General features: G+C 56.0%; 95 protein-coding genes (1 of these 95 running past the window's edge). 60 read left to right on the top strand and 35 right to left on the bottom strand.

Annotation, left to right across the window (positions count from 1 at the left end; all coding sequences use genetic code 11):
• The 6 genes from I2E69_RS11810 to lptB form a co-directional block, all read right to left on the bottom strand.
• Positions 1 to 871: the 5' portion of a M23 family metallopeptidase gene (locus tag I2E69_RS11810; protein ID WP_317191097.1), read on the bottom strand. 761 nt of this gene lie to the left of the window's left edge; only the first 871 of its 1,632 coding nucleotides appear in the window; the start codon lies at positions 869 to 871; its stop codon lies beyond the left edge, outside the window.
• 83 nt (positions 872 to 954) lie between these two features.
• On the bottom strand, positions 955 to 1,467 hold the full coding sequence (locus tag I2E69_RS11805) for a regulatory protein RecX (RefSeq protein WP_195461428.1): 513 nt from the start codon (positions 1,465 to 1,467) through the stop codon (positions 955 to 957).
• The gene (gene prmC, locus I2E69_RS11800; RefSeq protein ID WP_195461427.1) at positions 1,449 to 2,288 is read right to left on the bottom strand and encodes a peptide chain release factor N(5)-glutamine methyltransferase; all 840 of its coding nucleotides are present in this window, start codon (positions 2,286 to 2,288) and stop codon (positions 1,449 to 1,451) included. Before prmC ends, I2E69_RS11805 begins: the two co-directional genes overlap by 19 nt.
• Positions 2,288 to 3,262: a chorismate synthase gene (locus I2E69_RS11795; RefSeq protein WP_195461426.1), complete on the bottom strand. Its 975-nt coding sequence runs from the start codon at positions 3,260 to 3,262 to the stop codon at positions 2,288 to 2,290. The genes prmC and I2E69_RS11795 overlap by 1 nt, the downstream gene beginning before the upstream one ends.
• Positions 3,263 to 3,342: 80 nt before the next feature.
• Positions 3,343 to 4,587 carry a 3-phosphoshikimate 1-carboxyvinyltransferase gene (gene aroA / locus I2E69_RS11790; RefSeq protein ID WP_195461425.1) on the bottom strand — a complete coding sequence of 415 codons (1,245 nt, stop codon included), beginning with the start codon at positions 4,585 to 4,587 and terminating at the stop codon, positions 3,343 to 3,345.
• Between the two features lie 2 nt (positions 4,588 to 4,589).
• Complete coding sequence (lptB, locus tag I2E69_RS11785; RefSeq protein ID WP_195461424.1) at positions 4,590 to 5,384, bottom strand: LPS export ABC transporter ATP-binding protein; 795 nt, start codon at positions 5,382 to 5,384, stop codon at positions 4,590 to 4,592.
• 98 nt (positions 5,385 to 5,482) lie between these two features.
• Between lptB and recQ the strand changes: the two genes are divergently transcribed.
• From recQ to I2E69_RS11765, 4 genes are all read left to right on the top strand, one after another.
• Positions 5,483 to 7,675, top strand: a complete 2,193-nt coding sequence (gene recQ, locus I2E69_RS11780; RefSeq protein ID WP_195461423.1) for a DNA helicase RecQ — start codon at positions 5,483 to 5,485, stop codon at positions 7,673 to 7,675.
• 205 nt (positions 7,676 to 7,880) lie between these two features.
• Positions 7,881 to 8,099: a hypothetical protein gene (locus I2E69_RS11775; protein WP_195461422.1), complete on the top strand. Its 219-nt coding sequence runs from the start codon at positions 7,881 to 7,883 to the stop codon at positions 8,097 to 8,099.
• 3 nt (positions 8,100 to 8,102) lie between these two features.
• On the top strand, positions 8,103 to 8,300 hold the full coding sequence (locus I2E69_RS11770) for a hypothetical protein (protein WP_195461421.1): 198 nt from the start codon (positions 8,103 to 8,105) through the stop codon (positions 8,298 to 8,300).
• 1 nt (position 8,301) lies between these two features.
• The gene (locus tag I2E69_RS11765; protein ID WP_195461420.1) at positions 8,302 to 8,541 is read left to right on the top strand and encodes a hypothetical protein; all 240 of its coding nucleotides are present in this window, start codon (positions 8,302 to 8,304) and stop codon (positions 8,539 to 8,541) included.
• A 192-nt stretch (positions 8,542 to 8,733) separates the two neighbouring features.
• Here the strand turns inward: I2E69_RS11765 and I2E69_RS11760 are convergent, their stop codons facing one another.
• Positions 8,734 to 10,041 (bottom strand): hypothetical protein, encoded by a 1,308-nt coding sequence (locus I2E69_RS11760; protein ID WP_195461419.1) that lies wholly within the window; start codon positions 10,039 to 10,041, stop codon positions 8,734 to 8,736.
• A gap of 74 nt (positions 10,042 to 10,115) precedes the next feature.
• Between I2E69_RS11760 and rsmA the strand changes: the two genes are divergently transcribed.
• Positions 10,116 to 10,907, top strand: coding sequence for a 16S rRNA (adenine(1518)-N(6)/adenine(1519)-N(6))-dimethyltransferase RsmA (gene rsmA, locus I2E69_RS11755; protein ID WP_195461418.1), 792 nt, complete (start codon positions 10,116 to 10,118; stop codon positions 10,905 to 10,907).
• A 6-nt stretch (positions 10,908 to 10,913) separates the two neighbouring features.
• On the opposite strand, the gene I2E69_RS11750 is transcribed toward rsmA, so the two are convergent.
• The 3 genes from I2E69_RS11750 to I2E69_RS11740 are packed head-to-tail and all read right to left on the bottom strand — an operon-like array spanning position 10,914 to position 13,851.
• Positions 10,914 to 11,351, bottom strand: a complete 438-nt coding sequence (locus I2E69_RS11750) for a hypothetical protein (RefSeq protein ID WP_195461417.1) — start codon at positions 11,349 to 11,351, stop codon at positions 10,914 to 10,916.
• Positions 11,348 to 12,616 carry a M16 family metallopeptidase gene (locus I2E69_RS11745; protein WP_195461416.1) on the bottom strand — a complete coding sequence of 423 codons (1,269 nt, stop codon included), beginning with the start codon at positions 12,614 to 12,616 and terminating at the stop codon, positions 11,348 to 11,350. The genes I2E69_RS11750 and I2E69_RS11745 overlap by 4 nt, the downstream gene beginning before the upstream one ends.
• Positions 12,613 to 13,851, bottom strand: a complete 1,239-nt coding sequence (locus I2E69_RS11740; RefSeq protein WP_195461415.1) for a M16 family metallopeptidase — start codon at positions 13,849 to 13,851, stop codon at positions 12,613 to 12,615. The genes I2E69_RS11745 and I2E69_RS11740 overlap by 4 nt, the downstream gene beginning before the upstream one ends.
• A gap of 618 nt (positions 13,852 to 14,469) precedes the next feature.
• On the opposite strand from I2E69_RS11740, the gene I2E69_RS11735 reads away from it, so the two are divergent.
• From I2E69_RS11735 to I2E69_RS11715, 5 genes are all read left to right on the top strand, one after another.
• Positions 14,470 to 15,858, top strand: coding sequence for a C10 family peptidase (locus tag I2E69_RS11735; RefSeq protein WP_195461414.1), 1,389 nt, complete (start codon positions 14,470 to 14,472; stop codon positions 15,856 to 15,858).
• An 8-nt stretch (positions 15,859 to 15,866) separates the two neighbouring features.
• Positions 15,867 to 16,427 (top strand): hypothetical protein, encoded by a 561-nt coding sequence (locus I2E69_RS11730; protein WP_195461413.1) that lies wholly within the window; start codon positions 15,867 to 15,869, stop codon positions 16,425 to 16,427.
• A 377-nt stretch (positions 16,428 to 16,804) separates the two neighbouring features.
• Entirely contained in the window at positions 16,805 to 20,338 is a 3,534-nt protein-coding gene (nifJ, locus tag I2E69_RS11725; RefSeq protein WP_195461412.1) for a pyruvate:ferredoxin (flavodoxin) oxidoreductase, read from the top strand.
• Between the two features lie 189 nt (positions 20,339 to 20,527).
• Positions 20,528 to 21,301 (top strand): S1/P1 nuclease, encoded by a 774-nt coding sequence (locus I2E69_RS11720; protein WP_195461411.1) that lies wholly within the window; start codon positions 20,528 to 20,530, stop codon positions 21,299 to 21,301.
• An 18-nt stretch (positions 21,302 to 21,319) separates the two neighbouring features.
• The gene (locus I2E69_RS11715) at positions 21,320 to 21,751 is read left to right on the top strand and encodes an META domain-containing protein (RefSeq protein ID WP_229095489.1); all 432 of its coding nucleotides are present in this window, start codon (positions 21,320 to 21,322) and stop codon (positions 21,749 to 21,751) included.
• 153 nt (positions 21,752 to 21,904) lie between these two features.
• Here the strand turns inward: I2E69_RS11715 and I2E69_RS11710 are convergent, their stop codons facing one another.
• The 3 genes from I2E69_RS11710 to rplU all read right to left on the bottom strand — a co-directional run bounded on the left by I2E69_RS11710 (position 21,905) and on the right by rplU (position 23,590).
• The gene (locus tag I2E69_RS11710; RefSeq protein WP_195461410.1) at positions 21,905 to 22,156 is read right to left on the bottom strand and encodes a helix-turn-helix domain-containing protein; all 252 of its coding nucleotides are present in this window, start codon (positions 22,154 to 22,156) and stop codon (positions 21,905 to 21,907) included.
• A gap of 841 nt (positions 22,157 to 22,997) precedes the next feature.
• Entirely contained in the window at positions 22,998 to 23,258 is a 261-nt protein-coding gene (rpmA, locus tag I2E69_RS11705) for a 50S ribosomal protein L27 (RefSeq protein ID WP_195461409.1), read from the bottom strand.
• Positions 23,259 to 23,278: 20 nt separating this feature from the next.
• Positions 23,279 to 23,590, bottom strand: a complete 312-nt coding sequence (gene rplU / locus I2E69_RS11700) for a 50S ribosomal protein L21 (protein ID WP_195461408.1) — start codon at positions 23,588 to 23,590, stop codon at positions 23,279 to 23,281.
• A 153-nt stretch (positions 23,591 to 23,743) separates the two neighbouring features.
• On the opposite strand from rplU, the gene I2E69_RS11695 reads away from it, so the two are divergent.
• Genes I2E69_RS11695 through I2E69_RS11680 form a run of 4 tightly spaced genes read left to right on the top strand, consistent with a single transcriptional unit; the run spans position 23,744 to position 26,900 of the window.
• Positions 23,744 to 24,112 (top strand): response regulator transcription factor, encoded by a 369-nt coding sequence (locus tag I2E69_RS11695; protein WP_195461407.1) that lies wholly within the window; start codon positions 23,744 to 23,746, stop codon positions 24,110 to 24,112.
• Positions 24,109 to 25,053 (top strand): hypothetical protein, encoded by a 945-nt coding sequence (locus tag I2E69_RS11690; RefSeq protein WP_195461406.1) that lies wholly within the window; start codon positions 24,109 to 24,111, stop codon positions 25,051 to 25,053. The genes I2E69_RS11695 and I2E69_RS11690 overlap by 4 nt, the downstream gene beginning before the upstream one ends.
• Positions 25,050 to 25,997 (top strand): hypothetical protein, encoded by a 948-nt coding sequence (locus I2E69_RS11685; protein WP_229095488.1) that lies wholly within the window; start codon positions 25,050 to 25,052, stop codon positions 25,995 to 25,997. Before I2E69_RS11690 ends, I2E69_RS11685 begins: the two co-directional genes overlap by 4 nt.
• 57 nt (positions 25,998 to 26,054) lie before the next feature.
• The gene (locus I2E69_RS11680) at positions 26,055 to 26,900 is read left to right on the top strand and encodes a 3'(2'),5'-bisphosphate nucleotidase CysQ (protein WP_195461405.1); all 846 of its coding nucleotides are present in this window, start codon (positions 26,055 to 26,057) and stop codon (positions 26,898 to 26,900) included.
• A 28-nt stretch (positions 26,901 to 26,928) separates the two neighbouring features.
• Here I2E69_RS11680 and I2E69_RS11675 read toward each other — a convergent pair whose 3' ends face one another.
• The gene (locus I2E69_RS11675) at positions 26,929 to 27,201 is read right to left on the bottom strand and encodes a hypothetical protein (protein WP_195461404.1); all 273 of its coding nucleotides are present in this window, start codon (positions 27,199 to 27,201) and stop codon (positions 26,929 to 26,931) included.
• Positions 27,202 to 27,330: 129 nt separating this feature from the next.
• Here I2E69_RS11675 and trkA point away from each other — a divergent pair, with 129 nt between their 5' ends.
• From trkA to rsxA, 15 genes are all read left to right on the top strand, one after another.
• Complete coding sequence (gene trkA / locus I2E69_RS11670; RefSeq protein ID WP_195461403.1) at positions 27,331 to 28,671, top strand: Trk system potassium transporter TrkA; 1,341 nt, start codon at positions 27,331 to 27,333, stop codon at positions 28,669 to 28,671.
• A gap of 114 nt (positions 28,672 to 28,785) precedes the next feature.
• Complete coding sequence (locus tag I2E69_RS11665) at positions 28,786 to 30,270, top strand: GH3 auxin-responsive promoter family protein (RefSeq protein ID WP_195461402.1); 1,485 nt, start codon at positions 28,786 to 28,788, stop codon at positions 30,268 to 30,270.
• A 17-nt stretch (positions 30,271 to 30,287) separates the two neighbouring features.
• Positions 30,288 to 30,902 (top strand): deoxynucleoside kinase, encoded by a 615-nt coding sequence (locus tag I2E69_RS11660; RefSeq protein ID WP_195461401.1) that lies wholly within the window; start codon positions 30,288 to 30,290, stop codon positions 30,900 to 30,902.
• Positions 30,903 to 30,904: 2 nt separating this feature from the next.
• Positions 30,905 to 32,314: a methyltransferase RsmF C-terminal domain-like protein gene (locus tag I2E69_RS11655; RefSeq protein ID WP_195461400.1), complete on the top strand. Its 1,410-nt coding sequence runs from the start codon at positions 30,905 to 30,907 to the stop codon at positions 32,312 to 32,314.
• A gap of 2 nt (positions 32,315 to 32,316) precedes the next feature.
• Positions 32,317 to 32,880 carry a MerR family transcriptional regulator gene (locus I2E69_RS11650; protein ID WP_195461399.1) on the top strand — a complete coding sequence of 188 codons (564 nt, stop codon included), beginning with the start codon at positions 32,317 to 32,319 and terminating at the stop codon, positions 32,878 to 32,880.
• A 264-nt stretch (positions 32,881 to 33,144) separates the two neighbouring features.
• Positions 33,145 to 33,930 (top strand): Nif3-like dinuclear metal center hexameric protein, encoded by a 786-nt coding sequence (locus I2E69_RS11645; protein ID WP_195461398.1) that lies wholly within the window; start codon positions 33,145 to 33,147, stop codon positions 33,928 to 33,930.
• Between the two features lie 22 nt (positions 33,931 to 33,952).
• Positions 33,953 to 34,714, top strand: a complete 762-nt coding sequence (locus I2E69_RS11640) for a zinc ribbon domain-containing protein (protein ID WP_195461397.1) — start codon at positions 33,953 to 33,955, stop codon at positions 34,712 to 34,714.
• Positions 34,715 to 34,882: 168 nt separating this feature from the next.
• Positions 34,883 to 36,463, top strand: coding sequence for an NAD+ synthase (locus tag I2E69_RS11635; protein WP_195461396.1), 1,581 nt, complete (start codon positions 34,883 to 34,885; stop codon positions 36,461 to 36,463).
• A gap of 3 nt (positions 36,464 to 36,466) precedes the next feature.
• Positions 36,467 to 36,889, top strand: coding sequence for a SoxR reducing system RseC family protein (locus I2E69_RS11630; protein WP_195461395.1), 423 nt, complete (start codon positions 36,467 to 36,469; stop codon positions 36,887 to 36,889).
• Complete coding sequence (locus tag I2E69_RS11625; RefSeq protein ID WP_195461394.1) at positions 36,889 to 37,794, top strand: Fe-S cluster domain-containing protein; 906 nt, start codon at positions 36,889 to 36,891, stop codon at positions 37,792 to 37,794. The genes I2E69_RS11630 and I2E69_RS11625 overlap by 1 nt, the downstream gene beginning before the upstream one ends.
• Positions 37,795 to 37,809: 15 nt before the next feature.
• Positions 37,810 to 39,156 carry an electron transport complex subunit RsxC gene (gene rsxC / locus I2E69_RS11620; protein ID WP_195461393.1) on the top strand — a complete coding sequence of 449 codons (1,347 nt, stop codon included), beginning with the start codon at positions 37,810 to 37,812 and terminating at the stop codon, positions 39,154 to 39,156.
• A 181-nt stretch (positions 39,157 to 39,337) separates the two neighbouring features.
• Positions 39,338 to 40,363: an RnfABCDGE type electron transport complex subunit D gene (locus I2E69_RS11615; protein ID WP_195461392.1), complete on the top strand. Its 1,026-nt coding sequence runs from the start codon at positions 39,338 to 39,340 to the stop codon at positions 40,361 to 40,363.
• Between the two features lie 13 nt (positions 40,364 to 40,376).
• Positions 40,377 to 41,027: an RnfABCDGE type electron transport complex subunit G gene (locus tag I2E69_RS11610; protein ID WP_229095487.1), complete on the top strand. Its 651-nt coding sequence runs from the start codon at positions 40,377 to 40,379 to the stop codon at positions 41,025 to 41,027.
• Positions 41,020 to 41,604 (top strand): RnfABCDGE type electron transport complex subunit E, encoded by a 585-nt coding sequence (locus I2E69_RS11605; RefSeq protein ID WP_195461391.1) that lies wholly within the window; start codon positions 41,020 to 41,022, stop codon positions 41,602 to 41,604. The genes I2E69_RS11610 and I2E69_RS11605 overlap by 8 nt, the downstream gene beginning before the upstream one ends.
• A gap of 2 nt (positions 41,605 to 41,606) precedes the next feature.
• Positions 41,607 to 42,185, top strand: coding sequence for an electron transport complex subunit RsxA (rsxA, locus tag I2E69_RS11600; protein ID WP_195461390.1), 579 nt, complete (start codon positions 41,607 to 41,609; stop codon positions 42,183 to 42,185).
• Positions 42,186 to 42,423: 238 nt separating this feature from the next.
• Here rsxA and I2E69_RS11595 read toward each other — a convergent pair whose 3' ends face one another.
• Genes I2E69_RS11595 through I2E69_RS11580 form a run of 4 tightly spaced genes read right to left on the bottom strand, consistent with a single transcriptional unit; the run spans position 42,424 to position 51,101 of the window.
• Positions 42,424 to 43,926 carry a BACON domain-containing protein gene (locus I2E69_RS11595; RefSeq protein WP_195461389.1) on the bottom strand — a complete coding sequence of 501 codons (1,503 nt, stop codon included), beginning with the start codon at positions 43,924 to 43,926 and terminating at the stop codon, positions 42,424 to 42,426.
• Between the two features lie 28 nt (positions 43,927 to 43,954).
• The gene (locus tag I2E69_RS11590) at positions 43,955 to 45,751 is read right to left on the bottom strand and encodes a RagB/SusD family nutrient uptake outer membrane protein (protein WP_195461388.1); all 1,797 of its coding nucleotides are present in this window, start codon (positions 45,749 to 45,751) and stop codon (positions 43,955 to 43,957) included.
• A gap of 18 nt (positions 45,752 to 45,769) precedes the next feature.
• Positions 45,770 to 49,063, bottom strand: a complete 3,294-nt coding sequence (locus I2E69_RS11585; RefSeq protein ID WP_195461387.1) for a SusC/RagA family TonB-linked outer membrane protein — start codon at positions 49,061 to 49,063, stop codon at positions 45,770 to 45,772.
• Between the two features lie 55 nt (positions 49,064 to 49,118).
• Complete coding sequence (locus I2E69_RS11580; protein WP_195461386.1) at positions 49,119 to 51,101, bottom strand: calcineurin-like phosphoesterase C-terminal domain-containing protein; 1,983 nt, start codon at positions 51,099 to 51,101, stop codon at positions 49,119 to 49,121.
• 707 nt (positions 51,102 to 51,808) lie between these two features.
• On the opposite strand from I2E69_RS11580, the gene hpt reads away from it, so the two are divergent.
• The 4 genes from hpt (at position 51,809) to I2E69_RS11560 (ending at position 53,916) form a co-directional block, all read left to right on the top strand.
• Entirely contained in the window at positions 51,809 to 52,351 is a 543-nt protein-coding gene (gene hpt, locus I2E69_RS11575; RefSeq protein ID WP_195461385.1) for a hypoxanthine phosphoribosyltransferase, read from the top strand.
• Positions 52,351 to 52,986 carry a 7-carboxy-7-deazaguanine synthase QueE gene (locus I2E69_RS11570; protein ID WP_195461384.1) on the top strand — a complete coding sequence of 212 codons (636 nt, stop codon included), beginning with the start codon at positions 52,351 to 52,353 and terminating at the stop codon, positions 52,984 to 52,986. The genes hpt and I2E69_RS11570 overlap by 1 nt, the downstream gene beginning before the upstream one ends.
• A complete protein-coding gene (locus tag I2E69_RS11565) occupies positions 52,987 to 53,262 on the top strand; it encodes a septum formation initiator family protein (protein ID WP_195461383.1) in 276 nt (91 codons plus the stop codon).
• Between the two features lie 183 nt (positions 53,263 to 53,445).
• Positions 53,446 to 53,916, top strand: coding sequence for a hypothetical protein (locus tag I2E69_RS11560; protein WP_195461382.1), 471 nt, complete (start codon positions 53,446 to 53,448; stop codon positions 53,914 to 53,916).
• Between the two features lie 22 nt (positions 53,917 to 53,938).
• On the opposite strand, the gene thiL is transcribed toward I2E69_RS11560, so the two are convergent.
• On the bottom strand, positions 53,939 to 54,877 hold the full coding sequence (gene thiL, locus I2E69_RS11555) for a thiamine-phosphate kinase (protein ID WP_195461381.1): 939 nt from the start codon (positions 54,875 to 54,877) through the stop codon (positions 53,939 to 53,941).
• 159 nt (positions 54,878 to 55,036) lie between these two features.
• On the opposite strand from thiL, the gene aroQ reads away from it, so the two are divergent.
• From aroQ to I2E69_RS11540, 3 genes are all read left to right on the top strand, one after another.
• The gene (gene aroQ, locus I2E69_RS11550) at positions 55,037 to 55,465 is read left to right on the top strand and encodes a type II 3-dehydroquinate dehydratase (RefSeq protein ID WP_195461380.1); all 429 of its coding nucleotides are present in this window, start codon (positions 55,037 to 55,039) and stop codon (positions 55,463 to 55,465) included.
• A gap of 146 nt (positions 55,466 to 55,611) precedes the next feature.
• Positions 55,612 to 57,087, top strand: coding sequence for a pyruvate kinase (gene pyk / locus I2E69_RS11545; RefSeq protein ID WP_195461379.1), 1,476 nt, complete (start codon positions 55,612 to 55,614; stop codon positions 57,085 to 57,087).
• 3 nt (positions 57,088 to 57,090) lie between these two features.
• A complete protein-coding gene (locus tag I2E69_RS11540) occupies positions 57,091 to 58,539 on the top strand; it encodes a lipopolysaccharide biosynthesis protein (protein ID WP_195461378.1) in 1,449 nt (482 codons plus the stop codon).
• 29 nt (positions 58,540 to 58,568) lie between these two features.
• Here I2E69_RS11540 and buk read toward each other — a convergent pair whose 3' ends face one another.
• From buk to I2E69_RS11505, 7 genes are all read right to left on the bottom strand, one after another.
• Positions 58,569 to 59,636, bottom strand: coding sequence for a butyrate kinase (gene buk / locus I2E69_RS11535; protein ID WP_195461377.1), 1,068 nt, complete (start codon positions 59,634 to 59,636; stop codon positions 58,569 to 58,571).
• A 45-nt stretch (positions 59,637 to 59,681) separates the two neighbouring features.
• Positions 59,682 to 60,590 (bottom strand): phosphate acyltransferase, encoded by a 909-nt coding sequence (locus I2E69_RS11530; RefSeq protein ID WP_195461376.1) that lies wholly within the window; start codon positions 60,588 to 60,590, stop codon positions 59,682 to 59,684.
• Between the two features lie 175 nt (positions 60,591 to 60,765).
• The gene (locus I2E69_RS11525) at positions 60,766 to 61,968 is read right to left on the bottom strand and encodes an acetate/propionate family kinase (RefSeq protein WP_195461375.1); all 1,203 of its coding nucleotides are present in this window, start codon (positions 61,966 to 61,968) and stop codon (positions 60,766 to 60,768) included.
• 99 nt (positions 61,969 to 62,067) lie between these two features.
• Complete coding sequence (gene crcB, locus I2E69_RS11520) at positions 62,068 to 62,439, bottom strand: fluoride efflux transporter CrcB (protein ID WP_195461374.1); 372 nt, start codon at positions 62,437 to 62,439, stop codon at positions 62,068 to 62,070.
• A gap of 204 nt (positions 62,440 to 62,643) precedes the next feature.
• Positions 62,644 to 63,894: a glutamate-5-semialdehyde dehydrogenase gene (locus tag I2E69_RS11515; RefSeq protein ID WP_195461373.1), complete on the bottom strand. Its 1,251-nt coding sequence runs from the start codon at positions 63,892 to 63,894 to the stop codon at positions 62,644 to 62,646.
• A 1-nt stretch (position 63,895) separates the two neighbouring features.
• Positions 63,896 to 64,987: a glutamate 5-kinase gene (gene proB / locus I2E69_RS11510; protein ID WP_195461372.1), complete on the bottom strand. Its 1,092-nt coding sequence runs from the start codon at positions 64,985 to 64,987 to the stop codon at positions 63,896 to 63,898.
• 63 nt (positions 64,988 to 65,050) lie between these two features.
• Positions 65,051 to 65,725: a response regulator transcription factor gene (locus I2E69_RS11505; protein WP_195461371.1), complete on the bottom strand. Its 675-nt coding sequence runs from the start codon at positions 65,723 to 65,725 to the stop codon at positions 65,051 to 65,053.
• A gap of 124 nt (positions 65,726 to 65,849) precedes the next feature.
• On the opposite strand from I2E69_RS11505, the gene I2E69_RS11500 reads away from it, so the two are divergent.
• From I2E69_RS11500 to I2E69_RS11480, 5 genes are all read left to right on the top strand, one after another.
• Positions 65,850 to 67,865, top strand: coding sequence for a DEAD/DEAH box helicase (locus tag I2E69_RS11500; RefSeq protein ID WP_195461370.1), 2,016 nt, complete (start codon positions 65,850 to 65,852; stop codon positions 67,863 to 67,865).
• A gap of 291 nt (positions 67,866 to 68,156) precedes the next feature.
• Positions 68,157 to 70,361, top strand: coding sequence for a DUF349 domain-containing protein (locus I2E69_RS11495; RefSeq protein ID WP_229095486.1), 2,205 nt, complete (start codon positions 68,157 to 68,159; stop codon positions 70,359 to 70,361).
• A gap of 12 nt (positions 70,362 to 70,373) precedes the next feature.
• On the top strand, positions 70,374 to 71,993 hold the full coding sequence (locus I2E69_RS11490; protein ID WP_195461369.1) for a CTP synthase: 1,620 nt from the start codon (positions 70,374 to 70,376) through the stop codon (positions 71,991 to 71,993).
• A 35-nt stretch (positions 71,994 to 72,028) separates the two neighbouring features.
• Positions 72,029 to 73,978, top strand: coding sequence for a membrane protein insertase YidC (gene yidC / locus I2E69_RS11485; RefSeq protein ID WP_195461368.1), 1,950 nt, complete (start codon positions 72,029 to 72,031; stop codon positions 73,976 to 73,978).
• Between the two features lie 96 nt (positions 73,979 to 74,074).
• Positions 74,075 to 74,929, top strand: a complete 855-nt coding sequence (locus I2E69_RS11480; protein ID WP_195461367.1) for a YncE family protein — start codon at positions 74,075 to 74,077, stop codon at positions 74,927 to 74,929.
• Between the two features lie 53 nt (positions 74,930 to 74,982).
• Here I2E69_RS11480 and I2E69_RS11475 read toward each other — a convergent pair whose 3' ends face one another.
• From I2E69_RS11475 to I2E69_RS11460, 4 genes are read right to left on the bottom strand one after another with little or no spacing between them, the layout of a single operon-like run.
• Positions 74,983 to 75,825 (bottom strand): alpha/beta hydrolase, encoded by an 843-nt coding sequence (locus I2E69_RS11475; RefSeq protein WP_195461366.1) that lies wholly within the window; start codon positions 75,823 to 75,825, stop codon positions 74,983 to 74,985.
• A 2-nt stretch (positions 75,826 to 75,827) separates the two neighbouring features.
• A complete protein-coding gene (locus I2E69_RS11470; protein WP_195461365.1) occupies positions 75,828 to 77,027 on the bottom strand; it encodes a class I SAM-dependent rRNA methyltransferase in 1,200 nt (399 codons plus the stop codon).
• Positions 77,024 to 77,632, bottom strand: a complete 609-nt coding sequence (locus I2E69_RS11465; RefSeq protein ID WP_195461364.1) for a 3'-5' exonuclease — start codon at positions 77,630 to 77,632, stop codon at positions 77,024 to 77,026. The genes I2E69_RS11470 and I2E69_RS11465 overlap by 4 nt, the downstream gene beginning before the upstream one ends.
• Before the next feature lie 21 nt (positions 77,633 to 77,653).
• The gene (locus I2E69_RS11460) at positions 77,654 to 79,606 is read right to left on the bottom strand and encodes an ATP-dependent DNA helicase RecQ (RefSeq protein ID WP_195461363.1); all 1,953 of its coding nucleotides are present in this window, start codon (positions 79,604 to 79,606) and stop codon (positions 77,654 to 77,656) included.
• A gap of 205 nt (positions 79,607 to 79,811) precedes the next feature.
• On the opposite strand from I2E69_RS11460, the gene I2E69_RS11455 reads away from it, so the two are divergent.
• From I2E69_RS11455 to I2E69_RS11370, 18 genes are all read left to right on the top strand, one after another.
• Positions 79,812 to 80,084, top strand: a complete 273-nt coding sequence (locus I2E69_RS11455; protein ID WP_195461362.1) for a PqqD family protein — start codon at positions 79,812 to 79,814, stop codon at positions 80,082 to 80,084.
• On the top strand, positions 80,084 to 80,509 hold the full coding sequence (locus tag I2E69_RS11450) for a hypothetical protein (protein ID WP_195461361.1): 426 nt from the start codon (positions 80,084 to 80,086) through the stop codon (positions 80,507 to 80,509). Before I2E69_RS11455 ends, I2E69_RS11450 begins: the two co-directional genes overlap by 1 nt.
• A gap of 65 nt (positions 80,510 to 80,574) precedes the next feature.
• The gene (locus tag I2E69_RS11445; protein WP_195461360.1) at positions 80,575 to 82,941 is read left to right on the top strand and encodes a TonB-dependent receptor; all 2,367 of its coding nucleotides are present in this window, start codon (positions 80,575 to 80,577) and stop codon (positions 82,939 to 82,941) included.
• A 78-nt stretch (positions 82,942 to 83,019) separates the two neighbouring features.
• Complete coding sequence (locus tag I2E69_RS11440) at positions 83,020 to 83,334, top strand: heavy-metal-associated domain-containing protein (RefSeq protein WP_195461359.1); 315 nt, start codon at positions 83,020 to 83,022, stop codon at positions 83,332 to 83,334.
• Positions 83,335 to 83,615: 281 nt separating this feature from the next.
• The gene (locus I2E69_RS11435) at positions 83,616 to 84,896 is read left to right on the top strand and encodes a phage integrase SAM-like domain-containing protein (protein WP_195461358.1); all 1,281 of its coding nucleotides are present in this window, start codon (positions 83,616 to 83,618) and stop codon (positions 84,894 to 84,896) included.
• A gap of 415 nt (positions 84,897 to 85,311) precedes the next feature.
• Positions 85,312 to 88,356: a hypothetical protein gene (locus I2E69_RS11430; RefSeq protein WP_195461357.1), complete on the top strand. Its 3,045-nt coding sequence runs from the start codon at positions 85,312 to 85,314 to the stop codon at positions 88,354 to 88,356.
• The gene (locus tag I2E69_RS11425) at positions 88,353 to 91,763 is read left to right on the top strand and encodes an RHS repeat-associated core domain-containing protein (RefSeq protein ID WP_195461356.1); all 3,411 of its coding nucleotides are present in this window, start codon (positions 88,353 to 88,355) and stop codon (positions 91,761 to 91,763) included. The genes I2E69_RS11430 and I2E69_RS11425 overlap by 4 nt, the downstream gene beginning before the upstream one ends.
• 16 nt (positions 91,764 to 91,779) lie before the next feature.
• Positions 91,780 to 92,391 carry a hypothetical protein gene (locus tag I2E69_RS11420; protein ID WP_195461355.1) on the top strand — a complete coding sequence of 204 codons (612 nt, stop codon included), beginning with the start codon at positions 91,780 to 91,782 and terminating at the stop codon, positions 92,389 to 92,391.
• A 213-nt stretch (positions 92,392 to 92,604) separates the two neighbouring features.
• The gene (locus I2E69_RS11415; RefSeq protein WP_195461475.1) at positions 92,605 to 93,180 is read left to right on the top strand and encodes an RNA polymerase sigma-70 factor; all 576 of its coding nucleotides are present in this window, start codon (positions 92,605 to 92,607) and stop codon (positions 93,178 to 93,180) included.
• Positions 93,181 to 93,365: 185 nt separating this feature from the next.
• A complete protein-coding gene (locus I2E69_RS11410; RefSeq protein WP_195461354.1) occupies positions 93,366 to 94,310 on the top strand; it encodes a FecR family protein in 945 nt (314 codons plus the stop codon).
• Positions 94,311 to 94,455: 145 nt separating this feature from the next.
• The gene (locus I2E69_RS11405; RefSeq protein WP_195461353.1) at positions 94,456 to 97,782 is read left to right on the top strand and encodes a SusC/RagA family TonB-linked outer membrane protein; all 3,327 of its coding nucleotides are present in this window, start codon (positions 94,456 to 94,458) and stop codon (positions 97,780 to 97,782) included.
• Positions 97,783 to 97,786: 4 nt separating this feature from the next.
• Positions 97,787 to 99,361: a SusD/RagB family nutrient-binding outer membrane lipoprotein gene (locus I2E69_RS11400; protein WP_195461352.1), complete on the top strand. Its 1,575-nt coding sequence runs from the start codon at positions 97,787 to 97,789 to the stop codon at positions 99,359 to 99,361.
• A gap of 8 nt (positions 99,362 to 99,369) precedes the next feature.
• On the top strand, positions 99,370 to 100,233 hold the full coding sequence (locus tag I2E69_RS11395) for a glycoside hydrolase family 18 (protein ID WP_195461351.1): 864 nt from the start codon (positions 99,370 to 99,372) through the stop codon (positions 100,231 to 100,233).
• A 7-nt stretch (positions 100,234 to 100,240) separates the two neighbouring features.
• Positions 100,241 to 101,491, top strand: a complete 1,251-nt coding sequence (locus I2E69_RS11390; protein WP_195461350.1) for a DUF1735 and LamG domain-containing protein — start codon at positions 100,241 to 100,243, stop codon at positions 101,489 to 101,491.
• 11 nt (positions 101,492 to 101,502) lie between these two features.
• Positions 101,503 to 102,981 (top strand): BT_3987 domain-containing protein, encoded by a 1,479-nt coding sequence (locus tag I2E69_RS11385; RefSeq protein WP_195461349.1) that lies wholly within the window; start codon positions 101,503 to 101,505, stop codon positions 102,979 to 102,981.
• Positions 102,982 to 103,286: 305 nt separating this feature from the next.
• A complete protein-coding gene (locus I2E69_RS11380) occupies positions 103,287 to 104,228 on the top strand; it encodes a glycosyl hydrolase family 18 (RefSeq protein ID WP_229095484.1) in 942 nt (313 codons plus the stop codon).
• A gap of 446 nt (positions 104,229 to 104,674) precedes the next feature.
• Entirely contained in the window at positions 104,675 to 105,667 is a 993-nt protein-coding gene (locus I2E69_RS11375) for a hypothetical protein (protein ID WP_195461348.1), read from the top strand.
• A gap of 88 nt (positions 105,668 to 105,755) precedes the next feature.
• Positions 105,756 to 106,355, top strand: a complete 600-nt coding sequence (locus tag I2E69_RS11370) for a TnsA endonuclease N-terminal domain-containing protein (protein ID WP_195461347.1) — start codon at positions 105,756 to 105,758, stop codon at positions 106,353 to 106,355.
• Between the two features lie 53 nt (positions 106,356 to 106,408).
• On the opposite strand, the gene I2E69_RS11365 is transcribed toward I2E69_RS11370, so the two are convergent.
• The 5 genes from I2E69_RS11365 to I2E69_RS11345 all read right to left on the bottom strand — a co-directional run bounded on the left by I2E69_RS11365 (position 106,409) and on the right by I2E69_RS11345 (position 114,899).
• The gene (locus tag I2E69_RS11365; protein ID WP_195461346.1) at positions 106,409 to 106,846 is read right to left on the bottom strand and encodes a LexA family protein; all 438 of its coding nucleotides are present in this window, start codon (positions 106,844 to 106,846) and stop codon (positions 106,409 to 106,411) included.
• A 183-nt stretch (positions 106,847 to 107,029) separates the two neighbouring features.
• Positions 107,030 to 107,521, bottom strand: coding sequence for a hypothetical protein (locus I2E69_RS11360; protein WP_195461345.1), 492 nt, complete (start codon positions 107,519 to 107,521; stop codon positions 107,030 to 107,032).
• A 3-nt stretch (positions 107,522 to 107,524) separates the two neighbouring features.
• Positions 107,525 to 110,926 (bottom strand): RHS repeat domain-containing protein, encoded by a 3,402-nt coding sequence (locus I2E69_RS11355; RefSeq protein ID WP_195461344.1) that lies wholly within the window; start codon positions 110,924 to 110,926, stop codon positions 107,525 to 107,527.
• A 10-nt stretch (positions 110,927 to 110,936) separates the two neighbouring features.
• Entirely contained in the window at positions 110,937 to 114,095 is a 3,159-nt protein-coding gene (locus I2E69_RS11350; RefSeq protein WP_195461343.1) for a hypothetical protein, read from the bottom strand.
• 378 nt (positions 114,096 to 114,473) lie between these two features.
• Complete coding sequence (locus tag I2E69_RS11345) at positions 114,474 to 114,899, bottom strand: hypothetical protein (protein WP_195461342.1); 426 nt, start codon at positions 114,897 to 114,899, stop codon at positions 114,474 to 114,476.
• Between the two features lie 301 nt (positions 114,900 to 115,200).
• Between I2E69_RS11345 and I2E69_RS11340 the strand changes: the two genes are divergently transcribed.
• Positions 115,201 to 115,343, top strand: a 143-nt coding sequence (locus I2E69_RS11340; protein WP_195461341.1) for a prepilin-type N-terminal cleavage/methylation domain-containing protein, incomplete at its 3' end; no start/stop codon positions are given.

Raw genomic sequence — 115,343 nt, 5'->3', positions numbered from 1 at the left:
TGCGCACCAGCCCGCGCTCCTCCATCACCGGATAGAAACTGTCGGGCGCTCCGGCCAACTGCGCCAGGCGAATCGCCTCGTTGCGCGAATCGAGTTGTATGGGGTAGTAACTCACGGCGTCGCTGTAACGCGACATGTCGTACGTAAAACCGTCCATGCGGAATTCGGATCGGGGGACGCCGTCCACGAATGCCGTCACGCGCCACACCCCGAAGGTGTTCCAGACATCGTTGCGGCGGTCGGTGACTTCCGCCACGAAATAACCCTTGCGGCCCGTGCCGACGGGGCCGTCGTGCGTCAGGCGGTAGCGGCCTTCGGCCGTGCGTACCACGGCATAACTCTCCGGGGCGCTGTGGACCGGTACGCCCTGCACGGTGTCGACTTCGATATAATGCAGGCGCATGATGCGGGGCGGCAGGTTGTCTTTGGGGCGTATGATTCCTTCGCGGACGAGGTTGTAGAGCCGCTGGGTTTTCGTGTCGCGGATTTCGTAATGGAGGTGCGGGCCGCCCGACGAACCGCTGTCGCCCGAGTAGGCCACTACATCGCCCTGCTTCACGGGCCATGTCCCGGCTCCGAACCAGAGGTTTACGCTGTTCGAACGGCGTGCGTAACGCTCCCTGCGCACGTGCTCCTCGATGTCGTCGCGGAAACGTTGCAGGTGGCCGTAGACAGCCGTCGTTCCGTTTTTCTGCGTGACGTAGACAGCGCGTCCGAATCCGGCCGCCTGCAGCACTATGCGCGAAACATAGCCGTCGGCCGCAGTCACGACCGGTTTGCCTTCCTCGCCGTCGGTCTTGATGTCTACGCCCGCATGGAAATGCCCCGGGCGTATTTCGCCGAAATTGGCTGAGTAGAGCCGTTGTTTCAAATCCCGCAGGGGATAAATATACGCTTCGGGATCGAGTTGTTGTCCTCTCGTCCCGAAGCTGATTGTCGTAAATAAGAACAGTGTTAAAAGTCGTCGCATCTATCCGTCTCCCTGACCATTGCCGAGGCGGCGTCCAGAACGGCCTCGTAGTCGTACCCGAGCGAAAGCCCGTAGCGTATCAATTTGGTTTTCAATTCGTATTGCGTGGCGTATTTCACCGTTCGGGCCTTGCGGCAGAGTTGCTGCGCGAGCCGTTCCCCCATGCCCGAACGGTCGGCCTGCGACAGTGCCGCGTCGATCGTCTCCTTGCGAACCCCTTTGCGTTGCAGGGCCGTGCGGATTTTGTATTCGCCCCAGCCGCTCAGCCGCAGTTTTTCCCGCACGAAGGCCTCGGCATAGCGGCTGTCGTCGATGAACCGGTCGCGGAGCAGTCGGTCGAGCACCTGCTGCGCATCGCGCTCCGCCAGTCCCCAGCCGCGCATCAGCCGCCGTGCGTCGCCCTCCGACTTCTCGGCGCGGGCGCAGAGGCGCATCAGCGATGCAAGCGCCTCGTCGGGCGTTTTGGTGCGTTTTTTCTTCAGTTCATCCGGCTGCATACCATGCGGGGTTTTCCGAAGAGGTCCGTGCGGACCTCGGTGTCGGTATATCCTTCGGCGCCGAGCATGCAGGCGATCTCCTCTGCGGCGCGTTCGTAAATCTCGAAATAGAGCCTTCCTCCTTCGCGCAGCATCTGCCGTCCCGCCCGCGCAATGGCGCGGTAGAAGCGGATCGCATCGTCGTCCGGCACGAACAGCGCCAGGGCGGGTTCGTGGTCGCGGACATTGGTGTGCATCGCCGCGCGGTCGCTCTCGGGAACATAGGGCGGATTCGACACGATCACGTCGAAACGCTCCGGAAAGGCCTCGGCCAGTCCTCCGAGCGCATCCGCCTTGCGGAGCGCCACGTTTGCGCCCAGCGCCCGGAAATTCTCCGCGGCGACGGCCAGCGCATCGTCCGAAATGTCGGCGGCGAAAACCGCTGCCCTGGGCAGTCCCAGGGCCAGCGATGCTGCGATACAGCCGCTTCCCGTTCCGACATCCAGCACTCTTTGGGCTGCCTGTTCGTCGCGCAGAACCCAGTCGACGAGCTCTTCGGTCTCGGGACGCGGGATCAATACCCCTTCGCGTACGGCAAAGCGGCGGCCGTAGAATTCCGTATATCCGACGACGTATTGCAGGGGTTTCCCGGATACAAGCTGCGCTTCGGCCCCGGCCAATCCCCCGACGGCGAGTTCCGCCTCCGGATCGGTCAGCAGCGCCGACGGCGTGAGTCCCGAAAGCTCGGCTACGGCGGCCAGCGCGATGCTGCGGGCTTCGCGTGCGTCGTAAAGCCCTGTGAGCCGTGCGGCCAGAGAGTCGATGGTCTCCCGGCGCGTCATCAGCGGATAAAGTCGGCCAGCGCGATGGCTACGGCGGCTTCGACGACCACCGCGCCGCGCAGGGCGACGCAGACATCGTGGCGGCCGTGGATTTCCAGCGGCTCGACCTTGTTTGTCGCCAGGTTGTAGGTTATCTGTTCGCGGCCGATGCTCGGCGTGGGTTTCAGCGCCGCGCGGACCACGATTTCGTTGCCGTTGGTGATGCCGCCGTTGATGCCTCCGGCGTTGTTCGTCGTCGTCGTACCGTCGCAGTCGACGAAGCAGTCGTTATTCTGCGAACCGCGCAGGCGGGCCCCGGCGAATCCGCTGCCGAACTCGACCCCCTTGACCGCCGGTACGGCGAACAGCATATGGGCGATCAGGCTTTCGGCCGAATCGAAGAAGGGTTGTCCCAGTCCGAGGGGCACTCCCGAAACGCGGCATTCGACGATGCCGCCCACCGAGTCGCGGTCGGCTGTTGCGGCGTGCAGTACCTCGTTGAACCGTTCGGGGTCGGTGCAGCCGCCGATCTCGGTCAGCCGGGTCGCGAACTGTACGCCTGCCGGCAATACCTTCTTGGCCACCACACCCGCGGCGACCAGCGCCACGGTGAGGCGCGCCGAGAAATGCCCGCCCCCGCGCGGGTCGTTGAATCCGGCGAATTTATGGTAAGCCACCAGGTCGGCGTGTGAAGGCCGGTAGTGGCGCATGACGGTCGAATAGTCCTGCGAGTGGGTATTGGTGTTGGCGAACTCGATGGTCAGCGGAGCACCCGTCGTGTGGCCGTTGTAAAGGCCCGACACGATCTGCGGCACGTCGGGTTCGCGCCGCGGCGTGGTCCCCGGGGCTCCGCTGCGGCGCCGTGCGAGGTCTTCGGCGAAATCTTCCTCCGAGAGCGGAATGCCTGCCGGAATGCCGTCCAGCGAAATGCCGATTTGGTGTCCGTGCGACTCTCCCCAGATGGCGAGCCGGAAATTATGTCCGAATTGATTCATAGAGCGCTGGTTGTCTGATGTGGTGTACTTGTCGGTCCTTTTTTGTCTCCCTCGGGAGGGCGTGCCGCACGCAGCGGGATTTACTCTCGGATGCGTGCCAAATCCTCGAAAAATCCGGGGTAGCTTTTTGCGACGCTCTCGGCTCCTTCGATCTCGACGGCGCCGTCCGAGCGCAGTGCGGCGACGGCCAGCGACATGGCCATGCGGTGGTCGCCGTGGCTCGATGTGCGTGCCGAGCGAACCTTTCCGCCGCGAATCTTCATCAGGTCCTCCTCCGAGGTGTCGACCTCGATGCCCAGTTTGGCGTATTCGTCGCGGATGGCGTCCGCACGGTTGCACTCCTTGTATTCGAGGCGCGAAGTTCCCCGGATGACGCTTACGCCGTCGGCCGCAGCGGCCAGCGCCGCCAGCGCCGGGAACAGGTCGGGGCAGTTCGTCGCATCGAATTCGAAGGCGCGGAGCGGCCGGTGCAGCACCGTTACCGACTCCTCCTCGTTGATCACTGCGGCTCCCGCGCGCACCAATGCGGTGCAGATGGCCGTGTCGGCCTGCTTCGAGAGCATCGAGACGTTGCGCACGGTGACCTCTCCGGCCGTAGCGCCGGCTACCAGCAGCATCGCCGCGGCGCTCCAGTCGCCCTCGATGCTGAAATAGGTCGAGCGGTAACGCTGCCGTCCGGGAATGTAGAACTCCTCGTAATCGCGCTGGCTGATCTCGATGCCGAAACGCGCTGCCGTGTCGAGGGTCATATCTAAATAAGGTGTCGAGACCGCCCCGTCGACGTGCAGTATGGTGTCGCGCCTGGCCAGCGGCAGCGCGAGCAGCAGTCCCGTGATGAACTGCGATGAAACCGATCCGTCGACTTCGACCTTTCCGCCCTGAATCGGGCCGCAGACCTCGATCGGGAGGTAGCCTTCGTTGTCGCGCACCCTCACGCCCAGCCGCCGGAGCGGCTCGAACATCATGTGCATCGGACGCCGCAGCAGCGAACCGCGCCCCTCGATGGTGATGGGCGTGGGGCAGAGCGATGCGATGGGAGTGAAAAGACGCGTCGAGAGACCCGATTCGCCTACGTTGAGCACATGGCCCTTCGGGTCGAGCCCTCCCTCGATCGAGAGCGACGTGGGGTCGACCTGGTGCACCCGTGCGCCGAGCGTTTCGATACAGCTCAGGGCCGAACGGGTGTCGTCGCAGAATTCGATGTTGCGCAGTACCGATACCTCCTCCGAGAGCAGCGCTGCCGCGAGGGCGCGCTGTGCATAACTTTTCGAGCAGGGCGGCTTCAGCGTGCCTTTCACGCGGCCCTGCGGAACCGTTTTATCCATATTTACTCCTTAACCTCCTGTCCTTTGCGGTTTTTCATCTCCTGTGTCAACTGGTGGCTCTTCTTGAGCTCGAAATGCTGGCCGAGGTAGACTTTGCGGACCATCGGGTCGGCAGCGAGTTCTTCGGCCGTACCGGTTTTCAGGATCTTGCCTTCGTAGAGCAGGTAGGTACGGTCGGTGATGGCCAGCGTTTCATCGACGTTGTGGTCGGTGATGATCACGCCGATATTCTTGTGTTTCAGTGTCGCTACGATCGACTGGATGTCCTCCACGGCGATCGGGTCCACGCCTGCGAACGGCTCGTCGAGTAGGATGAACGCCGGGTTGATGGCCACGGCCCGCGCGATCTCCGTACGGCGGCGTTCGCCGCCCGAGAGCTGGATGCCGAGGCTCTTGCGCACCTTTTGCAGGCGGAACTCCTCGATCAGCGCCTCGACCCGTTCGTTCTGGTACTCCTTCGAAAAGGTGGTCATCTCCAGTACGGCCCGGATGTTGTCCTCCACCGACAGGCGGCGGAAGACCGAAGCCTCCTGCGCCAGGTAACCCACGCCCAACTGGGCGCGGCGGTAGACGGGCAGGCTGGTAAGTTCGGTGGTCTGGCCTTCGTCGCTTTCGAGGAAGATGCGGCCTTCGTTGGGCTTGATCAGCCCCACGATCATGTAGAAGGTCGTGGTCTTGCCGGCTCCGTTAGGGCCCAGCAGGCCTACGATCTCTCCCTGATTGACATCGATCGACACGTGGTCGACGACGGTCCGGGCCTTGTATTTTTTGACGAGTTCGCTGGTGTAAAGGCGCATTGCGTTTTCGATGAAATTTTTACAAAGTTATGCTTTTTTCCGAAAAGTTTTTTATCTTTACATTGAATTTTCTGATTTTAAAGCATAGTAACGGCGAAATGAAACAATTTGATTCTTCCCTGCTGCATGATAAGCTGAAGGAGTACTTCGGCTTTTCGTCGTTCAAGGGGAACCAGGAAGCGGTGATCCGCAATGTGCTGGAAGGCAAGGATACCTTCGTGCTGATGCCCACGGGCGGCGGCAAGTCGTTGTGCTACCAGTTACCGGCCATGCTGATGGACGGTGTCGCGATCATCATATCGCCGCTGATCGCCCTGATGAAGAACCAGGTCGATGCCATGCGCACTTTCTCGGCCGAGTCGGGAATTGCGCATTTTCTCAATTCGTCGCTCAATAAGACTGCCGTGGCGCAGGTCCGCCAGGACGTACTCGACGGCAAGACCAAACTGCTCTATTTCGCCCCCGAGTCGCTTACCAAAGAGGATAACGTGGCGTTCCTGCGCAAAATCAAGGTTTCGTTCTATGCCATCGACGAGGCGCACTGCATCTCGGAGTGGGGCCACGACTTCCGTCCGGAGTACCGCCGCATCCGCCCGATCATCAACGAGATCGGTTCGGCGCCGCTGATCGCCCTCACGGCGACCGCCACGCCCAAGGTGCAGCTCGACATCCAGAAGAACCTGGGCATGTCCGACGCTTCGGTCTTCAAGTCGTCGTTCAACCGTCCGAATCTCTACTACGAAATCCGGCCCAAGCACAATGTCGACCACGACATCATCCGTTTCATCAAGCAGAACGAGGGCAAGAGCGGCATCATCTACTGCCTGAGCCGCAAGAAGGTCGAGGAACTCACCGAACTGCTCGTGGCCAACGGCATCCGGGCGCTGGCCTACCATGCCGGTATGGACGCGTCGACGCGTGCCGCCAATCAGGACGACTTTCTGATGGAGCGCGTCGAGGTCATCGTAGCGACGATCGCCTTCGGCATGGGCATCGACAAACCCGACGTGCGCTATGTCATCCACTATGACATTCCCAAGTCGCTCGAAGGCTATTACCAGGAGACGGGCCGCGCCGGCCGTGACGGCGGCGAAGGCTACTGCCTGACCTTTTATAGTTATAAGGACATCCAGAAGCTCGAAAAGTTCATGCAGGGCAAGCCCATCGCCGAACAGGAGATCGGCAAGCTGCTGCTGCTCGAAACGGTCTCCTATGCCGAGAGTTCGATGTGCCGCCGCAGGACGCTGCTGCACTACTTCGGCGAAGAGTATACCGAGGACAACTGCGGCAACTGCGACAACTGCCGCAACCCCAAGCCGAAGGTCGACGCCCGGGCGTCGCTCAAGATGGCGCTCGAGGCCCTGCGCGACATCGGCGACAAGTTCAAGGCCGACTACCTGGTCAATGTCCTCGTGGGCAAGACCACGGCCCTGATCAAGAGCTACGGACACAACAAGTCGAAATGGTTCGGTGCGGGGGCCGAGCACGACGCCCGCTTCTGGGGAGCCGTGCTGCGCCAGGCGCTGATCCTGGGCCTCGTCGACAAGAATATCGAGAACTACGGGCTTATCTCGGTCAACAGGAAGGGCGAAGGCTACATCGCCATGCCGTTCCCCGTGACCGTGACCCTCGATCACAACTACGACGAGGAAGAGAAAGAGTCCGAATCGGTCGCTCCGATGGGCAAGGGCGGCGCTGCCGACGAGGAGTTGTTCTCGATGCTGAAAGACCTGCGCAAGAAGGTCGCCAAGCAGCACGGGCTGCCGCCGTTCGTCATTTTCCAGGATCCGTCGCTCGAAGACATGGCCGTGCAGTATCCGATCACCGTCGAGGAGATGCAGAACATCACGGGCGTGGGCGTGGGCAAGGCGCGCAAGTTCGGCGAGGAGTTTATCCGCCTGATCAAGGCGTACGTCGAGGAGAAGGAGATCATCCGTCCGCAGGACATGATCGTCAAGGGCGTGGCCAGCAAGTCGGGCAACAAGATTTTCATCATCCAGTCGATCGACCGCAAGATGGATTTCGAGGACATCGCCCGCGCCAAGGACCTCGATTTCGACGAACTGCTGACCGAAATCGAAGGTATCGTCAACTCCGGCACGAAGCTCGATATTTCGTACTACCTGAGGGAGTTTATGGACGAGGACAAGATCGAGGACATTTACCTCTACTTCAAGGAGGACGCCGAGAGCGATTCGCTCGATGCGGCCATCGAGGAGCTGGGGGCCGAATATACCGAGGAGGAGATACGTCTGGTGCGTATCAAATTCATGTGCGAACAGGGCAACTGATTTCCGGCTTTGCAAGGTACTCGGGCACGTCCCTTGCCCGTTCCGAACGGGGAATATTTGTAATCCCGTTTGCACCGGACTTCACGATGCACCGCATCTGTTCCTCTTTCCTCCCGGAGCGGATGAACAAGCGGCCCGGGCCGCGCTGATTAAGTGGGCATAGAGACGTTAAGACAATTTTGTATAACCTAAAATTACAACGCCTATGAACAAGAAGACTTTTACTTTAGCCGTGATCTTTCTGGTTGTGACGCTCGTGTGGTTCGGAATCAACATCTACTGGGCCCTGACCCGCCAGAATAATGTGTTCGATATGGTCGTAGCCCTGTTGTTTGTTGCGGTCGGAATCGGAATGGTTTACAACGAATTTAATAAAAAGAAATGCAAGCACCTCGATGAGGTGAACAAGCACAAAATTCCTTAGCTGATGCGTGTAATTGATCGCTTTATGGCCGTCATGGCTGTTGTATTTTTCATTGGGACCCTGGTTTCGGCATGGCGGGTCGCCGTTGCCGACGGGGGAGATATCTGGTATGTTCCCGTGATTCTGGCCCTGGCATCCGCCACGATGACCGTAGGAGCGTTGCAGCACCGGAAAAGGAAACCTACCCCAAATAAGGATTGATATGAAAACCAATCTTATGCAGCTCGTGCGCCTCGTACTGATGGTGCTGGCTATTGCGGGCATCATCTATGCCATCGAATTCATGGAACGCGGCATCGCCGTGTGGTTTTGGGTCTCGCTGCTCGGCATCGGGTTCGTCGGATTGCTCTATACGTTCCGCCTGACGCAGCGCCGTGCCGCCCGTGCACAGCGCGAACAGCAGCGCCTCGACAAGAAGCGCCAGCGCCGTTCGAAGCGCTGACCGCGTTCGTGAGGCAGGGTATCTGCCGATCGGGGCGCCGGTTCCGGGTGCGAAATCCGCACCGGGATAAATCCGCCGGCCCTAATTGCCGGGACGCTTCCGGGTAAACTCTTTGTCTGATAATCGCCGCGTTGTATGGGGCGTTTGTAGAATAAATCCGCCGGATGAACTATCATCCGGCGGATTCGCTTGTCAGTTCTGGATGGAAGAGAGTATTCCGTTCTCGAAGTAGAGGTAGCTGCTCAGCCCGTAGACCCATTGTTCGTGTACGCCCCAGCTTCCCGACATGGTGTTGATGTCCTCGGGCGAACCCCATGCCTCACGGCACATGGCCCGGGTCATGCCGATCCGGACTTTGCCCTCCAGGATCAAATCGGCGGTGGCCTTGCCGTATTTCCGGTAGAGCGCAGCCTTACGCTCCTTCTGCTCTTTTTCCTGTTGCAAACGGGCCTCTTCACGCTTGCGGGCCTCCTCGGCGCGCTGGGCGTATACCTCTTCGGACGGGGTGAAGATCAGCTCTTCCATGAAGGCGCGGTCGCTGCCGAGGGTGTATCCTTCGACGCCGAAAGGCGCCGGAAAGCGACAGAGCGGCATGTAAATCCGTACGCTGTCCTCTTTCTTTTCGAAAACGAACGACGGCACGGCGTAACCCTTTCCGTCGCCGATCAGCCGGATGTCGAGGCACTTCAGTTCCGTGCCGAAATTCAGCCGGTTCTCTTCGCCCTGCATAGTCTTGGCCTGCAATCCGAAGTATCCGGAAACATATCCCGGAGCTTCGGGTTTGCGCTTCGTGAGGAAGAACTCCTTGCCGACGTACGCCGCACGGTACTTCTCGACCAGCCCTTCGACGGCGACCGGGTAAAATTCGTCCCGCAGGTTCGTTTTGTCTTTTCCCGTATGTGCATACCAATAGAGTGTTTCGCCCTCTTCGGAGCGGAGCCGGAAAAACCGCAGGTTCTGCTCCGAGATCGCATGGATCCCGACGCCGGTTATCTCGAATGTTTTCCCTTCGATGGCTTCGGCCGGAGTGAACCAGCCTGTTTCGGGAGCCGTCGCGCAGAGATCCCGACCGAGAACGTATGATTCCATTGTCGTGCATCCGCAGGCGGCCGCCGGTTCGTCTTTGTAGAACCGGGGACGGTAAGCGTCGCTGTAAAGGGTGTCGATCCGGAAATCCTCGGGCCGGACCTTCCTGCGGGGCTTGCGCAGCCATGTGGTGTCGACGCGCACGACGGCGGGCGTTTCCGCGAGGAAGTTGAAGTAGGCGACCGGCCGCAGACCGGCGTGGATGTCGCGGGGATAGAACAGCAGACGCTGCCCGACGAGTCCCCGGTAGTATTCCTCCGGGCCGTTCACGCGGATATTGGCCAGCGAATCGTAGACGATCGGTTCGACCTTTGCCGGATCGGCTTTTTGCGGGGTTATGGATTCGATTTTGAACTGTGCAGAGGCGCTTGCAAAGCAGCCCAGACCCAGCAGGAGGCAGGAAATACGTTTCATTTTTCAGTGAGTATAACGACAAAGGTAGCAATAAATCGAATATTTCGTACCTTTACAGCCGAGAATGAAAAACTATGGGTGAAGTAAGGGCCAAAAAAGCACTGGGACAGCATTTCCTGGTCGATCTGAATATTGCACGCAAGATTTGCGACTCGCTTTCGGGCGGGGATGCGGCCGGTGGGCCGTCGGCGGTGCTCGAAGTGGGGTGCGGCATGGGCGTATTGACGCAGTTCCTGCTGCGCCGCGACGATATCGTGACTTACGGTGCGGAAATCGACTCGGAGAGCGTCGAATACCTGCACGAGCATTACCCGGAATTTGCACCGCGGCTGATCGAGGGCGATTTCCTGCGGATGAACCTGCGCGAACGTTTCCCCGAAGGTCTGAAGATCATCGGCAATTTCCCCTATAACATCTCGTCCCAGATTTTTTTCAAGGTGCTCGAAAACCGCGACCTCGTGCCCGAGTGCGTGGGTATGATCCAGAAGGAGGTCGCCGTGCGGCTGGCCGAACCTCCCGGGTCGAAGGAGTACGGCATCCTGTCGGTGCTCCTGCAGGCGTGGTACGACATCGAATATCTTTTTACGGTCAACGAGACGGTCTTCAATCCGCCCCCGAAAGTCAAGAGCGCCGTCATCCGCCTGCGCCGCAATGCAACGGAACACCTCAGTTGCGACGAGACGCTTTTCATCAAGGTCGTGAAGGCCTCCTTCGGCCAGCGGCGCAAGATGATCCGCAACTCGCTGCGCTCGGTCTTCGGCGACTTCGGCGGGGCCGACCATCCCTTCTTCACCCGGCGCGCCGAGCAGTTGGGCGTTGCCGAGTTCGTTGAACTGACGAATTGGGTTTCCGTAAACCGTCGGTAACGGCCGCTATTCCCGGTTTAGATACGGTTCCATTTTCCGTGTTTCCACGGCGATGCCCGACTTTTCCAGTCGGGCGATGATGTCGCTGTAATCACCGCTGCGAATTCCTTCCAGATAGTGCCACCGGATCTTTCCGCTGTCGCACGTCAGACGGATGCGCGGGTTACCCCGCAGGTCTCGGATGAACTCCACCCGCCGCAGGCTGCCATAGGGGTAATCGAACGTGCGTCGCGTGAACGGATTGAAGATCGAAATCTTGCGGTTGGAAAGCACGATGCAGTTGCGAGTTGCGAGGTAGAGTAGGTATATTCCGGTATAGAAACCTCCGAGGATGAAAAATCCCCGGGCCTGCAACGTGTCCCACAGCAGCAGACACATTGCGAGCGTCCCGACGTAGAACCAGGATTCCCAACTTCTGAAGAGGGGTTTCCGGTATATTTTCATAACCGGGGCTTTTCCGCTCCGGCGACGACCGTCACCAAATCCTCCTTCGCCAGGTACTGCCGGGCCAATCGCTGTACGTTTGCGGGCGTCATCTGCCGGATGCGGCGGATGTTCTCGCCGATCACTGCGTTGTCGCGGTCGCAGAGGATGTTCTCGATCGTCACGTCGGCGATGCCGAACGGACCGTCGAGGATACGCATCATTTCACCCGCCATCATGTTTTTCACCAACTCCAGCTCCGCTTCGGGCATGGGCTCTGTGCGCAGGCGTTCGATCTCTTTGTAGATTTCCTGCAGGGCCTCCTGTGTAACGTCCGCTCCGACCTGCGCCGCCGTCGCGAAGTAACCTTCGCGTTCGAAATTCACCATTGCGGAGACTACGCCGTAGGTGTAACCGTGCTCTTCGCGGAGGTTCTGCATCAGGCGGGAACCGAAATAGCCGCCCAGGGCCGTTGCTACGACCTGCATGCCCAAAAAATCGGGATGTGTGCGCGGGAAGAGCAGGCGGCCGATGCGCAGCGACGATTGTACGGCTCCCGGGTATTCGACGAACGCCGTGTGCGTGGTCTCGGGCGGCGGGAAGGCGATTGCCGTTTCGGCCTCACCGTGGGGGATACGTCCGGCGAGCTGCGTCACGGCCTCCAGTTCGTGGGGCCCGATGCGTCCGCTGCACACGACGAAGCAGTTTTCGGCGGTGTAGAACCGCCGGTAGAAATCGGCTACGGCGTCGCGTGTGAGGCTGTCGTATTCGCGTTCGTCCGACGAAATGCCGTAGGGATGCCGCGGCCCGAACAGCGCCCGGGCAAAGGCTTCGCGGGCTTTTACGTCGATCTTCGCCCGCTCGACCGCCAGCCGCTGCCTGCGTTTGGCGGCGTAGGTCCGCAATTCCTCTTCGGGGAAGGTGGGGCAGAGCAGGATTTGCTCCGCCACGGCAAGCGTCTGGTCGAAGAACTTCGAGAGCGTGGCGAAGTTGATGTAGGCGTAGTCGCGGTCGACGTTTACGTCGTACCAAGACCCGTAGTAGTCGAGTTGTTCGGCGACCTGCTGCGCCGTCATGTCGCGTGTGCCTTCCGACAGCAGGTTGGCGGCGGCCGTCGCCGAGAAGGGCGTCTGCTGTACGGCCGACCCGGCACGGAAGACGAACGAAATGCGAAGCACCTCGAAATCGTCCGAGGCGAGCGTGTAGAGGCCGATGCCGTTGGGCAGCGCCGTGCGGACGGCCTGCGCGACTTCGACCTCCGAGGGTGTTATGCGGGGTGGTGTCATTTCTTTGCGTTGTAAATAAGTGTGGAACTGTTTTCGGGACGGAAGATGCGGCGGCTGAACGAGCGGATGTCGTCCTCGGTGACGGCGCGGTAGCGGTCCACCTCGCGGTTGATCAGTTCGAGGTCGCCCAGCATTTCGTAAAACCCGAGGTTCATCGCCTTGTTCATCACGTTCAGCTCGCCGAAAAGCGTGTTGGCCTCGAACTTGTTCTTGACCTTTTCGATTTCGTATTCGGTCGCTGCCGTGTTTTGGAGGGCTTCGATCTCTTCGCGGAAAGCCGCTTCGGCTGTTTCGGCCGTCACTCCCGGCAGCAATTGGCCCGTGAAGACGAACAGCCCCGGGTCGACATCGCCCGAAATGTAGGCGTTGACGCTCGACAGCAGGTTGCGTTCTTTGACAAGATGCATATACAGCCGTCCCGAATCGCCGCCCGACAGCAGGTCCGAAACCAGGTCGGCCGTGTAGAAATCGGGCTGCGTGCGTGCGCACATGTGATAGGCTACGGTAATGGTCGAGGCCGGCACGTCGCGCTCCACCTCCTCGCGGCGGGCTTCGGTCTGCACGGGTTCTTGGGGAATCGGCGCCGTTGCGACGGAACGTCCGGCGATCGGTGCGAACCACTTTTCGGCCAGTTCCAGCATCCGCTCCTCTTCCATGTCCGCCGAGATCGACAGGATGGCGTTCGAAGGGTGGTAGTGGGCGCGGTAGAAGGCCTTCACGTCGTCGAGCGTCGCTCCGGCTATGTGGTCGGTCGTCAGGCCGATGGCCGCCCAGCGGTAGGGGTGGACCTTGTAGGAGAGCGCCCTGAGCAGCATCGTCTGGTCGCCGTAGGGCTGGTTGAGGTAGCGCTGGCGGAACTCTTCGATAACCACCTTTTTCTCGGCTTCGAGTTTCGCGGGGGTGATGTCGAGCCCCTCCATGCGGTCGCTTTCGAGCCAGAGGGCCGTTTCGAGGTTGTCCTTCGGCAGCGTGATGTAGAAATCCGTGTAGTCGTTGTTCGTGAAAGCGTTGTTGTCGCCCGAGGCCATCTGCACCGGGAGGTCGAAGTTTTCCACCGCGTGCGTTCCGCGGAACATCAGGTGTTCGAACAGGTGGGCGAATCCCGTGCGTGCGGGATTTTCATTGCGCGCGCCTACCTTGTAAAGGATATTTACGGCGGCGAGTTTCGAGGCCCGGTCACGGTTGACCACAACGGTCAGTCCGTTCGGGAGTATTTTCTTCTGGTAGGAAATCATGTGTGCAAAGGTAAACTATTTTCCGCTGCGAATGGCGTGCCGCATTGAATTTGTTTCCTGTCCGGCGGCTGGAACGACGTGTGAAAAAAGCAGCGGCGGGAGATACAAGTGACGCCTCATTGTTCGGAAAATGGATTCGGTGACTATGAAGAAGTTTGGGATAGAGAATCCATCGTTCCCGCCGCTGCATGATTCGGTATATACGGCAGAAACGAGAAGAGTGCTGCCGAGATCATGGCTCCTATGGCTCTGGTAAAGCCCGTAAACCCTCACATCAGCGCGCACCCTTCGGGTACGATCCAATTGTGGGTTTACAAAAAATTTACCAGATTTTAGGAGCCCCAATATAACCGTTTCTATAACGATATTTAAAGAACGAATATAAACGTGTTTCTGACGGCAAAGTTAGTAAAAAATCCGGTTTTGCCGCCGATGTGTCCGAAAGTCCTATACATAAACCTTAATTTTTGGGTTCCTTGCCTCCGATCGGCCGCCGGGTTCGAGCAGCGGCAAGGGAGTATCCGCATTTTGCTGTCCGCAACCGGTTTTAACAATTGAAAATTGTTTATAATCAAAATTTTGTGTATATTTGATCGGCCTCACTAAATTCTATAGCCTATGAAAAAAGTGCTGTTTTTTCTCTTTCTGGCTGGAATGCTTTCTTCATGCAGCGATGATCCTGACAATTCGGCCTTTCCGGAGCCGGCCATAGACCCGGTTTCGGAGTATGCGATTTCTCCGGAAAGCGCACTCGACAATCTGGAATTGTTTTTGGGAACGCTTCAAAGTATAGGCGGTGAAACACGCGCAGGCTTGTTTGGGCGGCGGGTCGCTTCGATCTTGCCGTTGAAAACGGTTTCGGCTCGCACCCGTTCTGCATCGGCTTCCGGTGTCGAAAATCTGCTTTATCTGGTTGCTTTCGAAGACGGACAGGGATCTGCTATTTTGGGAGCTGATACCCGCGTCAATCCGGTTTATGCCGTATTGGACGAGACTGTGCTTACTCCGGAGGATTTTGAATCGAAAAATTTTGATCTACGGGATTCTACCGGTCATGCGGGTGATGGCGATGAGGAAATACGCATCAAGGATTTTCTGGTGAAGATAATTCTCGACGATGTTTCCGGCAACCTCGACAAGCCTGCCGATCCCCTTCCGGGCAATGGTGGCGGAATCGACATCGGCGGTGATTGGGGTGATCCTACCCCTGCGCCCAAATACAGGACGGCCATTATCAACAAAACCACCCAAGCCCCGCTGTTAGAAACCAAATGGGACCAGTGGGCGCCGTATAATGACCAATGCGACTGGAACAGCACGCATACGAGGCGGTGTCCGGCCGGATGCACAAATATTGCGGTAGGGCAGATATTGACTTATAATCAATCGGGTGCTGCGATTTCGATTGCGGGCGACTCTTTTTCATGGAGCCTGATCAATGAGTGTAAATACGGCTCTTATCCCTCTGCTGGAGCGAGGAACGAAGTGGCGCGGTTTATTCATGCGCTCGGAGTCTGGATGGGGACGACGTATAGTGATTTGGCAAGCAATACGTATGTTTCGAAGGTCTCTGGAGTGCTCAATCAATCCGGTTTGCGAAACGTAAATTTGATTACGTATACAAAAAATGCGGGAAAGAATATGGTATGCACAAAGAAAGCTCCTTTTTTTGTACATGGAGTTCATGCACCGAATGTGACCTCAGGGCATCATTGGGTGATCGACGGCTGGAACGAGTACACCAAACAGAGTTGGATGACCACCTACGGTCCGAATAATCAGGTCAATCCCGAGGTTCTTTTGTCGGAAGAGTACTATTGCCTGGTGCATTGCAATTTCGGTTGGGGCGGTAAATGTGACGGCTATTATTGGTACGATCTTTTCGATACGACCAAGCGGTTGGATTCGGATAAGATCGATACCGGTGCAGGCGACTATGCGGGATCGAACGGCAGCGCCGATTATAAATTTGCTTATAACTTTAAAATGGTTGTTTACGATAAATAGATGATTTTATGAAAAAAATTGTATATATTTTATTTTTCGCCTCCGTTCTGGCCGCTTGTGAAGGTCCGGAGTCCGAGACCGAATGGAACCGCGTGAACGGGCTGATCGCAAGACATGGCAATTTCGACCCGTCAGTAGTTCCGGCTTTGTTAACCGGAAATATGCTGTCGTTTGCTGCCTATTTCGAGCTGGAAACAGAGAAATTGTATTACAGCGATCAGGTTGATATGAGTATTGGTGGAGTATTACCCGAATTCCTTTTTTTTGAAGACGGCACTTGTTGGGAGTGTTGGCTGGATATGGCCCAAGGGTACGATGGTGGGCTATTTTACCGGGCTTATAACTGGAGCTATGATCCGCAGACACAGACGCTCGTTACAAGGAACGACTATACCGAGGCGCGGGCTGTGGTCAGGGCGGTCGATGGCGGCGATATGCTGATCCTTGACGGTGATTTGTGTTCGCAGTCCGGGGCGCGGATCGTTTTTAAACTCGATCCGAATCCGGACCGTCGGGCCGACTATCTGGAAAACTGCCGCAATATCGCCGATTTCGAATCGGCCGAATAGCCCGGATTCGGGGAACCGCAGTAAAGGAGCAGCCTCGCGAGGCGCTCTTTTTTTTCGGCGAGGGTTTTGCGGGGCCGTCTCACGGATTGCGGCCGGTTTACGCCGCGCTTTCCTTGCTCTCGGGGTGTGTCTCGCGGGTAATCCGCTATTGGTTAGCCAGTTCGGCAACTCGGTGATTTCCCGCAAGTTCGTTGTTAGTTGAATAACAGGGTGATTGTTATTTTATTAACATTTGAAAAGGTAAAAATTTACACTTTTTTGAAAGAAAATAGACATCGTTTCTCGGCCGAAATTGCTATATTTGCATCGCCCGTTTGTCCGGGCTATGCCTGAAATATCGGAAATACACACAAATATCATCTAAAATTTCAACTAAAATGGCAGAAAAGAAATTTATCACTTGTGATGGTAACTACGCTGCGGCCCATGTGGCTTATATGTTCTCGGAAGTCGCAGCCATCTATCCCATCACGCCGTCGTCGACGATGGCCGAGCTCGTGGACGAGTGGGCCGCCCAGGGCCGTAAAAATATCTTCGGTGAAACCGTTAAAGTCGTTGAAATGCAGTCGGAGGCCGGAGCCGCAGGCGCCGTGCACGGATCGCTGCAGAGCGGCGCCCTCACCTCGACGTTCACCGCTTCGCAGGGTCTGCTGCTGATGATCCCCAACATGTACAAGATCGCCGGCGAGCTGCTTCCGGGCGTATTCCACGTTTCGGCGCGTGCGCTGGCCGCACAGTCGCTGTCGATCTTCGGCGACCACCAGGACGTGATGGCTGCCCGCCAGACGGGTTTTGCGATGCTCGCCACTTCGTCGGTCCAGGAGGTCATGGACCTCGCCGGCGTTGCGCACCTCGTGTCGCTGAAGGCCCGCGTGCCGTTCCTGCACTTCTTCGACGGTTTCCGCACCTCGCACGAAATCCAGAAGATCGAACTGGTCGACGAAGCCGCTTTGACGGCGCTGCTCGACCGCGATGCGCTGAAGGAGTTCCGCGCCCGTGCGCTCAACCCCGAACACCCTGTGACCCGCGGTACGGCCCAGAACCCCGACATCTATTTCCAGACGCGCGAGGCTTCCAATAAGTTCTACGACGCGATTCCCGACATGGTGGCCGACACCATGAAGGAGATTTCGAAGATTACGGGCCGCGACTACAAGCCGTTCGTATACTACGGTGCGAAGGATGCCGAAAACGTGGTCGTAGCGATGGGCTCGGTGACCGAGACCATCAAGGAGACGGTCGACTACCTGATCGCGCAGGGCGAGAAGGTGGGCGTCGTTACCGTGCACCTCTACCGTCCTTTCTCGGTGAAATACCTCATGGCTGTGCTTCCCGAGAGCGTGAAGCGTATCTGCGTGCTCGACCGCACCAAGGAGCCGGGAGCCAACGGCGATCCGCTCTACCTGGACGTTGTCGAAGCGTTCGCAACCTGTCCGTGCGACAAGAAGCCGCTCGTCATCGGCGGCCGCTACGGTCTTTCGTCGAAGGACACCACCCCGGCGCAGATGCTGGCCGTGTTCGAGAACCTGAAGATGAACGAGCCGAAAAACCAGTTCACGGTAGGTATCGTGGACGATGTGACGTTCCGTTCGCTGCCCGTCGGCGAGGAGATTTCGCTCGCCAAGCCCGGCACGTTCGAGGGCCTCTTCTTCGGCCTCGGAGCCGACGGTACGGTGGGAGCCAACAAGAACTCGATCAAGATCATCGGCGGCACGACCAACAAGTACTGCCAGGCCTATTTCTCCTACGACTCGAAGAAGTCGGGCGGTTACACCTCGTCGCACCTGCGTTTCGGCGACCTGCCCATCACTTCGCCTTACCTGGTGACCACCCCCGACTTCGTGGCGTGCCACGTGCCTTCGTACGTCGACAAGTACGACGTGCTCAAGGGTCTCAAGAAGGGCGGTTCGTTCCTCTTGAACTCGGTGCACGATGCCGAGACGACCTGCGCGACGCTGCCCGACCACATGAAGGTCTACCTTGCCAAGAATAAGATTAACTTCTATATCATCAACGCCACGAAGATCGCCGCCGAGCTGGGCCTGGGTTCGCGTACGAACACCATCATGCAGTCGGCATTCTTCAAGATCGCCAACGTCATTCCCTTCGACAAGGCTGTCGAGGAGATGAAGAAGGCCATCCTGAAATCCTACGGCAAGAAGGGCGAGGATATCGTCAACATGAACTACGCGGCTGTGGACGCCGGCGGCGACGCCGTCGTGAAGGTCGAGGTTCCTGCCGAGTGGGCGAATATCGCCGTGAAGGAGGAGGCGCACACCGCCGACGCCGCACGTCCCGACTTCGTGAAGAAGATCGTCGATCCGATCAACGCCCTGAAGGGCGACCTGCTGCCCGTTTCGGCCTTCAACGGCCGTGAGGACGGTACGTGGGACAACGGCACGGCCGCTTACGAGAAGCGCGGTATTGCCGTAAACGTTCCCGAGTGGAAGATCGAAAACTGTATTCAGTGCAACCAGTGCGCCTATGTCTGCCCCCACGCTGTGATCCGCCCGTTCCTCGCTACGGAGGAGGAGGCCGCCGCTTCGGGTGTGGAATGGAAGCAGGGCCTGGGCGAGACGAAGGAATACAAGTTCCGCATCCAGATTTCGCCGCTCGACTGTACGGGCTGCTCGAACTGCGTCGATGTCTGCCCCGCCAAGGAGAAGGCCCTCGTGATGCGTCCGCTCGAAGAGCAGATGCCCCAGCAGAAGAACTGGGATTACATCACCAAGCATATCGGTTACAAGCAGGTTGTCGACAAGACCAAGTCGGTCAAGAACCTGCAGTTCGCCCAGCCGCTGTTCGAGTTCTCGGGCGCCTGCGCAGGTTGCGGCGAGACTCCGTATATCAAAGCTATTTCGCAGCTCTTCGGCGATAAGATGATGGTTGCCAACGCGACGGGTTGTACTTCGATTTACTCGGGTTCGGCTCCCTCGACGCCTTACTGCACCAACGATGCCGGCCAGGGTCCCGCATGGGCCAACTCGCTCTTCGAGGATAACGCCGAATTCGGCCTGGGTATGCACATTGGCGTAGAGAAGCTCCGCGACCGCATCCAGGATACGATGGAAGCCGCTATCGCGAATTGCACCAAATGCTCCGACGAGCTGAAAGCCGTGATGAAGGAGTGGATCGAAAACCGCGGTTCGTCGGCTAAATCGGCCGAGGTTTCGGCCCGCCTGATCCCGATGATGGAGGCTTGCGGCTGCGACTACTGCAAAGAGATCCTTGAACTGAAAGACTGGCTCGTGAAGAAGTCGCAGTGGATCATCGGCGGCGACGGCTGGGGTTACGACATCGGCTACGGCGGTGTGGACCACGTGCTGGCTACGGGCCACGACGTGAACATTCTGGTCGTAGATACCGAGGTTTACTCGAACACCGGCGGCCAGTCGTCGAAATCGACTCCCGTGGGCGCTGTCGCCAAGTTCGCATCGAGCGGTAAGCGTATCCGCAAGAAGGACCTCGGCGCCATGGCCATGACCTACGGTTATGTCTATGTGGCTCAGGTTTCGATCGGCGCTTCGCAGCAGCAGTTGTTCAACGTGCTCAAGGAGGCGGAGGCCTATCCCGGACCTTCGCTGGTGATCGCCTACGCTCCGTGTATCAACCACGGTATCAAGGGCGGCATGACCCGCACGCAGACCGTTGGCAAGGAGGCCGTGGCCTGTGGTTACTGGCACTTGTGGCACTACAACCCGATGCTCGAGGAGCAGGGCAAGAATCCGTTCGTGCTCGACTCGAAGGAGCCCGACTGGTCGAAGTTCCGCGAGTTCCTCTTGAAGGAGGTACGCTATACGTCGCTCCAGAAGGCCTTCCCGGGCGAGGCTAACGAACTGTTCGCCGCCGCCGAGGAGAATGCCAAGTGGCGTTTCAACGGTTACAAGCGCCTTGCGCAGATGGAGTACTAACAAAAGTTTATTCGATAGTAAAGGCCGCATCCCGATCGGGATTGCGGCCTTTTTTTGTTGACGCTGTATTGCCCGCACCGGGAAGCGTCCGAATCGGTTTAAAAAGCTGTGTTTCGGTTTTTTTCTGTTTGCGGCTGTTGCGCAACCCGATTATATTACCTATTTTTGTCAGACAAAAACCGACCTGAAATGAAGAAAACACTCCTCCTGCTCGCCGTGCTTTTCGGCGCCTGCGGTACGGCCTTCGGCTGGGGCAAGACCGGGCACGACGCCATTGCTTACATTGCCGAGTGCAACCTGACGCCCCGGGCGAAGAAGAACATCGGGAAGTACCTCGATGGCCGTTCGATTGTCTACTACGCTTCGTGGATGGACGCCGTGCGCGCTACGAAGCCTTACCGCGCCACCTCGAAATGGCACGGATTCGATGCCGATGCCGAGTGCCGTTATGTGCCCCGAATGGCTGAAGGCGATGCCGTGTTGGGGATCGAGGATGCGATGGAGAAACTCCGCGACTATCGCAGCCGGGACGATTCGACGGTCCGCGTGGCGATCTACTGCCTGGTGCACCTGGTGGGGGACATGCACTGCCCGACGCACGTCAAATATCCTTGGTACAGCAGCTTCGGGTTCGAGCTTAACGGCCGTAAATGTGCTTTTCACGGCTTCTGGGATACCGAGGCCCTGGAGCTTAACCACCGTTGGGGTTACGAGGACTACCGTTACCAGCTCGACCGCTGTTCGAAATCCGAACGCCGTGCCCTGGCCGCCGGTACGCCCCGCGAATGGGCCGGGGAGAATGCCCGCAACTGCCGTGTGATCTACGACTGGATCAAGCCCGGCGACCGGCTCGACAAGGCGCAGACGAGCGCTTACCTGATGACCGTGCAGCCTCTTGCCGAACAGCAGGTCTTGAAAGCCGGTTACCGTCTGGCGCGTATTTTGAATGAATTATTCGGTTAATAAACGTATTTTGAAATTATGAAAAAGATTTTTGCAGCCGCTGCGCTGCTTTTAGCCATGACCGCCTGCGGCGGTTCGCAGAAGAAGGCCCTTCCGCTGGAGGGCACGACGTGGAAACTCGCCAAGATGGAGACGATTCCCGCAAAGGCCATCGACGCCGAGGCCGATTTCTTCACTTTGCAGTTCAATGCCGCCGATACGCTCGTGTCGGGCCGCACCAACTGCAACCGCTTCTTCGGTAAGTACGAACTCGAGGGCCAGAAACTGGAGTTCGAGAACATGGGCATGACCCGCATGGCCTGCCCTGAAATGGAGTACGAGGATGCCTTCGTGAAGATGCTCGACGAAGTGGACCGCTTCGAGATCGATGGCTCAGCCCTGAAATTGTACGACGACAAGAAGGTCGTCGCCGAATTCCGCGCCGTGGAGAACGCTCCGGCCAAGAAGTAATCCGGCTTTGCCGCAACAAAACCCCGCTTTCGGATTCCGAAGGCGGGGTTTTATCCTTTTGCTGCTATGTTGTTGCGTTGCATTGCGTTACCGTGTCTGGCGCAGCGTTGGCGTTTCTGTTTCGCATGTGCTGCCCCTTTCGTGCGGCGGAATCTATTTTCCGGAAGCGGTCTTCGCATCGAACCGTTCGAAAAACTCCCGGAGCGTAATCCCGTAGTAGGCGCACAGGTCGGCGAGCGTCGAGATCGAGATATTTCCGTGCCCGGATTCGATCCGGCCGATGTTGATGTCGGTGTCGGTGAAAACCTGTTTCTGGGACAGCTTGCGGGTGTGGCGTAGTTCGCGCAGTCCGTTAACCACATCGCGGATCACCGGCTCGTTATAGCGTTCGTTCTTTCGTTGCATACTGCAAAGTTACATTAAAATCGCCATTTTCGAGCGCCTTGCCGGGACTCTTATTTGCCAAAACCCCGCTAAAAACGGCGGTTTCCGTTCTTTTCGTTGCACAAGCCGTCGTTTTGCGCTCTGAGGCCTGTTTGTTCCCGGAGACGGTCCTGCGCCTGCCTTGAAAAGGTCCCGATCGTATTCTGTTCGGGCCAGAGTCTTGGCATAATGGAATTTTTAGTTATCTTTGCAATAAATAATTCAAGGGTAAACAACTCTTTATACCTCTCTGCAAACTTAGGGAGCCTCTTCGGAGGTTGTTTGAATCGGGTGTGATTGTTGCCAGACCTGTGTATGCCCCGACCTTTGGGTTGGGGCAGTCACGGGCGCGGGACGACTTTCTGGTTCATGGCTCCCTAAGGCCAGCATTGAGGAGGTCAGACTCGCGCTTTTTTGTTTTGTCTTCCATGCAAAGCCGCGCAGTCGTATTCCGGGGCGGCGTCAGACGTTGCGTCACTGTCGGGATTTTCCTTCGGGAATAATCCCCGTGCCGCCCCGCATTGGTTTTGGGGCGGCGGCTGTGATTTAGGCGTCACAGGCAACATTCTTCCTGCAGGATTCCTGTTTTGCCGTTCGTTTGCGGACGACGGGTGTACAGAGGCGTCACTGGAGAGTTCTCCGACAGGATCCATCCGCTGCTCCTTCTTTTTCGGGGGCGGGCCGACGGCCGAATACGTCGCTACTTACATACTCGAGTTTCACCAGGCGGAAGGTTCCGTCCCCGATTTTTATTGAGACTGCGGCGCACGAAAAAAGCGGCTTCCCGGAGGAAACCGCTTTTTATCGTTTTCGTTTGTTGGGTTTACTCGCTCAGCGGGGAAACGCTTACATAAGATTTTCCTGCGCCTTTCTTGCAGAACTCTACCGTTCCGTCGACGAGGGCGAAGAGCGTATGGTCTTTACCCATGCCTACATTTTCACCGGCGTTGTGCACCGTTCCGCGCTGGCGAACGATGATGTTGCCCGCCTTTGCGAACTGACCGCCGAACAGTTTGATGCCGAGTCGCTTGCTTTCCGACTCGCGGCCGTTCTTCGAACTACCTACACCTTTCTTGTGTGCCATGTTACTTCAGTTTTTAAAGGTTATGCAACGATTTCCTCGATGAGAATCTGCGTAAGGTACTGGCGATGGCCGTTGCACTTCTGGTAGCCCGTGCGACGCTTCTTTTTGAATACCAAAACCTTGTCATCTTTCAGATGCTTCAGGATCTTGCACTTCACTGTGGCGCCTTTCACTACAGGTGCACCAACTTTAACCTGACCGTCGTTGTCTGTGAGCAGGACTTTGTCGAAACTTACGGACGAATTTTCTTCGCCCTGAAGACGGTGAACATAAAGTTTCCGACCTTTTTCAGCTTTAAATTGCTGACCTGCAATCTCTACTATAACGTACATTTAAGTCGATTATGTATTTGAACATAAATTGAGTGTGCAAATATACGCATATTTATCTTATAAACAACACACCCGGCAATTTTTTTTGCCCGTCCGCCGCTATGGCGCGGTTTTTGGCGTGGCAAAGGCGGCCGGCCAAGCCGGTGTGACGCCATGCACCGAATATTGATTGTTTCCGACGAGGAGTTCCTGCGCGACGTGATCCGACTGTCGCTCGCCGACATGCAGGCCGAGGTGCGCTGTGCATCGGGTGTGCCCGACATGCAGCGCATGGCGCGGCGCATGCTGTTCGATTTGGTGATCGTCGTGGGGACTTCGGTCTTTTTTTCGGGATGCGACGTAGTGCGTACGCTGCGTCCCGACTGCCTCAGGCGGCCGCTGGTCTACGTCGTGGCGTGGCAGCAGGCCGAACAGACGGTGCTGAGCCTTTTGGAGTGCGGCGTCGACCAGTACATGACCTTCCCCGTGAGCCTGCAGCGGCTGCGGACGAAGATCGCCAATGCTTTGAACCGACAGTTATGACCGAATTGCTATTGATGCTCTATACGGCGTTTGCGGCTGCCGGAACGGTTGCGCTGTTGCTGCTGCTGGGTGCAGCGGAACTCCGCGCCCGGCGGCAGCGCAGCCGCGACGCCGTGCTGCGTGCCAAATACCTGCGTATCGTGATGTCGTACCTGCTTGCGGGCGACGGCCCCGTGCCGCGCTTCCCGATGATCGGCCGTATCGGCGTCCGGAGGCTGCTTGTCGAAGCCATCGCCGGGCTGGTGGATGTCACCTACGGGCTCGATGCCGCGCCCCTGCGGCGCATCGTCGAGCGCTATGGGTTGGAAGAGTGGCTGTTCCGCCGCATCCGACGCTCTGGGTCCTACCGCCGGGCGCATAACCTGTTGCTGCTCGCGCGCCTGCCTGTCACCGACGCGGGGGCGGCCTGCGCTGCCCGCTACGCTGCGAGCCGCAACCGCTATGTGCGTTTCCAGTCGCTGATGGTGCGCCTTGCGGCCGACCCTTCGACAGCCCTGCGGCTGATGACCGAATATTCCGAACCCTTCTCGGCGTGCGAAGTGGGGGAGATCATGGCCGTCCTGCGCCGCGGGATGCTGCCCATCGCCTACGAACCCCTCGTCGGGTCGCCGAGCCGCAACCTGCGGATCGTGGGGCTGAACATCGTGCGCCAGTTCGGCATCGAGGAGGCCGAACGGCTCCTGCTGCGCATCGTGGCCGGGGACGAAAGCCCGGAGCTGGGGCGCGAGGCGCTCTACACGCTCTGCGCCCTGCGCCGTCCGCTGACGCGGCGGGCCGTCTCCGGACGGCTGTCGTCCATGTCCCCCGCCGAGCGCAAGGCCCTGCTGCGCTATATCGTCGCCGAGGGCTACTCCCCGGGCCCTCTCCGGCGGCTTCTCAGCGCGCGCGAACGTCCCTATTACGAATCGCTCGTCCAATCCTATAAACGCTGCCTGGCATGAAGCTGGTTCTTCTCCTGGTGCTCGTTTCGGTGGCGGTGTGCGTAGGCGCACTGCTGCTGCTGATAACCCGTGCCCGGGACAAACGGCTGCTGCTCAATGCCGTGCGCGCGGCCTACAGCGACGCTCCCGACGGTATCGGCATTTCGGTCCTGTGCAGCGGCGTATCGGACCCGGCGCAGATCGAAAACCTCCTCTCCCCCGAATATGCGCGTTACGAAGTGATCGTGGTGCTCGACGGACGCCACCATGTCGCGGAATTTGCCGCGCTGGTCGGCCGCTACCGCATGATCCGCGTCGAGTGGACCCACTCCGGCGAACTGGAGGTCGAGGGAGTGCGGTCGCTGGGCCGGTCGCGCAAGCGGCATTTCCGGCGGCTGGTGCTCGTCGACCGGGTTCGCGGCTCGGCGGCGGGCGACTTCGACGCTGCCGCTGCGGTGGCTACCTACGACTACCTGCTGCCCGTCTCCGCGGGGCAGTTCCTGTTGCCCGGGACCATCGAACGGCTCGTCGCGGAGCTGGGCGAAGGCCCGCCCGGAACACTCGGTCTCGTGCAGTCGCACCTGGGCGAACCGGCCGCGCTGCTGAGCCGCGAGGCGGTAGTTGCGGCAGGCGGTTTCGGGATGCACCCGCTGCGAGTCGTTCCGCGCAACCGGCGGAGGACCTTGTGGGAGCCGTTGCTGACCGTCCCTTTCTCCCGGCGGCGGCTGTCGGGGCGGCTGCGCGGACTGCTGGCTGCGCTGCTCACGACGGCTTTCATCGCCGTTTCCGCAGCGGGATGGTGGTGGGCTTCTGCCGTGTTCGCCACCCTCGCGCTGGTCTGGGCGGGCGGGGAGTACGCCGCGCGGCTTGCGGACGAGACAGCCCCTTCGGCCTCGGGTCGGCTTGTGGCATGGCGCCGCCTTTTCAAACAGTATTACGGTACTAAAAATTTTCCGATATCATAAATTCTTGTTATCTTTACCATGGCAATAAAAATTACCGATCCCAAAATACGAGTTACGATGATTAACGACAAGGTGAGAATGTATCTGCTGCCGCCGCTGTTCAACGCGGCGATCAGAGCCGGAGCCTCGATCATGCGCGTTTACAAGAACTTCGACGATTATTACATAAGCATCAAAGACGATAAGAGCCCGATCACGCTGGCAGACCGCATCGCTCACAGGACCATCCGCGAATACCTCGGGCCCACACGCATCCCGATCCTGAGCGAAGAGGGTCGGGAAATGGGTTACGACGAGCGCCGCAACTGGGAGCTTTACTGGCTGGTCGACCCGTTGGACGGAACGGTCGAATTTATCAAAGGCAACAACGAATTTACGGTCAACATCGCCCTGATGGAGAATAACGTCTGCATGGGGGCGGTTATTTATGTTCCCTATTTCGAAAAGATGTACATTGCGGGCCGCAATTCGGGTTCGTACCTCAAAGAGCACATTGCGCCGGATGCCGCCGCGGAATATACCTACGATGAGATCGTCCGCGACTGGCTGCCGCTGCCGCTCACGACGGAGGCCGACCACGACCACCTGCGCGTCGCCCTTTCGCGTTCGCACCAGACGCCCGAGACCCACGAGCACGTCGCCCGCCTGCGCGAACGTCATCCCGACCTGGAGATCGTCGAGCAGGGCAGTTCCTACAAATTCTGCCTGCTGGCCGAAGGCCGCGTCGACTATTACGTCCGCACGACACACACCTACGAATGGGATACGGCCGCCGGGGAACTGATTCTTTCCGAGGCCGGCGGCAGCACCCGCACCCTGCCCGACGGCAAGGAACTGCTCTACAACGAGGAGGACCTCCGCAACCCGTGGTTCGCCTGCCGCTCGAAGTTCTGCAAGTTGTAAAAAAAGAGAGGAGCTACGCTCCTCTTCTTTATTTCTGCTTTTGCGCCGCCTGTTTCTCGATATCGCAGGCGCCGCAGTTGCCCGAGCAGCCTGCCGGCGAGCCGTCGGTGCAGTCGGCTCCGCCATCCGCCTCGCGCGTTTCATGCACGGCGCATTTGATGCCCAGCCGCTGCATGTTCTTGTTGGTCGAGATTTCCGAATCGATGTTGTGACCCTTGATCATCAGCGTAAGGGACATGCCCAGTACGAACAGCCCGACGGCAAGGATGGCACAAAGCAGGACGATTAACCACGTTGGCATAAGATTCCGTTTTTTTACTACCCGAAATTTGGGGTTTCGGGGACAAATGTATACATTTGTAAGATAAATTGCAAAAATCTCGCCCGGCCGTTCCGGGCGACGCATTGTGCAGACTAAACAGACGCAACTATGAAAATCGTGATAGCGGGAGCCGGCGAGATGGGCAGCCACCTGGCCAAGATGCTCAGCGGCAACGGCCACGACATCACCATCATCGACAGCGACCAGAAGTTGCTGGCCGAGGTGGGCAGCCTGGCCGACGTGATCACCGTCGAGGGCGACTCGACGACCTTCGCCGTGCTGCGCAAGGCCTCGGTGCGCAAGTGCGACCTGTTCATCGCCGTCAACCATGAGGAGAACGACAACGTCGTGGCGGCGATGCTGGCCAAAAAACTCGGCGCCCGGAAATCCATCGCCCGAATCGACAACAACGAATACCTCGAACCCAACAACAAGGAGATGTTCATTGATATGGGCATCGACTACCTGTTCTACCCCGAGAAGGTCGCGGCCCGCGAGGTGATCAACCTGCTGGGGCACACGTCGACCACGGAATACGTCGATTTTTCGAGCGGCAAACTTTCGCTCGTGGTCTTCCGCCTCGAACCGGCCTCGCCGCTGGTGGGGCAGGTGCTCACGGGTTTCGACGACGACCAGGCCCCGCTGAGTTACCGTACGGTGGCCATCACGCGCGGCGGCCAGACGATCATCCCGCGCGAGGGCGAGCATTTCATGGAGGGCGACGTGATCTACGTCATAGCCCGCCAGGATGCCGTCAAGGAGGTGATGGAGTTCTCGGGCCAGTCGAATATCGAGATCAAGAACATGATGATCCTCGGCGGTTCGCGCATCGGCATCCGCATCGCCACGGAGTTGCAGGACGAAGTAAACATCAAGCTGATCGACTACAACGCCGAAAAGGCTTACCGGCTGGCCGAAACGCTGGACAAGACGCTGATCATCAACGAGGACGGCCGTAATACCGAGGCGATGATGGAGGAGGGCCTTTCGAACATGGACGCTTTCGTGGCCGTGACGGGCCGCAGCGAGACCAACATCCTGGCGGCGATGCTCGCCAAGCGCATGGGGGTCAAGAAAGTAATTGCCGAGGTCGAGAACCTCAACTACATAAATCTCGCCGAGTCAATCGGCATCGACACGATTATCAACAAGAAGCTGGTGACCGCGTCGAACATCTTCCGCTTCACCATGTCGACCGACGTGCAGGCTATCAAATGCCTGACGGGCAGCGACGCCGAGGTGTTGGAGTTCATCGTGAAACCCAACTCTCCGGCTACGAAGGCCCGGATCAAGGACCTCGGGTTGCCGGAAGATACGATCATCGGGGGCATTGTCCGCGGCGACAAGGTTTTCATCGCCGTCGACAACATGGAGATAAATCCCTACGACCGCGTGGTGGTCTTCGCCATGCCGGGTTCGGTGGGGAAAGTAGGGTATTATTTTAATTAAAAATGAAGAATGAAAAATTAGAAATTAAGGGACATAACAGGCTTGTGATGAGTTGTTTTGCCGGGTATTGAGAATTTTTAATTCTTAATTTTTCATTTTTAATTGCAACGCAATATGTCTTTCCGAAACATAATCCTCAAAGCCTGGTTCTCGCAGCGCGAGCGGGCTATCGACCGTTTTCGCCGCCATCCTGCCCAGACGCAGGCGCGGATGTTCCGGCAGTTGCTGCGGCGGGGCCGCTTCACGGAGTTTGGCGATCGCTACGATTTGCGGCATATCCGCTCGGTCGAGCAGTTCCAGTCGCAGGTCGAGACCTTCGATTACGAGACCTTCAAACCCTATATCGAACGGATGATGGAGGGTGTGAGGAGCGTCACGGCCCCCGGACGGGTGTCGCTGTTCGCGCGCTCGTCGGGCACGACCTCCGATCGGAGCAAATACATCCCCGTGACGATGGAGTCGCTGTGGTGGAACCATACGCTGGGCATGCGTGACGTGGCGACGGTCTTTTCGGCCAATAATCCGAAGACCCGGGTTTTCGAAGGCAAAACCCTGACGCTGGGCGGCTCGTGCCATAACGAGGGGCGCAACCTGGTCGGCGACCTTTCGGCACTGCTGATCCGTGAGACGACCTTCTGGAGCGGGTGGTTCCGCGCGCCGAAGGTCGAGACGGCGATCATTCCCGATTTCGACGAGAAGACCGCCGCCATCTGCCGCGAATGCGTCGGCGAGCCGATCACGGCCTTTGCGGGCGTGCCGTCGTGGAATCTCGCGCTGATGCGCCGCGTTCTGGAGTATACCGGCAAGCAAAACCTGCTGGAGGTGTGGCCCGGGCTGGAGATGTTCGCCCACGGAGGCGTGGAGTTCGCTCCCTACCGGGCGACGTTCGAAGCGCTGATCCCTTCGGAGAAGATGAAATACATGGAGACCTACAACGCTTCGGAGGGGTTCTTCGCCATGGCCGACGATCCGGCGCGCAGCGACATGCTGCTGATGCTGGATTACGGGACCTTCTTCGAGTTCCGCAGCGGATCGGACATCGTGCCGCTCGAAGGCGTGGAGTGCGGGAAGGTCTATGCCGTGCTGATCACGTCGAACAACGGTTTGTGGCGCTACGAGATCGGCGACACGGTGGAGTTCACTTCGACAAACCCCTACCGCATTCGCTTTGCGGGTCGTACGCGTCAGTATATCAATGTTTTCGGCGAAGAACTGATCGTCGACAACGCCGAACATGCGCTGCTGGCCGCCTGCCGCAAGACGGGAGCCGTGGTCGGGGAGTACACCGTCGCTCCGTGTTACATGTCGCTCCGCGAACGGGGCGCCCACGAGTGGATCGTGGAATTCGAACGCGAGCCCGACAGCCTCGAACGCTTCGCCGAAACGCTCGACGAGGAGTTGCGGGCCGTCAATTCGGACTACGACGCCAAACGCCGGACTACGCTCGAACGCCAGCGCCTGACGATCGTCGAGCGCGGACGGTTCTTCGCGTGGATGCGTGCGCGTGGTAAAAACAAGGTTCCGCGGCTGGTCAACGACCGCCGTGTGGCCGACGAAATACTGGCTTTCCGCGCGGAGCCGGTCGGAATGGAAAAATAACAAATACCTATACCACTATGTACATAGCCATTGCAGGTAATATCGGAAGCGGAAAGACGACGCTGACCCAGATTCTTACGAAGCGCTACAATGCTAAATGCTACCTCGAGGAGTGTGACAACCCCTACATCGGCGATTTCTACGAAGACATGAACCGCTGGGCGTTCAACCTCCAGATTTCGTTCCTCGGAAGCCGTATCCAGCAGACGATGGACATGCTTTCGGCCTGCAAGGAGGGGGTGATTTTCCAGGACCGCACGATCTATGAGGATGCCCATATTTTTGCCGACAACCTGCATGAAATGGGGCTGATGACCACACGCGACATCGAGACCTACATGAAGATTTTCCGGTTGGTCACGACGCTTATCCCCAAGCCCGACCTGCTGATCTACCTCAAGGCGAGTGTCCCGACGCTCATTTCGCAAATCCGCAAACGCGGCCGCGAGTACGAGATGAACATCGATGAGCTTTACCTCAAGCGGCTGAACAACAAATACAACAACTGGATCGAGAATATCTACGAGGGTGAAGTGCTCGTCGTCGATAAGGACCACGAGGATTTCGTCTCGGACCCTGTCGTGCTGGAACGCATCTGCGCGCGTCTCGACGCCCTCAAAGAGAAGAAATAGGCATGACGCTGCCCGCGAAATTCGAAGAACGGGTCCTGTGCGACCTCGGTGAAGCGGAGGGCAGGGCTCTCTGTGCGGCGCTCGACGGAGAGCCGCCGGTGTCCGTGCGCCTGAATCCCGCCAAGACCGGCGCCGGGGTTTCGGAGTGCGCTTCCGGCGGATCGGACCCCGGGCTTTCGGCCCTGGAAATCGCCGGGCGTGTGCCGTGGAATCCCGACGGGCGTTATCTCGCCGTGCGTCCGCAGTTTACGCTCGATCCCGATTTCCATGCCGGGGCTTACTACGTGCAGGAGGCTTCGTCGCAGTTCGTGGGGCGCCTGCTCGACGGTGTGCGGACCGAAGGGGCGCGTATCCTCGACCTGTGTGCGGCTCCGGGCGGTAAGACTACGCTTTATGCCTCGCTTGCGGGACCCGCCGGACTGGTCGTGGCCAATGAGATCGACCGCCGCCGCGCCTCGGTACTGGCGGATAACGTGCGCAAATGGGGGACGGGCAATGTGGCCGTCGTGACTTGCGAACCGCGTGCGCTGGGCGATTTCGAAGCCTGGTTCGACGTGGTGGCGGTGGACGCCCCCTGCTCCGGCGAGGGGATGTTTCGCAAGGACCCCGGCGCCCGGGCCGAATGGAGCGAAGGCAACGTAAAACAATGCGCTGTGCGTCAGGACGAAATCCTGCGCGAAGCGTGGCGGGCCCTGAAACCGGGCGGAACGCTCGTTTACAGCACTTGTACGTTCAACCGCGACGAGGATGAAGGTTCGCTCGAACGGATGCTCGCGTGGGCCGGGGACGAGATCGCCGAATCGGACGAAATTACCGTGGAGGATGCGTGGGGTGTCGTCTGCGGACGTGTCGGAGCGTTCCGTACGTTCCGCTTCTATCCCCACCGGACCTGCGGCGAAGGGTTCTTTGCCGCCGTGGCCCGCAAATCCTTCGATGCCGGAGGGCGCGTGCGTACGCCAAAGGCACGCCGCACGGTATTTGCGGCTGCCGACCGGAAGGCCGTCGCCGAACTGGCCCGCTGGGTGCGGGAACCCGAGCGGATGCGCTTTGCCGTGGTCGCCGACACCTGCTATGCGTGGTACGCCGCACAGGCGGACGCAGTCCGGGCGTTGGCCGAGGCGCTGCCCGTGATCTATTCGGGGGTGGCGCTGGGGCAGGTGTTCAAAGGCGTGCTGAAGCCGGACCCTGCACTGGCCTTTTTCGAGGGGCTGAACCGCGGTGCGCTGCCTGTGGCGGAGCTGGACGGGGAGGAGGCGCTGCGTTTCCTGCGTAAACAGGACATCGCCGCCGGCGAATTGGCCGAAGGGATGAACCTCGTGTGTGCACGGGGGCGTGCACTGGGTTTCGCCAAGCGGATCGGTGCACGGGTAAATAACCTGTACCCCAATTCATTGCGAATTATAAAACAATAGATATGGCCGATAAACTTTTTTATTCGATGGGCGAGGTGGCCGAGATGTTCGATGTCAATACGTCGCTGATCCGCCACTGGGAGTCGCAGTTCAGCATCCTTCGCCCCAAGCGTAACAAGAAAGGCAACCGCCTCTTCTCGCCCGAGGATGTCGAGAACCTCAAAATGATCTACCACTTGGTCAAGGAGCGCGGCATGACGCTCGAAGGAGCCAAGAAGGCGCTCCGGAAGGCTCCTGCCGAGAGCGGCGTAGACCGCGACACCGAACTGATGGAGCGTTTGCAGCGCATCCGCGCCCTGCTCGTGGAGGTCCGCGAGGACCTGAAAGCCGGTGAGGGAGAGATTGTCGCCGTCCTGGATGCCGATATTGCAGACTCCGCTGCCGGGCCCGAAGCGCCCGTGCGCCGCAGGGCCAAGGCCGTCGTGAAAATCGACGAGCAGTCGGGCGAAGCGGCCGCCAACGGCGCACAGCCCGCCGCCAAACGCGCCGCGCGCAAGCCCCGCCGCAAAAAGGAGGAGGTCGAAAACAAGGAGTTGTTCGCGTTTTACGAGCAGTCGTTGTTTTAGCGCCAAGCCTGCCGATTATTCGTTTTGGCAGCAGGAGAGGATTCCGACCCGATACCGGAGCCGAGAAGCGACAAACCGGCTAAAAGCGCGAGCGGAGGGGACGGTTTGCTTGCAAACCCGTGAATAGTCGCCCGGAGCCAGCGTTAGACGGTTTGTTGCAGGCGAAGGTATCAGTCGGAGAGTTTTTGCGGAAAAAAGTACAGAATTTCGCAGGCGTGGGCGGCGAAGAATTCCTATAACGGGATACAATAATAATTAACTCATATGACTATCAAGCAAATAACCGACGTTATCGAACGCTTTGCTCCGCTTCGGTGGCAGGAATCCTATGATAATGCGGGACTTATCGTCGGCCGTGAGGACGACGAGGTGCACAAGGCGCTGCTGGCTGTGGACGTTACGGAAGAGGTGCTCGACGAGGCTGAAACCGAGGGGTGCGATATCGTGATAACCCACCATCCGATCGTCTTCCATGCGCTCAAGCGGTTCAACTCGGCCGACCCCGTTCAGCGGTGCGTCGAGCGGGCCATCCGCAGCCGGATTGCGCTCTATGCCTGCCATACCAACCTCGACAGCGCTCCCGGGGGCATGAGCTGGCGGCTGGCCGAAATGCTGGGCGTCGGAAAGCTGGAGGTTTTGCAACCTTCTCAGGCCGGGGACGGCGCGGGATTCGGCGTTGTGGGCGAGTTGCCTGAAGCGATTGATACCCTGGATTTTATGCGGTTTATCCGGCGGCGGCTTGAAGTGAGCGTCGTACGGCACAGTGACATAGCGGCTTGCGAAGTGCGCCGCGTGGCGGTCTGCACCGGGGCCGGGGCTTCGCTGATCGGCGAAGCACGCCGCGCCGGGGCCGATATTTATATCACCGCCGATATGAAGTACAACGACTTCATGACGCCCGATAAAGCCCTCACCGTAGCAGATATAGGCCATTTTGAAAGCGAATATTGCGCAATTCAATTAATATTTGATATTTTATCGAAAAATTTATGTACCTTTGCGGTTCGCAAGAGTGAACGCTCGCGTAATCCGGTAAACTATCTGGTTTAAGTCTAAACTATAAAGACAATATATGGCAACGCAAAAGAAGACGGCCGAGGTTGATTATTCGATGCAGGAGAAGATCATGGCGCTTTATGAGCTCCAGAAAATCGACAGCAAAATCGACGAAATCAACAAGGTGAAAGGTGAACTGCCCCTCGAGGTTCAGGATCTCGAAGATGAGATGACCGGGATGAAAACCCGCATCGAACACATCAATGCCGAGATCGAGGAGCTGAACACGCTGACCAAGCAGCGCAAACGCGAGGTGGACCAGGCAAAAATCATGATCGGCAACTACAAGGAGCAGCAGAACAACGTGCGCAACAACCGTGAGTTCGATGCCATCACCAAGGAGATCGAGTACCAGGAACTCGAAATCGAGTTGGCCGAGAAGCGCCTGAAGGAGTATTCCGCCGGTGTGAAGGTCAAAAAACTCCAGTTGGAGGAGGCTGAAAACCTTTCCAAGGAGCGTGCTGCCGATCTCACGGCCAAAAAGTCCGAACTGGAGGGCATCGAAGCCGAGACGGCTCCGCTGGTAGCGGAATATGCCGTGCAGGGCGAGCGCGTCAAGGAGAAGATCGACGAGCGCCTGCTGTCGGCTTACGACCGTATCCGCCGCAACGTCCGCAACGGGCTGGCGGTGGTGACCGTGAAGCGCGACGCCTGCGGAGGTTGCTTCAACCGCATCCCGCCCCAGCGCCAGGTGGACATCCGCCAGGGCAAAAAGATTATCATCTGCGAATACTGCGGCCGCATCCTCGTCGCCGATCCCGACGAACCGCAGGAATAGACGCATTGTGAATTTTGAAAAGGCTTCCTTCACCGGGAGCCTTTTTTTTGTTTTTAAAATTTTTTGTAAATGCGCGAATGTTAATTTATTAACATCGAAAATCTTTCCGTCTTTTGCAAATAATCCTTAACTTTGCGAAGTTGTAATTTTCCGACTTAAATTACTCGCATGAAAATAGCCATAGCTCAGCTGAATTACACGATCGGAGACGTGGACGGCAATGCCTCGAAGATCATCGACTCCATCCACAAAGCGAAAGCACAGCATGCCGACCTGGTAGTTTTTGCGGAACAGGCCGTGAGCGGAACCCCCGCCTTCGATCTGCTGCGTAAGACGACTTTCCTCGAACTGTGCGAGGATGCGTTGGTCGAAATCGCCTCGTGCTGCGACGGCATCGCCGCCATCGTCGGCCTCCCGATCCTCACGGCGGAGGGTACGATCAGTGCCGCGGCGCTGATCCAGGACCGTAAGGTGCTGCGCTACGTCGGCAAGAAATACATCACCGCACGCCGTGAAATGGGTTTCCTGGTTCCTTCGAAAGGGTATGAATACGCTACGATCAAGGGGCATAAATGTGCGATCATCGTGGGTGACGACCTGAGCCGTGAACACGATTTCGACCAGTCGGTCGAGACGATCATTTCGGTCAACGCCCGTAAATACGGCAAGGGAACCATGACCTACCGTTACGAGATGATGCGCAACCTGGCCTTCGTCGAGAGTAAGAATCTCGTCCTGGTCAATCAGGTGGGCGGTTCGACGGACATCGTTTACGACGGTACGTCGGGCGCGCTGAACAGCCGCGGCGAGTTGGTGCTGATGATGAAGAATTTCGAAGAAGATTTCCAGATTTTCGATACCAAAGCGGCTGCGGAGCCGGTGACGGTCCCTTCGACCTACAACGATCGCACGCGCCTGGTTTACGAGGCCGCTTGCTGCGGACTGAGGGACTTCTTCCGCAAAAACGGTTACCGGAAGGCTTCGATCGGACTTTCGGGCGGTATCGACTCGGCGGTCGTAGCCTGCATCGCCGTCGATGCGCTGGGTGCGGAGAATGTCCGCGCGCTGCTGATGCCCTCGCCCTTCTCGTCCCATGAATCGGTCGAGGACGCCAAGGAACTGGCGCGCAACCTCGGCATCGAATACAACGTCATTCCTATTTCGGAAATCTATACCAGCGTGGTGAACACCCTCAAGCCGGTTATCGGCGGCACGGAGTTCGACGCTACGGAGGAGAATATCCAGACGCGCATCCGCACGGTGCTGCTGATGGCCTTGCAGAACAAGACGGACTACATCCTGCTGAACTCCTCGAACAAGAGCGAAAATGCACTGGGTCTCTGTACGCTGTACGGCGATACGGCAGGCGCTTTCAGCCCTACGGGCGACCTCTACAAAAGCGAAATGTACGACGTGGCCCGTTACATCAACCGGATGCAGGGCGACGTGATTCCCGAGAATATCCTGACCAAGGAGCCTTCGTCGGAGCTGCACCCCGGGCAGAAGGACAGCGACATTCTGCCGCCCTACGAGGTGGTGGACGCCATTTTGTTCCGCATGATCGAGGAGGGACAGCACCGCGAAGAGATCGTCAACGCGGGTTTCGATTCGGAGGTCGTGGAGAAGATCCACGCCATGATCATGCGTAACGAAAAGAAACGTTACCAGTTCCCGCCCGTGCTGCGTCTCTCGTCGTGTACATTCGGCCACGAGCGGCTGATGCCCCTTACCAATAAATACGGAGACTGAGGCGTGGCGGACCTGATCGAACACAGCGGCGTGGTGGAACGCACGGAGCGCGACATGGTCTATGTGCGAATTACCTCCCGGAGTGCCTGCGGAACCTGTAAGGCCCGCGAAGCGTGCGGCCTGGCGGAAGCGCAGGACAAGATCGTCGTCGTGACGACCCCCGAGGCCGGGCAGTATGCCGCTGGCGGGGCCGTGATGGTCGGAGTGCGCCGGAGTGCGGGCATCCGGGCCGTCGTGCTGGCCTATGTCGGGGCGCTGGTCGTGCTGCTGGCCGTTCTGGTCGGGGCGATTGTCCTTGCGGGACTGAGTGAAGGCCTCAGCGCCCTCGCCGCTATTGCGGGCGTGGGCGTTTATTATTTCGTGCTGTGGCTCTTCCGCCGTAAAATCGAACACACAATTCAATTTACAATAACTAAAAACTACTGATGGAAGTATTACTTTACACGATCCTGACGCTGTGTGCGCTGGGAGTGCTCTCGGCGGTAATCCTCTATTTCGTGGCCCAGAAATTCCGGGTCGACGAGGACCCGAGAATAGACGAGGTGGAGAAGATGCTGCCCGGAGCCAACTGCGGCGGCTGCGGATTCGCCGGCTGCCGGGGCCTGGCCGACGCGCTCGTGAAGCGCGACGACATCTCGGCGCTCTTCTGCCCTGTGGGTGGCGGCGATACGATGAAAGCCGTGGCCGCATACCTCGGAAAAGCCGCTGCCGAGAAGCAGCCCGAGGTGGCGACCGTCCGCTGCGGCGGTACGTGCGAAAAACGTCCCCGTACCAACGATTATAACGGGGCCAAATCGTGTGCCGTGGCTTCGTCGCTCTATGTGGGTGAGACGGGCTGTTCGTTCGGCTGCCTCGGTTTCGGCGACTGCGTCGCGGTCTGCGCCTTCGACGCCATTCACATTGATCCGGCAACGGGGCTCCCGGAGGTCGACGCCGACAAATGTACGGCTTGCGGCGCCTGCGTGAAGGCGTGTCCGAAGATGATCATCGAGCTGCGGAAAAAGTGGCCCAAGAACCGTGCGGTTTACGTGTCGTGCGTGTCGAAGGACAAGGGGGCCGTGGTGATGAAGGCCTGCAAGGCCGGGTGTATCGGCTGCGGCAAGTGTGTGAAGGTGTGCGCGTTCGACGCGATCACCGTGGAGAATAACCTCGCTTATATCGATCCGCAGAAGTGCAAACTGTGCCGCAAGTGTGTGAACGAGTGTCCCACGGGCGCCATCCGGCTCGTCGGCATGGACCCGCTGCCCAAGGCCCCGAAAACCCCGGCAGCGCCCGCCGCTCCCGTTGCGCCGAAAGCCGAGCCTGTACCTGCCGCTAACAAAGAATCGTAAAAAGAGACTACAACAATGAAGACATTTCCAATGGGCGGAGTCCATCCGTCGGAAAATAAGCTGAGCTGCGCCAAACCGATCGAGGTGCTTCCGCTGCCCGAGGTGGTGACGATTCCCCTTGCACAGCACATCGGAGCCCCGGCAGTCGCCAAGGTCGCCAAAGGCGACAAGGTGCTCACGGGACAGCTCATCGCCGAGGCCGGCAGCTTCATGTCGGCGAACATTCACTCCCCGGTTTCGGGTACGGTTACGGCCGTCGACATGGCCGTTAACGGCCAGGGCCTGCGCCAGATGATGATTACCATCAAGCGCGAAGGCGACGACTGGGCCGAGGGTATCGACCGTTCGGACGCGCTGGTGAAGGTTTGTCCCTTCTCGGCGCAGGAGATCGTGGCCAAGATCAAGGACGCCGGTATCGTCGGCATGGGCGGCGCGACGTTCCCCACGCATGTGAAACTTTCGGTCCCTCCCGGAAAGAAGGCCGATGTCGTTATTATCAATGGTGTGGAGTGCGAACCTTATCTCACTTCGGACCATCGCACGATGCTGGAGCATGGCGAGGAGTTGATCGTGGGCGTCACGATCCTGATGAAGGCCGTGGGTGTGCAGAAGGCATGTATCGGTATCGAAAACAATAAACCCGATGCCATTGCGCATCTCCGGCAGATCGCCGCGGGGTATGCAGGCATCGAAATCGTACCCCTGAAGGTGATGTATCCGCAGGGCGGTGAGAAGCAGTTGATCGCAGCCGTCACGGGCCGCCAGGTTCCGCCTCCGCCGGCACTGCCGATCGATGTGGGCGCCGTGGTGTGCAATGCTTCGACGGCTTTTGCGGTTTACCAGGCCGTGTTGAAGAACAAACCGCTGATCGAACGCGTGGTGACTGTCACCGGCAAGAGCCTGAAGGAGCCGAAGAACCTGCTGACCCGCATGGGTACGCCGGTCTCGGCGCTGCTGGAGGCTGCCGGAGGTCTTCCCGAAGATGCCCGGAAGGTGATCAACGGCGGCCCGATGATGGGCCGGGCGATGGTCAACCTCGACTCGCCCGTGACGAAGGGTTGTTCGGGTATTACCGTCATGTCGGGCCGCGACGCACAGCGCCGCGAGGCTTCGCAGTGTATCAAGTGTGCCAAGTGCGTCTCCGCCTGCCCGATGGGACTGGAGCCCTACTATCTTTCGAAGATGACCCAGAAAAAAGGCTGGGACGAGTTGGAAGCCCTGATGATCACTTCGTGCATCGAGTGTGGCTGCTGCCAGTCGACGTGTCCGGCATACCTGCCGCTGTTGGACTGGGTGCGCCTCGGCAAACAGACCGTGATGGGGCTGATCCGTGCGCGCGCCGCCGCTGCACCTAAAAAGTAAATGAAAGATTGCCGTTCCGAAGATTTCGATCCGGCGACCGCTTGCGGTCGTAAGTCCCTCCCGAGGGAGGGATTTAGGGTGGGGTAGATTTGGAAACGCGGCCTCGGGCCGCGGGGCGACGACCCTGGGAAACGGATGGACGGTACGATAATCCGATGAAAATAAAATTATAGTATAACTTATGGCTAATAAACTCATTGTGGCTCCAGCACCCCATGTGCAGACTGCCCAGTCGACGACCCGGATCATGCGCGACGTTGTGATCGCGCTGATGCCTGCGCTGGTCGTGTCGACGATGGTGTTCGGTCTGGACGTGCTGCGCGTTACGGCTCTTTCCGTGGCATCGTGCGTGGTGATCGAGTATCTGATTCAGAAATTCATGGTTCGCGGCGCGTCGACCATCGGCAACTGGTCGGCCGTGGTGACCGGCGTGCTGCTGGCCTTCAACCTGCCGTCGTCGATTCCCTGGTGGATCGTCGTGATGGGCGCTTTCGTGGCTATCGCCGTGGCGAAGATGACCTTCGGCGGACTGGGAAAGAACCCCTTCAACCCCGCACTGGTGGGACGTGTGTTCCTGCTGATCGCCTACCCGGTGCAGATGACTACCTGGCCGCTGCCGGTGAACGGTTCGTTCGACGCCCTGTCGGGCGCGACGGCGCTGGCGGCCGTGAAGCACGGCGCATCGCCCGCTGTGATGGGCGTACAGGAGATGCTGCTGGGCAATATGCCCGGTTCGCTGGGCGAAGTGGCTGCTGCGGCGTTGCTGTGCGGCTTCGTCTACCTGCTGTGGCGGCGTGTGATTACGTGGCACATTCCCGTGACGGTGCTCGTGACGATGGCCCTGTTCGCCGGGGTGGTTGCGATGTGCTCCGTGTCGTTCGATGCGATTCCGCAGGCCGCCGCCGGAGCCTATTCGGCCGGTTATAAACTGGGATACCTCTTCGGGACTGCGTGGAGGGCCGGTATATTCCATGTCCTTGCGGGCGGTGCGATGCTCGGCGCGATCTTCATGGCGACGGACTATTCGACTTCGCCGATGACGGTGAAGGGCGGCGTGATTTTCGCCGTGGGAATCGGCCTGATCACGATGTGCATCCGTCTGTGGGGCGCTTATCCCGAGGGCATGTCGTTTGCGATCCTGATCATGAACGCCTGTGTGCCCCTGATCAACAAATATGTCAAACCCAAGCGCTTCGGCGTAAAATAGAGGAGGTGGCAGCATGAAAAGTACACTTTTGAATATGACGGCCGTCCTCTTCGGCATTACCCTTGTGGCTTCGGCGGGAGTGGGCTTCGTCAATATGATTACCGTCGAGCCGATTGCAGCGGCCAAAGAGGCTGCGACGCTGGCGGCTCTGAACGAGGTGCTCCCGGCGTTCGACGCGACGACGACCGAAGAACTGACCATCGACGACATGCCGATTGTGGTCTATACGGCGACTTCGGCGGGCAGCGTGAGCGGTTATGCCGTGCAGTCGATGACCAAGCAGGGCTTCGGCGGCGTGATCCGCCTGATGGTGGGCTTCACCCCCGAGGGCGAGGTCGTGAACGTCAACGTGTTGGAGCAGACCGAAACCCCGGGCCTCGGAACCAAGATGGCCGACGAGGGCAACGTGTTGCTCACGAGCGTCAAGGGCCGGAAACTCGAATCGAAGAAACTCGTGAACGGCCGGCTGGCCGTTACCAAAGACGGCGGCGATGTGGATGCGCTGACCGCCGCGACGATCTCGTCGCGCGCCTATGTCGACGCGGTAAACCGCGCGTGGATGGCTTACAAGAGCGTGGCGACGGGTACGGATCCGGCCGATACGGCATCCGGCGCATCGCAAACCAACGAGCCTGCGGCTCAGGAAGGAGGGCAAAATGAATAAGTTGCAGATTGTATTGAGCGGTATCGTCAAGAACAACCCGACGTTCGTGCTGGTGCTGGGCATGTGTCCCACGCTGGGAACGACGACCTCGGCCGGGAACGGCATGGGCATGGGACTGGCGACGATGGCCGTGCTGATCATGTCGAACCTCGTGATTTCGCTGATCAAGAACATCATTCCCGACAAGGTGCGTATTCCGGCGTTCATCGTCGTGATCGCCTCGTTCGTGACGATCATCCAGATGCTGATGCAGGCCTATGTTCCGGCATTGTACGGCGCGCTGGGCGTCTTCATCCCGCTGATCGTGGTGAACTGCATCATCCTGGGCCGTGCCGAAGCGTTCGCTTCGAAGAATACGCCGCTGGATTCGATCCTCGACGGCGTCGGTATCGGCCTGGGCTTCACGCTGGCGCTGACGGTCGTGGGCGCTGTGCGCGAAATCCTGGGCAGCGGCGCCATCTTCGGCGTCAACCTCGGCTTCACGGATGTCGCTCCGCTGATCTTCGTGCTGGCTCCGGGAGCGTTCCTGGTGCTGGGTTACCTGATGGTATTGTTTAACAAATTAGCCAAGAAATAGTTATGGAGCTTTCCTATTTTGCAATCATCATCGGCGCCATCTTCGTTAACAACGTCGTGCTGGCGCAGTTCCTCGGCATCTGTCCCTTCCTGGGCGTGTCGTCGAAAGTCGAGACCTCGATGGGTATGGGAGCCGCCGTAACCTTCGTGATGGCTATCGCCGCCCTCGTGGCGTGGCTGATCCAGACGTATGTGCTCGTGCCGCTGGATATCGTTTACATGCAGACGATCGTCTTTATCCTCGTGATCGCTGCACTGGTGCAGATGGTCGAAATCATGCTCAAGAAACTCTCGCCGTCGCTCTATCAGGCGCTGGGCATCTTCCTGCCGCTCATCACCACCAACTGCGCCGTGCTCGGCGTTGCGATCCTGATGATCCAGAAGGAGTTCAACCTGTTGCAGAGCGTTACCTATTCGGTGGCTACGGCCCTCGGTTTCGCCCTCGCGCTGGTGCTCTTCGCGGGTATCCGCGAACGCCTCGATTTCGAGGACGTACCCAAGGCGTTCAAGGGCATTCCCATTGCGCTGATCACGGCCGGGATTCTGGCCATGGCATTTATGGGATTCTCGGGCCTGGTCTGATTTTCGCTGATTGCGGCGTACCTGCCGCAGTCCTCCAATCCCCGGATGGGATGTACGGTAAGTACTTCTTGTCCGGGGTTTTTCACGGCGCATGGCGGCCGTTGTATGGACCGAAGATCACAATACCGGAAATCAGGGTTTATTCCGCTTTTGGCGGTGTGTAAACGGGCAGCCGCCAGTTCTGCGAATGCAGGGCTGGCGGCTGTTCGTTTGTAAAGCGTGCTTTACCGGAGGGTCATCAAGGAGCTTCGGCTATCTCGATATTGTCGAGGAACCAGCGGTTGGCCGTAGCTGCGGGCCACTGCGTCTGGCGGAGCGTGATCTTGGTGTCTTTGGTGATCGGTATTCCGGTGAGATCGACTTCGGCTCTGATCCATGAAAGTTTCTGACCCTTTTCGAAGCCCGATTCGGGAATGTCGAATGTTACCTCATTGTCTCCGTTGGCGACGATGACGATCAGGTTGACGGGGTCGATCGTGCCCGAACCCTGGCGCATCGGACACCAGTCGAACGACATGATGGGTTTGGCTCCGGTCGGAACATTGTCGATTTTCGGAAGAACGATACCTGCCTGATACGACGTTTTGCCGAATTTAAGGTAGTTGTTCTGGAGATAGATACATTCGCCCTCGGTTTTGGTGGTGACGCGCAGTAATTCATACCCCTTTGTAAGAAGGGCGTCGAGGGCCGAAACTTCGTTGACAACCGGGGTTACGATCTGCGGGGCTGTTGCGCCGAGGTCGTCGGTCTCGACGGTCCGGCCTGCGTTGCCGGCTTTTGCCCACGGATCGAGCCACTCGAAATCTTCCGAGAAATAGATCACCTTGGCCACGCCTTTGTCTTCGATGTCGGTGACCATGATCCTGATTACGGGTTTGGCCAGTCCTGCGTAATAACCCTTGACATATACGATATGCCCGTTCAGTGCAGTGAGGTCCATGCTTGCGGGAGCATCCGTAATATTTACCGAATACGAAGCTCCGTCGACAACGATATTATTGCCGTTCAGCATGCCGCTTACCGCAATGTAAGTGCGCGTATCGGAGGTGTATTTGTCGATCTTGCTGGTTATGTCGTCCGCATCGGGGTAGGTCGCCGTTCCGGACGAGACGGTTTCCAGAATGTCGCATTCGACGAGGGCCAGGGACTGCGTATCGGTCGATTTGCTGCCCTTGAACGCGATTCGGTCTCCGACGCTCACGTTCTCCGTCGTCGAATTGTTGAGCACGTAGACGTTGCCGGTCTGCGTCGCATCGCTCGCGATAAAGCCTTTGGACGTAACGGCCATAACGATTGCTTCGGGAACAGAGAGGACCGTCTCGTTTTCCAGTTTGATGACTTCGCCGATCGTGTACTCTTTCACGTCCCTGTATTTGTCTCCGTCCTGGGTAATGAGCACCTCGGCCTGGCTCGCAAGGGTCCGTCCCTTGAAAACGATCTTCTCTTTCCGGGGGTTGTCCGGCGTTCCGCCGCGCAGGTTGTCGGTGACAGAAATCGTCACGTCCGTTACGCCGGTTCCCGAATCGGGCGTGACCGTCACCCAGTCGGGAGTTTCGGCTACCCAGTCGGCGTCGGCATAGACGGTGATGATCTTTTCCGACGCTCGTTGCGCTTCGAAATTCAATGTGCTGGCACTTGCCAGGACTGCCTCCGAAAGCTTGTCCTCATCCTTGTCGCAACTCCAGAAGGAGCATAGGACCGCCATAAGGATCGGGGCTGTCATATATTTCAGAAATCTCATAATCGTATAATTTTAAATAATTTTCGACTTAGTGACTCAGTCCGTCGCTCCATCCCGGATTCTGCTCGAGGTTCGGGTTGAGTTCGCGCTCGGTGCTGGGGATCGGATAGAGATAGTCCCTTCCTTCGTTGAACTTGGTTCTCTCCACGGTCTTGTGGTAGAACATGTAACCCTTGCTGCTCTTTTCTTCCGTGAGGTAGATGTCCTTGTCTAATTCGTAAACCTGGACGCCTTCGCCCGCCGAGGGTTTGGCGCTTCCTTTGGGATAGAGGATCACGTCGGCTTTTCCATCGCCCGAGAGGTCGTACTCGCCGGGACCGGGGAAATAGATGCCTGTGATGGGCTGGTCGATGCAGTAACCGGCTTTCCAGCGCATCAGGTCGTTGTAGCGGAAGCCTTCTTCCAGCAACTCGATGGCGCGTTCGCGGCGGATCTCGAGAATCACGCCCTTGTTGGGGCCGGTCACGTTGGGATAGCCGTACTCTTCGGACGAAAGATACCAGTCGGGGTTTTTATTGGCTTCAACCATGTCGAGGTCCGGCATGCCGGCCCGGCTCCGGATCAGATTGATGGAGATGCGCAGGTCTTCCTGCGTGAGCGTTCCCGCCTCGGCCTTGGCCTCGGCGTAGTTGAGCAGCACTTCGGTGAAGCGGAAAACCGGCATGTCGCAGGTGCTCTTGTCTCCGCGGTCACCCTCGGGCGGACGCGCCTGGACGAATTTGACGAGCTGGTAACCGGTGTTGGCGACGCTGATGTCGGGAGCCTCGACCGTGGTCGATCCGATGCGCGTATATCCCGGTGTGCGGACACTCTGCGCCATGCGCGGGTCGCGGTTCTTCGTCTCTTCGAGGAACGTCATCTCCTGCCAGCCGGGCTGATCGGTGAATTTCTTACCGTCCTTCATCAGGTAGGCGTTGACCAGTTTGCGGGTCAGTCCCGGACGGCCCTGCGTCACCATGACGGCATATCCCGTCGCATTGTGGAAAATCTGGAGACCTGCATCGTTCTTGATGGCCAGCATATACTCGTCCTCATCGGCATCTTCCTTTGTGAACAGCGTCACGTAATCCGTTGCCGGATTCCCGGTTTTGAAGAGTTTGTAAGGGCTCTCGTCCATAATCTGCTTGGCTGTTTCCGCCGCCAGATCGAGGTAGTATTTGTAGTCGTGCCCTTCGAGGTTGATCCCGTGGTATTTGCGATAGGTTCCCTCGTAAAGGCAGAACCGGGCTTTCAGCGCCAGCGCCGTCCACTTGTTGACACGGTAGGGGGTCGCCTTCTCGCTCAGGCCGCCGCTGTTGACGGCGTCGTCGATGTCCTTGATCATGTTGGTCAGGACCAGTTCGCGCGAATCGCGTGCTTTGTAGAGTTCGGGATCGGCCGAGCCGAGTTCCTTGTCGTACCAGGGTACGTCGCCAAAGCGTTTTACCTTATCGAAATAGAAGAAGGCGCGGAAGAACCGCGTGATGGCGCTGTACTTGGTGACGGCAGCCGGGTCTTCGCAATATTCGGCGGCCATGGCCAGCAGGGTGTTCATGCGGCGCAGGTCTGTCCAGGTCCAACCGCCGCCCGTGGAGGGAACCGTGCGTTTGTTGCCTCCGATCATCTCGTTGGAGAGGTTGTACTGGACGAGCTGGTCGCTCTGTTCCTTGAAAGGTTCTTTGGCCAGCAGGTTGTTATAGAACGGGTTGCTGAACAGTTCGAGCGCCGTGGCATCCTTGAAATAGTCGTACTGCGAAATTTTGTCCAGCGGCTTCTTGTCCAGCCAGTCTTCGCATGCGGTCAGACCGGTTGTCAAGGCAAGGGCCAATATGATTAATCGTTTCATTGTGATCGTAGTATAAGGTTAGAAAGTTACATCGATACCGAACATGAATGTCCTGGGCCACGGATAATGAGCGTAGTTGTAGGCGTCGTTATCCCGGCTGAAAGCTGCCTCGGGGTCGATGTATTTGCTGTTTTTCTTGAGCGGCGACCAGTAGCAGAGGTTCTCGCCCGAGAAATAGATGCGGACCTGGTCGATGCCGGCTTTCTGGGTGATCTTCATGGGGATGGTGTAGCCTACGGTGAGGTTCTTCAGGCGCAGGTAGCGCAGATTCTGCAGGTAGCGGTCGTTGACCTTGGCCAGGTAGCCGCCCGTCGACGAATAGGCGCGTGCGCGCGGGAAATAGGAGTCGGTGTTGTCCTCGGCCCATACCTTGCCCAGGAAGTCTTTCGGCAGATAGGACAGGTAGGGATAGGAATAGCTTCCCCAGAAGCCCTGGGCGCGTCCGTGGGGATACCAGTAGTGGTTGCCCGTGCCCTGGAAGAAGACCGAAGCGTCGAAACCGCACCAGCGGATCGAGGCGTTGATGCCGTAGGAGAACGTGGGAAGCTCGTTGCCCAGGATCGTTTTGTCGCCCGACTTGCCGACCTTGTTTTCGCCGACATCCCAGATGTGGTTGCCGTCCAGGTCGACGAACTTCAGGTCGCCGGCCTGCCAGCCGCCGGTCAGACGGCCGCTGCTGTAACTCAGGTCGACCTCTTTGGCATAGGCCTGTGCCTCTTCGGTGGTCTTGAAGAATCCGTCGGTCTTGAAGCCCCAGATTTCGCCCAACTGCATGCCTACGTAATAGGGCTTGGAAAGCGATTTGTCGGGGTTGTCGTATTTGGTGATGACGCTCTTGTAATCGCTGATGTTGAATCCGAGGCTGTATTCGAACGGTTTGCCGGCGAGTTGGAACTGGTCGCGCCAGCTGACGGTAAGCTCGTAGCCTTTCGTCCGCAGGTCGGCGGCGTTCATGTTGGGCGAGGCGGCTCCGTAGACGCCGGGCAGGGCGATTCCTGCGGTCAGCATGTCTTTCGTGTCGCGGATATAGACATCGCCCGTCAGATTGAGCCGGTTGTTGAACATCGCAACGTCGAGACCCAGGTCCCACTGCTGGGCGGTCTCCCACGTCAGGTCGGAAGCCACGGGCGCACCCAGCGAAGAGTATTTGCCCAGCGTACCGCCGTCGCCGAAGGTGTATCCTGCGAAATTATGCAGGGTGACCAGCCGCATGTAGGTGTAGTATACCTGATTGTGGTTCGTGTCCCGTACGATCTGGTTGCCCAGGCTGCCGAACGATGCGCGCAGTTTGAGGTTGTCCACCACTTTCTTCGCATCCCCGAAGAAGGACTCTTCCGAAATACGCCAGCCCATTGATGCCGAGGGGTAAAAGCCCCAGCGGTAGCCTTGTTTGAAACGGGAGGTTCCGTCGTAGCGGCCGCTGACCTCGAAGAGGTAACGCCCTTTGTAGTCGTAGTTGATACGGCCGAAGAAGCCCATCAGGGCGTATTCGTTCTGGCCGCCGCCGACTCCGGTTATCGTCTGCTGGTCTTTGTTCATGCCTACGAGGTTCAGGTCGTCGAGATCCAGTGATTCGAGGTCCTGGCCCCATGCCGATACGTTCTTGCTGCCCCACTTCTCGTAGTTGAAACCGGCCATGCCCGACAAATGGTGTGCGTCGTTGAAGGTTTCCTCGTAGTTGGCGAAGACATTGGTCGCGTAGTAGTTGTAGGTTTTGACCGCTTCGTCGAGCTGGTTCATGCCGGCGCCCGTATCGTAGGCGAGCATCGGTCCGTCGGGATATTCCCGGTAGTTGAACGCCGAACTCCGGCTCGTATTGCGGTCCTGGTAGAAGCGGTAGGTGAAATCGCCTGTGATGCTCAGCGTTTTGAACGGCGAGATGACCAGGCGGGAGGTGTTGGTGAGGTCGCTCCGGCGCTCGACGTTGCGGTGCGTTCCTTCATTGAGCAGGATGTGGCGGCCGTTGGCGACCTTGTAGGAACTGCCCAAATACGGTGTGCCGTAGAGCCACGATCCGTCGGGGTTCTGCATGGGGAAGCAGGCGAAGGCGTTGCTGGCGCTGTAAGCGACCGTATTGTCGACGCTGCCGTCGCCGAGCGACTTGTAGTTCGAGGAGAAGAACGATGTGTTGTTGGAGAAGGTCGCCCACTTGTTGATCCTAAAATCGATCTTCGCACGCAGGTTATACTTGTTGTAGATGTCGGGGTGTGCGCGCTGCATGCCGGCCTGACGGTCGTAGGCGCCCGAAACGAGGTAGGTGATGTCCTTCGTGCCGCCGCTGAGCGATACGCTGTGCTGCTGCACGGGGCGCTTTTCGCGGTAGAGCATGTCCCACCAGTCGTAGTTGCCGTAGTAGACCCACTGTTTGCGGCCGTTGCGCACCTCTTCGACGACCCACGGACGGTCGGGATGCTCCGTCTTGTCGTTCACGCGTGCCAGTAACTGCTGCATGTCGCGGTCGTTGTAATTGACGAAATTCTGACCGTTGTCGGCCTGCCAGAATTTGTTGACCGCGTAGACCGACCAGTAACCGCGGTTTTCGTAGTCGGTCGAGGTCGTGGCTTCTTCCCAGCCGAAACGCCCGCTGTAACGCACCGTTGCCTTGCCGTCCTTGGCCGAGCCGCTCTTGGTGGTGACCAGGATGACGCCGAATGCGGCGCGCGCACCGTAAACGGCTGCCGCCGATGCGTCCTTGATGATCGAGATGGAACCCACGTCGTTGGGGTTGAGGCGGTTCAGGTCGCCCTCGACTCCGTCGATCAGCACGAGCGGGTCGGCGGTGTTGATCGACGTTACGCCGCGGATGTTGATTGCCGGCGTGCTGCCGGGCTTACCGCCCGAAGTGGTGACGTTCAGACCGGCTACGGAACCTTGCAGCATGTTGCCCAGGGAGTGGGCGACGCGGTTTTCGAGTTCCTTGCCGCCTACGGTTGCGACAGCGCCCGTGAGGTTGACCTTTTTCTGTGTGCCGTAACCGATGACAACCGCTTCGTCGAGCATAATGGCGTCTTCCTGCAAATAGATGGTGATGTCGTTTTTGGACGGGGCGACCGTTACCTTTTGGGTAAGGTAGCCCAGGGAGGATACGGTCAGGACAATCTCCTTGGCCGAAACCTGAATGGAGAAACTGCCGTTTTCGGAGGTTGTGACGCCTTTGGTCGTACCATCGACCAGGACGGCTACTCCAACAAGAGGTTGTTGATTGGTATCGAGAACTTTCCCGGATACCACTCTGTTCTGGGCCGACAGGGATAGGATTCCTCCTCCCAACACCCAAAGCAGAGTTAGAACCAATGGTCTAAATACTCTCATAAGATCAGTGTTAGTTAGTTAGTTAAATAAAGGTTGGATTGGTATGTGACGATTGTCATTTACGTTTATAGGCGTCCGTGGAGAATGCTTTCGGCCGCTGCATGTTCTCGGTCCAGGTATTCCCGAATTCGTCCTTGACGGTGATCGTCAGGTCGGTGTCGGCGTCGGGAGCCTTCACTTTGAAGAAATGCGTGAACTTTTCGGTGATGAACGACGGCGTCGATTTGAGGCTCGCGTTGTTGAACCTCGGCACGGAGAGCGCCGCTATATGGAGCGGATCGTAGGCCCAGACTTCCGAATAAGCCAGTTTGTTGTTGTTTTCATCGACGACATCGAGCGTCCAGTCCGAACTCCAGTTCCAGATATTGATCAGCACCTCGTTGTTGGTGTTTGCGGGGTAGGCGTCGACGTATTTCTTATACGCATTCTGGACCGAGGCCGGTGTGCTCGGGGGCATCAGCGGTACGTCGTCCATCGAGAAATGAACGTTGTTCAGGTCGTAACTGCGGAACTGGTAATCTTCGGGCCATCCGGTCGATTTGTAGAACCATTTGAAATCGGTTCCGGAGACATCCCAGACGGCATATCCTCCCGGAGTTCCGTCGAGGCTGACGTGGACGCCGGGCGTAAGGTGGCCCGACCACCACCAGGAGGCGCATACCGAGCCGGAGTTGTGTTCCCGGAAATTCCGTCCGCCCACGATCGAGGCTTCGGGCGTCACATTGAAGAGCATGTGGGTATGTCCCGTCACGAAATCGACCTTATACCCGTTGAGGATATTGAAAAGGTTTGCGGTGTTGGTCGCATCGTGGTCGATCCTGAATCCGGTAGTGGTCGGATAGAATACCTGCGCATGCATCACGATGACCAGGGGCGTCGCCTTGTCTACATACGACAGGTCTTTCGCAAGCCAGTCCAGTTGTTCGCTGGAGATGCGTTTCGAGTAGTTGCGCGAATCGGTTCCGTCGTAGTTGCTGCAGTCGATGTCGTCCATGACGATGTAATGGACCTGACCGATATTGAAGGAGTAATAAGTCGGGGCGATATTGTCCACGTATTTGACCGCCGCGGTGTAATCCGACGTGGTCTTGAAGTCGTTGTCATGGTTGCCCATGGTGTGGAATATCTGCAGGCCTTTGAGCTGTGCGTTGACGGCGCTCAGGTATTGGGGGAAATAGAAGTTGTTCGAATACCAGTAGAGGTCCCAGGTCATGTCGCCGAGCGTGATGGCATACATCTTCTTCCCGCTATGGCGGGTCATGTAATCGCTCAGGTCGGACGTGAACTGGGCGAACTGCTGGCTGTCGCCCGTGCGGTTGGCCAGGTGCATGTCGCCGAGCATGAAGACCTTGTAGGTGTCCTGCCCGGTTACTTTTTTGAGCGTGAAATCAGCTCTTTCGACGACTGTGGGACCGCTTTTCAGCGCGTAATGGAACCGGGGGAGGACTCCGTCGGACGGAACCTCATAGCCGCCCGGGACGGAAATGAAGACATAGCCCCATTTTTTAGCGGATTTGAGTTGGTAGATGCCGTTCTCGTCCGTCACGGTCACCTCATGGCCGTCGGATACCACGACATTCGGCACACCGCCTTCGGCCGATGAAACGATTCCGTAGACGGTGGAGCCCGGATCGGGCGTGAAACCTATGTCTTCGCCGATGTTTAGATAGGTTCTTCCGAACGATTTTTTCCGGGTGTCCCTTTTGATGAAGACCTTGTAATAACCGGTCTCGCACCCGTCGGATAGGCGTATGGTGAAGCTGTCGGAAGAAGTTTTAACGATGGGGCAGACGTAGGATATTCCTGCGTCCGACTCCAGCAGGAATGAATCAGTGGTTAGAGGCGATTTCCCCCCCCCTCCCTCGGTGATTACTTCAAAGGTGTATTCCCCGCCTTTAGCGACATCGATCGATGCCGGAAGTTTGAACTGTACGTCGAAATTGTCCGCAGGGGTTCCTTCGCCGTCCTTACTGCCGCAGGCGACGAACAGCCAGGCCGCTGCGAGCGCCAGCAATAAATAAGTTATTCCATTTTTCATTTCATGTTCTCGTTTTAGATGTGATTCGGGTTGTCGTTTGAAAATTGGTTGCTAATATCGTGTCGATAATAGACCGGGTGGGATTCCGGAACGGTTTCAAGAGCCGGAAATCTTGCCCGCGGACCGGACGTGCGGCCCTGCTCCGAGTGAGCGGCAGCCGTTTCGCGGGAACCTCGCTGCGGAGTTCCCGTATCCGGACCGGTTGTCCATCTGGTTGATTACCTTATTATATATGATCGCCATGCTGTTTGCGTCGGTATGGGTTTTTGTGCGAAAAACGTTTCAAATATAAATTAAATATGTTTCGAAAGTGTTTCGATTGTATTTCAAAATTAAACATTTTTATTGAAGATACAAATTAACGGGTACTTTTTTTTATTTGGTTTATTTTTTTTAGCCTTATATATTTATTTTTTTAAATATCGGGGCGGTTTGCGATCGAAGTCCGGCTGACTGGTTTTTGTGGATAATGGTCGGATTGCAAGGTTGTATTGACAAATGAAGGCGGAGACGTATGCCGTGCGCCATCGGGGAAGGCGCCGCAACCCGGATACGGGGCGTATGGAAATCGGGGCGGTCCGGTTGCGGCCCGGGCGGAACGTTTCGGGGAACTGCGATCTTTTTGCGATTATTTTACCGGAACCCTTCGTTTGTTGCGCGCAAATAGTTATTTTTGCACTAATAATATAAAAAATCCGGTAACGAAAATGGAGAATACCATACGACTTCACGACAGAAATTTTAAAATCATGATACCCGCCGAGCAGATCGACCAGGCTGTCGAGGCTGTGGCACAGCGGATCAATGCCGACTATGCCGGTAAGGAGACCCCGCTCTTCCTGGGTATTCTCAACGGTTCGTTCATGTTCATGAGCGATCTGATCAAGAAGATCGAGTTTCAGAACGAACTCTCGTTCGTCAAACTGGCGTCATACGACGGGACCTGCTCGACGGGCTGTGTGAAGAGCCTGATCGGCCTGAACAATTCGATCGAGGGCCGTCACGTGATCATCGTCGAGGATATCGTGGATACGGGCGAGTCGATCGAGCACATGATCAAGGAGCTGGAGTCGCGCAACCCGGCGTCGATCGAGGTCTGCACGCTCTTCTTCAAGCCCGGATCGTACCGCAAGCAGTTGCCGATCAAGTACCGCGCCATGGAGATCGGCAACGAGTTCATCGTAGGTTACGGATTGGACTACGATCAGTTGGGCCGCAGCCTGAAGGATATTTACGTAGTGACCGAGTAATGGCAATCAAGACCGATCCCGCATTGCTCGACGGCGGGCGATTGCTGCCCCTGGTCGAGGATTTCTACACCATTCAGGGCGAAGGGTTTCACGCCGGAAAGCCTGCCTATTTCATTCGCCTCGGCGGATGCGACGTAGGCTGCCGCTGGTGCGACGCCAAGTATACGTGGAATCCGAAACTCTTTCCGCCGACCGACGTTGAGACGGTGATCGACCGGGCGACTTCGTGTCCGGCGCAGGCCATCGTCATCACGGGAGGCGAACCGCTGCTCTATCCGCTGGGCGTGCTCACGGAGACGTTGCGGGAAAAGGGGTTGCAGATTTTCCTGGAAACATCGGGTTCGCACCCTTTCAGCGGTGTTTTCGACTGGGTGTGCCTCTCGCCGAAGCGTCAGCAGCCTCCGTTGGACGAGGCGTTCGGGCGGGCCGACGAATTGAAGGTGATCGTCGAATCGGAGGCCGATTTCGAATGGGCCGAGCAGAATGCCGCCCGCGTGGGTGCAAAGTGCCTGCTGTTCCTGCAGCCCGAGTGGAGCGTTGCCGAGAAGGTGATGCCCGCGATGGTCGAGTATGCCAAGGCGCATCCCCGATGGAACATTTCGATACAGACGCACAAGTATATGCATATACCGTAAATGAAAATTCAGTTCGGCCGCAGGTTCTGGATCGTCGCAACGGCGATCATCGTTGTCTTCACGGTTTTCGTCGTGGGGCGCAACGCCCTGCATGCCGTGAAGATCAAGCGCCAGATCAATGCCCTGACGCGCGAGCGGGCTTATTACGCCGAGAAGATCGCGCAGGACAGCACGCTGCTCGAACGACTGAAATACGACGATTATCTCGAAGAGTACGCCCGGGAAAACTATCACATGCAGGGACGCGACGAGCATGTGTATATCATTAAAGAATAGGCATATTTGATTGCCTCATACGGCCTAAAATACCTGCAGGACTTCAAAAATCTTGCAGGTATTTTTTTATATTAAGTGGATATATGGATTGTATTATTGTAAAATAATATTTTATTATGTTGTATTTTGTATATATTTTATGTAACTTCGTATTCGGGATTCTGTATCTTAAAATTCGAATGGATGAATATAGATAAAATTATTAACTGCGTTTTGGCGCTGTCCTTTGTATTTATGGGGTCTTGTCAAAAGGAAGATGCAAAGGGAGGTTGGTTTGTACATGGTGTCTATATTCTTCAAAACGACGAATTGGTGCAAGCTCACGATCATACGATCGAGATTCCTTCGGAAGAAGGTTCCATCGAACTTCAACTGGTGGCAGAAGAGATAACTCAGATTTGGATATTAAATAAGTCCGATGCTATTTCGGTGGAGTGTCTCACGGATTGTTCGTCGGAGGATGTGGTTGTCTATGATTCTCTCGCCCGTTCCGGCGATGGGCGGTTTTGGAAAGTTCCGAGGTATATCCAGACCATTCGAATAAGCGCCGAGGCGAACAACGGCAAGCGTAGCCGGACGATGAAGTTCCGGCTGACGACGACGAGCGCAATACCGGAGTGTGCGGATATGACCGTTCGCCAAAACGGGAAATAGGAGGGAAAGAAACAATCGAAGATTAATAGTGTGTGAACCCGTGCCAGTCCAATGGCTCGGGTTTTCCGTTGCGGAGCCATGTGAGGCCCGGAGCGGCGGTGATGCGTCCGATGGGGTAGAGGGGGGCGCCGAACCGGGCGCTGAACTCCGCGGCGAGGCGGTCGGCGGCTTCGGGGGCCGCGGTGAGCAGGAGTTTGTAGTCTTCGCCTCCGCAGGCGGCCATGCGGACATCGGCCCCGGGGGCGACGGGAATGCGGTCGGTATCGACCTCTGCGCCGGTGGCCGAACGGTCGAGGATGTGCTTCAGGTCGGAGGCCAGCCCGTCCGAAAGGTCCATCATGGCGCGTACTTCGGGGCGGCCGCCGAGCCAGATGCCTTCGGCGACCTGTGGCAGCGGGTTGCGGTGTACTGCGGCGGCAGGGGTGTCGCAGCGTCCTGCGAGGATGTCCTGCAAGCCGGCGCCCGAGGCGCCGAGTTCCCCGGCGGTGAAGATTACATCCCCGGGGCGGGCGTCGCTGCGGCGTTTGAGGTGTGCATCGTCGGCGCGGCCGATGGCCGTGACGTTGATCGTGACGCCCGACAGCGAGCGGGTCGTGTCGCCTCCTACGAGCGCTACGCCGAATTGTTCGGACAGTTCGCGGTAGCCGAGCATGAACGCTTCGGCCCACGTGTCGGCGGCATCGGCCGGAAGGGCGATCGAGAGCAGTGTCGCCACGGGGCGGGCTCCCATGGCGGCTACGTCGCTCAGGTTGACGGCGAGGGATTTGCGGCCCAGTTCGCGGGCTGAGGTCGCGTCGCGCAGGAAATGGACTCCCTCGGTCAGCAGGTCGGCCGTGAAGACGAGCGATTCGCCGTTGCCGATGGGCAGTACCGCGCAGTCGTCGCCGATGCCCTCGAACCCGTTGCCGGGAAGCGAGGCGAAAAGGCGCTGGATGTTGTCGATAAATCCGAATTCGGTCATGGAGCGGGGCGTTTTGGCTTTTGCCTTGCAAAGCCTGCTATTGAGCACTCAATGCGGGAATATATGGCAAAGGTATCAAAAAAATCGCGAATATTGATTACCTTTGTCGTCAAATTCGGGGCTGCGGCCCTATAGGAACTGGAAGTAAACCAAAAAAGTATGAAGATATTGATTCTCAACGGGCCGAACCTCAATTTGCAAGGGCGGCGCGATACCGGGGTCTACGGCTCGCAGACTTTCGAATCGTATTTCGAAACATTGAAGGCGCATTATCCGTCGGTGGAATTCGACTATTTCCAGTCTAATCACGAGGGTGAACTCATCGACGCCGTGCAGCAGGCCGACGGCCGCTACGACGGCGTGGTGCTCAACGCGGGCGGCTATACGCACACTTCGGTGGCGCTGCGCGACGCCGTGTCGGCCGTGTCGGTTCCGGTCGTCGAAGTGCACATCTCGTCGATCCTGGCCCGTGAGGAGTTCCGCCACACGTCGCTGCTGGCTCCCGTGGCCAAAGGCTCGATCATGGGATTCGGGCTGAACTCCTACCGGCTGGGAGTGGAAGCGTTGCTCCTGATTTGTGAAAAATAGCCGCACACGGGCCGGAAAACCGGCTGCATGGCGATAAAGTCCCCGCCTTAGGCGGGGATTTAAAGCTGAGTCAAACTCGTAAATGCGGCAGGAGGCCGGTTGGCTGCCTGCTAACAAAAACATAAAAAATAAACAGCTCTCTTTCTATGTACAGAATGAAAAGAACCAAGATTGTAGCTACGATGTCGGATTTCCGCTGCACCGAGGAGTTCGTAAAGCAACTTTTCGACGCAGGTATGGATGTGGTGCGCGTCAATTCGGCGCACGTCACCGAGGACGGGGCTACGCATATCGTGGAAACGGTACACCGGGTCAATCCGGCCATTCCGATTATGATCGACACCAAAGGTCCCGAAATCCGCGTCACGACGATTGCCGACGAATACGGTAACAGCATCAATTTCCGCGCGGGCGACCGTGTGGCCGTGCGCGGCTCGGACGGTTCGGACTTCACGACCCGCAAGGTGGTCTATATGAACGTCCCTTCGATCGTGAAGGACATCCCCGTAGGATCGCGGATGCTGATCGCCGACGGTGAGCTGGAGATTCGCGTCATGGGCAAGACCGACAAGGAGCTGGACTGCGAATTCGTCGTGGGCGGCGCCATGCGTTCGCGCAAGAGCGTCAACGTGCCGGGCGTATCGATCGCCCTGCCCTCGGTGACCGAAAAGGACCGCCGCTTTATCGAGTGGGCCGTGAAGAACGATGTCGATTTCATCGCCCACTCGTTCGTGCGTTCGGCCCGCGATATCAAAGCCGTGCAGGATATCCTCGACGCCCACGGCAGCAATATCAAGATCATTTCGAAGATCGAAAATCAGGAGGGACTCGACAATATCGACGAGATCATCGAGGCTTCGTACGGCATCATGGTCGCCCGCGGCGACCTGGGTGTGGAGCTTCCGGCCGAGGCGATTCCCAACACGCAGCGCCGCATCGTCGAGAAGTGCATCCGCGCCAAGCGTCCCGTGATCATCGCCACGCAGATGCTCTATTCGATGGTCAAGTCGCCGCGTCCGACGCGTGCCGAGGTGAGCGACGTGGCCAGCGCCATCTACGAGCGTGTGGACGCCGTGATGCTGAGCGACGAGACCGCCATGGGCGACTTCCCCGTAGAATCGGTGGAGACGATGGCCCGTATCGCCCGTGAGATCGAGCGCGACGAGGCTCATTTCAAGCCCATGATCGACATGGATATGGTCTCGGTGAACCACGAAATCACGGCGCAGTTGGCCCGCTCGGCCGTACGCGCATCGACGAACCTGCCGATCAGATATGTGGTGCTCGACACCAAGACGGGACGCACGGGCCGTTACCTGGCGGCGTTCCGCGGCCGCAAGACCGTGATGGCCGTCTGCTACCAGCTGCATGCACAGCGCATCCTGGCCTTGTCGTACGGCGTCGTGCCGATTCTGCGCAACCAGCAGCTCGCCGACAAATATCACTTCCTGGTCGACGCGCTGGAGTTCCTCGACCAGTACCGCAAGCTCGACGACGAGGATTTAATGGCCATCGTGGGCGGCAGCTTCGGTCCCGACGGCGGCGCTTCGTATGTCGAGATCGCCAACGTGCGGAACATCCGCAAGCGCAACGAGGAGATCGCCGCGCAGCATAACTGTTAAGGTTTGGGGAGCGAGCTCAAAGAGAAAGTCGCGCAGGGCGTGGCGTGGAGCATGGCCGAGAAGATCGGCTCGATGCTCCTTGCAATGGCCGTGCGGCTGGTCATTCTGCGCCTGCTGACACGCGACATCCTGGGCTTCATGTCCATTCCGTCGGCGGTCGTGACGGTGCTGCTGGTGATCGTCGACAGCGGTTTCTCGCAGAGCCTGATTCGCCATAAGGGGCCTTCGCAGAGCGATTACAAGTCGGTTTTCCTTTTTAATATGGCCGTTTCGGTGGTGCTCTATGCGCTGCTGGTGGCGGTGGCGCCCTGGGCGGCGCGCTGGTACGGGATGCCCGAGATCGCACAGATCGCCCCGGTTTTCTTTCTGCTGCTGCCGCTCAGCGCCTTGTCGGCTGTTCAGAATACGATCTTTATCCGGCAGTTTCGCTTCGCGCTGCTGTCGAAGGTGACCTTCGCCTCGTCGCTCGCGGGCGGCCTCACGGCCATTGCGCTGGCGTTGGCGGGGTGGGGCATCTGGAGCCTCGTGGCGGAGCGCGTGATCGCGATCGGGATGCGGACTGCGCTGCTGTGGTGGCTCAGCGACTGGAGGCCCTGCGGCAAATGCGGCCTGAAACCCCTGCGGGAGATGGCGCCGTTCGGGTGCAGTTTGATGGTGACGGATCTGATTTCGAATTTCTACAACAAGATACCTCAGTTCTTCCTCGGGAAACTCTATTCGCCGGCGACGCTCGGATCGTTCGACCAGGCGGTGAAGCTCAAGGATATGCCCGCTGCGACGGGCATTCAGGCAGTGCAGAACGTCACCTTCCCGGCGTTGGCGAAGATTCGCGACGACGCCCCGAAGTTCGCCGAAGGTTATCGGCAGGTCGTGATGGTCGTCTCTTACGTGATGTTCCCGATTATGCTGGGTATGTCGGCCGTGGCGCACGACATGTTTGCCGTGCTGCTGGGCGAGGAGTGGATGCCGACGGTTCCCTATTTCGAAACGGTGTGCCTGGCGGGATTGTTTTCGCCGATCGCCCTGACGGCTTATAACGTGCTGAAGGCCCGCTGTGAGGGGCCGCTGATCGTGCGGCTCGAAGTGGTGAAGAAGGTCATCATGACGGCGATCTTCGCCGTGACGATTCCGCACAGCGTGATGGCCGTGGTCTGGGGATTGGTGGCGATCGCGTTTTGCGAAATGACGGTCAACTTCCTTGCGACGACGCGTTTCACCACCTTGACGATCTGGCGTTTCATCCGCACGCTGCTGCCCGTGGCGCTCGTGTCTGCGGCGATGTATGCCGTCGTGCGGCTTACGGCGGCGGCGCTGCCTGGCGACACCCTGCTGCGGCTGATGGCCGAACTGGGGGCGGGACTGGTCAGCTACCTCGTGCTTTCGGCCCTCTTCCGGCTGGAAGCCTTCCGTGAAGTGACGGCTATTATCAAAAAACAGGTTGCCCGCAGATAGGCAACCTGTTTTCTTTTCCGGATCATTCTTTATTTGTAGACTTTCGGGGTGATGACGCCCCGGAGCACCACCAGCGCATTGATGGCCAGCGCTTCCAGTTCGTTTTCACCGGGGTAGACCGTAACCGGGGCGATGAACGAGCAGTGTTCGCGGATGTACTCCACGATGGGTTCATTGAAGGCGATGCCTCCCGTGAGGACAATGGCCTGGACGCTTCCCGAGAGGGCTGCGGCCATGGCGCCGATCTGCTTCACGACGTTGTAGCACATGGCGTCGAGGACCTTCTTGGCCCGCTGGTCGCCCTCGGCGATGCGTTCCATGACCTGAATCACGGAGTTGGTCCCCAACAAGGCTACCAGGCCGCCCTTGCTCGAAATGAATTTCAGCAGTTCCTCGCGCGTATACTGGCCCGAGAAGCAGACCTTGATCAGTTCGCTCGAAGGGATGCTTCCCGCGCGGTCGGGGGCGAAGGGGCCGTCGCCGTCGAGTGCGTTGTTGACATCGACGATGCGTCCCTGCTTGTGCGCGGCGACCGAAATGCCGCCGCCCATGTGGGCGACGATCAGGTTCGATTCCTCGTAAACCCAACCCATCCGGTCGCAGTGCAGGCGCGCCGTGGCCTTCTGGTTCAGGGCGTGGAAGACCGGTTTGCGCGGACACATGGGCATGCCCGAGATACGGGCTACGTCGTCCATCTCGTCGACCACCGGCGGATCGGCGATATACGCCTTGACGCCTGCCATGTGGGCGATCTGCGCCGCCAGGAGTCCCCCGAGGTTGCAGGCATGCTTCATCGGCGCGTTCCGCAGGTCGTAGCGCATGCGCGAATTGACTTCGTAGACGCCTGCGGGAATGGGCCGTATCAGGCCGCCGCGGCCGATTACGGCCGACAGGTCCTTGATGTCGAATGCCTGTTCGCGGAGCGCCGAGAGAATCAGTCCGCGGCGCCAGTCGAGCTGGTCGTTGACTGTCGCGAAACGGGAAATTTCCTCGGTGGAGTGACGCAGGTTCAAATCCAACAAAGGCCGCTCCTCGTCGTAGAGGGCGACCTTTGTAGACGTTGAGCCGGGATTTATTGCTAAGATTTTGTAGCCCATAGTTCTCGGTTCGTTCGTATTGGGTTAGGTCCGGATGACCGGATTTTAGTTTTTTACGGCCAGGCAGGCCAGTGCTATCGAGAATAACTTGGTTTTGCTCGTATCGCCGCGCGAGGTGAGCACGCACGGGACCTTCGTGCCCATGACCATCGCTGCCAGTTCGCCGCCGCAGAGGTGCGTGACCGACTTGAAGAAGACGTTGGCCGATTCGAGGTTGGGGAAGAGCAGGCAGTCGGGATCGCCGGCGACCGACGAACCTTTGACCTTTTTGTGCTCGGCAACCTCCTTGTAAAGCGCTACGTCCAGCGACAGGGGGCCGTCGACAACGACGTTGCCCAACTGGCCGCGGTCGGCCATCTTGGCCAGCAGCGCGCCTTCGGTCGAGGAGATCACATTGGGGAGCAACTGCTCCGAGGGGGCGATGCAGGCGATTTTCGGGGTCTTGATGCCCAGCAGGTTGGCCGTGCGGGCCAGGTAGCCGATCTGCACCATCTTCTGCTTGAAGTCGGGCAGCGGAATAACCGCCACGTCCGAGATGATCAGCAGTTTGTGGTAGCAGGGCATTTCGACGATCGAAACGTGGCTCAGGACGCCTTTCGGGGGGAACAGCCCGGCCTCCTTGTTGAGGATGCCGCGCATGTATTTGTCGGTCGAGACCAGGCCTTTCATCAGCACGTCGGCATTCCCTGAAACGACCGATGCGACGGCCTGCTGGACGCACTTCACGTCGTTCGATTCGTCGACGATGTTGAACGCTTTGATGTCGATGTCGTTTTCCTCGCAAACCTGTTTGATAACCTCTTTGTCGCCGAAGAGCGTGGGCTCCACGAGGCCCTCCTTGTAGGCTTCGTAGACTGCCTCCAGCGTATGTGAATCCTGTCCATAAGCTACGACAAGACGTTTTTTACCCCGTTTTCTCGCCTCCTCGACGATATCGGTCAAATGCTGAATCATAATGATGTTACGTTTAATTTTGTAGTTTGTTATATGTAGTGGCTGTTCGCGGTTCCGGCCGCTGTTGTCGCGGTGTTCCGTCGCGTTTGCCGGGTCGTTCCATCCACCCCTGTACACGCCTTGGCGGGAGGGATGTCTCGGAGTTGCCGGGATGCTAACGGATCGGCTGCCGGGTTTATTTTACTAAATTATAGGTATCCGTGGCGATCACGAGTTCCTCGTTGGTGGCGATGGTCGCTACCTTGACCTTCGAATCGGGAGCCGAGAGGATTTTGTTGATGCCGCGGGCGCCCTTGTTGGCTGCGGGGTCGAACTCGACGCCCATGAACTCCAGTCCGGTGCAGACCGTTTCGCGCATCTCGCACGAATTCTCACCCACGCCGCCCGTGAAAATGATCATGTCGACGCCGCCCATCTCGGCGGCATATTCGCCGATGAACTTGCGGATGCGTCCGTAGTACATGTCGCGGGCCAGGATTGCGCGGGGATTGCCCTCGTCGTAGGCGCGGTCGATGTCGCGCATGTCGCTCGAAATGTCCGTAAGGCCCTGTACGCCCGATTTCTTGTTCATCATCTCGTTCAGTTCGGCGTAGGTCATGCCCTCCTTTTCCCCGATGAACGTGATGGCGCTGGCATCCACCGAGCCGCAGCGCGTGCCCATCACCAGACCGTCGAGCGGCGAGAAGCCCATCGACGTATCGAACGACTTGCCGTTGAGGATGGCCGTCACCGAGCCGCCGTTACCGATGTGGCAGGTGATGATCTTCGAATTGTGGAAATCGAGCCCAGCCAGCTCTGCGCCGACCTTGGCCACGTACTTGTGGCTGGTTCCGTGGAAGCCGTACTTGCGTACGCGGTATTTCTCGTAATAGGCGTGGGGCAGGGCGTACATGTAGTTGACGGCGGGGATCGACTGGTGGAACGAGGTGTCGAATACCGTGACCTGCTTCACGCCCGGAAGTACCTTCTCGATCGAAAGCACGCCTTCGAGGTTGGCGGGGTTGTGCAGCGGGGCGATTTCGAACAGCGAGCGGATTTTCGCCTTGACATCCTCGGTGACGATGCAGCTTTCGGGGAAGAACTCGCCGCCGTGGGCGACGCGGTGGCCGACGGCTTTCACCTCTTCGAGCGATGCGATCACGCCGTGTTTTGCATTCGTAAGGGCGTCGAGGACCAGTTTGATGCCGGTCGTGTGGTCGGGAATCGGCTGGTGGAGTTCGAACGGCTCCTTGCCGACGGGTTTATGGATCAGGTCGCCTTCCGGGAGGCCGATGCGTTCTACGATGCCTTTTGCAAGCAGTTTGCTCGATGCAGCCTCCATGTCGATCACCTGATACTTGATCGAAGAAGAGCCGCAGTTCAATACCAAAATTACCATAAGTGCTATTATAAAGTTATATGTTTTTGTTCTGTTTTTTGCTTCCAACGGCGGTTGTAGCCGGTCTTCTGCGTCGTTTGCAAACCAGGCCCCATGTTTTCAGCTTTTCACCTGCGCGCCGATCCACATGCCCAGGGCGGCAAAGGCGATGCAGACCACGGCGCTCAGGGCGATGTAGGCCGTCGCAGGCCCGTAATCCCCGGCGCGGAGCAGCCGCACGGCATCGGCCGAAAAGGTCGAAAAGGTGGTGAAACCTCCGCAGAATCCTACGATAAGCAACCATCCTGCCGTTGTCGAAGTCGTGGCTTCCAGCAGGATGCCGATCAGCAGCGAGCCCGCGGCATTAACCGTGAACGTCCCGGTCGGAAAACCCAGGATCGTGTGCCCTGCAAGCAGCCAGGCGGAGAGCATATAGCGGACGATGCTTCCGGCGGCGCCTCCCAGGCCCACGGCAAAAAGTTCACGAATCATAATTTAAATATATGTATTATTTTACGGATGTGCAAATTTAAGCAAAAAATGATTACGGATCGTTCTATTTTTTACCAAAATAGGTGGAAAATTTATCCGATTCGTGCTCATAGCTGCCGTTGTGCCGTCGTCCGGGGCATGCGTCGTCTGCTTGCCCGGGGACGGGGCGGTTTGTAAATGCGGCTGAAGGCGGCGCAAACGGCGTTATGATTCCCTGACCTGTCCGTCGCCCGTGATCACGTATTTGTACGTCGTGAGTTCGGGCAGCCCCATCGGGCCGCGGGCGTGGAGTTTCTGGGTCGAGATGCCGACCTCGGCGCCGAAGCCGAATTGGCCGCCGTCGGTGAAGGCCGTCGAGACGTTGACGTAGACGCACGCCGCGTCGACGCGTTGGGTGAACTGGTCGGCGGTCCGCTCGTTTTCGGTGACGATGGCTTCGCTGTGGCGCGAGGAGTAACGGGCGATGTGGGCGAGGGCTTCGTCGAGCGACCCGACCGTGCGGACGGCCAGTTTGTAGTCGAGGAACTCGGTCCCGAAATGCTCTTCGGAGGCGGGACGCAGCAGGCATGCGGGGTAGCGGCCTTCGAGTGCGGCGTATGCCTCCGCGTCGGCGTAGACCGTGACGCGGGCGGCGGCCAGCGGGTCGCACAATGCCGCGAGGTCCGCGAGGCGGCCGCGGTGGACGACGAGACAGTCGAGGGCGTTGCAGACGCTGACGCGCCGCGTCTTGGCGTTGCAGACGACGGCACGGCCTTTCGCCAGGTCGCCGTCGAGGTCGAAATAGGTGTGGACGATACCTGCGCCGGTTTCGATGACCGGGATGCGGGCGTTCTCACGCACGAAGCGGATCAGTCCCGAGCCGCCGCGCGGAATCACCACGTCGACGTAACCCACGGCGTTGAGCAGGGCGGCGACGGCGTCGTGCCCCGCAGGCAGCAGCGTGAAAGCCGCCTGGTCGATCCCTTCGCTGAGGAGCGCTTCGCGGAGCAGGGCGGCGATGGCCTCGTTGGAATGGCGGGCGTCGCTGCCTCCCTTCAGGACGCAGGCGTTGCCCGTCTTCAGGCAGAGCGAGAAGATGTCGGCCGTGACGTTGGGCCGTGCTTCGCAGACCATGCCTACCACGCCGAACGGTACGCGGACCTTGCGCAGGGTCATGCCGTTGGGGCGGGTCCATTGGGCGAGCGTCTCGCCCTGCGGCGAGGGAAGCCCGGCGACGGATTCCATGTCGGAGGCGATCGAGGCGATGCGTTCGGGCGTCAGCCGCAGGCGGTCGCGCATGGGCGAATCGGCGGCCATGGCCTCCAGGTCGAGGGCGTTGGCCGCGAGCAGTTTTCCGGTGTTTTCCCGCAGCAGAGCGGCGGCCCGGACGATTGCACGTCCGAGGCGTTGGGTGTCGGTCCGTGCAAGCTCGGTCCCGGCACGGCGGGCAGCGGCGAAGATTGTATCGTATTCCATGTTATTCCAGGTAGAGGTAATCGCAGTGAATCAGTGGTTTGAGTCCTTTTCGGCCGAGGTTGCGGCGGACTGTGGCGCTGTCGCACGAGATGCGCCCCACGCCCAGTTGCGTGCCCTCGGGCGAGAGGATGCGCACGATGTCGTCGCGTTCGAAATCGCCTTCGACGGCGGTGACGCCTACGGCGAGGATGCTCGCGGCTTTGCTCTGCGAGACGGCTGCGGCGGCTCCGGCGTCGAGGTGCAGGGCTCCTTTGGCAAAGCCTTCGCTGCTGGCGATCCATTTTTTGACGCCCGAGGCCGTGCGGGGAGCCGCTTCGAAGCGCGTACAGACGACATCGCTGCCGGTCAGCACGAGATCGGTGAGGATGTTGTCGCGGCGGCCGTTGGCGATCACCACTTCGATGCCCTCGCCCGCCACGCGGGAGGAGATGCGGCTTTTGGTCGTCATGCCCCCGCGGCCGCGCGAGGAACGAGCCGTGTCGATATACTGCGAGAGGTCGCGGCCCGGGGCGACGCGGCGGATGACCTGCGACGCAGGGTCGGACGGCGAACCGTCGTAGATACCGTCGATGTTGCTCAGGATGACGAGCGCCTCGGCGCCCATCATCGCCGCCACGAGGCCCGAAAGCTCGTCGTTGTCGGTGAACATCAGTTCCGTGACGGAGATCGTGTCGTTTTCGTTGACGATCGGGATGACGCCGGCGGCGAGCATCGCCTCCATGCAGTTGCGCTGGTTGAGGTACTGCCGCCGCGTGGAGAGGCTCTCCTTGGTGGTGAGCACCTGTCCGCAGGTGATGCCGTATTCGTTGAAAAGGTCGTAGTAGCGGTTGAGCAGTTTGACCTGTCCGACGGCCGAGAAGAGCTGGCGGGCCGAAACGGTGTCGATGCGCCCGGCCCGGGCTTCGAGTACGCTGCGGCCCGAGGCCACGGCGCCCGACGAGACGAGGATGATCTCCGTGCCGGCCTGGTGCAGGCGCGCCAGTTGGTCGACGAGCGCCGAAATGCGCGTGGTGTCGGGATGGCCGTTTTCACGGGTGAGCACGTTGCTGCCGATCTTGACGACGATGCGGCGGTATTTCCGGGAATTGTTCATATGTTCTCTAACTAACCTAATCCAACTGACCTGCCGCACGATAATGCGGCGGTTTGCCCGCTTTTAAACGGGTTCGTACTTGTATCCTACGCCTTTGACCGTGACGATGCGCTCGTCGCCGATCTTCTGGCGCAGTTTGCGGATGTGCACGTCGATCGTACGGTCGCCCACGACGACCTCCGTGCCCCATATCCTGGCGTAGATCTCCTCGCGGGGAATCAGTTTCCCGGGCGACGAGTAGAGCAGGTCGAGCAGTGCGAACTCCTTGCGCGGCAGGGTGATCTCCTGCCCGTCGCGGATGACGGTATAACGCTCGCGGTCGACGGTGATACCCGGCGACGGGGCCTTTTCGGGGGCTTTGTCGGCGTCGATCCGCTTGAGGATCGCCTGTACGCGGCTCACCAGCAGTTTCATCTTGATGGGCTTGGTCAGGTAGTCGTCGGCTCCTACGCCGAAGCCCGCCAACTGCTGCCCCTCCTCGCCCAGCGCCGAGAGGAAAACCACCATCGTGTCCTTCAGGAGCGGGTTGGCGCGGATCGCACGGCAGGTCTGCGCTCCGTCCATCACCGGCATCATCATGTCCAGCAGGATCAGGTGCGGACGGCATTCGGCGGCGATCTTCAGCGCCTCGGCGCCGTTCTCGGCCGTGAAGACTTCGTAACCCTCGCGTACGAGGTTGTAGCGGACGAATTCGAGGATATCTACCTCGTCGTCGACCAGCAGGATGCGGTGGCTCATGGTGTCGGTTTTCAGTCAGGCGGCCCGTGTGTGGGCCGTGCGGCATAAGTTTTTGCGAAGATAGTGATTTTCCGGCGAATAATCCAATAAATTATCGTACCTTTGACCCTTCAATTATTCATATATGATCAACGAAGCTGATTTCAGCACCTTAGGCCTTAGCGACGAAATGCTCGCGGCCGTCCAAGCAAAAGGGTTCGAAAGCCCTACTTCCATCCAACGACTTACGATTCCCCGTCTGCTCTCGGGAGAGAACGACATCATCGCGCAATCCCAGACCGGTACGGGTAAAACGGCGGCTTTCGGGCTGCCGATACTCCAGCAGATCGAACCTTCGAAAGAGGGCGTACAGTCCATTATCCTCGTTCCGACGCGCGAACTGGCTGTGCAGGCCGCCGAGGAACTGCTCAGTTACAACCGTGAGCGGCGTCTTTCGATCACGGCCATCTACGGAGGCGCTGCGATGAGCGAACAGCTGCGCCGCCTGTCGCGGGGCGTCGACATCGTCGTCGGTACGCCGGGCCGCGTGCTGGACCATATCCGCCGCGGCACGCTTAAATTGGACAAAGTCCGGTTCCTCGTCCTGGACGAGGCCGACGAGATGCTCAACATGGGCTTCGTCGAGGATGTCGAGGAGATCATGAGCCACACGGGCGAAGACCGCCGCGTACTGCTCTTTTCGGCCACGATGCCCGAGCGGATCATCCGCCTTTCGGAGGCTTACATGCGCGACACCGAAGTGCTGCGCGTGGAGTCGCAGCACCTGATGACCGACCTCACGAATCAGATTTACTTCGAGGTGCGCGAGGCCGACAAGTTCGACGCCCTGACGCGCATCATCGACATCGAGGCCGACTTTTACGGCATCGTTTTCTGCCGTACGAAGATCGGCGTGGACGAGGTGGCGACGCGCCTGGTGGCACAGGGGTATTCGGCCGAAGGCCTGCATGGCGACGTGTCGCAGGCCCAGCGCGAGAAGATACTCCGCAAGTTCCGCGATAAAGCGGTCAACGTGCTGGTAGCCACCGATGTGGCTGCGCGCGGTATCGACGTGTCGAACCTTTCGCACGTGATCAACTACTCGCTGCCGCAGGATTCGGAGAGCTATGTGCACCGTATCGGCCGTACGGGCCGCGCGGGCAACCAGGGTACGGCCATCACCTTTATTTCGAGCGCCGAACTGCGCCGTTTCAACTGGATGATGCGCGACATCAAGGCCGACATCAAGCGCGAGACGCTGCCTTCGCCGCAGGACATCGTAGCGATGAAGCGCGCCAAGATCAAAGACGATTTGCAGGAGATTGTGACAGAAGAGGCCTACGGTGATTACGCCGACATCGCGGCCGAGCTGCTCGAAGCCTATGCGCCCGAGGTGGCGCTGGGGGCTTTGCTGCGACTGGCGTTCCGCAGTGAACTGGACCAGAGCAATTACCCTGAAATCCGTTCGTTCTCGGTCGACCGCAAGGGCAAGGCGCGGCTGTTCCTGGCCCTCGGGGGCCGAGACGGCTATACGGCCCGCAAGATCGTGGACATGCTCAAGCGCAAGTGCGGCCTGAGGGACAAGAATATCGACGATGTGCGCATCTTCGAGAACTATTCGCTGGTGAGCGTGCCGTTCAGCGACGCCGAAGCGGTCGTGGGGCAGCTCAACGCTTCGGGAGGCCGTCGGCGTATCGCCAAAATCGACGGCTCCGATTCGGAGAACGGCGGCGGAAAGCGGCGTAGTGCACCGGCAGGCGGACGGACCGGCGGCGAGGAGTCGTTCCGGAGCGAATCCGCCGGGGAGTTCCGTCCCGAAAAACGGAGCCGCAAAAAGACGGAGGAGTCCGCAGGCGCGGAGGAGTTCCGCCCCGCGAAGCGGACCCGCAAACCGGCCGCTGAAACCGCTTCCGGCGATGCCGGGGAACAGCGTCCCGTGACGCGGAGCCGGAAAAAAGCCGCGAACGACTGGAGTACACCTCCGACCGGCGGCAACGACGGGTTCGACTGGGAGGCTTTCCAGCGCTACGACGAAGCTGCGGCCTGGGAGAAACCCAAGCGCGGCGCGGGAACCAAGAGCGTTCGCCGCAGCAGCCGTCCCGTCACCACGGGCCGTCAGGCTGCGCCCAAACGCATCGCTGCAAAGGGCCGCAAGCGCTGACGGCGCTTTCCGGATAAGATAAATCCCGCGACATCCGGTGTCGCGGGATTTATTTTTACCTGGCGCGTTCCGGTCGACGGGCCGTATCGGGTTTGATGCCGTAAGCGCTGATGCAGAGCCGGAACCGGCCCGAAAAAACGCCGTCGGGACGGATCGCGGCGGTTTTCTGTTCCTGGAAGGCGGCGTTGTTGCATGTTTTGGCGAAATCTTTTCCGCGTTCCGCATAAAATGGTTATATTTGCGAGATTTATATGCCTCCGCATCTGCGGGGACTCAAAAACGTGTACTGAGATGGCTACTGAAAAACCGACACTTCCTGCTCCCGAAGAGCAAGTCAGCCCTGCGGCTGAAGATGCGCAAGCGAATCCTGCCGTGACTGCCGAAGTCCCTGAACCCGAAATGCCCGCTGCCGAAACGGCCGCAGAGGCGCCCGCCGCTGCGGAAGAACCCGTTGCGGAAGTTGCGGAAACGCCTGCCGGCGCTGAGCAGTCCGCAACCGAAACTCCTGCGGAGCGTGCCGACGAGGCTCCCGCAACGGAAGAAGCCCCTGCCGACGAGGCCGCGCCGCGCGCCAAACGTGCGCGGATCAAGCCTGCCGCCGAGCCGATAGCTTCGGAGTCGGACGAGGAGGCCGCTCCCGAGGATGTACGGGTTGATTTCGACGACGAGGACGCCGCGCTTGCGGCCCGGAACGCCGGGTTGGAGATCGAAGGCGAGACCCCCGAGGAGGAGGCTGCCGAAGAACTCGCCGGACAGTCGTCCGAAGAGGACAAGTTCGCCGGCAAAGGCAAGGAGGAATTGGTAGCCCTGTTCGCCCGGATGCTCGAAGAGCAGCCCGTGCAGTCGATCCGCCGGGATGTGGAGGCGCTGAAGATCGCCTTCTACCGCATCCGTCGCGCCGAAGTCGAGGCCGCACGCCGCCGTTTCGTCGAAGAAGGCGGCGCCGAGGAGGATTTCGCACCTTCGGTAGACGGTGCAGAGGTACAGCTCAAGGAGCAGTTCAAGGAGTACCGCCATCGCCGCGATGCGTTCATCGCCAACCTCGAAGCCGAGAAAGAGGCGAACCTCAAGGTCAAGCAGAGCATCATCGAAGAGCTCAAGGAGCTGGTCAATTCGGACGAGACACTCAACCATACGTTCAACAAATTCCGTGAACTCCAGCAGCGCTGGAAGGATACCGGCATCGTGCCGCAGCAGTATGTCAAGGATTTGTGGGAGACCTATAACCTGCATGTCGAGAATTTTTACAGCTTCATCAAGATCAACAAGGAGCTTCGCGACCTCGACCTGAAGAAAAACTACGAGCAGAAAGTCGCCCTCTGCGAGCAGGCCGAGGCGTTGGTGCTGGAGCCTTCCGTCGTCGAGGCGTTCCACAAGTTGCAGAAGCTCCACGACGAATGGCGTGAGACGGGTCCCGTAGCCAATGAATACAAGGAGGCGCTCTGGGAGCGTTTCAAGGCCGCATCGAGCCGTATCAACAAGCAGCACCAGGAGCATTTCGAAACGCTGAAGGGCGAGCAGGTGAAGAACCTCGAACTCAAGACCGAGCTGTGCGCCGCGACGGAGGAGCTCTCCTCCCAGCCGTTGACCACGCGCAAGGAGTGGAACCGCGCGAGCGACCGCCTGCTGGAGATTCAGAAGACCTGGAAGACCATCGGCTTTGCACCGAAGAAAGACAACAACCGCATCTACGAGCGTTTCCGCACGGCGTGCGACCGCTTCTTCGAAGCCAAGCGGCAGTTCTATGCCGGGATGAAGACCGAAATGGAACACAACCTTCAGCTGAAGACGGAGATTTGCGAGGCCGCCGAGTCGCTGATGAACAGCGAGGAGTGGAAGAAGACCACCGACGAACTGATTGCCCTGCAGGCACGCTGGAAGCAGATCGGAGCCGTATCGCGGCGTCATTCGGATGCTGTCTGGAAACGGTTCCGTGCTGCCTGCGACAAGTTCTTCGAGCGCAAGGGGGCGCATTTTGCGAGCGTCGACGGCGAACACGAGGAGAACCTGCAGAAGAAACTCGCCCTGCTGGCCGAAATGGCCGAGGCCGATGTGAAAGCCGGCGGTTACGAGGTGATCCGCGAATTCCAGCGCCGCTGGGGCGAGATCGGGTTCGTGCCCATCAAGCAGAAGGACGCCATTCAGAAAAAATACAAGGCCGCGGTGGACGCACTGTTCAACACGTTGCGCGGCTCGGAGCGCGACCGCTCGATGGGACGTTTCCGCGAGAAGGTCTCGACGTTCAAGGCCGCGGGCGACCGTCGCCTGCGTTCGGAGCGCGAACGGCTCTACAATAAGGTACGCCAACTGGAACAGGAGATCGGCCTCTTGGAGAACAACATCGGGTTCTTTGCCAAGTCGAAGAACGCCGAAGCGCTGGTCGCCGACGTGCGTGCGAAGATCGAGCGTGCCCGCGAGGAGATGACCGCCACGATCGAGAAGGTGAAGCTGATCGACAAGCAGGACCAGGAAGAACAGAACAACGAAAATAAATAGTATACGACAGTAATGAAACTTTCCAAACCCAAGTACATCTTCGTAACGGGCGGTGTGGCATCGTCGCTCGGCAAGGGTATCATTTCGGCCTCGATCGCGCGTTTGTTGCAGGCCCGCGGCTACTCGGTGACCATTCAGAAGCTCGATCCCTACATCAACGTCGATCCCGGGACGCTCAACCCCTATGAGCACGGCGAATGCTACGTCACCGAAGACGGAGCCGAAACGGACCTCGACCTGGGGCACTACGAGCGCTTTACGAACCAGCCCACGTCGAAGGCCAACAACGTCACGACGGGGCGTATCTACAAGAGCGTCATCGAGAAGGAGCGCAAGGGCGAGTACCTGGGTAAGACCGTACAGGTCATTCCCCACATCACCGACGAGATCAAGCGGCGCATCCAGTTGCTCGCGCAGACCAAGAAATACGACGTAATCATCACCGAGATCGGCGGTACGGTGGGCGACATCGAGTCGCAGCCGTTCATCGAGTCGGTGCGCCAGTTGCGCTACTCGCTGGGTTACAAAAATACGGCGCTGGTTCACCTGACGCTGATTCCCTATATGGCCGCTTCGGGCGAGTTGAAAACCAAGCCCACGCAGCACTCGGTGAAGGCGCTGCTGGAGAACGGTCTCCAGCCCGACATCCTTGTGCTGCGCGCCGAGCATCCGCTGACGGCGGCGCTCAAGCGCAAGGTGGCGTTGTTCTGCAACGTCGACGCCAATGCCGTGATGGAGTCGATCGACGTGCCGACGATCTACGAAGTGCCGCTGAAGATGCACGAACAGCATCTGGACGAAGTGGTGCTGGACAAACTCAACCTCCCGGCCGACAAGGAGCCGGACATGACTGCATGGAGCGCATTCGTCGAGAAGGTGAAACACCCGTCGAAGAAGATCGAGATCGCGCTGGTCGGCAAGTACACCGAACTGCCCGACGCCTACAAGTCGATCTGCGAGTCGTTCATCCACGCCGGGGCGGTCAACGATTGCAAAGTCAAGCTGCGTTACGTCAATTCGGAGAAGATCACGCGGGAAAACGTGGCTGCGCACCTGGGCAAGATGGCCGGTATTCTGGTGGCCCCGGGTTTCGGCAACCGCGGCATCGAAGGCAAGATCGAGGCCGTGCGCTTCGCCCGCGAGAATAACGTGCCGTTCCTGGGCATCTGCCTGGGTATGCAGTGTGCGGTGATCGAATTCGCGCGTCACGTCCTGAACCTCGCCGATGCCAATTCGAGCGAGATGGAGCCAGCGACGGCCCATCCGGTGATCGACCTGATGGAGGAGCAGAAGGGCGTTACGGCCAAAGGCGGCACGATGCGTCTGGGCGCTTATCCCTGTGCGCTCAAAAAGGGTTCGAAAGTTGCTGCCGCTTACGGCAAACTCAACATTTCGGAGCGCCACCGCCACCGCTACGAGTTCAACAACGATTACCTGGAGCGGTTCGAGAAGGACGGCATGAAGGCTGTGGGCGTGAATCCCGACACGAACCTGGTGGAGGTCGTCGAGATTGAGAACCATCCGTGGTTCATCGGCGTGCAGTACCATCCCGAATACAAGAGCACCGTGCAGAGTCCTTCGCCGCTGTTCGTGGCCTTCGTGAAGGCTGCGCTGGAGCATGCGAAGAAGTAATATTAATCCCGTAGAGCGAAAAGAAACAACACTTAATGGATAAAAAGTCAATTATCGGCATTGCCGTCGTAGCGGTCCTTTTTCTGGGATTCGCCTACTTCAACAGCCAGCAGCAGAAAGAATATCAGGAACAAATGGCCCGTTATGAGGCCTATCAGGACTCGGTAGCGGCAGCGACGCGTCCCGCAGCGCCCGTTGTGGATTCGACGGCGGTGGCGGACGGCGGAGCGCAGGCCGAACTGGCTGCTGCCGATGCTGCGGCTGCGGTGCGCGAACGCCAGGTCGAAACGCTGGGCGAGGCGCTGACGGCGGCCCGCGAGACGGAACCCGAAGAGTTTACGGTCGAGAACGACGTGATGTCGGTGCGTTTTTCGACCCGCGGCGGCCAGATCACGGGTGTCACGCTGAAAGATTATACCAAGTACGGTCCGCGCGGCAAACGCGACCAGAAGATCGAGATGATGGACCCCGCGACGGCGCGTTTCGGGCTTTCGTTCTACCTGAAGAACGGACTGAAGAATATTCCGGTCAATACGCTGGACTATGTATTTACGGCCCAGCCTATTACGACGACGGAGGACGGCGCGGAGAGCGTCGTGATGCGTCTTCGCGTTTCGGAGGGGGCTTACCTGGAGTACCGCTACCTTATATATAATACGGAGGCTCCTGCGCGCGACTACCTCGTCAACTTCGACGTACGGCTGGTGAACATGGCTGCGGAGATGGCCAACCAGACGCAGATACAGATCGACTGGGCGAATACCACCTTCCAGAACGAGAAGGGTTTCCAGAACGAGAACATGTATACGACGCTGGCTTACCGCTTCCCGAACGAGACTTCGATCGAGGAGTTGGGCATGAGCGAGGGCGCCAAGTCGAAGAACATTTCGACGCAGGTTTCGTGGGTGGCTTTCAAGCAGCAGTTCTTCTCGTCGGTGTTCATCGCCCCGGACAATGTCTCCTACGCCAACCTTTCCTTCGATACGGCCGCTCCCGAGTCGTCGTTGCTGAAATCCTTCACGGCGCAGATGGGCGTGCCCTATACACCCCAGACCGGAGGCTATGACTTTGCCTTCTATTTCGGCCCCAACAAGTATTCGATCCTCAAGAAGGTCGACGATCCGCGCGGTGCGGAAATCCACCTGGAACGTCTCGTGCCGCTGGGCTGGGGTATTTTCGGATGGGTCAACCGCTGGTGCGTGATTCCGGTCTTCGACTTCCTGCGCAACTACATCGGCAGCTTCGGTATCATCATCTTCATCCTGGTGCTGCTCGTGAAACTGGTGATCTCGCCGCTGACGTACAAGAGTTATGTCTCGATGGCCAAAATGCGCCTGATAAAGCCGCAGGTCGACGAACTGGCGAAGAAATATCCCAAGCAGGAGGACGCCATGAAAAAGCAGCAGGCGACGATGGAGCTCTACAAGAAGGCGGGTATCAATCCGATGGGCGGCTGTATCCCGATGCTGATCCAGATGCCGATCCTGATCGCCATGTTCCGCTTCTTCCCCGCGTCGATCGAGTTGCGCGAGCAGCCGTTCCTGTGGGCCGACGACCTCTCGTCGTTCGACAGTGTGCTGAACCTGCCGTTCTCGATCCCCTTCTACGGCGACCACGTTTCGCTGTTCGCCCTGTTGATGGCGGTGTCGCTGTTCGGATACTCCTATTTCAACTACCAGCAGACGGCTTCGTCGCAGCCTCAGATGGCAGGCATGAAGTTCATGATGGTCTACATGATGCCGATCATGATGCTCTTCTGGTTCAACAGCTATTCGAGCGGTTTGTGCTATTACTACCTGCTGTCGAACCTCTTCACCATCGGGCAGACGCTCGTCATCCGCCGTATGGTCGACGACAACAAGATCCATGCGATCATGCAGGCGAATGCCGCGAAGAAATCGAAAGGCAAGAAATCGAAATTCCAACAGCGCTACGAGGAGCTGATGCGTCAGCAGGAGGCCCAGCAGCGTACGAAGAAAAAATAGGCGGTATTCCGCTTTGAACACGGGCCGGAGCGGATCCCACATAGGGGAAACTGCTCCGGCCCTGTTTTTGCCGGAGGACGTATAAACAAAATGGCTATGAAACGAGTTTTGATGTTAATGTTGGTGCTGGCGGGCGGAATGCCGCTCGCAGCGCAAACCCTGGGAACGGCGTACCGCCTTAAAGAGGTGATTCCCGTCGAGGGACGGCAGGGGATTGCCGCCGATTCGGCTTATTACTATGTGTCGGGCAGTACGGCGCTCTACAAGTATGACAAGCAGGGCCGGCTGGTGGCCCGGAACGACCGCCCGTTCGACGGGTTGCCGCTGGCTGCGAACCACATCGGCGACATCGATGTCTGGAACGGGGAGATTTACGCCGGAATCGAGACTTTCGACGACGGCCGCGGCGAGAATATCCAGGTGGCGGTCTACGACGCCAACACGCTGAAATGGAAACGCTCGATCGACTGGGAACCCGAATCGGGGCAGGTCGAAGTGTGCGGGCTGGCCGTGGACCGTGACAGCGATATGGTCTGGATGGCCGACTGGGTCGACGGGCGCTATGTTTACGGTTATGACCGGAAGACGGGCAAGTATGTCCGCAAGGTGCACCTGCGTCCCGTCCCGCAATGGCAGCAGGGCATTTTCATGGTCGACGGCCGGATGCTGATCTCTGCCGACGACGGGGATGCCGACCTCGACGAGCCGGACAACCTCTACGTTGCCGACCTGCGCGACGGAAAGTCGTATGCCACGGTGCTCCCGCTGCGTTCGATGGCCGATTTCCGCCGTGCCGGAGAGATCGAAGGACTGGCTGTCGACCCTGCGACGGACGAACTGCTGGTGCTGGCCAACCGCGGGGCGCGGATCGTGCTCGGCATGCCCCGGGGATTTTATCCGGGCTACGACGGCGAGGTCCACGAAGTCTACGTTTTCGAGAAGGTAAAATAGAAAAGGTCCCGGCAGTTCCGGGACCTTTTTTGTGGTTTGCGCGGGGCCGGCGGTTATTTGCCGAACCCGGCCGAGACGAACGTCAGCACGTCGGGTAGTACCGTCTCCCAGTAGCGCCACGTGTGGCCGCCGTCGCGCATGCGGTATTGCAGCGGGATGTTACGCTGGCGCATGAGCGAGTAGAAATCGACGTTCGATTTCCAGAGAAAATCGTCGTCGCCGCAGTCGACCCACCAGCGGACCGAACGTACGCCGTCCAACTGGTCGTCAGGCATGTTGCGCAGCATCGCGACGGGGGAGTTGTCGGCGACGGATTTCTGGAACGCATTGTCGTAGTTGCGCGCGCTGGGGAACGTGTCCAGCAGGCCGCTCATCGGGCAGGCCGAACTGAAAACTCCGGGGTGGCGCAGGGCGTAGGCCGCCGTTCCGCCGCCGCCCATCGAGAGGCCCGAAATGGCGCGGTGCTGCTTGTCGGCTGTGATACGGTACTTCGATTCGACGGCAGGCAGGAATTCCTCGAAAAAGAACTGTTCGTAGTTCCAGCCCGGAACGTCGAAGTATCCCATGTGTTTGCCCTTGTAGTCCTCGCCTTCGCCGGTGGCGTCGGGCATGACGACGATCATCGGCCGGGCCATCCCCGAGGCGATCGTTTCGTCGGTGATGCGGCGCATGTAGCCTTTCCGGGTCCAGTCGGTGTGGCAGCCTCCGGCGCCGTGGAGCAGGTAGAGCACGGGGTAGGACTCCTGCGAGCGGTCGTAGCCGTCGGGCAGGTAGACCGTGCAGCTCTTTTCGGTTCCGAGGATTTTGCTCGGGAACGTGTAGACTTCGGTGCGGCTCTGTGCCCCGGCCGCGAAGACAAGGGGGAGCGCAAAGAGGGTGGCGAGCAGTTTTTTCATGGTTATTCGACGTATAGTACCAACCCCTTGAGGTATTCGCCTTCGGGGTGGTAGATGTTGATCGGATGGTCGGCGGGCTGCGTCAGTTGGTGGAGGATGCGGACCTTGCGGCCTGCGATGGCGGCGGCCGAAAAGACCGTCGTGCGGAATAACTCCTTCGATACGGCCTGCGAGCAGGAGAAGGTGAAGAGGATTCCGCCGGGGCGAATCTGCGACAGGGCCCTGGCGTTGAGTCGTTTGTAACCCTGCATGGCGTTGCCCAGCACTTTGTGGTGCTTGGCGAAGGCCGGCGGGTCGAGGATGATCAGGTCGTATTTGTCGCCGATGTCTTTGAGGTAGTCGATGGCGTCGGCGGCGATTTCGCAGCATTCGGCGCCTTTGCCGAAGTTGAGTTCCATGTTCTCCGTGGCCAGCGCTACGGCACGCTCCGAGGAGTCCACCGAGCAGACCTTCCGGGCGCCGCCCGAAAGGGCGTAGACCGAGAATCCGCCCGTGTAGCAGAAGGTGTTGAGTACGTTGCGGCCCTTGGAGTAGCGTTTCACCAGTTGGCGGTTTTCGCGCTGGTCGAGGAAAAAGCCCGTTTTCTGGCCTTTCTCCCAGTTGACGTAGAATTGTTCGCCGTTCTCCACGACGATATGCGACGCATGGTCGGACGATCCCCACAGGTAGCCGTCGACAGCCCCGAGGGCGGCCTTGAAGGGGAGCGTCTGCGACGATTTGTCGTAGATGGCCGTGAGGCGTTCGCCGTAGACCGAGCGCAGCGCTTCGGCGATTTGCAGCCGCGCGTAGTACATGCCGGCCGAGTGGCATTGGATGACGGCCGTCGAGCCGTAGATGTCGACGACCAGCCCCGGCAGCGAGTCGCCTTCGCCGTGGACGAGACGGTAGCAGGTCGTGGCGGGATTGTCCGTAAGGCCGAGCGTACGGCGGACATCGTAGGCCACGGCGATCCGGAGGTTCCACCACGTCTGGTCGATCTCTTCGCGCTCGAACGTGAGCACGCGCACGGCGATTGATCCGATCTGGTAGTGGCCCAGGGCCATGAAATCGCCCTGACGGGTGTAGACCTCGACGAGGACCCCTTCGGCGAAATCGGACTCTTCTTCGGCCTGGATGTGGTCGATGGCTCCCGAGAAAATCCACGGGTGGCGGCGCAGGAGCGATTCCTCCTTGCCTTTGCGCAGGTAAATTTGCGGTATCATTTACGGATCGGTTTTTTCGGTGTGCGGAGCAACTGCTCGTAAATACGGGTGCAGACCCATGCGTCGGTCGCGGCGTAAAGCTGCTGCTTGTCGGTGAGGGTCGTGGCTTCCCAGTTGCTTAGCCGCTGGGCTTTCGAGACGCGCTGTCCCAGCACGATGGCCGAGAGTTTGCGCAGGCTCTTCTCCCCGATGCCCCATTCCGAGGCAATGCTCTGCAGGTCGACGAAGCCCCCGTCGCGGAAATGGCGGATCTGGCGCAGCGAGCGCAGGTCGCCCGCAACGTCGGCGCCGATCTTGAGGACTTTTTTGTCTTCGAGCAGTTGCAGGATCGGTTTGGCGAGCGGAATCTTGTTGAGCCGGAACAGGAAGCAGACCTTCGGTGTGGAGAGTTGCAGCAGCGATACGCGAAACGTTACGCCCGGGCGGAACGAAGGGCGCGTCTCGGTGTCGAAGCCGATGACGGACTGCTCGGCGAGCAGCTTGCAGGCCGCGGCGATGTCGCGCTCCTGCTCGACGATACGGATTTCTCCCCGGAACTCGATGGCTGGGAGCAGGGCGGTTTGCTCGTTGCTGATTTTATCGATGAAATTATTTACTGTAGTCATTGGACGGATGTTCCTGCAAAATTACGGAAAAAGTTTCAATATTCCTTCTTTGCCGGTGGCGATTTTGCCTTCCCCGAGCAGTTCGCGCACGACTTCAGCCAGCCGGTCGGGGGAACAGGCCAGTTCGGCGGCGAGTTGGCGCGGGTCGGCCGGGGAGCGTGCGAGGCGCGCCAGGAGTTTTTCGCGCAGGGAGGCCTCGTCGCCGGGCGCGGGGATGCCGGGTGTTCCGGGGGCCCGCCCGGCGGCTTTCGCGGCCCGTTTGCGGGCGAGGCACACGTCGCAGACTCCGCACGGCGCGGGCGTCTCTTCGCCGAAATACTTTTCGAGCACGGCGCTGCGGCACTGCTCCTCGTTGGCGGCGTAGGCGATCATCTGCTCGAAGCGTTCGCGCATCAGCTCCTGCCGCCGCTTGTAGGTCTCGGGGGCGATGTAAAGGTCGGCGCGGGGCAGGCGTTCTTCGTTCATGAAAAGGATTGGCGAACGGTTCGAGGGGACGTAACGGATCACGCGCAACTGCCAGAGCCGTTTGAGCAATTCCCTGACGCGCTCGACGGTGTAGCCGCTCCAGGTGGCCAGTTCGCCTTCGTCGATGGGCCGGAACTCGGTGAAGACCCCGTTGTAGAGCCTCAGCAGGGTGCGGATGAAGTGGTCCAGTTCGTCGCGCTGCACGCGGAGTTTGTACAATTCGTCGCGGCTGACGCAGAACATCACCCGTGCGGGGTTTTCCTGTGCGTCGGTAAGGGTCATGTAGCCGTTCTGCTGGAGCAGTTTGAGGGCGCTCTGGACCGTTCCCGAATAGAGGTGTTCGCGGGCGCAGAAGTCGTGGATGTTGAACAGAAACGACGCTTCGCCGCCGTCGCCGATGCCGATCTGCAGGTAGGAGCAGACCCTTTCGTAAATATCCTTGATCTTTTCCAGCGGGGGAAATTCCAGCTCGAAACGCCGCGAAATGCGGTCGCTGTCGTCCGATGCGACCAGCAGCAGGGCATAGGCCCGCTGTGAGTCGCGGCCTGCACGGCCGGCCTCCTGGTAGTAGCTTTCGAGCGAGTCGCACATCGCGTAGTGGACCACGAAGCGCACGTCCGCTTTGTCGATGCCCATGCCGAAAGCGTTGGTGGCGACCATCACGCGGACTTTGCCCGAGAGCCACTCTTCCTGCCGGAGCGACCGCTCGGCGTGGCCCAGCCCGCCGTGGTAGGCCGCGGCCGTCACCCCTTCCTGTCGCAGGAAGTCGGCGACCTGCTCGGTCCCTTCCCGCGTGCGCACATAGACGATGCCCGTGCCGGGGACGTTGTGGACCAGTCGCAGCAACTGGCCGTTTTTGTCGTCGGTACGGCGGACGCTGTACGAGAGGTTGGGGCGTGCGAAGCTGCTGCGCAGGATGTGCGGTTCGGCAAATTTCAGGTGGCGCATGATGTCGTCGGCCACCAGGCGGGTGGCCGAGGCGGTGAGCGCCAGCACGGGAACGCCCGGGAGCTTTTCGCGCAGTTCGGCGATGCGCAGGTACGAAGGGCGGAAATCGTAGCCCCACTGCGAGATGCAGTGGGCCTCGTCGACGGCGATGAGCGAGACGTTCATGCGCACCACGCGCAGGCGGAACGCCTCGGTAGCCAGCCGTTCGGGAGCCACGTAGAGGAACTTTACGTCGCCGTAGGCGCAGTTGTCCAGCGCGATGTCGATCTGGCGCGGCGAGAGCCCCGAATGGATCGCCACGGCCGGGACGGCCCGGGCCCGGAGGCGGTCGACCTGGTCTTTCATCAGGGCGATGAGCGGTGTGACGACGATGCAGAGCCCTTCGCGGGCAAGCGTCGGAATCTGGTAGGTCAGCGACTTGCCGCCGCCCGTGGGCATCAGGGCCAGTGTGTCGCGCCCTTCCATCGCCGCGCGGATGATCTGCTCCTGCACGGGGCGGAAGGTGGTGAAGCCCCAGTAGCGCCGGAGCACTTCGTATATTTTGTCCGCGGTCGGTTCCATAGCACAAAGGTACGAAAAAGCCGGACGGGTGCAAAACCGGATTGCGTGCGGTTTTATACAGCCTTCCGACGAATGGAAGTGTCGTTATGACACCAAAGGTACGAAAAAGCCGGACGGCTGCAAAGCCGAATTGCGTGCGGTTTTGTGAAAAATTAGGCAGTTTGGGGAATTTTTCGTATTTTTGCAAAAATCGAATATTCGGAAGATGAAGATACGCGAAGAATACAAGGTCCGGGAGATGGCCGGTGAGCACGTGATCGTGATGCCGGGACGCGGAGGCGCCGCCGATATGACACGCATCGTGTCGCTCAATCCTTCGTCGATGTATCTGTGGGAGAAGCTTCGGGGCCGCGAGTTTACGGCTGCGGACGCCGCGCTGCTGCTGACCGAATGTTACGAGGTCGACGCTGAAACCGCTTTGCAGGATGCCGGGCGGTGGATCGCGAGCCTTGCCGAATGCGGAATCGTAGAAGAATAGTGAAACTGAAAAGGGTCATATCGCTGTTGTTGCTCGCCGTCTATCTTTTTGCGACGGCGGGGATGGCTTTGGCGTCGCTGACGTGTAAGTGCGTGTCGATGAAGGCCCGCACGGAGCACGTGTGCTGTACCCATTGCCAGCATCCGGCGGACGTTCAGTCGGCGCACGACGGTGCGATGCGCGCCCCCTGCTGCGGCAACCACCATTCGACCGATGTCGAACTTTACGTTACGTCGAACTCCGACAATAACGAGAAATACATACGCTGCATCGTCCTCGACCTGCCGCCTGCACTCGCCGTGGAGTGTCCGTGTCCTGCACACGTTCCCCAGTTGCGCGAGGAGGTTGTCCAGAGGCATGTACCCCTGATACGCGAAGCCTGCATCCTGCCCGTCGGCTTCCGGGCTCCTCCCGTATTGGCTTAAAACACCTTCGGGACCGGTGCTGTGTGCGCCGGTCCGTAATCAGTTTTAACCAATAACGGATTTTCATGAAATTTTTCAAATACACCGTATTATCTATTTCTGCCTTCGCTGTGTGCGGTTCCCTGAGCGCACAGGATTTGAGGGGCGTGGTCCGCGATGCCGACCGTCAACCGCTCATCGGGGCTTCGGTCTACTGGGCCGGCACGACCATCGGGGCCAGCACCGACGCACAGGGCGCATTTCTCGTACACCGCGTGAAGGGGTACGATAAACTCGTAGCCTCGTACCTGGGCTTTGTCAACGACACGCTGGATGTGAAAAACGGCGTCGACAAGGTCGAATTTACGCTCCGTTCGGAGGGCGTGGCGCTGGAAGGCGTCGTTGTCGAGGGCAACCTCAGCGGCAATTTCGTCAAGCGCGACGGGATCGTCAAAGGCGAGATGATCTCCTTTGCGGGCCTCTGTAAGATGGCCTGCTGCAACCTGGCCGAGTCGTTCGAAAATTCGGCTTCGGTGACCGTCGGTTACAGCGACGCCATATCGGGCGCCCGGCAGATCAAGATGCTGGGACTGGCCGGAACCTATACGCAGATACTCGACGAGAACCGTCCCATCATGCGGGGCCTGAGCGCTCCCTACGGGCTGAGTTACACGCCGGGCATGTGGCTCAATTCGATCCAGGTGTCGAAGGGCGTGGCTTCGGTCACGGCGGGCCATGAGGCCATCACGGGCCAGATTAACCTCGAACACCGCAAGCCTACGGACGACGAACGGCTGTTCGTGAACCTTTACCTCGACGACGAACTGCGTCCCGAGGCCAATATTTCGACGGCTTTTCCCGTCACGAAAGACAAGAAGTTGTCGAGCGTCATCCTGCTTCACGGCTCGATGGATACCGACGTGCGGAAGATGGATCACAACCACGACGGATTCCGCGACCTGCCGAAGGCCGACCAGATCAACGTGGCCAACAAATGGCTCTACGCCGCTGACAACGGCACGCAGATTCGCTGGGGCTGGAAGTTCGTGCAGGAAAACCGCCTGGGCGGCATGCTCGACTACAAGGACACGAAGGCCATGCGCGAGGAGATGGAGCAGGACTGGGACTGGAGAGCCGGCGACAAGAAAATGCCGCTCTACGGGTCGCACATCCGCAACCGCAACGCCAACGGCTATTTTAAAATAGGTATGCCGGTCGGTCCGTCGGTTTACGATCCCGACGAGCAGGACGAAATGCGTTCGAACTTGGCGTTCGTCGCCGACTTCGACCATTTCAGCGAAGACGCCTATTTCGGGCTGAACGACTATACGGGCAACCAGAATTCGCTGGCGCTGAACCTGATGTACAACCACTATTTCACCTATCGGTCGTCGCTGATCGTCGGGGTGCAGGGGCATCTGGATTACTACCGCGAGAAACTGCTCAACCCGACGCCGTGGATCGCCGCCAACAGCGTCCGCGACTACAATTTCGACCGCAACGAGCGCGAGGCGGGAGCCTATGCCGAGTATACCTATGCCATCAAGGACAAGTTTTCGATCGTGGCCGGAGTCCGCGGCGATTACAACCACTATTACGACCGTTTCTTCGTGACGCCCCGCGGCCACCTGAAATGGAATATCACCCCTTCGACGACGCTGCGCGGTTCGGCGGGCCTGGGTTACCGCTCGACGAACGTCATTACGGACAATATCGGCGTACTGGCTACGGGCCGGGCGATCACGTTCCTCGACAACGAATCCGGGAAATTCGATTTCCGGAAATTCGACCGCATGGAGAAGGCCCTGACCGTCGGCGGAAGCCTGACGCAAACCTTCGGACTGGTGAAGCAGGGCGACGCGACGCTGAGTTTCGACTATTTCCGTACGCAGTTCTACAACTCGATCGTGGCCGATCAGGAGATGTATGCCGATCGGATCGTATTCTACGACACCGATGGCCGTTCGTATACCGACACCTACCAGATCGACTTCTCGTGGTCGCCGGTCGAGCGGCTCGATATCTTCGCAACGTTCCGCTATACGGACAGCGAGATGACGATCAAGCGCTCCGACGGCAGTTCGGCCCGTGTGGAGAGGCCGCTGGTGAGCCAGTACAAAACGCTGTTGAATATCCAGTATGCCACGAAGTTCCGCCGCTGGGTCTTCGATGCTACGGCGCAGCTCAACGGTCCTTCGCGCATTCCGACGCAGACGGGCAACCTCGACGACAGTTACTATTCGCCCCGTTACCCGATGTTTTTCGCGCAGGTGAGCCGCAAGGTAGGCAAGTTCGATATCTACGCCGGGTGCGAGAATATCGCCGACTACCGCCAGAAGGACCCGATCCTCAATGCGCAGGACCCCTACGACTACAAGTTCAATTCGATGAACGTCTGGGGGCCGCTCATGGGCCGCAAGTTCTATATCGGCTTACGGTTTAACCTGTATTAGGATGCGGAGCAGGATGTTTCGGGCGACGCCCCGGATTTGGTAAGGACAGAAAATTTTAATACCTAAATATACGCAAAAATGAAAAAACTTTTAATGTTCTGCCTGGCCCTGGTAATGGGTCTCGGCATGTGCGCTGCGGCGGATAAGCCCGCGCAGAAAAAAGAGGTGACGACGGTATTCGTAACCGATATCGATTGCGAACACTGCGTGAAGAAGATCATGAACAACGTACCTTCGCTCGGAAAGGGCATCAAGGATGTGAAGGTGGACCTGCCCAAAAAGGAGGTTACCGTGATTTACGACGGCACGAAGAACAACGACGAGAACATCGTCAAGGGTTTTGCCACGCTCAAAGTGAAGGCCGAGCCTAAAAAAGCCCCTGCGAAGAAGTAATTCGGGCGGGTTTGTTATCTGAAACGGGGAAATCTTTCGGGATTTCCCCGTTTTTCAGTCTCGGGAGGCCTAAAGCAAACGAAAAAGAGCGCCCCGGAAGGGGCGCCGTTTTTTAGGTATTGACAGAGAATAGATTATCTATTCATTGATTGACAGCATATTAGTTGTTTTTGCGCGAACGGATTATTTGACCGTTCCAAACAATTTGCCGGGGACGGGGCTATTTCATGTAGCCTGTTTTGCAGTCCTGCACTGACAAATTGGGCGCAAAAGCAACTACTATGTTTTCTATTAAAGTCAAGGGTAAGCCGAACCCGAAGAATTCGAATCTGGTAAAACTTGAGCTGGTCTTTTTCAAGACAGATTATCCTCGTGTCACCAAAGTTCTCGACATTACGGGCCAGTACAAGGACTGGGACCCGAAATCACAGACCTTTCGTGCAGGCAGTCCGAATGCCTACTCCAAGAACCGGAGTCTGGCAGAGATCTGCATGCGTTATCAGCGTGTGGCGGAAGAGTGGACGACATCCGGTCGCCTGTGGTCTGCAGTCGAACTGTCCCATTGTTTCGATCGTCAGCAATCCGCATCTGAACCGGAAACCCGAATCCGGACGGTAAGCCAGCTCATCGAAGAGCGAATTGCGTATTTCGACAGCAGGGAACGCATCAAAAACGGACAGATTATTTTGAGCAGCACGAATGCTCGGAAGTATGAAAAATTCCATCGTTCGTTGAAAGCCTTCGTTTCTGCGGTCTATGGGAAAAGCCTGTCATCCTATTTCTTTAAGGATATCGATGCGAAATTTGTCACCGACTATGCGTTTTATTTGAAGCGCCGAGGTGCGGAGAATGGCAACCAGGGATGCTTAGTCACTCACCTACGGATGTTACGCGCCTTGTGCAATTATGCCGCTAAACTCGGAATGCCGGGAGCAGGCATTACAGCTTTCGACTCATTGGGCGATATGATCAAATGGCCGGAGACGACCTCCCGCGCCGTATCGGCCAAGACGATCGCACTGCTTGAACACATCGATCGGAGTCTGTTTTCCGCAAAGGAGCAACTGCATCTGGATCTGTTCCTGTTCAGCTATTATACGGGAGGCATGGCCAATGTGGATGTATGTAACCTCATCTGGGATTGCGTTCATGAGGACAAAATCGTTTACGAGCGTATTAAGTTTCCGAAGACCGCCAAACCGCTTCTCATCCCCCAATCACAGGCTTTGCTCCGCAAATACAAGGGAACGGGCTATGGGAATTATGTTTTCCCCGTCTTTACGCGCAAACACACCGACTCAGTAAAGCGCTATACTCGAGTAAGGCAAATATCGACATTAGTTTCCCGAACACTTACCAAAGCCTGTCGGATTTTGAAGATCAACGAGAAGGTAACCTGGTATTCATCCCGCGGAAGTTTCATTTCACGGATGGTCGATGACGGTAATTCGCCCTATGCGGTCGCCGAAATGGCCGGAAACAGTCCGATGACTATCTGGAAGAGCTACTACAAGAATACCGAGCGGGAGAAACTCTCGGAACGAATGAGGGTTGTGCTGTAAAGAACCAGCACCAACCGGACTGCATCCCTGTCTCGATCGGGGATGCGGTTTTTTGTTGCTTGTCCGGTCCGTCGTCATCGGTGATTTCGTTGTCTAATGTGGGATTCGCATGGTTCAGTGGGCCCCTCTATCCTGTTCGGACGCACGCATGAAGGCAGCTATAAAAGGCTGATAGATAGCGCATAAGGAAAATGAAAGTCGGAGATAAGATTTTTATTCCCGCGAGTGCTGATTATCTGACAGATACGCAAATTTCGTAAGGCTGGATTCCGGCCGGATTTCTTGCTAAGGGGAAGCTCCGATCGTATTTTTGGTTGTCAACCATCAAAACCTCATGCGTATGAAACATCGAACCTCCTGAATGTGCATTCAGCCTCCAAACTATTCTTTCGTCTAATCCTAAAACCACTTTCCCATGCGATTATTTATCACCATGCTGCTCTTATGCTGCATCCCTATCTCGAATGTCTTTTCTCAAGAGCCTGAACCGAAGGAATACCCGAAGCAGGCGCAAGAGCCCGGCAAAAGTTCGGTTTCGTCCGTTGAATCCGAAGATCCGGAACTCTCCTATACCACAAACAATACTATTGCATCGCCGGAATCAAAGATGATGTCGGGGCGCATTAATGCAGGAACAGATAAATATACGGGAATTTTGCAAGTGCAAATCCCGCTTTATGAAATTAAAACGAATAGTGGTAAGATACCTATATCACTTAATTACAGCGGCTCCGGGATTAAAATCGACGACTATTCTTCTTCTATAGGTATCGGTTGGGACCTATCTGCAGGAGGAAAAATTACGCGGGCAGTACGAAGCCTACCCGATAGTTTTTATGATCTTAAGGAAACGAGCGACATATATAAATGGAAAAAGGATTTTTACTTTGACCATACCGCAAGTTCGTTTTACCATAAGAGACAATATGACTTGGAACCCGACATCTATTATTTTGATGCACCGGGCCTTTCCGGACGCTTTTTCTTGGATGGCAATCAGCAAGCTCATACTTATCCGTATCAACCAATGGATATAATGTATGATAGTATAGCAAACCAATTTACTATTTTTGACCAGCAGGGAGTACGCTATATTTTCAAAGACAACGCGATAACCGATACCGGCATTATAGACCACGATGACGTTATTCGGACATCTCAAAATGTTAATATGACATGGTACTTAAACGAAGTTAAATATCCGAATGGAGCTATCGTGAATTTCAATTATTCGGGCGACAATTACACCTACTTTTTTTATGATGCAGAAAACCGCGTGAGACACGACGGCAAAGTATTACAACTTATTGGAAAGGAAAACGATTATCGACGAAGCATTACGGTTTCTAATCGACATATTTCGTCCATAAGTTATAACGAGCAGGAAATTAAATTCAATTACGACCGAAAAAAAGTTTATTGGGGTCTTCAAGAGCAACTTGATAATTTTGAAGTTTATGCCAACGGACAAAAGTTAAAAACAGTATGTTTTGCACGAGACACTTTCCCAAATGGGAATATTAAATTAAATAAGGTTTTTGTTCAGGCCAAACCTGGGCACAAACAACCAATAGTTTCCTTCGAATACTATGATGATCCGATAATGCCGGGGCATGAGCATCGCGGATTCGATCATTGGGGCTACTGGAATCAGGATGGCGAAGATTTATCTGGCTATCCTTTTGTCCCTATCAATGGAATCTATCCCGAATTCGGTATCAGCCGTGCTTCTGAATTGGAACGAACAAGAGCCCAAAGTCTCAAAAGTATCCATTATCCAGCCGGTGGTAGCAAAGAATTCGTTTATGAACTCCATCGAGGTAAAGAACGAGATCAAGCTGTAATGAGGATCTGTGGTGGTCTTCGAATACAGAAAATAATTATTAGAGATGCAAACGATTCAAAGCCAGCAGTATATTCATATTCATATGAAGGAGGCGTTGTCTATGCGGATAGATTTAATTATACAAGAAAGAAATCCGAAAGTAACCAATTTACAGATTTTTATCAATCCGCACGATGTCTGTCCTCAATAACCGATTTTAATGGGGCTTCTGTGGTTTATACTGAAATAACCGAACATCTCCCCAATGGTTCATCGATTAAATATGAATATGTCCCCTTATTGGAATATGATGATCTTTATCCGGAGAAATATCTTTCAAAACAAGATACCGTTCTATTTCTTGGGTATGAAACAGAGCAAGACCTACCTAAAACAATTCGTGCCTATGGCCGCAACCTCTTGCAGCAGGAAACAGCTTACGATGCGGATGGCAAAATCGTGAAACGTACATCATACGAATATCTGATAGATACAGCCAATGAAGTTCGTATTCCAGGACATATTCTTTACAGAAGCAAAGTTGATGGTCATTCTCAAGATTGTATCGCCCGATATTATCGTATATGTTGCCCTGTACTTTTAAAACGAAAGATTGAATATGCGAGCAATACAAATTTATATTGTTGTACCGAATATGAGTACAATAAGCGACATTTGCCATCACGAATAATCGAACGATACACAGATGGTACGCGGATCACGCTTTATACAAAGTACGATTTCGAGTACTACGATAAAATAAATTTCGGAATGGATTATTATCCATCAAGCTATTTGCCAGTAGAAAGAATAGTTTATAAAAATGGTGAAGTTAAGCAGGCTACTATTAACATATATAATACTGCTCCGAACAAATTGTTGCTTTCTAAAACACTTCATCTATCTGATCCTTACGCAACAGTTGATTCATTAGCTTTCAAAACTTCATACCGATCTTTCCGGGGAACACTTTATTATGATCAAAGGTATAAAGAAGCTACTTGTTACGACGAATACGATGCTGACGGAAACTTACTATGTTTTCATAATGATAATAGCATTTTTACGAGTAATATATACTATACTGATCGGAGTACTTCATTAGCAACAATTACAAATGCCCGTTTTTCTCCTAATGCTACAGAGCGGATAAATGAGGTATTTTTCGATGATTTCGAAAAGAGATTAAACGGTGCATACATTTGGCCGGAAGTGATAAATGCCAAATCGGGAAACCATGCAAATATTTCAAGTTCTTACATTATCCCTATTTCTAATTTCAAGCCTGGCATATATACTTTGCGTTACTGGTATCGGTTACAAAATTCGGATGACTGGAGGTTACATAAGACGAATGTAACGATAAATGACAGCCAAAACTATATTGTCTCTTTCCCTAAAGAATCAATTGCAGTGGATGATTTGAGCCTCATTCCACTGAATGCAACGATCGAATCCCATGTCTTGATACCGGGTTTGGGTATAATTTCAAAGACCGATTTGAGGGGGCGCACAACCTATTACAAATATAATGGATTCGGATTGCCAACACATGTTTTTAATAATGAGCGCGAAGTAATCAAAACCTTCTCCTATGACAATTACAACCCTAATATAACGCTACCTACACTATGAAAACGATTATAAAAATTTTAGCGGCATCCCAACTTTTTTGCTGCACATTTGTCGCCGCACAGGATTTGCAGGCTGTTAATCCAACGCTGCCCGGCTCTACGGTACAAGTCAATCCATATCCTATATCCAATACTATAGAAGGCAAAAAGATTACAGAGCGTTTCGTTTATGGTGAAAAAAACATCACTGTACGACACTTCTTCGATGGTTTCGGACGTGAAGTGAAGAGCGTGTCCGTTGGAGCTTCTCCAACAGGTCGTGATATTGTTTCCGAACGAGTATACGATTGTATGGGAAGCGGTGATTCAATTATTTATTTACCGTCGGTACCCGACAGTTTGGGGAACACGCTCAACGCCTCACTTCGGACTCGGAGGTTTTATAAACAATTGTTAGGAAATGACCCTGACGCTAATTATCCTACCATACAGACCGTTTATGATAATTCACCGCTTAAACTGAAAATAGCAACGGATGCTCCCGGTATCAATCATAGCTATATATCATCCAAGGGGCATCCTGTGCGCTATAATTATCGACTGAACTATAGTAATACGCTTCCTTTGAACGCTATTGCGACAACAGCTAAAGGATTTTCCTTTTATCCCGGCACTTCCGATGGTGTTAAAAAATATGAGATTATTAACGATTCGATGTTGTATTTTTCTGGATACTACCCAATGTCGGCACTAACTGTAACCGAAAAAATCCAGCAGTCAACCGATACGGTTAGCATATCTAATTTAGAATACCGAGATCAAGAAGGGAATCTTGTAGCGAAAGAAGTGCGTGTAAATGGACAAAACAAACAGTTTATATACAACGTATATGATAGTTTCGGACGCCTGCGATATGAAATCCCCTTCATTCAGGACAAACGCATAACAAATATTGGAAGTAGTTATACGCCTAATCAGGTTTCAGATTATTGCACTTATCATGGATACAATACATTGGGAAATGAAGTATTAACCATTCGGCCAGGACGTGAGCGAATTTACAGTATTTATGATGTGCGAAATCGTATCGTTTTGTCACAAGACGGGAATCAACGCCCTGCAGGGAAATGGTTCTATACTAAGTATGACGACTTCGACCGGCCAATAGAAACCCATTTAATCACCCTACCTCAATCATGGGCACAGTTGAATGAAAATTTGTGCAGTTTATATGGTGCCAATCTACATGCACTACTTGCAAGAATAAAAGGGGAAGACATTCTGCTTTCACGAATGATTTTTTGTGAATATTATGATTACGACCTATCAGATGATGGATGCACCAAACATTATCGTCAATTCGAGATACCATCTTATTTATCATTCAAGCCTATGGCAAATGTAGTGTTGGCCGAAGATCTTTATTCGGATAATGCAGGGTTGAGACTGTATGAAAAAATTGCCGTTATTCCCGATGTTTTTACAGACACAAGAGCATATATTGAACGGGCTTACTATTATGATAAAGAAGGACGTATTGTCCAATCGGTCGAACGCAACCATTTAGGTGGTATCTGCCGCATAACGAATCAATATGACAAAGCCGGCAATCTCATAATGAATCATGAAAATAGAGCACTGGATGCGAATAGAACCCCTGATATCCTTATTACGAGGAAGACCTACGATGATTTCGGCCGTATCATTTCAGATCGGACAAAATTGAATAGCGGCCCGATAACCAGCACGTATTACGAATACGATCCACTTGGGCGAGTATCCAAAATGAATCAAGGTGGTGGAAAGATAAACACTTCTTACAAGTATGATATTCGGGGACGCATGATAAAACAGCAGAATGAACTATTTCTTATGGCCCTTGCTTTTGACAAGCCTACACTGAACGGGACAGTAAGTAATTATGCAGGCTATATCAGTGAATGCAAATGGGCTTTTACTGATGAAAACTATTTTTCATGTTACGCATTTTCTTACACACCCAAAGGTCAATTACAGAATGCTTACTGGTACAGAAATGGTACCTTACAGACTTCCTCTTATGCGGAATCCCTAAAATATGATGACAATAATAATATTCTTGCATTGACTCGTTATGGGGATAGAACCATCGAAAACAGCATACGATACCGTTATAAAGGCAACTTACTGATGTCCACATCAGACCGGGGACATGATGCAAACTATATGTATGATCTGAATGGAAATCTAATATCATCCAGTTTGAATATTTGCACATACCGGTATAATTACCTAAATTTGATCGAAGAAGTTTGTCGGTATGGGACTACCGCAGCATCATACAAATATTTATCTGATGGTACGAAGTTAGAAGTCGGCGACAAAAGTGGTAATGGCTACCTTTATTCGGGTTCTTTGATATATACCAAAAGTGGGAATAGTTATACTTTGGAAAGCGCGAATTTCCCATCCGGAAGAATAACTGCATCAACTAATGGTTATAAAATTCAATATTATATAACCGATTATTTGGGCAGTGTACGTGTTGTTGCCGATCAGATGGGACGTATTTTGGAGAAATTCAATTATTATCCTTTCGGCAAGCGATGGGTGATGGCCGATCAGCAACTTAGTGATAATCGGCTTCTTTTCAATGGTAAGGAATGGCAAGTAACCGGGGATGTTAAGCTGCTCGATTATGGAGCTCGCATGTACGACCCCAATTTGGGACGATGGTTTGTGCAAGATCCTATGTATCAGACGCACAATCCATACACCTTCTGTTTCAATAACCCTATAAACCGTATTGATCCTAATGGTATGTATTCCACGGAGGATGGTGATGGTGATGGTATTGATAATGCAAATATATTGGGTATTATCCTTCAAATATTGAAGGATATGTTAGACGGAAAAATTGGACCTGAACCACCTGAAGCTTATACGGAAGCATACGATAAATATGATGAACCAAATGAGAGGAATGAAAAAGATGACAATACCGCAATCAAAAAAAGGCGGAATAACTTAGCGTTTAATGAGAGAGAAAGACTAAAAGAACACACATTTCATTATTTTAAGAGCAAATGGGCTGCATGGACATATATGTGGAAAGCATCTCATAAATATTTTGATGGTCAATATTACGGATATAAAGAGCACGCTGCTTATGATTTTAGCAACGGAGGCGTATTGTTATTACCTTCTCATAGGAATTCAAGCACAATTTCATATACATATGAAAATATGCTTGAATTCGATGGTAAAAATTGTAGGTTAAAAAATGGAAAACAAATGGGGTATCCATGGATTATAGTAGGATATACACATACTCATGATGCCTCCGATACAATTGAGGTAAGTAATTATGATCGTGATTTTGCCTCAAGATTTCCAAGTTTAATAGTCAGAACTATTGCTAATGGAGGTAATATATATCGTATTTTTAGTGATGGTTCTTATCAACCTATAGGTGTCTTAGGCGAATGAAAATAATACAATTAACATGAAAATTATACTATATCTATTAATTGGATGCAGCTTGGGTTGCAGTAACCATTCATCTTTTAACCGAGATAATGTTACGACAGATGTTAACAATTGTTATCCTGAGATTACTAATAAAGGATTAAAGGAAAGCATTATACAATATGTAAATGATCGAGTTTTAGAATTCCGAGCTTATAATTACACAAATTTTAAAGATATAAAATTATTGACAATCACTTTCAACATAAATAATAATGGTAATAAAATATATACGATCCGCGAAAGTGGTTTAGGACGGATATTCAATGATCCAAAACCCATTTTTATAGGTAGTATTGGCGATATTTATTTTGGTTTTTATAATCAGGATAACCATGATATTCAAATGTCAATGGAATCCATGATAAATGTATTGGGGAAAGATTATCCTTTTTTTAAAACAGATTATGAAGAATACAAAAAGCGAATAAAAAAATTCCCCCAAAATGTTGGTTATGCTTTAGCTGCGTTTGAATCTTTCATATATGAGGGCGATTATTGGATATTAGAATTTTCCGGGAATAGGCTCGTGTCAAAAACGATAATTATGGAAATGAATGGTACAAAACAAGAATTCCGATACGATTAGTCCATATTAAATTAGTCAATATGCAGTAATTACTACTACATATTAAGTCCTATTTACTCCCCGTCAAAGGACCGGGAGTTTTGTTTACACCTCAGTCTATTTGTAATCCAGACAGCTTTCCTGCCATATTCCAGCTATTACGTCAAATCTTCCGCCGGAATTTGCTATTTCGGCGGAATTTTTCTACTTTTGGAAACACCTACTACTCACCTCATGCCCACGACTCGCCCTGTCGTCGAAAGAAGTTCCTCTTTCGAGGAGCTCTATACGAAATACCGAGCGCCTTTCGTCTCGGTAGCGCTGCGGTATGTGCAAAATCGCATGGTTGCGGAGGACCTTGTCAGCGACTGCTTCGTCTCGTACTGGGAAAACCGCAGCGGCACGGTCGTCGAGAACATCCCTGCCTATGTGCTTGCGTCGGTGAAGAACCGGTGCCTGGACTGGCTTCGCAGTCAGATCAACCATGCGCAGGCACACACTGCGATCCAATCCGTCGAAGAACGTCTGATGCGTCAGCACATCGCCACGCTGGAGGCAAACATGCCGAGCACGATCTTCATGGCAGAGGTCAGCGAGATCATCCGGCGAGAGCTCGCCCGTATGCCGGAGCGCACGCGCAAGGTCTTCGTCGCCCACAGGTTTCAGGATATGAGCTACGCGGAGATCGCCAGGCTCTACCACCTCTCGCAGGGACAGGTGCAGTCGGACCTGCGTTCGGCGTCGCGGCAGCTGCGCGTGGCGCTCAAAGACTATGCGCCGCTTGTCGCCCTGCTCACGCTGCTGCACTGATTCGAACAGATGCTCTTGCCCGATGCCCGGAATATTCCGGGCATCTTTGTTTTCGTCCGTGCTCTCCGGACATCCCGGATACATATTTTTCATAAAATGAAGATTTACAGTCCGGAAATCTTCCACCAAACGTCAGTATTATAAACGAGCAAGCATCAAGATATTTCTTATTCCCCAAAAGTCCTATGAACGAAGAGATTTTGTACCGCTACATGAAACACCGGAGCACCGCGCGGGAGCGTGCTGCGATAGCCGACTGGCTGGAGGCCGATGCGGCCAACCGGGAACTGCTGGATCGGATGAGTCTGGAGATGGAGACCCTCGCCCTGATCGCCCCCGAGCTGGAGGATATGCACGAGCGGTCCGTGCGGCGCACAACCCTGCGCGGACGGCTGGTACGCTGGAGCGCCGCTGCGGCTGCCGCCGTGGTGCTCTGCGTGGGGTCGTGGTACGCTGCGGATCACAACGCGAGGGAAGAGTTCGGCGGGCGTGTGCTGTGTTTCCAAACCTCGAACGCCCCGGTGCGGTACACGCTCTCGGACGGCACCGAGGTGTGGCTGAACGCCGGCACGCGGTTCGAATATCCCGCAGCCTTCACGGGTCGGGAGCGGCGTGTCCGGGTCTCGGGCGAGGCGCTCTTCGACGTGAAGCACGATGCGGGGCATCCGTTCATCGTCGAGACCTATGCCTGCGACGTGGAGGTGCTGGGCACACGCTTCGACGTTGCGGCCGACGCGGACGCCGGGACGTTCTCCACGGCGCTGCTGGAGGGGCGCGTGGAGATCCGCAGCAAGCTCACGGGCGAGCGGCTGACGCTGAAGCCCGAGGATTGCGTGAACCTCATCGACGGGCGGCTGTGCCTGACGAGCATCCGCAGCCACGATGACTACTTGTGGCCGGAGGGCATCCTGAGCATCGCGGGCTGCACCTTCGAGCAGGTCATGGCCAAGCTGGAGAAGATCTACGGCGTGCAGATCCGCATCGAACGTACGCCGGCCCCTGAGCTCCGCGTAGCCCGGGGTAAGCTATGGACATCGATGGGACTGGATACGGTGCTGCGGACCTTGCAGGAGGTCACGCCGTTCCGCTTAGTGCATGACGAGCAGACCAATACCATCTACATCCGCTAAGATATGAGTATGAACCTGAAAACCGATATGCCTATGATGAAAGCCTGATTGCTCCGCCGCATAAGAAACCCGCGGGCGTGCTACCACCCACGGGTCGAGCGGCCATAAGAATTTACCATCCTAACAACCACTAATTTTCAAAAGTATGAATAAAAAGTTTATTCAGCAAATAACATGCTCATTAACTTTTTTCTTCATCGTCTGCTGCGGCATTCCCACGCTGGAGGCCGCGACGCCGGAGGCGCGTGTTACGCTGCGTCTGAAGGGCGCACCGCTGGAGCAGATCATGAACGAAATCGAGACCCAGACCCGCTATCTTTTCATCGTCGATCGAGGGGTGAAAACCGACCGGCGGCTCGACATCGAGGTCCGGAACCAACCCCTTGCCGACGTGCTGCGAGGGCTCTTCTCCGACACGGATGTTGAATATAAGATCAACGCCAAAAACATCCTTCTCTCCCGACGCCCGGGCTCGGATGCTACGCCGGCCCGCATCACGGGCGTTGTGGTGGACGCGCAGGGCCAGCCCGTCGTCGGGGCCTCGGTGCTTATCGAGGGCACAAGCACGGGCACCTCGACGGACCCTGCGGGACACTTCGCCCTGACGGTTCCCGCACCTGACGCCTCGCGGCTTGTCGTCAACTTCCTGGGCTATGAACCCCAGACGCTGCACGTCGGCAGCCGCAGGGAGTTCGAGATCACCCTCAGGGAGTCGTCGGCCGAGATCGAATCGGTCGTGGTGACGGCCCTGGGCATCAAACGCTCCGAGAAAGCCCTGGCCTACACGGTCGCGCAGGTCAAGGCCGAGGACGTCACGATGGTCAAGGACGCGAACTTCATCAACGCTCTTTCGGGCAAGGTCGCGGGTGCGGTCATCAACCAGTCCTCGTCGGGCGTGGGCGGCGCCACGCAGGTCATCATGCGAGGTATGAAGTCCATCATGCAGACCTCGAACGCCCTGTACGTCGTGGACGGCGTTCCCATGTTCCGCACGGGCGGCAAGGGCGGCATGGAGTTCGACTCGCGGGGTGCCACGGAGTCCATCGCAGACCTGAACCCCGAGGACATCGCCTCGATGTCGGTGATGACGGGCGCCGCCGCCTCGGCCCTGTACGGCTCGGATGCCGCCAACGGCGTGGTGCTCATCACTACGCGGCGTGGGGAGGCGGGACGCTTGCAGGTCAATGTGTCGAGCACCACGGAGTTCCTCTCGCCGCTTCAGATGCCGGAGTTCCAGAGCCGTTACGGCACGGGCCGCCGGGGCAAGAGCTCGGGCTCGACGATCCATAGCTGGGGCGAGCGGCTCCCGCAGGCCAAACGCTACGGCTACTCCCCGCAGGACGACTTCCTCGAAACGGGTCACGTCTATACCAACTCGTTCTCCCTGCAAGGGGGCTCTGAGAAGAACCAAACCTACTTCTCGGCTGCCGCCGTGAACTCCGACGGTCTCACCCCGAATAACGAGTACAACCGCTACAACTTCACCTTCCGCAATACCTCGCACTTCCTGCGGGACCGGCTGACGCTCGACGCCGCCGCGAGTTATGTGATCCAGCAGGACCGGAACATGACCAACCAGGGGGTCTATTCGAATCCGCTGGTCTCGGCCTACCTCTTCCCCCGGGGCGACAATTTCAACCTCACGCGGCAGTTTGAGCGGTGGAACGGGGCCCGCAACATCTACGAGCAGTTCTGGCCCCAGGGCGAAGGGGGCGATTTGCGCATGCAGAACCCCTACTGGATCGCATACCGCAACCCCCGCGATAACGAGCGCCGCCGCTATATGCTCAGCGCGTCGGTGGCGTACAAGATCCTCGACTGGCTGGATGTCTCGGCCCGTCTAAAGGCCGACAACACCGATCTTGATTACACGCAAAAGCTGTATGCCACCTCGAACCCGACACTTTTGGAGGGCAGCAAGTACGGCTACTATACCCAGCAGTCGGAGCAGACGCGCCAAACCTACGGGGATGTGCTGCTGAACGTCAATAAGACCTTCCGGGAGAAGCTGTCGCTGGCCGTGCATGCGGGCGCGTCGCTCAACGACACACGCCTGCGGGGCCTCACACTCCGGGGTCCGCTTGCCAAGCCCTCGAACGTCTTCCATCCGGAGTCCATCGAGCCCACCAAGCGCAAGGTCGAACGCACGGGGTGGCACGAGCAGACCCAATCGCTCTTCTACTCCCTGGAAGTAGGCTGGCGCTCGCAGGTGTTCCTCACCCACACGGGCCGCAACGACTGGGCCTCGCAGCTCGCGGGCTCTCCGCAGTCCTCGTTCTTCTACCCCTCGGTAGGCGTGTCGTGGCTGCCGTCGGCGACTTTCAGGTTTCCCGAACTGTTTCCATACCTGAAAATCCGTGCTTCGTGGGCCTCCGTGGGCACGCCCTTTCCCCGGGAGCTGACCTACGCCACGCACCCCTATAACGACGCGCGGCCCGGGTGGGACGAGAAGACCAACCGGCCGATCGGGGAGCTGTATCCTGAGCGGACGAAGACCTGGGAGATAGGTGTGGATGCCCGGTTCCTGCACGGCTTCACCCTCACGGCCTCCTGGTACCGGGCCGACACGTATAACCAGACCTTCAACCCGAACCTCTCGGCCTCGTCGGGCTGGGCCGACATGTACGTGCAGACCGGTCATGTGAGGAATACGGGCGTGGAGGCGATGCTGGGCTACTCGCACACCTGGCGGGGCTTCATGTGGGACTCGGCCGTGACCTTTTCGTGGAATAAGAATAAGATCATCGAGCTGATGCGCAACTGGTACGACTCGGAGTCCGGGGAGTATATCACCAAGACCCGGCTGGAGGTCAAGGGTCTCGGGCAGGCCAAGTATATCCTCAAGGAGGGCGGCTCGATGGGCGACCTCTATACCACGTCCGATCTTCGGCACAACGACGCCGGGGACATCGAGATCGACGACGCGGGCAGCGTCTCGATCCAGGACAACCTCCCGGACATGAAGCTGGGCTCGGTATTCCCGAAGTACAACCTCTCGTGGCGCAACAGCTTCGCATACAAAGGCATCAGCCTGAGTGCCCTTGTCACGGCCCGCATCGGGGGCATCGCCTATTCGGCCACGCAGGCCAACATGGATATGTTCGGGGTGTCGGAAGCCTCCGCCGCAGCGCGTGACGCCGGGGGTGTGCTGGTGAACGGCCGCACGATGGTGGACCCCGAGATGTGGTACACGACCATCGGGGCACAGTCCGGGCTGCCGCAGTACTACACCTACTCGGCCACGAACGTGCGCTTGCAGGAGCTCTCCGTGAGCTATACCATTCCCCGGCGGTGGCTCCGGGTGTGCGACATCACCGTGTCGTTGGTGGGCCGCAACCTGTGGATGATGTACTGCAAGGCCCCGTTCGATCCGGAAGCCGTGGCCTCGACCGAGAACTTCTACCAGGGCATCGACTACTTCATGATGCCCTCCATGCGCAACATCGGATTCAACATCAAACTCAAATTCTGACGCTATGACAAAGTACATCATACGCTCGTTTCTGCTCCTGGCGGCCGTGGCGCTCACGGGCTGCCTGAGCGATTTCGACGAATATAACCATAATCCCAACGAGACCACCGATGAGGAGCTGCGGCGCGACAATTACCTCACGGGTTCCTACCTGGAGGCCCTGATGGACCAGGTGATCCCCGCCGAGGAGCACCAGTACCAGTTCATCGAGTCCCTTGTCGGCCAGCCTTACGCACGCTACACAACCCCGACCCCGAACGGCTGGGTCCAGAGCTTCCCGCGCTTCAACCCTCCGCAGCCGTGGGTCAAGGCCCTGTTCAACGACCCCCTGGCCAATGTGTATCCCAACTGGCGGGGCATCCGCAAGAGCACGGAGGACGCGGTGATCCTTGCCCTCGCGGATGTGCTCCGCGTGTCGGTCATGCACCGCCTGACGGACCAGTTCGGGCCTATTCCCTACACGCAGATCGCCGAGAACCGCAAAGGTCAGCTCACCGTGGGCTACGACACGCAGGCGCAGGCATACACCGCGATGTTCGGGGAGCTGGACGCCGCCCTGGCGGTCTTCGAGGCCAACCGGGATCTCCCGACCGAGGCCCTGGCGGACTACGACCGCGTATATGGGGGCGACATTGCCCGGTGGATCAAATATACCAACTCCCTGAAGCTGCGCATGGCGCTGCGCCTGAGCTACGTCGATCCCTCGACGGCACAGACGCGGGCTGCCGAGGCCATCGCCGGGGGCTGCATCCTAAGCAATGCCGACAATGCGGCGCTCCATCCCGCCGTGAACCGCACGGCGATGATCTACAACGACTGGCAGGATCACGTCCTGGCCGCCGAGATCGTGGCCTACACCAACGGCTACCGGGACCCGCGGCAGAAGTTCATGTTCACCTCCGTGACGCTCGGCACCGGCGAGACGGCCACCCAAGGCTATGCGGGCCTGCGCGTGGGACCCGTGCCGGGCAACAGCCAGACGGCAAAGGACAAATGCTCCTTCCCGCTTCTGACGGAGCAGGCGCCCCTGATGTGGTTCTGCGCTGCGGAGGTGGCCTTCCTGCGTGCGGAGTATGCCCTGCGCTGGGGCACGGCCTCCGAAGCCGGGGAGCTCTACCGCCAGGGCGTGCAGCTCTCCTTCGAGCAGTGGGGCGCGGGCAAGGCCGACGAGTACCTCGCGGACGCCACGCGCAAGCCTGCGGCCTTCACCGACCCGATGGGCACGGGCTACAACTTCATGGCGCCGAGCACCATCACGCCCGTGTGGAACGACGAGGATACGCCGGAGACGGCCCTGGAGCGCATCATCACCCAGAAGTGGATCGCCCTGTTCCCGCTGGGCAACGAGGCGTGGGCCGAGCACCGACGCACGGGCTACCCGCGTTTCTCGCCTATACCCGACGACTGCAACCTCTCGGGCGGCACGGTCGATTCCTCGCTGGGAGCCCGGCGCATCCCGTACCCCGCCGAGGAGTACTCCGAGAACCGTGCGAACGTCGAAGAGGCCGTGCGCACCCAGCTCGGGGGCGCAGACAATGCCGGAACCCGCCTGTGGTGGGATTGCAAACCTTTAAACTGAATCCACTTATGAAACAGATCACGATATTACTGGCCTCAGCCTTGACACTCGTTCTGTCACTCGCAGCCTGCGACAACGAGATGGAGACCATCGACCGCCGCACCGTCGGCCCCCAGGGGCAGGACCCGGTGCTCTATGCCGAGTACCTCAAGGCACTGGGCGCATACAAAGCCTCCGAGCACTACCTGACCTATGCCCGCATGGAGAACGCTCCCGAGGTCTCGACATCACCCCGGGACTACCTCCATGCCATGCCCGACTCGCTGGACTACATCGCCCTGGTGCGGCCGCTTTCGCAGTTCGACTGCGAGGACCTGCCCGGGGTGCGGGCCAAAGGAACCAAAATCCTCCTGCGTGCCGACTGCTCGGAGGCGGCCACGGCTGCGCAAGCCGTGGAGGATGCCCTGGCGCAGATCGCAGCGCACGGACTGGATGGCCTTGCTGTCTATGGCGGCAGCACGGCCCCCGATGCTGCGCTGATCGACAAGGCGTCCCGCGCAGGCACTTTTCTTGTCTTCGAGGGCGACCCGGCGCTCGTGCCGCCCGATAGCCGGGAGAAGATCGACCTCTATGTGCGGGACGTCACGGGCGTGAACAACGTCTTCACCCTCCAGACCGAGGTGGACTACATCCTGGAGCGTGCGGGCATCCCGGCCGCGAAACTCCTGCTGGCGACCACCCCCGACAGCCGGATGGACGACGCGGCACTCCATGCACAGGAGGCCCTCACGCTCGTCGCCCGCGCCGTGATGACCTACGGGCCCCTGGCTGGCCTGGCCGTGTACGACATCGGCAAGGACTACTACGACCCGAGCACCAACTACCGCCGCACCAAAGCGGCTATCAACCTGTTGAACCCTGCTTATAACTGATACGTCTATGAAACAGAACAAGATATTGATCATCCTGGCGTTCCTGTGCCTGCTTGCCTCCTGCAAGTCGGACGACTACGCCGACGGCACGCCTCTTACGAACGCCGTCTATATCGACGTGGCGGAGATCGTGCCCGAAACCCGCGTGACCTTCAAGAAGACGGTCTCCGAGCTCGACCGGGAGTTCCGCGCGGTCTTCACCTCCCCCGTGCAGGCGGCGACCACCGTGGAGTTCGCCGTGGACGCCGCGGCTGTGGAGCGCTTCAACCGCCGCGAGGGCACCTCCTACAAGCTGCTTGACAAGGCGTACTACGAGTTCTCGTCCCTTAACTCCGAGGTCGAGGCCGGAAAGAACGAATCCCAGCCGGTGACGATCCACTTCAAGGGACTCGAAGCCCTCGAAATCGATGAGACGGCCCTGCTGCCGGTCTCCATCGTCGGCAACACCGCGGGAGTCGGCCCGCTCGACGGCTCCCAGACCGTCTATTACCTCGTGCGCCGCTCCTCGGCCATCACCACGGCTGCGGACCTCACGGACTGCTATATGTGGATACCTTCGTATGAGACCGAAGCGGGGCGTGCGGCTCTGAACGGCCTGTCGGCCCTCACGTATGAGGCGCTGGTCAATGTCCATGACTTCGCGGGAGACGCAGGCATCTCGACCGTCATGGGCGTGGAGCAGCACTGCCTGGTGCGCTTCGGCGACACGGGATTCCCACGTCAGCAGCTTCAGACCCAATGCGGCGGCGGGAAGTTCCCGGAGGCCGACAAGTCCAAAGAGCTCCAGGCCGGCGAGTGGTATCATGTGGCGATGACCTGGGATCTGGCTGCGGCGAAGATCTGCTTCTACGTCAACGGCCGGTTGCAGAGCGAGGGCACGATGCCTTACGACAACGCGACCATCGACCTTGCGCGGGCCGAGAAAGATGCCTACCGCTTCCTGATCGGCTACTCCTACAACACGGGGCGCATCCTCAATGGCCTGATCTCCCAGGTGAGGGTCTGGGCTGTGGCCCGCACGCAGCAGGAGATCTGGCGCGATATGTACGACGTGGAAGATCCCGAATCTAAACCCGAGCTGCGGGCTTGGTGGAAGTTCGACGAGGGCCAGGGCAACATCGTCAAGGACTGGTCGCAATACCATAATGACGCCGTATGTCTTGACGGGAAAAACGAGTTCGAAAATGGCGACCGCAACGAGGGTACGCTCAAATGGGACAACTCGATCGAGATACCTCAGCTTAATAAAGAACAATAATACAGATGACTATGAAAAATAAAGCGATGAAACTATTGCTGGGCCTGTTCGCCACTGGAGCCCTCTGCATGGCTTCCTGCACCGACGAGGAGTTCGTCCGCGAGGCGGGCGGGTTGCCCGGGGAAGATGCGCTTCAGGGCCTCACAGCCGAGCTGCTGCGCCTGAACATGATCGATCCGAACCTGCGGCTGCTGGATAAGGACGTGGAGGACTGCCTGCGCTGCCGTCTCAGCGGCCCGGCCGACAAGGAGATGACCCTCTCACTCAGCGTGGACAAGGAACTTGCGGATGCTTACAATGCGGAACATGAAACCGACTATCCGCTTTTCCCGGGTGAGAAGCTCACGCTGCTCGCTCAGTCCTCGATCGCCCGGGGTGAGCGGCAGGCGGACGTACACATCTTCTTCGAGCGCGAGGGCGTGGAGGCCGGGACCTACCTGCTGCCCGTCACCGGCCAGATCGATGACCAGGCGGTCCGACAGGACCCCGTGGCCATGAGCGTCTGCTACGTGGTGCAGGTGTTCGAGGATCGTGAGCCCACGGAGCTCGACCAGTGGCCGTTTCTGACCGTCGGATATATCAACACCACGGAGATGAACCCTCTGTATGCTGACGGTTTTTTCTACATCCAGGAGGTCAACATGGGCCCGCCGATGGTGCGCACCGATAAGACCTGGCTCGATCTGGTGCCGCTGCGCGAGGCAGCCGTCACCCTGGACGACGCCGGCTGCGTGTCGCTGGAGCTCGGGCCCGACCTTCAATATGTGTTCCACAACCGGGAGCATTATATCGTCCCCATCCAGCGCGGAGGTCGCAAGGTGCTCATCTGCATCAACGGCTGCCTCAGAAACCTCGATGACGCTCAGATCGCGGAGGCTGCATACCGGATCAAAAAGGCTGTTTCGGAATTTCAGATCGACGGGGTAAACTTCTTCGACATGGGCGACAGCTACCACACCCCTCAGGTGCCGCAGATCATCCCCTCGTCCTACGCCAAGCTCATTAAAGCGACCAAAGATGCCCTGGGTGACAAGCTGGTGACCATCGCGTGCGATGCGGCCAGCACGGAGGAGCTATCTGTGTCGCACGAAGGCATCCAGGCCGGACGCTATATCGACTATGCCTGGTCGGGAATATTCGACAAGCCGGTGGACCCTTACGCCCCCGATGCTGAACTCAAGCCCATTGCAGGCCTCGATCGCGCGAAATACGGTGGCGTTATGCTTCAGACGCATACGACATCCTGGAATGCTCAATACGAAACCCAACTTTCGGCTGAGATCAAAGATTTCTGTACGAATTGTGCTGAATCATCCAATGTATTCGCATTCTGGGACATGCCATCAAATCTGCAAGGTATCGAAACAGGTCCGATGAGCGCTTTTCAACGTGTTACAAAAGTTTATACAAATCCGGCTGCAAAATATATGTTAGTGGTGCGGAATAAAGGATGGCAGGGCAGTTACGGTACATATACAAAAGACTGGTAATCTATATGTATGGATAGCAAAATCCGGGGACTAAGTTCCCGGATTTCTTTTTGTATATAGCGGCTCCCGGATGTTTCAAGAAGGTAAAGTCGCATGATGTAAAATGAATAAACATCATAAGATATAAATATTAAAACAGATTAATAATCAATTACAAAACAAAAATATCATAGGCGACAAAATGGGTGAATAATGTGCGATATATCCACTATCTTTAATAATAAACGAGGGTGGCTGGCGAGTGGATATTCGACCCCCGATAGGAGGCACAGCATACTAATCATTTAACCCTAAACTTTACGTCTATGAGAACAAGTACTCGTTTGATGGCAGCATGTACGCTGTTGGCGGCATCTGCTATGATCTTCGTATCCTCCTGCAAGGATGCAGAGGAACCGGCACCGCAGGTGCCCGTAGATCGGACCACCCGCTCAACCTCCTTCGACAACTTCGCACGTGTCGTATATGTGGAGGTCAATGACGTGAACCCACTGAATGCCGGAGAGTATCTGCTGCCGGACGGCAAACCTTTCTTTACCCATGTGATTCTCTTTGCCTCAAACATCCGGGGCGACGCCAGCGGGAATGTGCATAACTACAACAACCCCAATAATGCCGCCATCTTAGGCAATGCGACCAAGTACATCAAGCCGTTGCAGAATAAAGGGATCAAAGTCCTCATGGGCAACCTGGGCGACCACACGGGCGCAGGCTTCGCCAACCTCACCGCTGCTCAGATCGACACTTATACGAATGATTTGGTCGCCTACGAAAATATCGTTGACGGCTATGACTTCGACGACGAATGGGCAGAGTACGGGACTCGCGGGTATCCGAACGCCAACAGCACCTCGTTCAGCAATATGCTTATCGCCTTGAACAACAAGACCAACAATCTGATTACGGTTTTCGACTGGGGCATGACCCACACGATCAACTCCACGGCCGCCGCCTGCATCGACATGGCTTATCAGGGAGGTCTGAATAATTACAATGAAACATCGTTTATTCCCGGCTTCCCGATCGGAAAGTATTGTCCCTATTTCAGCGACTTGACAGGGCCGGATGACGATATGTTGGTTACTTACTATGTTTCACTCGCAGCTGAAGCCGGAGCAAAAGGAGTATGTTTCTTCAACCTCCCGGCGACGCCTTACCGTCTTTCGACCCTCGATGCTGCGGCACAGGCTTTCGGCCTGACCGTGGCACACTCCGGAACAACCTACTCGAAGGACTACGGAAATTGAATATTCGCAGGATTAAGACGCCCGCGATAGTTACCAAGCACCGAACAGCACCGCGCATCCCGCAAGGATGCGCGGTTTTGTATTTCTCTGGTAACGGCCCGATCGATGGCATGGTCGGAGACGATCGGTCGGCTACATTCCTTCTGGAAATTTATCTTAAGGGTAATTGCCGAAACGCTGATTACCCAAGAAACTACCCAATAGACTCCCCAAGAAATTATCCTTGATGAAATACGACGCAATACCAAAGAACCCGGGGCGAACTGGCTGCCCTTGCCGGTGTATCACCCGATACGGTGAAATATAATTTGCAGAAGCTCATCAGCTCGGGCGTGCTCCGTCGTGAGGGTTCGACACGGTATGGATCATGGGTTTTGCGGCATAGCCAGAATAAATCAAAATAAGATCGTAACTGGCTGACGAAATTTACTAATTTGTAAATATTTATGGGAATGGCTGATCCAAGATTGAAACAATTATTCGATGATACTATGTCGAAAGCAATGTCACGACAAGCAACGTGCATGCACCCCACATGTAATAATAATGCGATAAAATCACATATTCTTCAAAAGTCATTGATATTAAAACCTATTGCACCACAAAATCAACTTTATTGTTTCCAGCCCAATAGTTCATTTAATCCCCAAATCTTACATTATAGGAAGGTTGGAATTAACTCAGCCATGACCTATCAGGGTTTTTGTAATGAACATGATTGTTCAATCTTCAAACCCATAGAGAATAAAAATGTGGATTGGTCCAACATTAATTCACAATATATTTTAGGATATAGAACTGTTTGTAGAGAATTGGATATAAAACAAAGGATGTTCCTTTTTTTTAAAATTATGTATCCGAAGGTTAATCCAGCATTATTGAATTATTATTTTTATAGTTTAAAAGGATTAGAATCCGGAATTGATGATTTGAAAACGTATAAGAAGATAATTGAAAATGGAGTGTTCAATCATGATTATACAGGATATTCTTTCCAAACTATTGTTTCTGACTATTTTTTAGAGCTATGTATTTCTTCTTCTGTTACTGTATCCTATTCAAAAATAATCAATAAAGATATAGTTGATGCAGATTTAATCGAATTAAATATAATCAATATTTTTCCTTTCAATGGTAAAAGCATCATTATTGTCGGGTTTGCTAACCATTGTGAAAATATATGGGCGCATGATTTGGTCAAGAAAATCCAGAATGTTAAAAGTTTTTTAGAGTACTCCAAGATATTAAATGACCTAATATTGTTTCGCACGGAGTTTAATTGCATGTCCGAAAAATTATATAATTCTATACCAGAAAACGAAATGCAACAATTCCTAAGAGAATATAAAGAAAATGAAAATAATAGGAGTGTACGTTTAACCTCAGACTTGAATTTATTTCATACGTTTGTCGAGCAAGTTACTGTAAATCAGCAATAATAAAAGCCGTTAGTTGATTTTATCCCTAACTAATTTCGATTCGCAAAACTTCGTAACAAGAAATGGAGCACCAATACGTTAAATTTATATGGCGCTAAAAGACATTACTTGTGAAATTCTCTGGTTCAAACAAAAGCTCCGGTTCGACATCGACTATTTCGACCTGCTCCAGCCCCGTCGGGAGGTGTCTTACGACCGCCGCTTCCGCAGCGGCCTGTTTCATTCCGAGAAGTGCGGCCGGGATATTCAGTACGAGTCGGCTCTGGAGGATCAACCGGTCAGGATTCCATATTGGCGGGGCCGACGCAAAGTGACCTATACCCCCGACTATGGCATTTACCTGGATTCGGGGCACGTCGTGCTGGTAGAGGTGAAGGAGCTATCCGAGATGCTCGACTATCGTGTACAACAAAAAACCGAGGCGCTGATGGCCTTTTGCAGTGACCGTGGTTTCGGCCTGCTGCTCACCGACGGGCGGCATACGCCCCGCGATTTGCTGAAGGGGAAGGTCAATCGCCGACTCGAACGGGCACTTCTGGCGGCCCTCGACGAACATCCGCTACGGCAGGCGGAGTGCCGCGAAATCATGGATCGCTGCCATGCCACGTCCGCCGAACTCCCACAAAACCATCATCCGTCAGCAACTCAAATACCGTCCATTTCCGATGAAACTGCAAAAAGGAAATGACAATCAACTGTTCCGTCAGGTATTCTTCGAACGGAAGAAGTACGAGGACCTTATCACGCCTTTTTGATAATGTAGCTGACGACGCCCCATACCGCGAACTCGGTGTCGGGGTCTATTTCGATTGTCGGATATTTGGGATTTGCGGGCACGAGCAGGATGCGCTCGGGCTCGATGCGCACGCGCTTGAGCGTAAACTCCCCCTCAAGGTAGGCCACGGCCAAGCATCCGTCGTATGGCTCCACGGCCTTATCGACCACCAGCAGGTCGCCCTCGGCGATGCCCTCGTCCTTCATGGAGTCGCCCTCGACGCGGGCAAAGAAAGTAGCCTCCGGATGCCGTACTACCAGACTGTTCAGATCGAGCGATCCTTCCAGGAAGTCGTCGGCCGGCGAGGGGAAGCCGGCATGTACTCCGCTTTGGGCAAGAGGTATCTCGACCGACGAGGAATGTTCCGGTTGAAATATGCTAAGTTTATCGTCCGAATGGTTCATAGATCCGGTTTCTGACCAGCGGAACAAAAACCGTTCCCGTCGGAACAATTAAAAATTATTTAACTATTTACCAATCATGGAAATGGGGTTTTACAACACATGATAATGATTATCCCTATGGAAATATAGGAGAAGGAGATAATAAAACTCCCGGTCGATGACCGGGAGTTTTATACATTCAAATCAATATCTAAAGCTGATATACTTCTGTATTTCCTCTGGATAAGTGAGCATAAAATTCAAATCCCGGATTTCTTCAAGCGTATATTCTTTCTGGAAAAGAACCCCTTCGTAAGTACCATCTAACTCTTCAAGGGGTGTTGAATCAACAAAATCGGCATCTACGAAATAAATAATCCAATTGCAAAGCGACATATCAACTTCGATACAATTATAACCGTCCCATGAACCAATGTCAAGCGCAGTATGATTGATTTCACCGGGTAGGATTAGATAATCGAGAGGAGTCTTTATGTCACCTGGCCGTTCAAGTTTGAATTTGTAATAATCCACTACACCTTTGGATGGATGAGCAAAATAGCTTCGATCAAAAGTGACATAAATCCGCTGTTCTGATTGATTGGCGACCTTTATGGTATAATGAGTGTTAGCCGATTCAGAGGGTACACATCCAAAAGTAATTAAGATGATTCCAAAAAGAGATATCAATTTCATTATTTAATAGTATTGTATGGCTTGATTGAGTTTATCAAAAGAGGATTTTTGTCGGTTTTGGAGAGATGGAATATTTTCACTAAATGGTATATCTCGATTATATACGTCTATAGGATTAATATCAAAATTCCATTTATGTTCAATATCCACAAATCCTGGAAATTTCTTTTCCCAGTATTTTATCGCTCTTTTATTTGCATCTTGTTCTGTATAATAATGTTTATGTGTTTTATGTGAGAATATGGCACTCATAAGACTTGGTATAGCATAGTTATTCAAATATAAGGGGCCGAAATCCTGACTTTGTAAGTAGTGTCCGTATTCATGCTGAAAAAGTGGATTAGACGGATCAGCTCTTAAAGTATGTCCACCAGAAATATAGCTTCCTAATGTGAATGCACCGTGACCGAACCAACTCGAATTGACCACGGTAGCGCCGTCATAAAAGTTCACGTCCCAAACCATGCCAATTTCACTGCTGATCAGGTTGAAAGAATAGCCAAGCAAAGTCTGAGGCAATTCCCACGTAAGTCTGCTTATAATCTGACCAAAGTCGCCCACGAATAACCCTCCTACAATTTTAGCGGTATTGGTTACACCTTTCCAACCGGTTTTGAGCGGATTTTGTCCCTTGATCAATCCTCGGATAAATCCGCTTAGGAATGAGAAGAAGAATTGTCCGTCCTCATCCACATTGACCACCGGATTGTTGCCGCAGAAGGCAAAAGGATTTGCCAACTGCATAGCCGGGTCGCAACCCTGCCAACGGGCCAATGCGGGGTCGTACATGCGGGCGCCGTAATCCAGCAGCCCCAAGTTACCCGTGACCTGAAGTTCCTTGCCATTGTAGCGGTAACGGTTCGGTGCGAAGCGGGGACCGTTCTGCTGCCACCGACCGCCGAAGGGGTAATAGTTGTTGTATTCCAACACCTGGCCCGAAGCATCCACTACCGCCCGCACGCTACCCAGGTAGTCAGTCACATGGTAGATCACCTCATATCCGGACGAGGTTTTGAGGATGCTGCCGCCGCTGAACTGTGTGCCTTCCAGCGTGAGGTTGCCGCCGTTGCTTTGGTATATCAAAGAACCCAAATAGGTATATCCATTCCCGGCCTTGTCCTGAACCGCGAGTTTCGTGCCGTCGGCAAGGTAGCTGTACCGTGCCAACAGGTTATCCGCCGGGTCCGTGGCCTGCTCCAACAAATTTAGGGAATTATATCGGTAGTTGCAACATTTCCGTCCATCATATACAACATTTCCGTTCAGGTCGTAGCTGAATGTACTGCTTTTGCCCCTATCGACAAGTAGCGACAGCGTGTTGCCCTTGTAGATATAATTGTGGTTACTAATTACCTGTGCTTCCTGTAAGCGTAGTAATGTCAGAATATTATCGTTTTCGTCATAGGTTATACCTCGCTCCACGTATTTGTCTTTGCGTACGGTTCCTTCGTAATGAACGACCCCGGCGAGTTGTCCGTAAGGCGTGTAATTGTAGGCATAGGTGTGGGCCGGTCCGCCCGGAACCTTCTTATTGAGCCAGGAACATTCGGTAATCAATCCCCCGTAGTGCGGTTTCGCTTCTTTAGTCCAGGAGGGATTCTCGTATCGCAATTCCATCCTGAATGCTTCATTGTCTTGGATGGTTTGCCGTCCCGCGATGTCGTAGGTATAGCGGGTTGTGAGAATACTGTCCCCGCAAATGGTTCCCGAGCAGCGACCCAACTCGTCGTAATCGTACCTTACGATCGCTTCCGGCGAGTCATTGATCGTGGTACGCTGACCGAGCAGCCGGCCGAATTTGTCGTATGTGTTGCTGACAATTTTCACGTCTGCTGTGGCCGTTGCCGACGCCTGCTTCGATTCGTGCGTGGCCAATATATTCCCTACTTTATCGTATTTGGTAGTTATGCGGGTTATACCTTTCAGATGGTTGCGGATCACGGTCTGGATCATCCGTCCTTTATCGTCATAGTAGAACGCCTTTTCGATATAGGTAAGCGTGTCCGTCTGCTCGGGCGACAGAACGGCAGTCTTTTGATAACAAACGGCTCCTGGATTGTCCGATCTCCTTGTGGCAGCCAAGTACGGCAATATTATTTCGTATGCGAGGTAGCTCGGAATTTGGAACCGCGTGTAGCTGTCGATGACCGATACGCTCGGAAGAGAAGTCCCGGAAAGTTGCAATTTCTTGTAAACAGGCTCGTCATAACCCGTGTACTGAAATTGTTCCAGGAGCCGTTTACCCGTAAATCTGGACTCGATAAGAGCACGGGCATCCGGCCCATACAATTCTTCCAGCCAGGAGCGAACAAGAGCAGGATCGGCATTCGCATAAACGGTGCTTTTACGAAGCAGTCGGTCGTATTCGTCGTATTCGCAGTAGGTCCACTGATGTTTCGTTCGCTGATTGCCGTCCTGACTGAGAATCATCCGATGTCTGGCGTCATATACATAGTTCACGGGCGCCTGATCGGGATTGCGGACCAGGATACGGTCCCCGTATTTGTCATAACCGTGATAAACCGAATATTTGAGTTCGGACGGCGCATAGGGCTTTGCAAAGGTGGTTGCGGAAAGACGTTTGTCCTCTACGGAGGGGATCAGATACCTTTGGTTGCCGAAATCATCATAGACGTAATAGTTCAGCCGCAGCAAAGAGTCGTTGATAAATTCTCCCTGGGCGATCTTTTGGCCCTGTTGGTTGGTGTATTCGAGCGTGACCGTTCGACCGGTGTCCGTATTTTTGAACGAAGATTCCTTAACCAAAAGCTGCCCCTTCGGGTATTGCCCCTTGCATATGAGCAGAGAGTCGTCAATTATGTAATATTTGTTGACTTTATCGAGGTAGGGATTGTTCTTGCCGCTCGGAATATTTTGTCGGATAGTATGGGTCATGGGATGGCCGATCGAGGACTGATTGTTATGGAACCGTCCCGGTGCGTCGGTAAGCTCGACCATATCGAAGGGCGTTTTCGCATATTTGATCCGTGAAAAGGCATAACCGCCATCGGACGTATAACCCATGTTTCTTCGGTAAAATGCACTTTGCTCACTGACCGGATTCGCACGTAAGGTTCCGCTTCCGTTCTTCACATACGGCATATATGTTACCGAATCATCGCGTCCCATGCAGTCGTACTTGATGAAAGCGATCACATCGTTGCCTGCGGGCGAAGCCTCCAGGGCATGCTTTTGCAGCGGGCGGGAAAGACCGTCGTAAAAAATCATGTAGGTATTATAACCCTGCCCGTTATAAATCCGGACGGTTTGTTTGGCGCCCTTGATCGTTTTTTTATACGGGGTAAGAATCAGCGTATCGGGGACAGAGATGGATTGGAGAGCTGCGGTGGCTTCCAGCCGTGCACCGAAGCACAATATCAAAACAAGGAGATACAGCGCTTTCATTCTACTGATATTATAAATCGACTCCATAGTTGTCATAAGAATTTTCTTGAATTAAGGTTCGCTCATTATCATATACTCTTGCAGGCAGGCCCACTTTGTTGTATTCATAGTAGGTTGTTCGGCCCTGTGCATCTGTTTGTGAGATCTTCCCCAAAGGTGCGATCGCACACTCAGAGGTCATCACCGCATTCTTCGGCAACAACGACATATCATCGATGTAAAGGGCCTCCGAAATGATCGGTACGTGGTAGATGGTTGAAAGGGAGGTAACGTCCATTTCTTGTCGGTGAAGTCGCCATCTGGACGTCTCGCTGCTTTTATACCAATATGAAAGGACATACGTGCCGGTTCTGAAATAGGACAGGTCGATAACATAACTTGACATCGTATTGCCGACCTTATTACCGGACTTGGCTGTTGCGTACTGCACACCGTTCGCCTCGAAATCGTTGAAGAAAACCTGCGTAACCCGTCCATCCGTGCGTACACTGTGTCGTGCGTTTTCCACGTAGGCTATGGGCGTGGAACGATAACCGTCATAGTATTGTGAATGATAAATGCCATTATTGTCGTGATAACAAAGCATATTGCCGGCTTCATCATACTCATCGATGCTACGATATGTCCGGTACTTTGTTTTATCGTAATAAAAAGCTCCTGATATTATTCGAGAGGAATGGAGCGCGGCTGAGTCAAGAGGCTGTTGATATTTCAAACCAAGGATTTCTGACAGAACAATTGAATTTTCGCTCAGGGGATTCACTTTATAGCGATTGAGCGTCGCTTCGACCACTTTCCCGTTCAAATATGTAATCATTTCAATCGGTACGATTGCGTTTCGCTCATTCAATGTCAGTAGTGCCTTGTCCGTTAGTTGGTTAGTATAATAATCAACAGGATATTTGACAAACTTTGTTGTGCGGGTACCATCACATCCGTTTTCTATAATTCCGACCGGGGCATGCTGGGAATTATACAGGTAAGTAGTTTGCGTGGGAAGTATATCCGAACCCGATGTAATCACTTTTTTAGTCGGGATTACTGGACATGAAATATGATAATTTTTATCGATAAATGGGTATCTTCTACCATCCGATAATTCCATATCATAATATCTTGCGTCGCTATTGAGAATTCTAAAAGATATTTTAACCGCATTGGCCGTATCGATCCGATAGGAATAAATCTCTTTTCGGACGGATTTATCGGCTGAAAACCACTCTTTTGTTTGCAGAATATTACGACCCCAACTGCGGGAGGTTTTCGGTGCTCGAGTTCCGGTTTCGATTTGACGGCCGATATCCTCACCAATGACAAAATGTTCCGGATTTAAATCCGGATACTGCTCTAAGGGCACGTATTCATACTTAATGCTGGACCCGTTGGGCAGATGTTCTGTTATAGCAGAGTAAATTACAGAGCAGCCTAAAAAATCGGTCGCGGAGTTAAAACTTTTAGCTGAAAGTAATATAAAAAAGTTGTCAGAATTTCTTATTGATCCATACTCTGCAATGTAATTAAATTCTTCTTGGTAGATCTCGCCTCCTGAATATTCATACCAAGTACGGGAGGGAGACGCCTCACTCCCTTCTTTTTCAATTATTTCATAGATCCTTAATCCTCCAGCATACTCGGATCTTTTACGTATTCGACTGGCACCCTGGTGCAACTCATAAATAAATTCCTTAAACCCACCGTTAGGATAATTGATCTTTCTTAAACTTTGAGTCCTGGTATATTCAAGAATCGGTAATTTGGAAGAACCCACGACGTGAAGGGTATTAGGTGCAAAAGAAAAGATTCTTGCGATTTGGGGATATCCGGAAGGATTATTTGCCGTTGTATTGTAAAATCCCCAGTGATCATGGCCGCTATATTGAGTGTTTTTTTTAGGCAATGATACATCTTCATAATATTCAAAAGTGCATAATGGTTTAACGATTCCGATTTTTGGCATGTCAGTAACAGATACTAACTTTGGAGAATGATCAGGGAATGTTTCGTATTTCAGTGTATAGATGTGGTAACTTACTCTATCAGATATAACATTTATGTCCTTAAGTCGGCGTTTTCCTTCTATATCGTCTCGGTTAGCATCGTAGGTAAACTTAATTTGCTGATCCATGTAATTGATAGATGCGATGTATTTTGGTTCGCATGTGGTTTGTTTTGTGCTTGAAAAAAAATGTTCATTACCATAATAACCATCAATCCAAGTAATTCTGTCATTAATAATACTACACAAACACAGAGTGAGCCTATTTGAAAAAGAGATCGTATAATTTTCACCGGTTTCATAGCTATAACTCAACGTTTCACCATTCAGATACTCAATACGATCCAAAAACCAACTTGAAATATATTCCGTTGTTTTATCCCCTGTTACTTCCGTCGTTGATTCTTTCGTCGTGAATGTGTATTTCGTACCTGCCGAATCATATATCGTAAATTCGTCGTTTTTATACACAATTTTATGGTTTTGGAAGGGAATGGTTTGCGGTTGTCTGTCCAAATCAAAAACGAAACTTCCACTTCCTCCTGGAAAACTGTAATAATAGGTATCCGGCTGCGTATCCCACTCATTGTTTACGCAATCCCAGAAAGTGTCTTTATTCCAGCTGTCGGCCGTCTCATCCACGATCTTCAGGACCGTAAAATCATCCGGTTGTCCTCTTACTATACGAGTAATTTTACCCCCTGCTGATAATTCCCAGCCCAGACCAACTTCCGACGCAACATCTTCGACCCGAATACCGGTAGTGCGATAATTAAGTGCAATGGGTACTTTACCCGCGTTTGTCGCAATTTCATAGATGGGAACCTGTACGTTCACTACTCCAGTATATTTGTCGGCCGAAGCATCTATCCCTTGCGCCATTTTGGTTAGGTCTGCATACCGGACAACCTTCATATTTGAATAATTGATGAAAGGTTCCTCTTGCTGGTCAGTTGAACTACGAGAGATGGTCAACGAATCAGGAACCTGAGCAAGCGCCGTGTCTGTCCAAAGCAACAACACGGAACTTATTAGGGCGATGAAAATTTTCATGGGATTTGGTTTAGGAGTGAGTAAAAGAATTTGGGACAGGATTAGAGTTCTGGCGATAAGTGTCCGTTGCCTGTTGAATCCTCCAGGCACGGCAATTCGGATGCAGGATTGTTTTTCCATACGGTTAGGGTTAGTTAGTTGATTGGTTGATGCTCAAAGATACGGTCGAAGCTTTTTGACGGCAAGAAATCCGGATGGAATCCAATCTTACAAAATTTGCGTATCTGGCAGATTATCAAGGCCCGATTAAATAAAAATCTTATCCCTGACTTTCACCTTTACAAACGTTTATCTACCAATAATTTGCATTAAGTCGCCTTGCCCTGGAAAACCGCCCCAAAGTGCGTTTTTAACAGGTAGGCCGGTGCTTTACGCAAATAGGTCCTATCAGAAATTTGTCGCAAACGACGTCTTGTTCCCGTCTCTTTTATCGTATAAAAAACCCGGTCAGCACAAGACAGACCGGGTTTGGAAAGGAGTCAGTTTATATTCGGAAGATTATTGTTCCGGATAAAGTTTCTTCTTGATCCGGCTGCATTTCACATAGACCGTATTGAGGTTGTTGAGACCGAAAAGCAGGCATAGCTCTTTGGCCGAGAAACCCTCCTCACTAAGTTTATAGATCAGCATATCGTTCTTGTTTGCGTTGAAGTCGGGCCGGAAAAGCCTGTCCAAATCCTCGGCTACGATATGATAGCACAATAGTTTTTTGACCGTCATCTCATCACAAAGATGCTCCAACAGATGCTTGGGGTTGTGTTTGTGCGTATAAACCGTCTCGATCAGCATTTCGATATAGCGCCGACAGTCGGCATGTTTGTATTTGAATGCGTTCAGTTCTCCGGTTTGTTTTTTCATGTAGAACACCAACAGCATAATGACAACCTGCTGGATGATTAAAATAGAAATTAACAGGGCTTTCATGGGATTAAATTTTCCGGGTTAGTAAATAATTGGTGCAAAAAACGGAACAGGGAGCCCGGATTTCGGTGTAAAGCGATTCATCCATTTTTCATTTAAGATACGAAAATATCTCCCCGGGGCAGTTGGGCTCCAGGGTCATTTCCAGCCTATCGGGCATGTGAAAGTGAGAAATAAGATTTTTATTTGAACCGACATTGATTAGCAGACAGATAAGCAAATTTCGTAAGGTTGGATTTTCGTCTTTTTTCACGGTGAAAAGCCTTGCAGCCGCTATTTTTGCAGTGCATAATTACCGAATGTCATGCTCTCATTTTACACTCCCCGAACCGTGCGACATCGACGGAGTCTGCGGGCCTTTTCCCTTCCGGAGTTGCTGGTCGTTCTGGTTATTATCGGCATTTTGGTTCTGATCGCTTTGCCGAATCTGATGCCGTTGATATCGCG

The organism is Alistipes sp. D31t1_170403_E11, from assembly GCF_015553985.1.
GTDB classification, from domain to species: domain Bacteria; phylum Bacteroidota; class Bacteroidia; order Bacteroidales; family Rikenellaceae; genus Alistipes; species Alistipes montrealensis.
This window is presented reverse-complemented; position numbering and strand designations above follow the sequence as displayed.

Coding starts and splice junctions, on each gene's coding strand:
- I2E69_RS11805 (WP_195461428.1), bottom strand. CDS start 1,467: ATGCAGCCGGATGAACTGAAGAAAAAACGCACCAAAACGCCCGACGAG.
- prmC (WP_195461427.1), bottom strand. CDS start 2,288: ATGACGCGCCGGGAGACCATCGACTCTCTGGCCGCACGGCTCACAGGG.
- I2E69_RS11795 (WP_195461426.1), bottom strand. CDS start 3,262: ATGAATCAATTCGGACATAATTTCCGGCTCGCCATCTGGGGAGAGTCG.
- aroA (WP_195461425.1), bottom strand. CDS start 4,587: ATGGATAAAACGGTTCCGCAGGGCCGCGTGAAAGGCACGCTGAAGCCG.
- lptB (WP_195461424.1), bottom strand. CDS start 5,384: ATGCGCCTTTACACCAGCGAACTCGTCAAAAAATACAAGGCCCGGACC.
- recQ (WP_195461423.1), top strand. CDS start 5,483: ATGAAACAATTTGATTCTTCCCTGCTGCATGATAAGCTGAAGGAGTAC.
- I2E69_RS11775 (WP_195461422.1), top strand. CDS start 7,881: ATGAACAAGAAGACTTTTACTTTAGCCGTGATCTTTCTGGTTGTGACG.
- I2E69_RS11770 (WP_195461421.1), top strand. CDS start 8,103: ATGCGTGTAATTGATCGCTTTATGGCCGTCATGGCTGTTGTATTTTTC.
- I2E69_RS11765 (WP_195461420.1), top strand. CDS start 8,302: ATGAAAACCAATCTTATGCAGCTCGTGCGCCTCGTACTGATGGTGCTG.
- I2E69_RS11760 (WP_195461419.1), bottom strand. CDS start 10,041: ATGAAACGTATTTCCTGCCTCCTGCTGGGTCTGGGCTGCTTTGCAAGC.
- rsmA (WP_195461418.1), top strand. CDS start 10,116: ATGGGTGAAGTAAGGGCCAAAAAAGCACTGGGACAGCATTTCCTGGTC.
- I2E69_RS11750 (WP_195461417.1), bottom strand. CDS start 11,351: ATGAAAATATACCGGAAACCCCTCTTCAGAAGTTGGGAATCCTGGTTC.
- I2E69_RS11745 (WP_195461416.1), bottom strand. CDS start 12,616: ATGACACCACCCCGCATAACACCCTCGGAGGTCGAAGTCGCGCAGGCC.
- I2E69_RS11740 (WP_195461415.1), bottom strand. CDS start 13,851: ATGATTTCCTACCAGAAGAAAATACTCCCGAACGGACTGACCGTTGTG.
- I2E69_RS11735 (WP_195461414.1), top strand. CDS start 14,470: ATGAAAAAAGTGCTGTTTTTTCTCTTTCTGGCTGGAATGCTTTCTTCA.
- I2E69_RS11730 (WP_195461413.1), top strand. CDS start 15,867: ATGAAAAAAATTGTATATATTTTATTTTTCGCCTCCGTTCTGGCCGCT.
- nifJ (WP_195461412.1), top strand. CDS start 16,805: ATGGCAGAAAAGAAATTTATCACTTGTGATGGTAACTACGCTGCGGCC.
- I2E69_RS11720 (WP_195461411.1), top strand. CDS start 20,528: ATGAAGAAAACACTCCTCCTGCTCGCCGTGCTTTTCGGCGCCTGCGGT.
- I2E69_RS11715 (WP_229095489.1), top strand. CDS start 21,320: ATGAAAAAGATTTTTGCAGCCGCTGCGCTGCTTTTAGCCATGACCGCC.
- I2E69_RS11710 (WP_195461410.1), bottom strand. CDS start 22,156: ATGCAACGAAAGAACGAACGCTATAACGAGCCGGTGATCCGCGATGTG.
- rpmA (WP_195461409.1), bottom strand. CDS start 23,258: ATGGCACACAAGAAAGGTGTAGGTAGTTCGAAGAACGGCCGCGAGTCG.
- rplU (WP_195461408.1), bottom strand. CDS start 23,590: ATGTACGTTATAGTAGAGATTGCAGGTCAGCAATTTAAAGCTGAAAAA.
- I2E69_RS11695 (WP_195461407.1), top strand. CDS start 23,744: ATGCACCGAATATTGATTGTTTCCGACGAGGAGTTCCTGCGCGACGTG.
- I2E69_RS11690 (WP_195461406.1), top strand. CDS start 24,109: ATGACCGAATTGCTATTGATGCTCTATACGGCGTTTGCGGCTGCCGGA.
- I2E69_RS11685 (WP_229095488.1), top strand. CDS start 25,050: ATGAAGCTGGTTCTTCTCCTGGTGCTCGTTTCGGTGGCGGTGTGCGTA.
- I2E69_RS11680 (WP_195461405.1), top strand. CDS start 26,055: ATGATTAACGACAAGGTGAGAATGTATCTGCTGCCGCCGCTGTTCAAC.
- I2E69_RS11675 (WP_195461404.1), bottom strand. CDS start 27,201: ATGCCAACGTGGTTAATCGTCCTGCTTTGTGCCATCCTTGCCGTCGGG.
- trkA (WP_195461403.1), top strand. CDS start 27,331: ATGAAAATCGTGATAGCGGGAGCCGGCGAGATGGGCAGCCACCTGGCC.
- I2E69_RS11665 (WP_195461402.1), top strand. CDS start 28,786: ATGTCTTTCCGAAACATAATCCTCAAAGCCTGGTTCTCGCAGCGCGAG.
- I2E69_RS11660 (WP_195461401.1), top strand. CDS start 30,288: ATGTACATAGCCATTGCAGGTAATATCGGAAGCGGAAAGACGACGCTG.
- I2E69_RS11655 (WP_195461400.1), top strand. CDS start 30,905: ATGACGCTGCCCGCGAAATTCGAAGAACGGGTCCTGTGCGACCTCGGT.
- I2E69_RS11650 (WP_195461399.1), top strand. CDS start 32,317: ATGGCCGATAAACTTTTTTATTCGATGGGCGAGGTGGCCGAGATGTTC.
- I2E69_RS11645 (WP_195461398.1), top strand. CDS start 33,145: ATGACTATCAAGCAAATAACCGACGTTATCGAACGCTTTGCTCCGCTT.
- I2E69_RS11640 (WP_195461397.1), top strand. CDS start 33,953: ATGGCAACGCAAAAGAAGACGGCCGAGGTTGATTATTCGATGCAGGAG.
- I2E69_RS11635 (WP_195461396.1), top strand. CDS start 34,883: ATGAAAATAGCCATAGCTCAGCTGAATTACACGATCGGAGACGTGGAC.
- I2E69_RS11625 (WP_195461394.1), top strand. CDS start 36,889: ATGGAAGTATTACTTTACACGATCCTGACGCTGTGTGCGCTGGGAGTG.
- rsxC (WP_195461393.1), top strand. CDS start 37,810: ATGAAGACATTTCCAATGGGCGGAGTCCATCCGTCGGAAAATAAGCTG.
- I2E69_RS11615 (WP_195461392.1), top strand. CDS start 39,338: ATGGCTAATAAACTCATTGTGGCTCCAGCACCCCATGTGCAGACTGCC.
- I2E69_RS11610 (WP_229095487.1), top strand. CDS start 40,377: ATGAAAAGTACACTTTTGAATATGACGGCCGTCCTCTTCGGCATTACC.
- I2E69_RS11605 (WP_195461391.1), top strand. CDS start 41,020: ATGAATAAGTTGCAGATTGTATTGAGCGGTATCGTCAAGAACAACCCG.
- rsxA (WP_195461390.1), top strand. CDS start 41,607: ATGGAGCTTTCCTATTTTGCAATCATCATCGGCGCCATCTTCGTTAAC.
- I2E69_RS11595 (WP_195461389.1), bottom strand. CDS start 43,926: ATGAGATTTCTGAAATATATGACAGCCCCGATCCTTATGGCGGTCCTA.
- I2E69_RS11590 (WP_195461388.1), bottom strand. CDS start 45,751: ATGAAACGATTAATCATATTGGCCCTTGCCTTGACAACCGGTCTGACC.
- I2E69_RS11585 (WP_195461387.1), bottom strand. CDS start 49,063: ATGAGAGTATTTAGACCATTGGTTCTAACTCTGCTTTGGGTGTTGGGA.
- I2E69_RS11580 (WP_195461386.1), bottom strand. CDS start 51,101: ATGAAAAATGGAATAACTTATTTATTGCTGGCGCTCGCAGCGGCCTGG.
- hpt (WP_195461385.1), top strand. CDS start 51,809: ATGGAGAATACCATACGACTTCACGACAGAAATTTTAAAATCATGATA.
- I2E69_RS11570 (WP_195461384.1), top strand. CDS start 52,351: ATGGCAATCAAGACCGATCCCGCATTGCTCGACGGCGGGCGATTGCTG.
- I2E69_RS11565 (WP_195461383.1), top strand. CDS start 52,987: ATGAAAATTCAGTTCGGCCGCAGGTTCTGGATCGTCGCAACGGCGATC.
- I2E69_RS11560 (WP_195461382.1), top strand. CDS start 53,446: ATGAATATAGATAAAATTATTAACTGCGTTTTGGCGCTGTCCTTTGTA.
- thiL (WP_195461381.1), bottom strand. CDS start 54,877: ATGACCGAATTCGGATTTATCGACAACATCCAGCGCCTTTTCGCCTCG.
- aroQ (WP_195461380.1), top strand. CDS start 55,037: ATGAAGATATTGATTCTCAACGGGCCGAACCTCAATTTGCAAGGGCGG.
- pyk (WP_195461379.1), top strand. CDS start 55,612: ATGTACAGAATGAAAAGAACCAAGATTGTAGCTACGATGTCGGATTTC.
- buk (WP_195461377.1), bottom strand. CDS start 59,636: ATGGGCTACAAAATCTTAGCAATAAATCCCGGCTCAACGTCTACAAAG.
- I2E69_RS11530 (WP_195461376.1), bottom strand. CDS start 60,590: ATGATTCAGCATTTGACCGATATCGTCGAGGAGGCGAGAAAACGGGGT.
- I2E69_RS11525 (WP_195461375.1), bottom strand. CDS start 61,968: ATGGTAATTTTGGTATTGAACTGCGGCTCTTCTTCGATCAAGTATCAG.
- crcB (WP_195461374.1), bottom strand. CDS start 62,439: ATGATTCGTGAACTTTTTGCCGTGGGCCTGGGAGGCGCCGCCGGAAGC.
- I2E69_RS11515 (WP_195461373.1), bottom strand. CDS start 63,894: ATGGAATACGATACAATCTTCGCCGCTGCCCGCCGTGCCGGGACCGAG.
- proB (WP_195461372.1), bottom strand. CDS start 64,987: ATGAACAATTCCCGGAAATACCGCCGCATCGTCGTCAAGATCGGCAGC.
- I2E69_RS11505 (WP_195461371.1), bottom strand. CDS start 65,725: ATGAGCCACCGCATCCTGCTGGTCGACGACGAGGTAGATATCCTCGAA.
- I2E69_RS11500 (WP_195461370.1), top strand. CDS start 65,850: ATGATCAACGAAGCTGATTTCAGCACCTTAGGCCTTAGCGACGAAATG.
- I2E69_RS11495 (WP_229095486.1), top strand. CDS start 68,157: ATGGCTACTGAAAAACCGACACTTCCTGCTCCCGAAGAGCAAGTCAGC.
- I2E69_RS11490 (WP_195461369.1), top strand. CDS start 70,374: ATGAAACTTTCCAAACCCAAGTACATCTTCGTAACGGGCGGTGTGGCA.
- yidC (WP_195461368.1), top strand. CDS start 72,029: ATGGATAAAAAGTCAATTATCGGCATTGCCGTCGTAGCGGTCCTTTTT.
- I2E69_RS11480 (WP_195461367.1), top strand. CDS start 74,075: ATGAAACGAGTTTTGATGTTAATGTTGGTGCTGGCGGGCGGAATGCCG.
- I2E69_RS11475 (WP_195461366.1), bottom strand. CDS start 75,825: ATGAAAAAACTGCTCGCCACCCTCTTTGCGCTCCCCCTTGTCTTCGCG.
- I2E69_RS11470 (WP_195461365.1), bottom strand. CDS start 77,027: ATGATACCGCAAATTTACCTGCGCAAAGGCAAGGAGGAATCGCTCCTG.
- I2E69_RS11465 (WP_195461364.1), bottom strand. CDS start 77,632: ATGACTACAGTAAATAATTTCATCGATAAAATCAGCAACGAGCAAACC.
- I2E69_RS11460 (WP_195461363.1), bottom strand. CDS start 79,606: ATGGAACCGACCGCGGACAAAATATACGAAGTGCTCCGGCGCTACTGG.
- I2E69_RS11455 (WP_195461362.1), top strand. CDS start 79,812: ATGAAGATACGCGAAGAATACAAGGTCCGGGAGATGGCCGGTGAGCAC.
- I2E69_RS11445 (WP_195461360.1), top strand. CDS start 80,575: ATGAAATTTTTCAAATACACCGTATTATCTATTTCTGCCTTCGCTGTG.
- I2E69_RS11440 (WP_195461359.1), top strand. CDS start 83,020: ATGAAAAAACTTTTAATGTTCTGCCTGGCCCTGGTAATGGGTCTCGGC.
- I2E69_RS11435 (WP_195461358.1), top strand. CDS start 83,616: ATGTTTTCTATTAAAGTCAAGGGTAAGCCGAACCCGAAGAATTCGAAT.
- I2E69_RS11430 (WP_195461357.1), top strand. CDS start 85,312: ATGCGATTATTTATCACCATGCTGCTCTTATGCTGCATCCCTATCTCG.
- I2E69_RS11425 (WP_195461356.1), top strand. CDS start 88,353: ATGAAAACGATTATAAAAATTTTAGCGGCATCCCAACTTTTTTGCTGC.
- I2E69_RS11420 (WP_195461355.1), top strand. CDS start 91,780: ATGAAAATTATACTATATCTATTAATTGGATGCAGCTTGGGTTGCAGT.
- I2E69_RS11415 (WP_195461475.1), top strand. CDS start 92,605: ATGCCCACGACTCGCCCTGTCGTCGAAAGAAGTTCCTCTTTCGAGGAG.
- I2E69_RS11410 (WP_195461354.1), top strand. CDS start 93,366: ATGAACGAAGAGATTTTGTACCGCTACATGAAACACCGGAGCACCGCG.
- I2E69_RS11405 (WP_195461353.1), top strand. CDS start 94,456: ATGAATAAAAAGTTTATTCAGCAAATAACATGCTCATTAACTTTTTTC.
- I2E69_RS11400 (WP_195461352.1), top strand. CDS start 97,787: ATGACAAAGTACATCATACGCTCGTTTCTGCTCCTGGCGGCCGTGGCG.
- I2E69_RS11395 (WP_195461351.1), top strand. CDS start 99,370: ATGAAACAGATCACGATATTACTGGCCTCAGCCTTGACACTCGTTCTG.
- I2E69_RS11390 (WP_195461350.1), top strand. CDS start 100,241: ATGAAACAGAACAAGATATTGATCATCCTGGCGTTCCTGTGCCTGCTT.
- I2E69_RS11385 (WP_195461349.1), top strand. CDS start 101,503: ATGAAAAATAAAGCGATGAAACTATTGCTGGGCCTGTTCGCCACTGGA.
- I2E69_RS11380 (WP_229095484.1), top strand. CDS start 103,287: ATGAGAACAAGTACTCGTTTGATGGCAGCATGTACGCTGTTGGCGGCA.
- I2E69_RS11375 (WP_195461348.1), top strand. CDS start 104,675: ATGGGAATGGCTGATCCAAGATTGAAACAATTATTCGATGATACTATG.
- I2E69_RS11370 (WP_195461347.1), top strand. CDS start 105,756: ATGGCGCTAAAAGACATTACTTGTGAAATTCTCTGGTTCAAACAAAAG.
- I2E69_RS11365 (WP_195461346.1), bottom strand. CDS start 106,846: ATGAACCATTCGGACGATAAACTTAGCATATTTCAACCGGAACATTCC.
- I2E69_RS11360 (WP_195461345.1), bottom strand. CDS start 107,521: ATGAAATTGATATCTCTTTTTGGAATCATCTTAATTACTTTTGGATGT.
- I2E69_RS11355 (WP_195461344.1), bottom strand. CDS start 110,926: ATGAAAGCGCTGTATCTCCTTGTTTTGATATTGTGCTTCGGTGCACGG.
- I2E69_RS11350 (WP_195461343.1), bottom strand. CDS start 114,095: ATGGAAAAACAATCCTGCATCCGAATTGCCGTGCCTGGAGGATTCAAC.
- I2E69_RS11345 (WP_195461342.1), bottom strand. CDS start 114,899: ATGAAAGCCCTGTTAATTTCTATTTTAATCATCCAGCAGGTTGTCATT.